At 68.0% G+C, this 113,139-nt stretch carries 107 protein-coding genes and 2 tRNA genes (2 of these 109 only partly in view); 43 read left to right on the plus strand and 66 right to left on the minus strand.

Annotation, left to right across the window (positions count from 1 at the left end; all coding sequences use genetic code 11):
* A protein-coding gene (locus tag ACFPUZ_RS02520; protein ID WP_376999556.1) for an aldose epimerase family protein crosses the window boundary here: on the plus strand, positions 1-439 show its 3' portion. Its footprint begins 326 nt before the window's first position; only the last 439 of its 765 coding nucleotides appear in the window; its start codon lies beyond the left edge, outside the window; the stop codon is at positions 437-439.
* A 17-nt stretch (positions 440-456) separates the two neighbouring features.
* On the opposite strand, the gene ACFPUZ_RS02525 is transcribed toward ACFPUZ_RS02520, so the two are convergent.
* Entirely contained in the window at positions 457-1,791 is a 1,335-nt protein-coding gene (locus tag ACFPUZ_RS02525) for a YeeE/YedE thiosulfate transporter family protein (RefSeq protein WP_376999964.1), read from the minus strand.
* 116 nt (positions 1,792-1,907) lie between these two features.
* Here ACFPUZ_RS02525 and ACFPUZ_RS02530 point away from each other — a divergent pair, with 116 nt between their 5' ends.
* Together ACFPUZ_RS02530 and ACFPUZ_RS02535 are read left to right on the plus strand one after the other, a co-directional pair.
* A complete protein-coding gene (locus tag ACFPUZ_RS02530) occupies positions 1,908-3,563 on the plus strand; it encodes an FUSC family protein (protein ID WP_376999558.1) in 1,656 nt (551 codons plus the stop codon).
* Entirely contained in the window at positions 3,556-5,157 is a 1,602-nt protein-coding gene (locus ACFPUZ_RS02535; RefSeq protein ID WP_376999559.1) for an FUSC family protein, read from the plus strand. Before ACFPUZ_RS02530 ends, ACFPUZ_RS02535 begins: the two co-directional genes overlap by 8 nt.
* On the opposite strand, the gene ACFPUZ_RS02540 is transcribed toward ACFPUZ_RS02535, so the two are convergent.
* Together ACFPUZ_RS02540 and ACFPUZ_RS02545 are read right to left on the minus strand one after the other, a co-directional pair.
* Complete coding sequence (locus ACFPUZ_RS02540) at positions 5,150-5,716, minus strand: metallophosphoesterase (RefSeq protein ID WP_376999561.1); 567 nt, start codon at positions 5,714-5,716, stop codon at positions 5,150-5,152. The two genes, ACFPUZ_RS02535 and ACFPUZ_RS02540, sit on opposite strands and share 8 nt — an antisense overlap.
* On the minus strand, positions 5,713-6,327 hold the full coding sequence (locus ACFPUZ_RS02545; RefSeq protein WP_376999563.1) for a DsbA family oxidoreductase: 615 nt from the start codon (positions 6,325-6,327) through the stop codon (positions 5,713-5,715). The genes ACFPUZ_RS02540 and ACFPUZ_RS02545 overlap by 4 nt, the downstream gene beginning before the upstream one ends.
* 204 nt (positions 6,328-6,531) lie before the next feature.
* On the opposite strand from ACFPUZ_RS02545, the gene ACFPUZ_RS02550 reads away from it, so the two are divergent.
* Entirely contained in the window at positions 6,532-8,397 is a 1,866-nt protein-coding gene (locus ACFPUZ_RS02550; RefSeq protein ID WP_376999565.1) for a BCCT family transporter, read from the plus strand.
* Here the strand turns inward: ACFPUZ_RS02550 and ACFPUZ_RS02555 are convergent.
* A complete protein-coding gene (locus ACFPUZ_RS02555) occupies positions 8,373-8,834 on the minus strand; it encodes a hypothetical protein (RefSeq protein WP_376999567.1) in 462 nt (153 codons plus the stop codon). The two genes, ACFPUZ_RS02550 and ACFPUZ_RS02555, sit on opposite strands and share 25 nt — an antisense overlap.
* 154 nt (positions 8,835-8,988) lie before the next feature.
* Here ACFPUZ_RS02555 and ACFPUZ_RS02560 point away from each other — a divergent pair, with 154 nt between their 5' ends.
* Genes ACFPUZ_RS02560 through ACFPUZ_RS02570 form a run of 3 tightly spaced genes read left to right on the plus strand, consistent with a single transcriptional unit; the run spans position 8,989 to position 11,872 of the window.
* Positions 8,989-9,939, plus strand: coding sequence for a hypothetical protein (locus ACFPUZ_RS02560; protein ID WP_376999569.1), 951 nt, complete (start codon positions 8,989-8,991; stop codon positions 9,937-9,939).
* Between the two features lie 28 nt (positions 9,940-9,967).
* Positions 9,968-10,672, plus strand: a complete 705-nt coding sequence (locus tag ACFPUZ_RS02565) for a YoaK family protein (RefSeq protein ID WP_376999571.1) — start codon at positions 9,968-9,970, stop codon at positions 10,670-10,672.
* 27 nt (positions 10,673-10,699) lie between these two features.
* On the plus strand, positions 10,700-11,872 hold the full coding sequence (locus ACFPUZ_RS02570) for an alpha/beta hydrolase (RefSeq protein ID WP_376999573.1): 1,173 nt from the start codon (positions 10,700-10,702) through the stop codon (positions 11,870-11,872).
* Here ACFPUZ_RS02570 and ACFPUZ_RS02575 read toward each other — a convergent pair.
* The gene (locus ACFPUZ_RS02575) at positions 11,853-12,785 is read right to left on the minus strand and encodes an AraC family transcriptional regulator (RefSeq protein WP_376999575.1); all 933 of its coding nucleotides are present in this window, start codon (positions 12,783-12,785) and stop codon (positions 11,853-11,855) included. The genes ACFPUZ_RS02570 and ACFPUZ_RS02575 overlap by 20 nt on opposite strands.
* 137 nt (positions 12,786-12,922) lie before the next feature.
* Here ACFPUZ_RS02575 and ACFPUZ_RS02580 point away from each other — a divergent pair, with 137 nt between their 5' ends.
* Both ACFPUZ_RS02580 and ACFPUZ_RS02585 read left to right on the plus strand, forming a co-directional pair.
* Positions 12,923-13,504 carry a flavin reductase family protein gene (locus ACFPUZ_RS02580; RefSeq protein ID WP_376999577.1) on the plus strand — a complete coding sequence of 194 codons (582 nt, stop codon included), beginning with the start codon at positions 12,923-12,925 and terminating at the stop codon, positions 13,502-13,504.
* A 10-nt stretch (positions 13,505-13,514) separates the two neighbouring features.
* Positions 13,515-15,101: a 4-hydroxyphenylacetate 3-hydroxylase family protein gene (locus ACFPUZ_RS02585; RefSeq protein WP_376999579.1), complete on the plus strand. Its 1,587-nt coding sequence runs from the start codon at positions 13,515-13,517 to the stop codon at positions 15,099-15,101.
* A gap of 55 nt (positions 15,102-15,156) precedes the next feature.
* On the opposite strand, the gene lepA is transcribed toward ACFPUZ_RS02585, so the two are convergent.
* The gene (gene lepA, locus ACFPUZ_RS02590) at positions 15,157-17,004 is read right to left on the minus strand and encodes a translation elongation factor 4 (RefSeq protein WP_376999581.1); all 1,848 of its coding nucleotides are present in this window, start codon (positions 17,002-17,004) and stop codon (positions 15,157-15,159) included.
* A 130-nt stretch (positions 17,005-17,134) separates the two neighbouring features.
* Between lepA and ACFPUZ_RS02595 the strand changes: the two genes are divergently transcribed.
* Both ACFPUZ_RS02595 and rpsT read left to right on the plus strand, forming a co-directional pair.
* A complete protein-coding gene (locus ACFPUZ_RS02595; protein ID WP_376999583.1) occupies positions 17,135-17,719 on the plus strand; it encodes a type II toxin-antitoxin system PemK/MazF family toxin in 585 nt (194 codons plus the stop codon).
* Positions 17,720-17,919: 200 nt separating this feature from the next.
* Complete coding sequence (gene rpsT, locus ACFPUZ_RS02600) at positions 17,920-18,183, plus strand: 30S ribosomal protein S20 (RefSeq protein ID WP_376999585.1); 264 nt, start codon at positions 17,920-17,922, stop codon at positions 18,181-18,183.
* A gap of 148 nt (positions 18,184-18,331) precedes the next feature.
* Here the strand turns inward: rpsT and ACFPUZ_RS02605 are convergent, their stop codons facing one another.
* The 11 genes from ACFPUZ_RS02605 to ACFPUZ_RS02655 form a co-directional block, all read right to left on the minus strand.
* On the minus strand, positions 18,332-18,979 hold the full coding sequence (locus ACFPUZ_RS02605; RefSeq protein WP_376999587.1) for a LysE family translocator: 648 nt from the start codon (positions 18,977-18,979) through the stop codon (positions 18,332-18,334).
* Positions 18,976-19,365, minus strand: a complete 390-nt coding sequence (locus ACFPUZ_RS02610; protein WP_376999589.1) for an ankyrin repeat domain-containing protein — start codon at positions 19,363-19,365, stop codon at positions 18,976-18,978. The genes ACFPUZ_RS02605 and ACFPUZ_RS02610 overlap by 4 nt, the downstream gene beginning before the upstream one ends.
* Positions 19,366-19,374: 9 nt before the next feature.
* Positions 19,375-20,319 (minus strand): DNA polymerase III subunit delta, encoded by a 945-nt coding sequence (gene holA, locus ACFPUZ_RS02615; protein ID WP_376999591.1) that lies wholly within the window; start codon positions 20,317-20,319, stop codon positions 19,375-19,377.
* A gap of 10 nt (positions 20,320-20,329) precedes the next feature.
* Positions 20,330-21,931 (minus strand): ComEC/Rec2 family competence protein, encoded by a 1,602-nt coding sequence (locus tag ACFPUZ_RS02620; RefSeq protein WP_376999593.1) that lies wholly within the window; start codon positions 21,929-21,931, stop codon positions 20,330-20,332.
* Entirely contained in the window at positions 21,928-22,554 is a 627-nt protein-coding gene (locus ACFPUZ_RS02625; protein ID WP_376999595.1) for a helix-hairpin-helix domain-containing protein, read from the minus strand. The genes ACFPUZ_RS02620 and ACFPUZ_RS02625 overlap by 4 nt, the downstream gene beginning before the upstream one ends.
* Before the next feature lie 79 nt (positions 22,555-22,633).
* On the minus strand, positions 22,634-23,443 hold the full coding sequence (locus ACFPUZ_RS02630) for a DegV family protein (protein ID WP_376999597.1): 810 nt from the start codon (positions 23,441-23,443) through the stop codon (positions 22,634-22,636).
* Positions 23,444-24,163, minus strand: a complete 720-nt coding sequence (locus tag ACFPUZ_RS02635) for a histidine phosphatase family protein (RefSeq protein ID WP_376999599.1) — start codon at positions 24,161-24,163, stop codon at positions 23,444-23,446.
* A 4-nt stretch (positions 24,164-24,167) separates the two neighbouring features.
* Positions 24,168-24,644, minus strand: a complete 477-nt coding sequence (gene rsfS / locus ACFPUZ_RS02640) for a ribosome silencing factor (protein WP_376999600.1) — start codon at positions 24,642-24,644, stop codon at positions 24,168-24,170.
* Between the two features lie 95 nt (positions 24,645-24,739).
* Complete coding sequence (nadD, locus tag ACFPUZ_RS02645) at positions 24,740-25,327, minus strand: nicotinate-nucleotide adenylyltransferase (protein ID WP_376999602.1); 588 nt, start codon at positions 25,325-25,327, stop codon at positions 24,740-24,742.
* The gene (locus tag ACFPUZ_RS02650) at positions 25,324-26,178 is read right to left on the minus strand and encodes a cutinase family protein (RefSeq protein ID WP_376999604.1); all 855 of its coding nucleotides are present in this window, start codon (positions 26,176-26,178) and stop codon (positions 25,324-25,326) included. The genes nadD and ACFPUZ_RS02650 overlap by 4 nt, the downstream gene beginning before the upstream one ends.
* Before the next feature lie 68 nt (positions 26,179-26,246).
* Entirely contained in the window at positions 26,247-27,524 is a 1,278-nt protein-coding gene (locus tag ACFPUZ_RS02655) for a glutamate-5-semialdehyde dehydrogenase (RefSeq protein WP_376999606.1), read from the minus strand.
* A 232-nt stretch (positions 27,525-27,756) separates the two neighbouring features.
* Between ACFPUZ_RS02655 and ACFPUZ_RS02660 the strand changes: the two genes are divergently transcribed.
* On the plus strand, positions 27,757-29,103 hold the full coding sequence (locus ACFPUZ_RS02660; RefSeq protein ID WP_376999608.1) for an HNH endonuclease signature motif containing protein: 1,347 nt from the start codon (positions 27,757-27,759) through the stop codon (positions 29,101-29,103).
* Between the two features lie 5 nt (positions 29,104-29,108).
* Here ACFPUZ_RS02660 and ACFPUZ_RS02665 read toward each other — a convergent pair whose 3' ends face one another.
* The 9 genes from ACFPUZ_RS02665 to ACFPUZ_RS02705 form a co-directional block, all read right to left on the minus strand.
* A complete protein-coding gene (locus ACFPUZ_RS02665) occupies positions 29,109-30,029 on the minus strand; it encodes a D-isomer specific 2-hydroxyacid dehydrogenase family protein (RefSeq protein WP_376999610.1) in 921 nt (306 codons plus the stop codon).
* 19 nt (positions 30,030-30,048) lie between these two features.
* Positions 30,049-30,957 (minus strand): D-isomer specific 2-hydroxyacid dehydrogenase family protein, encoded by a 909-nt coding sequence (locus tag ACFPUZ_RS02670; protein ID WP_376999612.1) that lies wholly within the window; start codon positions 30,955-30,957, stop codon positions 30,049-30,051.
* Positions 30,958-32,178, minus strand: coding sequence for a glutamate 5-kinase (proB, locus tag ACFPUZ_RS02675; protein WP_376999614.1), 1,221 nt, complete (start codon positions 32,176-32,178; stop codon positions 30,958-30,960).
* Between the two features lie 30 nt (positions 32,179-32,208).
* Positions 32,209-33,726, minus strand: a complete 1,518-nt coding sequence (obgE, locus tag ACFPUZ_RS02680; RefSeq protein WP_376999616.1) for a GTPase ObgE — start codon at positions 33,724-33,726, stop codon at positions 32,209-32,211.
* Positions 33,727-33,903: 177 nt separating this feature from the next.
* A complete protein-coding gene (rpmA, locus tag ACFPUZ_RS02685; protein WP_291339770.1) occupies positions 33,904-34,176 on the minus strand; it encodes a 50S ribosomal protein L27 in 273 nt (90 codons plus the stop codon).
* Between the two features lie 17 nt (positions 34,177-34,193).
* On the minus strand, positions 34,194-34,499 hold the full coding sequence (gene rplU / locus ACFPUZ_RS02690; protein ID WP_085548358.1) for a 50S ribosomal protein L21: 306 nt from the start codon (positions 34,497-34,499) through the stop codon (positions 34,194-34,196).
* Between the two features lie 180 nt (positions 34,500-34,679).
* Positions 34,680-37,343: a translation initiation factor IF-2 N-terminal domain-containing protein gene (locus ACFPUZ_RS02695; RefSeq protein WP_376999966.1), complete on the minus strand. Its 2,664-nt coding sequence runs from the start codon at positions 37,341-37,343 to the stop codon at positions 34,680-34,682.
* Positions 37,344-37,623: 280 nt separating this feature from the next.
* Positions 37,624-38,034, minus strand: coding sequence for a nucleoside-diphosphate kinase (gene ndk / locus ACFPUZ_RS02700; RefSeq protein WP_376999619.1), 411 nt, complete (start codon positions 38,032-38,034; stop codon positions 37,624-37,626).
* A gap of 102 nt (positions 38,035-38,136) precedes the next feature.
* Positions 38,137-38,445 carry a hypothetical protein gene (locus ACFPUZ_RS02705; protein WP_376999621.1) on the minus strand — a complete coding sequence of 103 codons (309 nt, stop codon included), beginning with the start codon at positions 38,443-38,445 and terminating at the stop codon, positions 38,137-38,139.
* Between the two features lie 65 nt (positions 38,446-38,510).
* Between ACFPUZ_RS02705 and ACFPUZ_RS02710 the strand changes: the two genes are divergently transcribed.
* From ACFPUZ_RS02710 to ACFPUZ_RS02720, 3 genes are read left to right on the plus strand one after another with little or no spacing between them, the layout of a single operon-like run.
* The gene (locus tag ACFPUZ_RS02710) at positions 38,511-39,533 is read left to right on the plus strand and encodes a pirin family protein (protein WP_376999623.1); all 1,023 of its coding nucleotides are present in this window, start codon (positions 38,511-38,513) and stop codon (positions 39,531-39,533) included.
* On the plus strand, positions 39,534-39,836 hold the full coding sequence (locus ACFPUZ_RS02715) for a GNAT family N-acetyltransferase (protein ID WP_376999625.1): 303 nt from the start codon (positions 39,534-39,536) through the stop codon (positions 39,834-39,836). It begins immediately after the preceding gene.
* Positions 39,833-40,297 (plus strand): carboxymuconolactone decarboxylase family protein, encoded by a 465-nt coding sequence (locus ACFPUZ_RS02720; protein WP_376999627.1) that lies wholly within the window; start codon positions 39,833-39,835, stop codon positions 40,295-40,297. The genes ACFPUZ_RS02715 and ACFPUZ_RS02720 overlap by 4 nt, the downstream gene beginning before the upstream one ends.
* A gap of 122 nt (positions 40,298-40,419) precedes the next feature.
* On the opposite strand, the gene ACFPUZ_RS02725 is transcribed toward ACFPUZ_RS02720, so the two are convergent.
* From ACFPUZ_RS02725 to ACFPUZ_RS02745, 5 genes are all read right to left on the minus strand, one after another.
* Positions 40,420-40,917, minus strand: coding sequence for a DUF559 domain-containing protein (locus tag ACFPUZ_RS02725; RefSeq protein WP_376999629.1), 498 nt, complete (start codon positions 40,915-40,917; stop codon positions 40,420-40,422).
* The gene (locus ACFPUZ_RS02730) at positions 40,914-41,150 is read right to left on the minus strand and encodes a type IV toxin-antitoxin system AbiEi family antitoxin domain-containing protein (RefSeq protein ID WP_376999631.1); all 237 of its coding nucleotides are present in this window, start codon (positions 41,148-41,150) and stop codon (positions 40,914-40,916) included. The genes ACFPUZ_RS02725 and ACFPUZ_RS02730 overlap by 4 nt, the downstream gene beginning before the upstream one ends.
* A gap of 129 nt (positions 41,151-41,279) precedes the next feature.
* Positions 41,280-41,705: a DUF4233 domain-containing protein gene (locus ACFPUZ_RS02735; RefSeq protein ID WP_376999633.1), complete on the minus strand. Its 426-nt coding sequence runs from the start codon at positions 41,703-41,705 to the stop codon at positions 41,280-41,282.
* On the minus strand, positions 41,702-43,201 hold the full coding sequence (gene folC / locus ACFPUZ_RS02740; protein WP_376999967.1) for a bifunctional tetrahydrofolate synthase/dihydrofolate synthase: 1,500 nt from the start codon (positions 43,199-43,201) through the stop codon (positions 41,702-41,704). The genes ACFPUZ_RS02735 and folC overlap by 4 nt, the downstream gene beginning before the upstream one ends.
* A gap of 14 nt (positions 43,202-43,215) precedes the next feature.
* Complete coding sequence (locus ACFPUZ_RS02745) at positions 43,216-45,894, minus strand: valine--tRNA ligase (protein ID WP_376999635.1); 2,679 nt, start codon at positions 45,892-45,894, stop codon at positions 43,216-43,218.
* A gap of 99 nt (positions 45,895-45,993) precedes the next feature.
* Here ACFPUZ_RS02745 and ACFPUZ_RS02750 point away from each other — a divergent pair, with 99 nt between their 5' ends.
* From ACFPUZ_RS02750 to ACFPUZ_RS02760, 3 genes are read left to right on the plus strand one after another with little or no spacing between them, the layout of a single operon-like run.
* A complete protein-coding gene (locus ACFPUZ_RS02750) occupies positions 45,994-46,671 on the plus strand; it encodes a MerR family transcriptional regulator (protein ID WP_376999637.1) in 678 nt (225 codons plus the stop codon).
* Positions 46,668-47,342 carry a hypothetical protein gene (locus ACFPUZ_RS02755; RefSeq protein ID WP_376999639.1) on the plus strand — a complete coding sequence of 225 codons (675 nt, stop codon included), beginning with the start codon at positions 46,668-46,670 and terminating at the stop codon, positions 47,340-47,342. Before ACFPUZ_RS02750 ends, ACFPUZ_RS02755 begins: the two co-directional genes overlap by 4 nt.
* Positions 47,339-48,403 (plus strand): hypothetical protein, encoded by a 1,065-nt coding sequence (locus tag ACFPUZ_RS02760; protein WP_376999641.1) that lies wholly within the window; start codon positions 47,339-47,341, stop codon positions 48,401-48,403. Before ACFPUZ_RS02755 ends, ACFPUZ_RS02760 begins: the two co-directional genes overlap by 4 nt.
* Here ACFPUZ_RS02760 and ACFPUZ_RS02765 read toward each other — a convergent pair.
* The 3 genes from ACFPUZ_RS02765 to ACFPUZ_RS02775 form a co-directional block, all read right to left on the minus strand.
* The gene (locus tag ACFPUZ_RS02765) at positions 48,356-49,603 is read right to left on the minus strand and encodes an ATP-binding protein (protein ID WP_376999643.1); all 1,248 of its coding nucleotides are present in this window, start codon (positions 49,601-49,603) and stop codon (positions 48,356-48,358) included. The genes ACFPUZ_RS02760 and ACFPUZ_RS02765 overlap by 48 nt on opposite strands.
* Positions 49,604-49,677: 74 nt before the next feature.
* Complete coding sequence (locus ACFPUZ_RS02770; protein WP_376999645.1) at positions 49,678-51,165, minus strand: Hsp70 family protein; 1,488 nt, start codon at positions 51,163-51,165, stop codon at positions 49,678-49,680.
* Positions 51,166-51,198: 33 nt separating this feature from the next.
* A complete protein-coding gene (locus ACFPUZ_RS02775; RefSeq protein ID WP_376999647.1) occupies positions 51,199-52,176 on the minus strand; it encodes a malate dehydrogenase in 978 nt (325 codons plus the stop codon).
* A 266-nt stretch (positions 52,177-52,442) separates the two neighbouring features.
* Here ACFPUZ_RS02775 and ACFPUZ_RS02780 point away from each other — a divergent pair, with 266 nt between their 5' ends.
* From ACFPUZ_RS02780 to ACFPUZ_RS02790, 3 genes are all read left to right on the plus strand, one after another.
* Positions 52,443-53,183 (plus strand): TetR/AcrR family transcriptional regulator, encoded by a 741-nt coding sequence (locus ACFPUZ_RS02780; RefSeq protein WP_376999649.1) that lies wholly within the window; start codon positions 52,443-52,445, stop codon positions 53,181-53,183.
* Between the two features lie 108 nt (positions 53,184-53,291).
* Positions 53,292-54,692, plus strand: coding sequence for an MBL fold metallo-hydrolase (locus tag ACFPUZ_RS02785; protein ID WP_376999652.1), 1,401 nt, complete (start codon positions 53,292-53,294; stop codon positions 54,690-54,692).
* Between the two features lie 3 nt (positions 54,693-54,695).
* Complete coding sequence (locus ACFPUZ_RS02790) at positions 54,696-55,445, plus strand: sulfite exporter TauE/SafE family protein (protein ID WP_376999654.1); 750 nt, start codon at positions 54,696-54,698, stop codon at positions 55,443-55,445.
* Between the two features lie 90 nt (positions 55,446-55,535).
* Here ACFPUZ_RS02790 and clpX read toward each other — a convergent pair whose 3' ends face one another.
* The 3 genes from clpX to ACFPUZ_RS02805 all read right to left on the minus strand — a co-directional run bounded on the left by clpX (position 55,536) and on the right by ACFPUZ_RS02805 (position 58,464).
* The gene (clpX, locus tag ACFPUZ_RS02795) at positions 55,536-56,816 is read right to left on the minus strand and encodes an ATP-dependent Clp protease ATP-binding subunit ClpX (RefSeq protein ID WP_376999656.1); all 1,281 of its coding nucleotides are present in this window, start codon (positions 56,814-56,816) and stop codon (positions 55,536-55,538) included.
* 260 nt (positions 56,817-57,076) lie between these two features.
* On the minus strand, positions 57,077-57,721 hold the full coding sequence (locus ACFPUZ_RS02800; RefSeq protein WP_376999658.1) for a 3-oxoacid CoA-transferase subunit B: 645 nt from the start codon (positions 57,719-57,721) through the stop codon (positions 57,077-57,079).
* Positions 57,721-58,464 carry a CoA transferase subunit A gene (locus tag ACFPUZ_RS02805; protein WP_376999660.1) on the minus strand — a complete coding sequence of 248 codons (744 nt, stop codon included), beginning with the start codon at positions 58,462-58,464 and terminating at the stop codon, positions 57,721-57,723. The genes ACFPUZ_RS02800 and ACFPUZ_RS02805 overlap by 1 nt, the downstream gene beginning before the upstream one ends.
* Before the next feature lie 82 nt (positions 58,465-58,546).
* On the opposite strand from ACFPUZ_RS02805, the gene ACFPUZ_RS02810 reads away from it, so the two are divergent.
* The 6 genes from ACFPUZ_RS02810 (at position 58,547) to ACFPUZ_RS02835 (ending at position 68,204) form a co-directional block, all read left to right on the plus strand.
* Entirely contained in the window at positions 58,547-59,323 is a 777-nt protein-coding gene (locus ACFPUZ_RS02810) for an IclR family transcriptional regulator domain-containing protein (RefSeq protein WP_376999662.1), read from the plus strand.
* A gap of 16 nt (positions 59,324-59,339) precedes the next feature.
* Entirely contained in the window at positions 59,340-60,572 is a 1,233-nt protein-coding gene (locus ACFPUZ_RS02815) for an acetyl-CoA C-acetyltransferase (protein ID WP_376999664.1), read from the plus strand.
* Positions 60,573-60,575: 3 nt separating this feature from the next.
* On the plus strand, positions 60,576-61,343 hold the full coding sequence (locus ACFPUZ_RS02820) for an alpha/beta fold hydrolase (protein ID WP_376999666.1): 768 nt from the start codon (positions 60,576-60,578) through the stop codon (positions 61,341-61,343).
* 122 nt (positions 61,344-61,465) lie between these two features.
* Positions 61,466-62,053 carry a hypothetical protein gene (locus ACFPUZ_RS02825; RefSeq protein ID WP_376999668.1) on the plus strand — a complete coding sequence of 196 codons (588 nt, stop codon included), beginning with the start codon at positions 61,466-61,468 and terminating at the stop codon, positions 62,051-62,053.
* A gap of 187 nt (positions 62,054-62,240) precedes the next feature.
* The gene (locus ACFPUZ_RS02830; protein ID WP_376999670.1) at positions 62,241-67,265 is read left to right on the plus strand and encodes a DEAD/DEAH box helicase; all 5,025 of its coding nucleotides are present in this window, start codon (positions 62,241-62,243) and stop codon (positions 67,263-67,265) included.
* Positions 67,266-68,204: a restriction endonuclease gene (locus ACFPUZ_RS02835; protein WP_376999672.1), complete on the plus strand. Its 939-nt coding sequence runs from the start codon at positions 67,266-67,268 to the stop codon at positions 68,202-68,204.
* Positions 68,205-68,292: 88 nt separating this feature from the next.
* On the opposite strand, the gene ACFPUZ_RS02840 is transcribed toward ACFPUZ_RS02835, so the two are convergent.
* The 8 genes from ACFPUZ_RS02840 to ACFPUZ_RS02875 form a co-directional block, all read right to left on the minus strand.
* Positions 68,293-68,883: a type IV toxin-antitoxin system AbiEi family antitoxin domain-containing protein gene (locus ACFPUZ_RS02840; protein ID WP_376999674.1), complete on the minus strand. Its 591-nt coding sequence runs from the start codon at positions 68,881-68,883 to the stop codon at positions 68,293-68,295.
* Between the two features lie 77 nt (positions 68,884-68,960).
* On the minus strand, positions 68,961-69,167 hold the full coding sequence (locus ACFPUZ_RS02845; protein ID WP_376999676.1) for a DUF2283 domain-containing protein: 207 nt from the start codon (positions 69,165-69,167) through the stop codon (positions 68,961-68,963).
* Between the two features lie 139 nt (positions 69,168-69,306).
* On the minus strand, positions 69,307-70,896 hold the full coding sequence (locus tag ACFPUZ_RS02850; RefSeq protein WP_376999678.1) for a flavin-containing monooxygenase: 1,590 nt from the start codon (positions 70,894-70,896) through the stop codon (positions 69,307-69,309).
* A complete protein-coding gene (locus ACFPUZ_RS02855) occupies positions 70,893-71,774 on the minus strand; it encodes an alpha/beta hydrolase (protein WP_376999680.1) in 882 nt (293 codons plus the stop codon). Before ACFPUZ_RS02855 ends, ACFPUZ_RS02850 begins: the two co-directional genes overlap by 4 nt.
* 126 nt (positions 71,775-71,900) lie before the next feature.
* Positions 71,901-72,839 (minus strand): AraC family transcriptional regulator, encoded by a 939-nt coding sequence (locus ACFPUZ_RS02860; protein WP_376999682.1) that lies wholly within the window; start codon positions 72,837-72,839, stop codon positions 71,901-71,903.
* 94 nt (positions 72,840-72,933) lie between these two features.
* Positions 72,934-74,400, minus strand: a complete 1,467-nt coding sequence (locus ACFPUZ_RS02865; protein WP_376999684.1) for an aldehyde dehydrogenase family protein — start codon at positions 74,398-74,400, stop codon at positions 72,934-72,936.
* Positions 74,401-74,421: 21 nt separating this feature from the next.
* Positions 74,422-75,540, minus strand: coding sequence for an NAD(P)-dependent alcohol dehydrogenase (locus tag ACFPUZ_RS02870; RefSeq protein WP_376999686.1), 1,119 nt, complete (start codon positions 75,538-75,540; stop codon positions 74,422-74,424).
* Positions 75,541-75,679: 139 nt separating this feature from the next.
* The gene (locus tag ACFPUZ_RS02875) at positions 75,680-76,648 is read right to left on the minus strand and encodes an AraC family transcriptional regulator (protein WP_376999688.1); all 969 of its coding nucleotides are present in this window, start codon (positions 76,646-76,648) and stop codon (positions 75,680-75,682) included.
* Positions 76,649-76,721: 73 nt separating this feature from the next.
* On the opposite strand from ACFPUZ_RS02875, the gene ACFPUZ_RS02880 reads away from it, so the two are divergent.
* Positions 76,722-78,716 carry a LuxR C-terminal-related transcriptional regulator gene (locus ACFPUZ_RS02880; protein WP_376999690.1) on the plus strand — a complete coding sequence of 665 codons (1,995 nt, stop codon included), beginning with the start codon at positions 76,722-76,724 and terminating at the stop codon, positions 78,714-78,716.
* 108 nt (positions 78,717-78,824) lie between these two features.
* Here ACFPUZ_RS02880 and ACFPUZ_RS02885 read toward each other — a convergent pair whose 3' ends face one another.
* The 6 genes from ACFPUZ_RS02885 to pcaH are packed head-to-tail and all read right to left on the minus strand — an operon-like array spanning position 78,825 to position 84,130.
* On the minus strand, positions 78,825-80,123 hold the full coding sequence (locus ACFPUZ_RS02885; RefSeq protein WP_376999692.1) for an MFS transporter: 1,299 nt from the start codon (positions 80,121-80,123) through the stop codon (positions 78,825-78,827).
* Positions 80,124-81,317, minus strand: a complete 1,194-nt coding sequence (locus ACFPUZ_RS02890) for a 4-hydroxybenzoate 3-monooxygenase (protein WP_376999694.1) — start codon at positions 81,315-81,317, stop codon at positions 80,124-80,126.
* Positions 81,314-81,718, minus strand: a complete 405-nt coding sequence (pcaC, locus tag ACFPUZ_RS02895; RefSeq protein WP_376999696.1) for a 4-carboxymuconolactone decarboxylase — start codon at positions 81,716-81,718, stop codon at positions 81,314-81,316. Before pcaC ends, ACFPUZ_RS02890 begins: the two co-directional genes overlap by 4 nt.
* A complete protein-coding gene (pcaB, locus tag ACFPUZ_RS02900) occupies positions 81,715-82,833 on the minus strand; it encodes a 3-carboxy-cis,cis-muconate cycloisomerase (protein WP_376999969.1) in 1,119 nt (372 codons plus the stop codon). Before pcaB ends, pcaC begins: the two co-directional genes overlap by 4 nt.
* 1 nt (position 82,834) lies before the next feature.
* Positions 82,835-83,422 carry a protocatechuate 3,4-dioxygenase subunit alpha gene (gene pcaG, locus ACFPUZ_RS02905; protein WP_376999698.1) on the minus strand — a complete coding sequence of 196 codons (588 nt, stop codon included), beginning with the start codon at positions 83,420-83,422 and terminating at the stop codon, positions 82,835-82,837.
* Positions 83,423-83,437: 15 nt separating this feature from the next.
* Positions 83,438-84,130: a protocatechuate 3,4-dioxygenase subunit beta gene (pcaH, locus tag ACFPUZ_RS02910; protein ID WP_376999700.1), complete on the minus strand. Its 693-nt coding sequence runs from the start codon at positions 84,128-84,130 to the stop codon at positions 83,438-83,440.
* A 354-nt stretch (positions 84,131-84,484) separates the two neighbouring features.
* Between pcaH and ACFPUZ_RS02915 the strand changes: the two genes are divergently transcribed.
* Together ACFPUZ_RS02915 and ACFPUZ_RS02920 are read left to right on the plus strand one after the other, a co-directional pair.
* A complete protein-coding gene (locus tag ACFPUZ_RS02915) occupies positions 84,485-84,736 on the plus strand; it encodes a hypothetical protein (protein WP_376999702.1) in 252 nt (83 codons plus the stop codon).
* 115 nt (positions 84,737-84,851) lie between these two features.
* On the plus strand, positions 84,852-86,165 hold the full coding sequence (locus tag ACFPUZ_RS02920) for an MFS transporter (RefSeq protein ID WP_376999704.1): 1,314 nt from the start codon (positions 84,852-84,854) through the stop codon (positions 86,163-86,165).
* A gap of 6 nt (positions 86,166-86,171) precedes the next feature.
* On the opposite strand, the gene ACFPUZ_RS02925 is transcribed toward ACFPUZ_RS02920, so the two are convergent.
* The 3 genes from ACFPUZ_RS02925 to catA form a co-directional block, all read right to left on the minus strand.
* Positions 86,172-86,408, minus strand: coding sequence for a muconolactone Delta-isomerase family protein (locus ACFPUZ_RS02925; RefSeq protein WP_376999706.1), 237 nt, complete (start codon positions 86,406-86,408; stop codon positions 86,172-86,174).
* A gap of 133 nt (positions 86,409-86,541) precedes the next feature.
* Positions 86,542-87,663, minus strand: coding sequence for a muconate/chloromuconate family cycloisomerase (locus tag ACFPUZ_RS02930; RefSeq protein WP_376999708.1), 1,122 nt, complete (start codon positions 87,661-87,663; stop codon positions 86,542-86,544).
* Positions 87,664-87,730: 67 nt separating this feature from the next.
* Positions 87,731-88,600: a catechol 1,2-dioxygenase gene (catA, locus tag ACFPUZ_RS02935; RefSeq protein WP_376999709.1), complete on the minus strand. Its 870-nt coding sequence runs from the start codon at positions 88,598-88,600 to the stop codon at positions 87,731-87,733.
* Positions 88,601-89,258: 658 nt separating this feature from the next.
* On the opposite strand from catA, the gene benA reads away from it, so the two are divergent.
* Genes benA through fabG form a run of 7 tightly spaced genes read left to right on the plus strand, consistent with a single transcriptional unit; the run spans position 89,259 to position 97,929 of the window.
* The gene (benA, locus tag ACFPUZ_RS02940) at positions 89,259-90,740 is read left to right on the plus strand and encodes a benzoate 1,2-dioxygenase large subunit (RefSeq protein ID WP_376999711.1); all 1,482 of its coding nucleotides are present in this window, start codon (positions 89,259-89,261) and stop codon (positions 90,738-90,740) included.
* 34 nt (positions 90,741-90,774) lie between these two features.
* Entirely contained in the window at positions 90,775-91,281 is a 507-nt protein-coding gene (benB, locus tag ACFPUZ_RS02945) for a benzoate 1,2-dioxygenase small subunit (RefSeq protein ID WP_376999713.1), read from the plus strand.
* A gap of 10 nt (positions 91,282-91,291) precedes the next feature.
* A complete protein-coding gene (gene benC, locus ACFPUZ_RS02950; protein ID WP_376999715.1) occupies positions 91,292-92,851 on the plus strand; it encodes a benzoate 1,2-dioxygenase electron transfer component BenC in 1,560 nt (519 codons plus the stop codon).
* Positions 92,848-93,675, plus strand: a complete 828-nt coding sequence (locus tag ACFPUZ_RS02955; RefSeq protein ID WP_376999717.1) for a 1,6-dihydroxycyclohexa-2,4-diene-1-carboxylate dehydrogenase — start codon at positions 92,848-92,850, stop codon at positions 93,673-93,675. Before benC ends, ACFPUZ_RS02955 begins: the two co-directional genes overlap by 4 nt.
* 30 nt (positions 93,676-93,705) lie before the next feature.
* Complete coding sequence (locus ACFPUZ_RS02960) at positions 93,706-96,363, plus strand: helix-turn-helix transcriptional regulator (RefSeq protein ID WP_376999719.1); 2,658 nt, start codon at positions 93,706-93,708, stop codon at positions 96,361-96,363.
* Positions 96,363-97,100 carry a CPBP family intramembrane glutamic endopeptidase gene (locus ACFPUZ_RS02965; RefSeq protein ID WP_376999721.1) on the plus strand — a complete coding sequence of 246 codons (738 nt, stop codon included), beginning with the start codon at positions 96,363-96,365 and terminating at the stop codon, positions 97,098-97,100. Before ACFPUZ_RS02960 ends, ACFPUZ_RS02965 begins: the two co-directional genes overlap by 1 nt.
* Before the next feature lie 58 nt (positions 97,101-97,158).
* Positions 97,159-97,929, plus strand: a complete 771-nt coding sequence (fabG, locus tag ACFPUZ_RS02970; RefSeq protein WP_376999723.1) for a 3-oxoacyl-ACP reductase FabG — start codon at positions 97,159-97,161, stop codon at positions 97,927-97,929.
* A 35-nt stretch (positions 97,930-97,964) separates the two neighbouring features.
* Here fabG and ACFPUZ_RS02975 read toward each other — a convergent pair whose 3' ends face one another.
* From ACFPUZ_RS02975 to ACFPUZ_RS02985, 3 genes are all read right to left on the minus strand, one after another.
* Positions 97,965-98,402 carry a nucleotidyltransferase domain-containing protein gene (locus ACFPUZ_RS02975; RefSeq protein WP_376999725.1) on the minus strand — a complete coding sequence of 146 codons (438 nt, stop codon included), beginning with the start codon at positions 98,400-98,402 and terminating at the stop codon, positions 97,965-97,967.
* A 297-nt stretch (positions 98,403-98,699) separates the two neighbouring features.
* The gene (locus ACFPUZ_RS02980; protein WP_376999727.1) at positions 98,700-99,326 is read right to left on the minus strand and encodes an ATP-dependent Clp protease proteolytic subunit; all 627 of its coding nucleotides are present in this window, start codon (positions 99,324-99,326) and stop codon (positions 98,700-98,702) included.
* Positions 99,327-99,341: 15 nt separating this feature from the next.
* The gene (locus ACFPUZ_RS02985; protein ID WP_376999729.1) at positions 99,342-99,941 is read right to left on the minus strand and encodes an ATP-dependent Clp protease proteolytic subunit; all 600 of its coding nucleotides are present in this window, start codon (positions 99,939-99,941) and stop codon (positions 99,342-99,344) included.
* Between the two features lie 168 nt (positions 99,942-100,109).
* Here ACFPUZ_RS02985 and ACFPUZ_RS02990 point away from each other — a divergent pair, with 168 nt between their 5' ends.
* Positions 100,110-101,057, plus strand: coding sequence for a zinc-binding dehydrogenase (locus ACFPUZ_RS02990; RefSeq protein WP_376999731.1), 948 nt, complete (start codon positions 100,110-100,112; stop codon positions 101,055-101,057).
* Positions 101,058-101,245: 188 nt separating this feature from the next.
* Here the strand turns inward: ACFPUZ_RS02990 and tig are convergent, their stop codons facing one another.
* The 3 genes from tig to ACFPUZ_RS03005 all read right to left on the minus strand — a co-directional run bounded on the left by tig (position 101,246) and on the right by ACFPUZ_RS03005 (position 102,979).
* Positions 101,246-102,592 carry a trigger factor gene (tig, locus tag ACFPUZ_RS02995; RefSeq protein ID WP_376999733.1) on the minus strand — a complete coding sequence of 449 codons (1,347 nt, stop codon included), beginning with the start codon at positions 102,590-102,592 and terminating at the stop codon, positions 101,246-101,248.
* A gap of 67 nt (positions 102,593-102,659) precedes the next feature.
* Positions 102,660-102,733 (minus strand) — tRNA-Pro (locus ACFPUZ_RS03000).
* Positions 102,734-102,904: 171 nt separating this feature from the next.
* A tRNA-Gly gene (locus ACFPUZ_RS03005) sits at positions 102,905-102,979 on the minus strand.
* A 158-nt stretch (positions 102,980-103,137) separates the two neighbouring features.
* Here ACFPUZ_RS03005 and ACFPUZ_RS03010 point away from each other — a divergent pair.
* Entirely contained in the window at positions 103,138-103,875 is a 738-nt protein-coding gene (locus ACFPUZ_RS03010; RefSeq protein ID WP_376999971.1) for a DUF1542 domain-containing protein, read from the plus strand.
* A gap of 21 nt (positions 103,876-103,896) precedes the next feature.
* On the plus strand, positions 103,897-104,727 hold the full coding sequence (locus ACFPUZ_RS03015) for an aldo/keto reductase (protein WP_376999735.1): 831 nt from the start codon (positions 103,897-103,899) through the stop codon (positions 104,725-104,727).
* Here ACFPUZ_RS03015 and ACFPUZ_RS03020 read toward each other — a convergent pair.
* From ACFPUZ_RS03020 to ACFPUZ_RS03035, 4 genes are read right to left on the minus strand one after another with little or no spacing between them, the layout of a single operon-like run.
* Positions 104,669-105,529, minus strand: coding sequence for a glycosyltransferase family 2 protein (locus ACFPUZ_RS03020; RefSeq protein WP_376999737.1), 861 nt, complete (start codon positions 105,527-105,529; stop codon positions 104,669-104,671). The two genes, ACFPUZ_RS03015 and ACFPUZ_RS03020, sit on opposite strands and share 59 nt — an antisense overlap.
* Positions 105,526-106,470, minus strand: a complete 945-nt coding sequence (locus tag ACFPUZ_RS03025) for a glycosyltransferase (protein WP_376999739.1) — start codon at positions 106,468-106,470, stop codon at positions 105,526-105,528. The genes ACFPUZ_RS03020 and ACFPUZ_RS03025 overlap by 4 nt, the downstream gene beginning before the upstream one ends.
* On the minus strand, positions 106,467-107,531 hold the full coding sequence (locus tag ACFPUZ_RS03030; RefSeq protein WP_376999741.1) for a glycosyltransferase family 4 protein: 1,065 nt from the start codon (positions 107,529-107,531) through the stop codon (positions 106,467-106,469). Before ACFPUZ_RS03030 ends, ACFPUZ_RS03025 begins: the two co-directional genes overlap by 4 nt.
* Positions 107,528-108,526, minus strand: coding sequence for a glycosyltransferase family 1 protein (locus ACFPUZ_RS03035; protein ID WP_376999743.1), 999 nt, complete (start codon positions 108,524-108,526; stop codon positions 107,528-107,530). Before ACFPUZ_RS03035 ends, ACFPUZ_RS03030 begins: the two co-directional genes overlap by 4 nt.
* A gap of 158 nt (positions 108,527-108,684) precedes the next feature.
* Here ACFPUZ_RS03035 and ACFPUZ_RS03040 point away from each other — a divergent pair, with 158 nt between their 5' ends.
* Both ACFPUZ_RS03040 and ACFPUZ_RS03045 read left to right on the plus strand, forming a co-directional pair.
* Positions 108,685-109,611, plus strand: a complete 927-nt coding sequence (locus ACFPUZ_RS03040; RefSeq protein ID WP_376999745.1) for a WcbI family polysaccharide biosynthesis putative acetyltransferase — start codon at positions 108,685-108,687, stop codon at positions 109,609-109,611.
* A complete protein-coding gene (locus ACFPUZ_RS03045) occupies positions 109,608-111,566 on the plus strand; it encodes a glycosyltransferase (RefSeq protein WP_376999747.1) in 1,959 nt (652 codons plus the stop codon). Before ACFPUZ_RS03040 ends, ACFPUZ_RS03045 begins: the two co-directional genes overlap by 4 nt.
* A 1-nt stretch (position 111,567) precedes the next feature.
* On the opposite strand, the gene ACFPUZ_RS03050 is transcribed toward ACFPUZ_RS03045, so the two are convergent.
* Complete coding sequence (locus ACFPUZ_RS03050; protein WP_376999749.1) at positions 111,568-112,041, minus strand: ribose-5-phosphate isomerase; 474 nt, start codon at positions 112,039-112,041, stop codon at positions 111,568-111,570.
* A 58-nt stretch (positions 112,042-112,099) separates the two neighbouring features.
* Positions 112,100-112,717: a mycothiol-dependent nitroreductase Rv2466c family protein gene (locus tag ACFPUZ_RS03055; protein ID WP_376999751.1), complete on the minus strand. Its 618-nt coding sequence runs from the start codon at positions 112,715-112,717 to the stop codon at positions 112,100-112,102.
* A gap of 64 nt (positions 112,718-112,781) precedes the next feature.
* Between ACFPUZ_RS03055 and pepN the strand changes: the two genes are divergently transcribed.
* Positions 112,782-113,139: the 5' portion of an aminopeptidase N gene (gene pepN, locus ACFPUZ_RS03060; RefSeq protein ID WP_376999753.1), read on the plus strand. 2,204 nt of this gene lie beyond the right edge of the window; 358 of the gene's 2,562 nt are visible here — the first part of the coding sequence; the start codon lies at positions 112,782-112,784; the stop codon falls past the right edge of the window.

Consider the following 113,139-nt stretch of genomic DNA (forward strand, 5'->3'; position numbering starts at 1 on the left):
CAATGAATCCGGCTCCCCCCGCACCGTGCAGCTCGGCTTCCACCCCTATTTCCGGGTCGGTCACGTGGAGAAGGTCAGCGTCCACGGCCTGGAAGGCGTGGACGCTGTCGATCGGGTCAGCGCCGCCGCGAGTGCGCAGGAAGGCGCGGTGACGGTCACCGGACCTTACGACCGCATCTTCCGCGCGTCCCGCACCGCAGTTATCGACGACCCGGAACTGGGCCGCCGGATCACCGTGACGGCCGAGGGCGCCGACTCCACCGTCGTGTGGAACCCCGGCGCGGAGGCCGCGGCGTCCATGGCGGACGTCGGCGCGGGCGAGTGGGCGGACTTCCTCTGCGTGGAGCCCGCCTTGCTCGGTGCTGACCTGCAGGGCATCGAGCTTGCCGACGGCGCGTCGCGCGAGCTCGCCATGACGGTCACCGTCGAGAAGCTCTAAGCCGAAGCGGGTGGGCGTCAGCCCTTCCGGATGGTGATCTGCCAGGAGGCGTCGCCGGTGGCGTGGAAGTCGGTGACGTCGTGGCCGTTGTTCGCGGCCCACTGCGGGATGGTCTCGGTGCCCTGGGTGCAGTCGAAGTCGATGACCAGCTCTTCCCCGGTGTCGAGGGTGCCCAGGACGTCCCGGGTCTCGATGAGCGGGAAGGGGCACACGGCACCCATCTGGTCGAGGGCGTAGCGCCCCTCCTCCAGCTGGCGGGCCTTGGCGACACGCGGAGCGGTCTGCAGAGCGACGGCGCCGGTGGCGACCTGGAAGGTCGGGGCCGGGGTGAGGACCCGGTCCTCGGCGGAGCGGACGGGGGCGGCGGCCGGCTTGAGCCAGATCTTCGCGCCGACGCCGACGCCGAGGGCGATGAACAGCAGGGCGATCCAGCCCTGGTAGCTGAACAGTGCCGTCTGGACCATGCCGTTGCCGACGGTGCAGCCGCCGGCCAGTGCGGCGCCGACACCCATCATGGTGCCGCCGACGATGGCGCGGGTGGCGGTGGTGGCGTCCGGGACACGCAGGCGGAACTCGCCGGTGGCCTTGGCTGCGGCGAAGGCGCCGATGAACAGGCCGAGGACGAGCATGACTCCCCAGTCGATGCGCTCGAGGTCACCGGTGGTGATGAAGGTGGCCAGGTTCGCGGTGGGGGTGGTGATGCCCAGGCCGGAGTTGCGGCCGGCGGCGGCGGAGAGCGGCCAGGCGATGACGCCGATGAGTCCGACGAGCGCACCGGCGGTGTAGAGGTGCAGGGGGCGCTTCCAGAAGGGCACGTCGAGCGTGGCGGCCTTCTTCTCCGTGGCCAGGTAGTGGCGGGCGGCCAGGGCGGTGCCGATGGCCAGCGGGATGGCGAAGAACCAGGCGGAGACACCGAAGGTGGCGGGCAGGGTGGTCAACTCGGTGTCGACGGACTTCATGCCGACGTTGAGCCAGCTGAGCGCGCCGGTGTTCATGGCGGCGGCGGAGAGCGCGTAGAAGACCAGCGCGAACCACGAGCCGATGAGTCCCTCCGCGGAGCGGAACCAGGTGCCGGAGGCGCAGCCGCCGGCGAGGATGATGCCCAGGCCGAAGACGAAGCCGCCGACGATGACGGCGAGGGGCGCGAAGGTGTTGTAGCTGGGGGTGATGACGCCCAGGCTGGTCAGCGCCGCGATGCCGAGGGCGTGCACGGAGATGACGATGAACAGCGCCACCGTGGTGCGCCAGGTCTTCTGGAGGAAGATGTCGCGGAGCATGCCCGTGACACAGAACCGTCCGCGTTGCATGACGATGCCGAGGACTGCGCCCACGGCCAGACCGGTGAGGATCATGGATCCGCCTTTCATGTGATGATTTCCTTAGACAGCAAGGTACATCATGCCGAACCGGTCTGTCTAGTCAGGATGTACCGGCCAGTACCGTTCCGCCAGGGACTATCCTGATTTCCATGATGGAGACACCCCCGCCGCGTCCCAGCGCCTGGCAGCTGTTCACGGCCTTCCACGCGCCGGGCCCCCGCTGGCCCGGCGCGCTGCGGGCGGGACTGGCGATGGGACTGCCGGGAACGGTGGCCCTGCTTCTCGGTTTCGAGGCGGAGCTGTTGCTCATCGCCGCCGGATCCTTCACCGTCATCCACGGCGAGGGCTACGCCTACCGCGCCCGCTGGCGGGTCCTGCTCACCGCCGGCGCCCTCTTCGCGACGGGCGCGGTCGCCGGTTCCTTCGTCGGCACGGTCGTGTGGGGCCAGATCGAGGCCGGTGCCACCCGCTGGTGGCTGCTGCTCACCGTCGCCTTCGCCACCACCATCGCGGGCACCGGAGTGTTCATCGCCAACGCACTCCGCCTGCCACCGCCCGGCCCGTGGTTCATCCTCCTCGTCACCGGCGCCTCGACGATGACGTACCGCCTGGGGCTCAACCCGGTGGAGGTCGGGGCGTGGGCGCTGGTGGGTGTGGGCAGCTCGCTCCTGGTGAGCATGACCCCCGCCCTGTTCAACCCGCGCGGCCCGGAGACGCGCGCCGTCGCCGTGCTCGAGGAGTCGGTGGCGGACATGCAGGGCGAGGTCAGCGTCGAGAAGCTCCACCAGGCGCAGACCGCCCTCACCCACGCCTGGTTCACCCTCGCCGACGCCGGCGCCATCTACGCGGGGCGCATCAACGACACCTCGGGGCTCGCCGAACGCACCCTCGCCGCGCAGGCCCGGCTCGTCGGCACGGACAACCGGGCGGTGGACGAGCTCTCCGATGCGAAGAACTACATCGACGTCGACCGGGTGAAGGTGCCGCACACGCGGCCGTCGATAAGCTACCGCCTGTACCGGTCCGTCCATCCGCACAGCCACGCCATGATGACGGCCACGCGCGTCGTGCTGGCCTGCCTCGGGGCCGGGGTGCTGTCCATCGCGCTGGGTTTCAACCGGCCGGACTGGGCGATCGTGTCCGCGCTGCTCATCCTGCAGTGGGGGCCGGACAAGGTGCCCGGGACCATCCGCGGGGTCCACCGCCTGCTCGGTTCCGTCCTCGGCGTCTGCCTCTTCGGCGCCCTCTATCTTCTCGACGTCCACGCGTGGACCCTCATGCTCGCCCTGTCGGTGTGCCTGTTCTTCTCCGAGATCTTCGTGGTGCGCAACTACGCGGTCGCCGTCATCTTCACCACGCCCGTCGCCCTCATGCTCGGCGGTGGACTGACCCAACCCCTGGGCCAGACGATGCGGGAGCGGGTCATCGAGATTCTCTTCTCCGTCGTCTTCGCCCTCGTCCTCCTGTGGCTCTACCGTCCGAACGCCGAGCCCGCCCACCATCTGCGGCTGCAGGAACGCTGCCGCCGCACCATGGAATCGCTCCTCGGCGCCCTGCTCACCGGCACCCCCGACGAAGCGCTGGAACAACGCCGCGACCTGCAGTACGAGCTGCTCAGCGAGCGCCGCGCCGCCCAGTCCCTGGCCCGCAACAACCCGCAGACCGCCCACGAGCGTTGGGCCGAGCACCTCGCCCTGCAACGCGCCGGCTACGCCCTGCTCGACTGGTGCGCCGCCGAGCCGGACACCCGGCTCCCGCTGGGCGACATCCAGTCCCTGGCGGAGAGAATCGAGCACCATGCCTGAGCCGCTGCCCACCAGCCCGCGCTTCTGGGACCTGTTCCTCGCCAGCCCCTCCCCCGGCCGGCGGTGGCCCGGCGCGCTCCGGGCGGCCCTGGCGTTGGCGATCCCCGGCAGCATCGCACTCCTGCTCGGCTACGACGCCGAGATGCTGCTCATCGCGGCCGGCGGATTCACCGTCATCTACGGCGAGGGGCACCCCACCCGCACCCGCTGGCGCGTCCTCACGCTGGCCGCCCTCCTCCTGGTCTCCGGCTCGGTGGCCGGCGCCTTCGTCGGTTCCGTCGTGTGGGCGCAGGACAACCACTGGTGGCTGCTGCTCACCGCCCTGTTCATCGCCAGCGCGGCCGCGCTCGGCGCCTTCGTGCAGAACGCACTGCGACTACCCCCGCCGGGCTGCTTCTTCATCATCATGGTCACCGGCGGTGCCACCATGGTCGCCCGCCTCGGGCTCGACCCGCTCGAGGTCGGCGCCTGGGCGAGCGTCGGCGCGCTGAGCGGCTTCTTCCTTGGCCTGCTCCCCCGCCGCACCCCGGAGATCGACGCCGTGCGCGCCCTGGAGAAGGCGGTCACGGACTTCGCCGCCGGGGAGCCCAGCGTCGCCCGGCTCCATCAGGCCCGCACCCTGCTCACGCAGGCGTGGGACACGCTGGCCGACGCCGGGGCCATCCGCGCCGGACGCATCATCGACAACTCCCGCGCCGACCTCGTCACCCGCACCCTTGCCGCCCACCGGAAGCTCGCGGCCCTCAACTCGCCGGAACTCGACCCGGGTATGGCGCGGACGGTGATCCCGCACACGCGGGCGTCGATAAGCTACCGCCTCTACCGCTCCCTCCACGCCCACAGCCACGCGACGGTGACGGCGCTGCGCGTCTTCGCCGCCGCGCTCGGCGCCGGGGCGCTGGGCATCATCCTCGGTTTCGACCGTCCCGACTGGGCGATCGTCTCGGCCCTGCTCATCCTGCAGTGGGGGCCGGACCGGCTGCCCGGCACCATCCGTGGCCTGCACCGACTGCTCGGTTCCTTCCTGGGGATCGGCCTGTTCGCGCTGCTCTACCTCGCGGACCTCAACGTGTGGGGGCTGCTGCTCGCCCTGGCGGTGTGCCAGTTCTGTGCCGAGATCTTCGTGGTGCGCAACTACATGCTGTGCGTCCTCGTCACCACCCCGCTGGCGCTCATGATGGGCAACGCCTTGGCCCTGCCACTGGGCGAGACGATCGCCGCGCGCACCATCGAGGTGCTGCTCTCGGTCGTCTTCGCCCTCGCCCTCCTGTGGATCGCCCCGCGCGACGCCGCGCAGCACGCGCGCCTCATGGAGGACACCCGCGAGACCCTGCACACCCTGCTGGGCACCCTGCTGACCGCCACCCCCGACCAGGCGCTCCCCCAGCGCCGTGATCTCCAGTTCGAGCTGCTCAGCGAGCGTCGCGCCGCGCAGTCCCTCGCACTCAACCACCCCGCCGTAGCCTCCGCGCGCTGGGCGGAGCACCTGGCCCTGCAGGCCACCGGTTACGCACTGCTCGACCGCTGTCAGGCGCAGCCGGACACGCGGCTGCCGCTCGGTGACATCCAGGCCGTCGCCGAACGCCTCAGCTGAACAGCACCCGCTGCACCTCCGCCTGCCGGACGGGCTGCAGCCCCCAGGCGTCCTGCCCGACGTCGACCAGACCCGGCCCCGTGTCCGGGTCCCGCGAATGCAGGTGACCATGGACGATGAACTCGGAGTGCAGGCGCACCTCATCGTGGCGGGAGGGCATCCCCGGATGATCCATGCCCGGGCGCGGGAAGTGGTTGAGATAGACGGTGCGCCCCTCCCACTTGAGCTTCTGATAGGCCTGCACCGAATGGAACACGTCGAGGAACATCCGCTGCGTCTTGTGCGCGGAACGGTGGATCGGATGGCACGAGTCGTGGTTGCCCGGGGTCAGATGCATCTCCAGGTGCGCGCCATGCACCTTGAGCAGCTGCAACGCGCGCCGCTCCTCCTCCGAGGAGCCCCGGGAGAGATCGCCGAGGATCCACAGGCGGTCGCCCTTCGGCAGGTCGCGGATCCCCTCCAGCACCGCCTCGTCGTGCTTATCGACGTCATCGAAGCCCCGCAGCCGGGCCACGAAACTGTGCCCCAGGTGGAGGTCGGAGGTGAGCCAGACGTTCACAGCTGCTCCATTGCCTGTGTGAACACCTCGACCGGCTGTGCCCCGGATACCGCCAGTTTCCCGTCGAAGACGAAGAAGGGCACTCCCTGGACGCCGATCTGCCGGGCCAGAGCGATGTCCTCGTCCACCTCCGCGGCAAAGACGGTCTCGTCGGCGAGGATCTCGCGGGCGTCGAGCCCCACCTCAGCGGCGAGGGCGCGCAGCTGCGCGTGGTCCGCGATGTTGCCCCCTTCCGTGAAGTAGGCGCGCTTGACCCGTTCATCCCACTCGGCGCCCCGGCCGTTCTCGCGGGCCAGGATGCCGATACGGTGGGCGTCCCGCGTGTTCACCATCTGCGATTCCCGCCAGTTGAACTCCAGCCCGACCTCGGCGGCGCGGGCGGCGAGGCCGTCGTTCATGGCCACCACCTGCTCCTCGCTCATCCCCTTGACGCGGGTGAGGTACTCCAGCGCCGGGCCCGTCGACTCCTGCGGGGCGTCGGGGTCGAGCTGGAAACTCCGCCACACGATCTCCACGTCCTCCCGGCCCGCGAGCTCCAGCGCCCGGGCCAGGTGCCGCTCACCCAGCGTGCAGAAGGGGCAGACATAGTCGGACCAGATGTCGATTCTCATGATCCCAACGTTAGCCATCCCTCACGCGGTGCGCGTCGAGGGGCGGGGTGAGCTTCTCGACGCCCCGCCCGCGCCCGGCATGTGGGAGGCACACTTTCAGCCTGTCAGTACATCCGCGGCTTGCCCTGCGCCACAGGAACTCCAATAATAAGGATTCCCTGATGTCAGAAGGCCTGGAAACAGGCTGAGGAAAGGTAGACACCTGTGTCGCCCCAGCCCGATCCCAGAGCCCGCTCGTTGTCACCGCAGTACCCGCACGACCTCCACCCCGGCCTCGTGCGGGGCATCGACGTCGACGACCAACGCAACCGCTTCGGACTCGACCGGACCGTCTTCACCGTCACCGCCGTGGCAGTGGTCTCCTTCATCGTCTGGGGCGTCCTGGCCCCGGAGTCGGTGTCGACAGCCTCGGCCACGGCCTTCGACTGGGCGATCGTCAACGCCGGATGGCTTCTCAACATCGCCATGACGCTCGGCCTGGTGGTCATGCTCTACATCGGCTTTTCCCGCCTGGGCCGCATCCGGCTGGGCACCGACGACGCCGAGCCCGAGTACAGCCGCTTCTCCTGGGTGGCCATGATGTTCGGCGCCGGCATCGGCGTGGGCATCTTCTTCTACGGCCCTTCCGAACCGCTCGCCTATTTCCTGTCCCCGCCGCCGCACACCGTGGAGGCGGGGACCGCGGCGGCCGTCCACCAGGCCGTCGCCCAGGCACATTTCCACTGGGGGCTCACTCCGTGGGCCATGTACTCCCTGGTCGGAGGTGCCATCGCCTACTCCTCGTATCGACGCGGCCGCGTCCCCCTCATCTCCTCGGTATTCAAACCGCTCTTCGGCTCCCGCAGTACCGATGGGATCGTCGGCAAGATCATTGACATGGCGGCGATCATCGCCACGCTCTTCGGCACGGCCGCCACCCTGGGGTTGTCTGCAGTGCAGATCGGGCAGGGGGTGGAGATCGTCTCCGGAGCCGGGCCGCTGAGCAACAGTGCACTGCTCATCATCATTGCGATCCTGTCGGTGGGCTTCATCGTCTCGGCGGTGTCAGGCGTGGCGCGGGGCATCCGTTGGCTGTCGAACATCAACATCACCCTCACCCTCGGGCTCGTGGCCTTCGTCTTCCTGTTCGGCCCCACCCTGTTCCTTTTCAACCTCATCCCCTCCGGCGTCGCCGTCTACCTCGACGAGTTCCTGCCGATGGTCTCGAAGTCCCTGTCCTGGGGTGCGGAGACGGTGGAGTTCCAGGGCTGGTGGACGTCCTTCTATTGGGCATGGTGGATTGCGTGGACCCCGTTCGTCGGGATGTTCATCGCGAAAATCTCCCGCGGCCGCACTCTGCGCGAGTTTGTCCTGGTCACCATGGTGGCGCCGACGGCAATCCTCATCCTGGCGTTCACCGTCTTCGGCGGTACCGCCGTGCGCCTGAGCCAGGAGGGCGTCGTGGGTTTCGACGGCTCCGCCTCACCGCAGCAGGTGCTCTTCGACATGTTCGATCACCTGCCGTTGGCGCAGGTCACTCCGTTCCTCCTCATGGGCGTGCTGGCGATCTTCTTCGTCACCTCCGCCGACTCCGCGTCAATCGTCATGGGCACGATGTCCTCGCGCGGTAAGCCCTCCCCGGGCAAGCCCATCGTCGTGTTCTGGGGACTGTGCATGATGGGCGTCGCGGTGGTCATGCTGCTGGCCGGCGGCGCGACAACGCTCACCGCCCTGCAGAATCTCACCATCCTCATCGCCTTGCCGTTCTCGGTGGTCCTGCTGGCGATGATGGTGGCCTTCATCAAGGATCTACGCACTGATCCGGCCGCGATCCGCCGCACCTACGCCCGCACGGCTGTCGAGAATGCGGTGGTCCGCGGGCTCGAGGAGCACGGGGACGATTTCGAGCTCACCGTCGCCCCTGCCCCGGACGGGCGCGGCGCGGGTGCGGACTTCGACTCGACCTCGGAGAAAGTCACGGAGTGGTACCAACGCACCGACGAAGACGGCAACGCGGTCGACTACGACTACGAGACCGGCGAATGGGCCGACGGCTGGACCGACGATCAGCCGACGGAGTCTCCGGGCTGACAGATCGCGAGCTTGTCGACGATCTCCCGCGGTACCCCGTCCTTCGCCACACGGTCCTGCAGGAAGCAGGACCGGGTCATCCCGCTGCTGGTGGTGCCGTCGCCGACATACTCAACCCATTCCCCACCGATGTTGCGGGTTACCCACACATTGCCTGACTGGCTGCGCCCCACGTAGGCCCATTCCTCGTCGCAGTACATGACGGTGATGGGTATGTCGTCGGCGAACATGCCCGGCGCGCACATGTCGACCGCAGGTGATGCGGGCTCCGGGGAGGAGGTGGGGGTATGGGCAACCGGGGTGGTGGGTTCAGGGGTTGATTCCGCCACCACGGTGGTCATGGTCACGACAGTCGGCTCTTCCGGTGCCTGTCCTCCGCAGGCGACGAGCAGGGCCGTGGATGCGATGACGAGGAAACGTCGATAGTGAGCGCTCATGAGTCTCAGACTAGAAGCGCCGCGCCACTCGCGACCGCTTTTCGGGGAACACTCCCCGACACAAAGGGGTAACGGCACCTTCACAATCCTTTACTCCTTCACACATCTCACCTAGCCTGTGACCTAGGTAACAGATATGGAAGGAGGGGGCGTCATGGACCTCAAACTTCAGGCCCGCACCGTGCAGTTCACCGTCGAACTCGTCCGCGCCATGCCCCACCTGAGCGTCAGCCAGGCCGTGTCGGCCGCCATGCAGATGTCGGAGTCCATGGAGCTGCCACGGGTGGAGGATTTCGGTTCCCTCATCACCCTGGTCAACGGTCTCCAGCTGCGCCCCGCCTTCGAATGGGAACTCTTCGGCTACGAGCCCACTGAGCATGCACTGCCGATCCGCCTCGAAGTCCCCCACGAACCGGGGCGTGACCAGCGCATCCACTTCGAGGACCACTACCTGTCCACCCACACCCGGCGCGTCCACCCCCCGGGCGTCCATCTGCCGGACTACCGGGACGCGGTCGGCGGCTGGCGCAAGCGCCTCGGCTACGCCACCCGCCCCTCCCTCGAATACACCGCTTTCACCTCCGCGGCCGCCAACCGGAAGATCCCGCTGCGCCGCGTCGAGATGCTGGGCAACCTGTGGAAGATCGGGGCCGTCGCCACGTGGGAGAACGACCGTGACGGCGAGACCTCCTGGTGCCACGTCGGCCAGCACCCGCTGCCGGGTGAAACTCCGCACCCGGAGATGACCGAGCATGACGCCTGGTACCGCCTGCGCATCCATCCGGAGATCGGGCGCGACGTCATCGTCGAGATCGCCCGCTGCCTGGCGGAGATCCACCTGGGGTACGTCGAGAAGCTGTGGGGCACGCCCCCGAGCGAGGGCGCCCAGCGGGGGCCGGAGTCGGAGGCCGCCGCCTACATCGCCCTGGAGCGTCTGTGGATTCCGCAGCGCAGCCGACGCACCGACTGGTTCAAGCGCTACACCGCCGGGGAGCCGATGCCGGCGGAGTTCCGCTGGAACGCAGTGTTCCGCGCCGCCGAGCAGGTGGAGGACCTGCTGCGTGGCGACACCTCCCCGGTCACCGCCTATGCTGGAGGACAGTAGGTCTCAACCCCTTATTTAAGGAGCGGTGGTGCAGAAGTACACCGCCGGTGAGCAGAATCTGGCGGTGAGCTTCGCGTTCATCGCCGGTTTCGTGGACTCCATCGGCTTCCTCTTCCTCGGCGGCGTGTTCCTGTCCTTCATGTCAGGCAATACGACGCGTATCGCCACTGCCGCCGTCGACGGCAACCCCGATCTCGCCTGGCTGGCAGGCTCGGCCGTGGTCTTCTTCCTCCTCGGGGTCATGGAGGGCGCCCTGGTCCGCCGGTTGGCGAAACAGCGCGTGCGACCGGACCAGGTCCGCGAGGTGGTCATGGTCAACATGTGCGTCCTGTTCACCCTCGCCGCCGTGGCCGTGCTCCTCGGCGCGCCGCGTACCGCCATCATCATCGCCTCCCTGGGCATCGGTTCGATGAACTCGATCTTCGAGCGGGAGGGCGAGGTGTCCATCCCGCTCACCTACATGACGGGCACGCTGGTGAAGATGGGGCAGCGCTTCGTCGACGCCTTCTTCGGGGGTACCCACGCGGCGTGGCTGGGGCACCTCAAGATGTGGGGCGGGCTCACCCTCGGAGCCTTCACCGGCGCGCTCGTCTACCGCTGGTGGGACATCCATTCGCTCATTGCGGTGGCGCTGCTCACGTGGGCGATCACCGGGTTCGCGCTGTTGTGGCGGATGTGGGGGCGTCGGCACGCGGTCGGATCTGTGGTGAGAGTGTCTGTAGATCCCTTCTGAGTCTGCTGGGACGGTAGTGTCATAAGCATGAACCGTCGACCCCTCCTCGCCCTGACCACGGCCGCCGCGCTCACCCTCCCCCTCGCCCCTGCCGCCCTTGCCATGGACGGCATGGATGGCTCTGCCCGTGAGGCCGCCTTCAGCTCCTTCGAAGACCCCGCCTCCTCCGGCTCCTCCCTCGACGCCGCGCTCAGCTCCCTCTCGCTCGTCGGCTCCTCGGAATGGGAGCTGCCGGCAGTGTGGCGCGACGTCGACTCGCGCTACCCCCTGCCCACCGACGACTCGATCACCCAGGTCAAGCTTATCGACGTCGCCGTCGAATCCGAGCGCCGCGAGCGCTGGACCGTCGCCTCCCCGGCCATGAAGCGCAACGTGGAGGTGCAGATCTGGCGCGCCGCCGACCGGAGCGTTCCCGCCCCGATGCTCTACATGCTCGACGGCATCGACGCGCCCCTGCCCAGCGGCTGGTTCGCCCCCGGCACCGTGCCCGCGGTCTTCGCCGAGGAGAACGTCACCCTCGTCATGCCCACCCAGGCGATCGCCTCGAACTACTCCGACTGGGTCAACGAGGATCCGGCCCTCGGCCGACACATGTGGGAGACCTTCATCGCCGAGGAACTGGCCCCGCTGCTGGAAAACCCCGCCCACGGGCTCAACTTCAACGGCAAGCGCGGCATCGGCGGGCTGTCCATGGGCGCCAACGGGGCCGTCCACCTGGCCAATGCCCGCCCGGACCTCTTCGACGGCGTCTTCGGCATCTCCGGCTGCTACTCGCCCATGAGCCGGGTCGGGCGCCAGATGGCCAGCTTCGTGGTCACCTCCCGTGGTGGCACCCTGGAGAACATGTGGGGCCCCTACGGCTCCCCGGAGTGGCGCCGACATGACACCACCCTCCACCCCGAAGGCCTGCGCCATCAGGCCGTCTACCTCTCCACCGGCAACGGCAACGCCTCCCCTGCGGAACGCGCCTTCTACGCTGATCACGATGCGGATACCGCGGCCGTCGGCGCGCTGCTGGAACGCGGCGTGCTCGACTGCACCCGGGAGCTCGACGACTCCCTGACCAAGGCAGGCATAAACCACCACAAGGTCCACTACAAGAACTCGGGCTCCCACAACTGGGTCCAGTTCAACGAGGAGCTGCAGCCGGCCTGGGAGCACATCCGTCCGGCGCTCGACGTTATTCCGGCGGCGTCCTAAGGGTGTGGCTGGGGGTTTCGCCGAAGCGGCGTCGATAAGCGGAGGAGAAGCGCCCCAGGTGGGCGACACCCCAGGTCAGGGCGATATCCGTCACGGTGACGCCGCTGGCGGGGTCCGCGGCGGCCAGTTCCTCATGGATGACCGAGAGCCGGATACCCCGCAGGTACTCCACCGGCCCGACGCCGTACTGCGCGCGGAAATCCCCCTGCAGGGTGCGCACGCCACAGCCGGCGACCTGCGCGATCTCCCCCACCGTCCACGGCCGGGCGGGATCTGATTCGAGGGCGTCGACGGCCCGGCGGAGGCGCACCGGGGAGGCGCTGGGCCCGGCGGGCGCGTGTTCGGCCAACACCAGCGCCAGCCCGGAGGCCAACGCCGCGGCGAGATTGCGGCGGAACAGGGGGTTGCCCGTCAAATGCCCCTCCCCGGCGATGACGCTCTGGCAGATGTCCTGCCACTCGCGGCCCGCGCCGGTGCTGAGGTCGACGACGGTCGGGGTGCTGGCGGTGGTCACGCCCGCCAACTCCAACTGGTTGCGCAGGTAGTCCGCGCCCATGCGGACGCCGAGCATGGTCACCTCCGCGCCCCACTGCGGGAAGGAAACGGGTGTGTCCGGCGGGCACACCACCGCCTGCCCCACCGCAGCCTGCCCGGGACCCCGCGAGCTGCGCACGCCCAGCCGGCCGCGCAGCGGGATGTTCACCGCGAAGGCGTCCGGGTGCTCCGTCTCCACGGTCACCGCCGCGCCCCAGTTGAGGCGGACGAGGGAGACCTCGCCGAGGTTGCGGCAGACCAGCCCGCACTCGCGGAGCAGCACCTGGGACTCCATGGTCACCGTGTGCGGGAAATAGTGCTCCTCCGTGACGCGGGACAGTTCCCGGAAGGACCGCGGTTTCGTGTCGCAGTCGCTCACGTTTCCACTCCTTAAGCTGCATCGTTTCGCTAAGCGGACAACCGTGCGCACAATGGATTTCCATGGTGATAGGGGCCGCCTACTGTCTTGATTGTGATCCCGATCATAGACACAGTCGACACGGAAAGGACACCCCCATGAATAAAACTGAGCCGCCACCCCCGTCCATTGCCGAGGGAAAGAAGCTGCGCAACATCTTCGGCCAGTTCGCCAGCGGGGTCACCGTGGTCACCACCACCTCCGCGGACGGCACCCCGCACGGCGCCACGGTCACCGCCTTCACGTCGATCTCGCTGGAGCCGCGCCTGTGCCAGGTCACCCTCACCCGCACCTCCAAGGCGTGCTCCATCCTCGCCGACAACACCTTCGCGGTGAACATCCTCGCCGCCGACCAGGACGACATCGCCCTCCACTTCGCGGGCCGCCCCCGCGAGGAACCGATCCGTTGGGGCGAGCACGACATCGCCCCCTCCCTGTGCGGCAACCTCGCCACCCTGTGGTGCCGGCCGTGGGCCCGCGTCGACGCCGGCGACCACATCATCTTCCTCGGCGAGATCGTCGACGCCGAGATCACCGAGGACCGCGACCCCCTCCTCTTCTTCCGCTCCACCTTCCACGACATCGGCCCCACCTCCCACGACGGCCTGTGGACCCACAGCGGAGACGACCCCCTCACCGGCTGGTTCGGCGCGAACGCCGACCTGCGACCCCTCACCTAGGAGAACCACCATGAGCATCTTCGACGGCACCACCAACCCCGCGGCCGACCATCCCGCCAACCAGAAGCAGAACTACGCCTCCCGCCCCATGACGGGCGACGAGTACATCGAGTCTCTTCGCGACGGTCGCGAGGTCTGGCTCCACGGCGACCGCGTCAAGGACGTCACCACCCACCCCGCCTTCCGCAACTCCATCCGCATGGTCGCCCGACTGTATGACGCCATGCACGTCGGCGAGCACGTCGACAAGCTCACCGTCCCCACCGACACCGGCAATGGCGGTGTCACGATGCCCTTCTTCAAGGCCCCCACCAGCACCGACGACCTGCTGCGCGAACGTGACGCCATCGCCACCTGGGCGAAGCTCACCTACGGCTGGATGGGCCGCAGCCCCGACTACAAGGCCTCCTTCCTGGGCACCCTCCACGCCAACCGCGACCTCTACGAGCCCTTCGGCGACAACGCCGAGCGCTGGTACCGCGAATCCCAGGAGAAGGTCCTCTACTGGAACCACGCCATCATCAACCCGCCCGTCGACCGCCAGCTCCCGCCCGACGAGGTCGGCGACGTGTACATGAAGGTGGAGAAGGAGACCGACGCCGGCCTCATCGTCTCCGGCGCCAAGGTCGTCGCCACCGGCTCCGCCATCACGAACTACAACTTCATCGCCCACTACGGACTGCCCATCAAGAAGAAGCAGTTCGCCCTCATCTGCACCGTCCCCATGGACGCCCCCGGCATCAAACTCATCTCCCGCGCCTCCTACGCGCAGAACGCCGCCGTCACCGGCACCCCCTTCGACTACCCGTTGTCCTCTCGCATGGACGAGAACGACGCCATCTTCATCTTCGACAAGGTCCTCGTCCCCTGGGAGAACGTCTTCATGTACGGGGATGTGGAGAAGATCAACGCCTTCTTCCCCCAGTCGGGCTTCCTCCCCCGCTTCACCTTCCAGGGCTGCACCCGCCTGGCCGTCAAGCTCGACTTCATCGCCGGCCTGCTCATGAAGGCCCTCGACGCCACCGGCTCCGGCGGCTTCCGCGGCGTGGAGACCCGCGTCGGCGAGGTCCTCGGCTGGCGCAACCTCTTCTGGTCACTGAGCGAATCCATGGCCCGCGACCCCGAGGAATGGAAGAACGGCACCCTCCTGCCCAAGCTCGAGTACGGCCTGACCTACCGCATGTTCATGATCCAGGGCTACCCGCGCATCAAGGAGATCATCGAGCAGGACGTCGCCTCCGGCCTCATCTACCTGCCGAGTTCCTCCGTCGACTTCCAGACCCCCGAGATCCGCCCCTACCTGGACAAGTACGTCCGCGGCTCCGACGGCATCACCGCCGTCGACCGCGTCAAGGTGATGAAGGCCCTGTGGGACTCCATCGGCTCCGAGTTCGGCGGACGACACGAACTCTACGAGCGCAACTACTCCGGCAACCACGAGAACGTCAAGCGTGAACTGCTGCTCGCCGCCAACAACCGTGGTTCGGCCGCCGAGATGCGCGGCTTCGCCGAACAGTTCATGTCCGAGTACGACCTCGACGGCTGGACCGTCCCCGACCTCATCTCCGGAGCGGACGTTTACGCCTACGGCAAGTAGAAAAAGCTGCTTATCGACGCCCCGTGTCACCGGGGCGTCGATAAGCAGCTTCTTTTTAGTCGCCGTCCGTCGACAGCGCGGCGACGAAGGCTTCCTGCGGCACGGAGACAGAACCGATGTTCTTCATGCGCTTCTTGCCGGCCTTCTGCTTCTCCAGGAGCTTGCGCTTTCGGGAGATGTCGCCGCCGTAGCACTTGGCCAGAACGTCCTTGCGCAGGGCGCGGATGTTCTCACGCGCGATGACCTTCGAGCCGATGGCGGCCTGGACGGGCACCTCGAACTGCTGACGCGGGATGAGCTCCTTGAGCTTCACCGTCATCTTGTTGCCGTACCACTGGGCGTTGTCCCTGTGGACGATCGCCGAGAAGGCGTCAACAGGCTCACCCTGCAGCAGAATGTCCACCTTGACCAGGTCCGCCGTCTGCTCGCCGTCCTCCTCGTAGTTGAGGGAGGCATAACCCTTGGTGCGGGACTTGAGCATGTCGAAGAAGTCGAAGATGATCTCACCGAGCGGCATGCGGTAGCGCAGCTCGACGCGGTCCTCGGACAGGTAGTCCATGTTCTTCATCTCACCGCGCTTGGACTGGCACAGCTCCATGGTGGAGCCGACGAACTCGCTGGGCACGATGATGGTGACGTTGACCATCGGCTCGTAGATCTCCTGCAGCTTGCCGCCCGGCCAGTCCGAGGGGTTGTGCACGTGGTGCTCGGTGCCGTCCTCCGCGATGACGCGGTAGTCCACCGACGGGGAGGTGGAGATGAGATCGAGGTCGAACTCGCGCTCCAGGCGGTCGCGGGTGATCTCCATGTGCAGCAGGCCGAGGAAGCCACAGCGGAAACCGAAGCCCAGGGCCACGGAGGTCTCCGGCTCCCAGGTGAGGGAGGCGTCGTTAAGCTGCAGCTTCTCCAGGGCCTCGCGCAGCGCCGGGAAATCGGCCTGGGAGATGGGGAACAGCCCCGAGTAGACCATCGGCTTCGGCTCGGCGTAGCCCTGCAGCGCCTCGGTGGCGCCCTTCTCCGCCCAGGTCACGGTGTCGCCGACCTTCGACTGACGCACGTCCTTCACACCGGTGATGAGGTAGCCGACCTCACCCGGGCCCAGGCCCGCGCACTTCTTCGGCGTCGGTGAAACGATACCGATCTCCAGGAGCTCATGGTGCGCGCCGGTGGACATCATCTTCAGGCGCTGGCGCGGGGTGAGCTTGCCGTCCATCATGCGGATGTAGGTGACCACGCCGCGGTAGGTGTCGTAGACGGAGTCGAAGATCATGGCGCGGGCGGGGGCGTCGGCACCGTGCGCGGAGGTCGGGGCCGGAATGAGCTCGACGACCTTGTCCAGCAGCTCCGGGACGCCCTGCCCGGTCTTACCGGACACGCGCAGCACGTCCTCCGGCTCACAGCCGATGATGTTGGCCACCTCGAGGGCGTACTTGTCCGGGTCCGCCGCCGGCAGGTCGATCTTGTTGAGGACCGGGATGATCTCCAGATTCTTGTCCATCGCCATGTAGAGGTTCGCCAGCGTCTGGGCTTCGATGCCCTGCGCGGCGTCGACCAGCAGGATCGCGCCCTCACACGCCTCAAGCGCTCGGGAGACCTCGTAGGTGAAGTCGACGTGGCCCGGGGTGTCGATCATCTGCATGACGATCTCCTGCCCCGCGTACTCACCCGTCTGCGGAACCCACGGCAGGCGCACGTTCTGCGCCTTGATGGTGATGCCACGCTCGCGCTCGATATCCATGTTGTCGAGGTACTGGTCACGCATGTCGCGGGCCTCGACGACGTTGGAGAGCTGCAGGATGCGGTCAGCCAGCGTCGACTTACCGTGGTCGATGTGGGCGATAATGCAGAAATTACGGATCCGGGCCGGATCGGTGAACGTCTGCTCCGCGAAGTTCTTCGGCATGTGAGGTGGGGCTTCCCTTCTGGTATGACTCCCCCACTCTACCGAACGCGCCCCCAATACTTAAGTGACCTGGATTCCCGACCGACACCCGCACTACACTGGTACGACAAAGAACCACCCGGGAGGAAACATGGGCAGCAACGGCAACGGTCGCGGCATCCACCACCCCGCGCTGCCCCGCCCCTCCCTCCTCGACCGCCTCCGCCAGGCCCTCATCGGACCAACGCACTCCCCCCTGGATTCCGGCCTGACCCGCATCAACGAACGCCTGGGGCTGCAGACCGACTTCCGCCCCGAAGTTGTCCGCGCCGCCGCCTCCGCCATCCGCGTCGAAGCCACCGAGCGCATGAGCCGCAACATCTACTACGCGCCCGACATGGACGGCCAGGCCGAACCCGGCGAGGTCGTGTGGATCTGGGCCCCCTCCGACGGCCCCGACATGCCACCGCGCGAACGCGCCATGCTTGTCGTCGGCCGCGACCGACACACCATCCTCGGCCTGCTCATCTCCCCCAATCCGCAGCACGCCGGGGCCGAATCCTGGCTCGACATCGGCGCCGGCGAATGGGATGCCTCCGGCCGCCAGTGCTGGATCCGCCTGGACCGCGTCCTCGAGGTCTCCGAGCAGGGCGTGCGCCGCCAGGGGGCGCTGTTCCCGCAGCGCCGTTTCGAGCGCATCGCCAACCGCCTGCGCAGCACCTATCGCTGGGGATAGGTATTTGGGTTCGCGCTGGTCGGGCTGGTAAGGTGCTGACCTGTTATTCACTTCCGGGCGCGCCGGTCGGGACGGACAGGACCTTGGGTCCGTTCTTCGAACACCGACGCCGAGTGATCACTGCAGGTCAGGCGATCACGGGACATGTCCGCTGGTGGGTTACCGACACCATTTTTCTTCGAGACCAAGAGGTATCTTTCATGGCAAACATCAAGTCCCAGATGAAGCGCAATCTCACCAACGAGAAGGCACGCGTCCGCAACCAGGCTGTCCGCTCCGCCGTCCGCACCGAGATCCGCAAGTTCCGCGAGACCATCGAGGCCGGCGACAAGGCTGCTGCCGAGGCTCAGCTGCGCACCGCTTGCCGCGCACTGGACAAGGCTGTGACCAAGGGCGTGTTCCACCGCAACAACGCCGCCAACAAGAAGTCCTCCATGGCCCTGGCTTTCAACAAGCTCGGCTAAGGCACTTCCTGTCGTTTCTGAGAGAACCGGTTCCCCGCGGGGAGCCGGTTTTTTCGTGCCCGGGTGAGTAACGGTTCGTGTGAGGCTGCGACATGGTGTCGGCGTCCTGGGGAAACGCAGACCAGATCAGGCCCCACACGAACGGTTGCTACGCCTGCAGGTCCTCCACCCCGTTGAACACCAACACAATTCCGGCGACGATGAAGAAAAGGCCGGAGATGATGTCGATCATCGGGCCCGCTCGCAGCAGCTTGCGGCGCATCGCCGGGGTGGACACGAGCAGCGCCATGCCCATCTGAAGGATGATCGCCGAAATCGACAACATCGCCACCACGCCGATCGCCAGTCCCACCGAGGGGGAGGCCGGCAGCAGCGGGGCGATGAGCGCGGAGAGGAACATCACGATCTTCGGGTTGGAGAGGTTGGTCGTCAGGCCGTGGAGGAAGGCGTGACGCAGGCGTCCGAGCCGGGCGGCGGCCTCCTCCAGGTCACCGGGCGGGTTCTTGCGCTCGCTCAATCCCCCGGACACCATGCCGTAGCCCATCCACACCAGCCAGGCACCGCCGATGAGCTGCAGAAATCCCAGCAGCGCCGGGAAAGCATTGAGCAGGGCCGCGAACCCGAGGACGGTGAGGGTGCACCAGAACAACACCCCGACCTGGATACCCAGCACGGTTGCCACGGCATGGCGCCGCGAGCGGATCGCCGTGCGGGTGATCAGCAGGATGTCAGGGCCTGGGGAGGCGGCCCCGGCGATGTTGAGGACGAGCAGCGCAGCCCACTGCGCCAGGCTCACTCCGAGGCGCCGAGCTTGACCAGTGCGTCGTGCATCTGGAACAGCCGGGCGGTCTCCACGGCAGAGGGGGCACCGGCGTGAGGGTCGGCACCCGCCGCGACGAGGACATCGACGACCTCGTCGTACTTCTTGAACACGGCACCCGCCAGGGGCGTCTGGCCGCGGTTGTTCTGCTTTTCCACGTCCGCCCCGCGCTCCACGAGGGCCCGCACGATAGTCACGTGGCCTGCGTAGGCGGCCAGCATGAGCAGGGTGTTGCCGTCCTGGTTGGCCAGGTCCGGGCTGACCCCGTTGTCGAGGTACTCGATCAGGGCCTCATCGCCGTTACGGGCCATGTCGAACAGTCGCGTAGCGAGCTCGCGCACGTCATCAGGAATCTCGGTCATGTACTGACTTTAACCCGCGAGTTCCGAGACGCGCCGCACGGCGTGCTCGATGGCAAACTCCGGATCGCCGCCCTGGCCCTTGACCTCGGCGTCGAGTTCCGCCATGAGGATCACGGCCCGGGAGACGTTGTCCCCGGTCCAGCGGCGGGCCACCTTGGCGGTCTTCTCCGCGATCCACGGGGACATCCCCACCTGGCCCGCGAGAGCCTGGTAGTTGGTGGTCCGGGTGGAATACAGCCGCGCAATGCCGGCCACCTTCATGCTCAGCGCCGTAGCGAGTGCGACGGGGTGCATGCCCAGCTGCAGGGCCCGTCGGCAGCTGGCTACCGCGCGGGCGGTCTGCCCGGTGACGGCCAGATCGGCGATATCGAAGCCGGAGACCTCGGCGACCCCTTCGTAGTAGGCGCGCACGGTCTCGACCGTGACGTCCCCGTCCGTGTCCGCCACCAACTGCGAGACCGCCGAGGCGAGTTCACGGAGATCGGAACCGACGCCCTCCAGCAGCGCGTGGATCACATCCGGGGTGGGGCGCACCCCGTGGGCCCGGAACTCATTGGTCACCCAACCGGGGCGGTCCTTCGGCTTGAGCGGGGCCGCCTCGTGCACCTCGGCGAGCTTCTTGTACTTCGCCACCATGGCCTTCTGCCGTCCGCCGCCGGTGTGGTGGATGATGACGGTGATCCCCGGGGCCGGGTTCCGGCAGGTCTCCAGGAGCAGCTCGTTCGGCTCCTTGCCCGCCACCTCGGTGTGGGTGATGATGACCGCCCGGTCCTCGCCGAAGAGCGAGGGCGAGGTGGCGTCGATAAGCTCCGGCCCGCTGACCTCGTTGGCGCGCATGACGGTGAGTTCGAGGTCAGGGGCGGTCGCGCGCAGTTGATCGAGGATCGAGCGGCGGATGCGTTCGCCGATGAAATCCTCTTCGCCGAGGATGAGATGCACGGGCGCGACAGACATGCTGCCCATCCTAGAACCTCCCGTCCCGGGCATGTTGGGAGCCGTCGGTGTGGAGGGTGACCGGGCCGTCGCGCTCCGGAAAGAGCACGGGCACGCCCTCGCGCGTGATCGTCGGGCGGGTCGCGGGGCTGCCGCTGGGATCGCGGACGATGATCACCTGGGTACCCGGCGGGGCGGTGTCGACCTCCTCCACCTCCCGGACGACGTGCACCTGCAGACTCTCCACCGGGACCTCCGGCGGCAGGCGGGTGAAGTCGGCGTTCCACGCCCACCACGCCAGCAACAGCGCCAGCGTCACTGCCGGTCGCCCACCCACGATGCCCGCGATGATCCACCCGTAGACGATGAGCACCCACATCGGTTCGGCGGGGATGGTGGAGATCGGCAGTCCCGCGCACCAGTCGGCGACGCTGTGGATCCACCAGGTGCAGGGCTCGAGGAGCTTGAGGGGCAGCCAGGCGAGCAGGCCGGGCAGAAGAGAGAGTCCGGCGGCAATGAGCCCGAGCACGGTCACGGGCGCGACGGCCGGCGCGACGAGGACGTTGGCCAGCACGGAGACGATGGAGACCTCGCCCGCCATGAGTGCGATGATCGGCAGGGTGACGATGTCCGCGCTGATCGCCACGGCCAGCGCCCGCACGACGATTTCCGGCAGTCCCGTGCGGGCCAGCGGGCGGAACAGGAGAGGGTGCAGGGCGATGATCCCGGCGGTGGCGGCCACGGAGAGGGCGAAGCCGTAGGACACCGCGAGATCGGAATCCCAGAAACACAGCGCGATGACCGCCAGGCACAGCCCGTGGATGGGTTCCAGCCGGGTCGAACCGACCACCGCCAAGAGCCCCACGAGGCCCGTCACTGCGGCCCGCAGAACCGAGGGTTCCGTGCCGACCAGACCGACGAAGCCGAGCAGCGCACCGGTGGCCGCCGCCACCTGGATCCGCGGCCCCAGGGTGAGCAGGCGGCAGGTGATCACGGCGAAGGAGGTCACGATGGCCACGTTCGCCCCGGAAACGGCCGAGAGGTGGGAGAGCCCGGTGTCGATGTAGAGCTGTGTCTCCGCCTCCAACTGCGCTCCCACATCGCCGAGCACCATCCCCGGCACCAGGCCCCGGGAGGACTCCCCCACTGTTTCCGCGACGCTCTCCCGGAAGGCCTCCCGAACGCTCAGGGCCACGGCGTCCATGCCCTGCGGCGCGACCACCTCGCGGAGCTCCCCGTTGCCCACCACCTCCCCGACCCCGGCGCGCCCCGCCTCCGACCAGCTGGCCTGCACCAGGACGTGTGTCCCGGTGGCCGGAGCATCCTCGGTGAACACGGTCAGCGGGGTGGGGTGCCCCGGCAGCGCCACCCGCACGTACTCCGCCCCGGAGGCCACCACCCGGCCCACCGCCTCCTCGGGCGCCGACCACCCCGCGGCGAGCCGACGCCGCCACCACACGAGGACCGCCGCCACCGCACCCAGCACCCCGGTGAGCACCGCCTGCCCGGTCTGGCGGAACCACAGCAATGCCAGCGGGAGCAGGAGGAGGGGGAAGGCGGGGATCTCCTGGAGCAGCGCCAGGGTCACCGCCCACACCAGCAGTGCCCCGGGCACCAATCGCAGTTCGCTCACAGCGTGACCTGGTCGCGGAGGGCCTCCATCTTGGCGGGGCCGATGCCCTTGACCTGGAGGAGATCGTCCACGGCACCGAAGGCACCGTTGGCTTCGCGGTGCGCGACGATGGCCGCGGCGGTGGCCGGCCCAACGCCCGGCAACGCGAGCAGTTCCGTGGCGGAGGCGGAGTTGAGGGAGACTCCGCTGCTCCCCGCCACCTCGGCGGGGGCGGCGCCTGCCGCGGGGACCACCAGCTGCTGGCCGTCGGTGAGTTTCTGGGCAAGGTTGAGGGAGACGAGGTCGGCGTCGGGAAGCGGGGTGACCTGCTGCAACGCATCGTGGACGCGGGAGCCGGGGGCGAGGGTGAGCAGGCCCGGCTCGGTGACCGCCCCGACCACGGAGACCACCAGCTCCTCCGCAGGCTGCTCGGACGGGCCGACGGCGGGCAGATCCACGGGCACCGGCTCGGGGGCGCGGGACTGGAAGGCCAGCCCGCCGGCGACGAGAACACAGACGATGAGCGCCGCCAGAACGGCGTGCCGGACGGTGACCTGGAGGCGCGGGGTGGGGTAGGAGACGTCGAGAAGCGTCTCTTCCCCGGTGGGCCGGGTGAGGTCCTTCAGGCGATCAAGCGGGCTCATGCCCCTCACGCTAGGGCCCGTGCCACCCCGTGGACAGCGCTACCGCCCGGACCTGTGGACAACCCCGTTGAGCTGTCACCTAACTGGGGACAACATCCTCCGGACGTGACATGAACACCGCCGACACGCCCACGGCCCCCACGCCGGTGTGCACCGCGAGGGTGGCCTCCATGGGCAGGGCCATGAGGCTGGAACCGGCGGGCAGGACCTCGTCGAGCATGTTCTCCAGGTGCGCGGCGGAATCGGCGGCGTCGTTGTGCTGGATGGCCACGAACACGGGGCGGCCCTCGGCGCGCTCGATGACCAGTTCCACCAGACGGGTGAAGGCCTTCTCCTGGGTGCGGGTCTTGCCCACCAGCTCGAGTCGGCCCCCCGTGATCGACATGATCGGCTTCGTCGCCAGCAGTGTCGCGGACAGGGCCGTGCCGGTGGAGATGCGACCGGAACGGCGGATGTCCTCGATCCCGTGGAGGTAGACCCACGTCGCGGCGCGCCCCAGGGTGTCCACGGCGATGTCGTGGCAGGTCTGCAGGTCAGCGCCCTCAGAGGCGAGCTTGGCGGCGGTCATCGCCGCGGCCCCGACGGCCATGCCGACGGAACCGGTCTCGATCACCTTCACCTGCTCCTCGGGGAACACCGCCGCCGCCTGCACGGCCGCCGACCAGGTGGAGGACAGCTCCTTGGCCAGGTGGAGGGCGAGCACGCCGTCGTCGCCGCCGCGCTCGAGCTGGCGGGCATAGGCCGCGACGAGCTCGAGGGGGGACAGACCGGCCGTGGAGGCGTTCTCGCCGTCGGCCATGACGTGCAGGTCGACGACGGTGATGCCGAGTTCCTCGACGACGTCGGAAGGAAGCCCGGCGGAAGAATCAGTGACGATACGTACCGGCATCTATCCCATGTTCCATCCGTCGAGGTACCACTGGGCGTCGGCCACCGTGTCGGGCGTGAACACCGGCGCGCCGACCTGCGTGCCGCCGTTGCCGGACTCCACGCCGTGCGAGACATCGTCGAGGGCGTCGCGGCTGCCCGGCTGGTAACGCGGGCGGGCCGTGAGCTCGGAGCGGCGCGTGTTCTTCAGACCCGAGAGCATGGGGTACATCCCCACCTCGAGGTCGAGGAGGCTGGAGGTCACCGCCGAGATGGTGCCGCCGTGCGCCACGATGAGCACGGCGTTGCCGTCCCAGTCGCCGTAGTCACGCATGAGCTCGTCGATGACGGGGCGGGCGCGGCCCGCCACCTGCACGCGGGACTCGCCGCCGGGCGGCGCCCAGGTGGCGTCGTGGCGCCAGGCCGCGCGGGCCCCGGGCAGCTCCTCATCCACCTCGGCGGAGGTGCGGGACTGCCACTCCCCCAGGTGGGTCTCCCGCAGGCGCTCGTCCCGCTCGACCTCCAGGCCGAGCTGCTCGGCGATGATCGTCGCTGTGTCTAAGGCCCGGGAAAGGTCGGAGGAGATGATACGGGTGATGGGCTCGCCGGCCAGCGCCTGCCCGGCGCGCGCCGCCTGTTCCCGACCCAGGTCAGACAGGTGGGTATCCAGCTGCCCCTGCATGCGACGGGTCGCGTTGTAGTCGGTCTGACCGTGACGGATGAGAATCAGGCGGCGTGTCATGAGGTCAGTACTCCTCGTCGATGTCGCCCGGCGCCTCGGCGGCCAGCGGGATGTCCTCGATGGACTGTACGGCGCGGGTGTCCACGTCATCCTCGGTCCAGGAACCCGGGCGCTCCGGCGCCTCCAGGCCCTCGATCTCGATGAGCGGGCAGTCGCGGTAGAGACGGTCGAGTCCGTAGAACTCGCGCTCGGCGTCGCGCTGGATGTGGACGACCAGCCCGCCGTAGTCGAGCAACACCCAGCGGTTCTCGCGGTTGCCCTCGCGGCGCTTCGGCTCGACGCCCGCCTTGGTGAGCTCATCCTCGACCTCTTCGACGATGGCGCCGACCTGGCGCTCGTTGTCCGCCGAGGCCACGACGAAGACATCGGTGATGGCCATGACGTCGGAGACGTCGAGGACCGCGATGTCACGGGCCAGCTTCTCATCGGCGGCGAGTGCCGCGATGGTGGCCAGGCGGCGGGATTCGTCAGAAACAGTCACAGAGATCCTTCACAGTGTTGATGCACAAAATCAGATATAAGTTTCCCACGGAGTGGGCACTTTTCCTAGTTTACGCACAGGACCGGCCACCGGTGTCAGTACAGATCATTCTTCGCGATGTACTGCACCACCCCGTCCGGCACCAGATACCAGACCGGACGCCCCTCGGACGCGCGACGACGAACGTCCGTGGACGAGATCGCCATCGCGGGGACGTCGATAAGATGCACGCGCTCCTGCCGGGCCTCGGGCAGCATCTCCTCGGTGAGTTCGTAGCCGGGCCGCGTGACGCCGACGAATTCGGCGAGGTCGAACATCTTGTCCCAGTCGCGCCACGTGAGGATCGACTGCAGGGCGTCCGCGCCCGTGATGAAGAACAGGTCCGCGTCGGGGTACTGCTTCTGCAGGTCAGTGAGCGTATCGACGGTGTACGTGTCACCCCCGCGGTCAATGTCCACGCGCGAAACGTGGAAACGGGGGTTGGAGGCCGTGGCGATGACCGTCATGAGGTAACGGTCCTCCGCCGGGGAGACCTTCTTGTCCGCCTTCTGCCAGGGCTGGCCCGTGGGGACGAAAATCACCCGGTCCAGGCGAAATCGGTCCGCGACCTCGCTGGCCGCGACGAGGTGCCCGTGGTGGATCGGGTCGAAGGTGCCACCCATGACACCGATGCGCTCTGTCATGGACGCGAAGTATAACCCCTGATCCAGCCCGCGAAGGTGTCCGCCACCTGCGCATCGTTCTCGGTGGGGGCATCCATGTAGTACTGCGTGTGCACCCCGCCGCCGCCGGAGAGCGCCTTGTTGGCCGCGCTCGATGTCAGATCACAGGCGAAATCATCCGTGTTGCAGTAGTTGAGGCGTTGGCTGTCCGTTGCGTTCGCCGCCGGCATGCTCGACATCATCCCGCCCCCGCGGGCCGGTTGCCCCACGACGGGCCCCTCCCCCTGCCGGAGCAGCGGATTGCCCATGTAGAGCGACGCCACCAGCTGGCCCCGCTCCGCGAGCGCCTGCTCCTGGGCACTCAGCACTGCCGCGCCCTGCGAATAGCCGACGAGAATGTAGCCCGGCGCACATCCGGTCCGCTCCTCCCAGGCGTCAACGAAGCCAAGCGCATTATCGACGCCCCCGCGCAGGCTCGCCTCAAAGCCCGTCGCCGCCCGGTGCGCGATGACGTGCGCCGGGTTCTCTGCCAGCAAGGCGCCCACCCGGCCCAGCATCTCGGGCAGCGCGATCTCCTCGTCCTCCCGCGCCAGGGCCGGCAACGGCAGCTCCGCGGCATAGGTCTGGGCATCGAGGGCGACGACGGGGACATCGCGGAGCAGGCCCGGATGGCGGGATTCAGCTGTATGGAGGAAAGCGCGGATGGTGCGCTCCTCGTAGCCGTTGGAGACCCAGGGGGATCCCGGCGAGTACACCGTGGGCGCGAGCTCCTCGTTCTGGTCGCTACCGCGCGCGGCGAGAACCGCCACCGCGGGGCAGTCCTGCGCCCCGGCCAGGGCCGAGGGTGCATGCAGAAGGGCCGCTCCCACCATGACAGCCCCCACTGCACTGCCTGCCAATTTCCTGAATGCCCGCATGGAGATGAAGCATAGCCGGGAAACTACGGCCTCGTCTGCCCCGTTCCCTGCAGGATCCACTTGGTCGATGTGAGCTCCGGCAGTGCCATGGGACCGCGCGCATGCAGCTTCTGGGTGGAGATACCGATCTCCGCGCCCATGCCGTACTGCTCGCCGTCGGTGAAGGCGGTGGAGGCGTTGACCATCACGGCTGCGGCGTCGACCTCGTCGGCGAACTTCTGCGCCGTGGCGATGTTCGACGTGGAGATCGCCTCGGTGTGGCCCGTGGTCCAGCGGGCGATGTGCGCGATGGCCCCCTCGACACCGTCAACGACCTTCGCTGCGATGTCCATGGAGAGGTACTCCTCACCCCAGTCGGTCTCGTCGGCCTGGACGATGTCCTGCGCGCCGAAGGCCTCCAGCTCGGCGACGTCACCGTGGACGGTGACGCCGGCCTCCTGCAGCGCCTCGATGATGCGGAGCTGGGCGGCCTTGTCGAGGGCGGCGTCGATAAGCACCGTCTCGGTGGCGTTGCACACCGAGCAGCGGCGGGTCTTGCCGTTGAGCAGCATGGCGATACCCTGCTCGAGATCGCCCTCGGCGTCGATGTAGAAGTGGCAGTTGCCGGTGCCGGTCTCGATGGCCGGGACGGTGGCGTTGGTGACGACCGTCTCGATGAGCCGGGCGCCGCCGCGCGGGATGACCACGTCGACCAGGCCGCGCGCGGTGATGAGGTCCTGCACGGAATCATGAGATTCGCAGGGCAGCAGCTGCACGGCTTCGCGCGGCAGGTCGTGCGCGGCGAGGACATCCTGGAGTATCTCCACGAGCTTGGCGTTGGAATGCTTGGCGGTGCGTGAACCACGTAGCAGCGGCACATTGCCCGACTTCAGGGCCAGACCGAAGGCGTCGACAGTGACGTTCGGGCGGGCCTCGTAGACCATGCCCATGACACCGAGGGGGACGCGGATCTGTCGCATCTGGATGCCGTTGGGCATGACACCACCGGTGAGCACCTCGCCGACCGGATCCTGCAGGCCAGCGACCTGCCGCAGCCCTCCGGCGATACCCTCGATGCGCGCGGCGTCCAGGGACAGACGGTCAATGAGTGCCTCAGTGAGGCCCTCGGCGCGGCCCGAATCAATGTCCTGCTGGTTCGCGGCGATGATGTCATCCGTCTGCGCGATGAGGGCATCGGCAGCCGCGTGGAGAATCTCGTTTTTCTTCGCCGACGGCAGCTGCGCCAGAACCGGGGCGACAGCCTTGGCCGCACGGGCCTTGGTCAGTACTTCTTCACGTTCAGTGGCGCGGGTGTCAGTCATGGGTAACGAGTGTAGCGAAATTCGCTTCTCGACGCCCGCCTGTTTCTTCGCAAACTTTTTCGACACTGGGGTTGACGCGGAAACCTGCAGGCGGTAGATTCGCACATGACAGCGAAACATTCAGGGGTAGGAAGAAAGGTCTTCGGGGGGAGGTTCAGCAGTGGACACCAAGGTCGCAACCCAACAGGCAGTGGCACAGGTTCGGGCGGGACTATCCGCCCTTTCCAAGGTCATGGAAGACCCGAGTTCGCTCGCCTTCGACGATATCGCAGACTCTTTCGAGGAGCTCGAGTCCGTCATCGCGGGGAAGGCGTCACTGGATGCTGCCTTCGCCTTCGCGGCCGAGCGCGCCGACGCCGGCCGGCGCGTCGGTTCCACCCGCGTACTGGAATACCTCACCCGCAGACTCGGTCTGTCGAAGCGCGAGGCCCTCGACCGGCTGCGTTCCGGCCGCTCGCTCTTCGCCCCGCCGCCCCCACCGCCGCCGCCCCCACCGCCGGAGCCGGAGGAGAGCGAGGAACAGCGCCGTGCCCGTGAGGAGCAGGAGCGCCGTGCCGCTGAGGAAGCGGAGAGGCGACGCCTCGCCCAGGAGGAGGCCCGTCGCAGGGCCGCCGCCCGCTCCGCCGAACAGCTGCGCATCATTGAGGCCGAACTGGCCAACCTCAATGAGGGTTCCTCCCCTTCCCGGGAGGAGATCCACTGTGAGGCGATCCGGGAGGCGGAGCACCGCAGCCCCGAGGATCTGCGTGACTGGCTGCGCCATCGTGTGGCGAAAGCCAACCGTGCCGGTGCCCGCGACCCGCTTGCCGCTTACCGGAAGCGCTCCATCTCCCTCGGGCAGCCCGATGCCGACGGCGGGCGCCGTCTCTCCGGCTACCTCCCCGCCGCGGATGCGGCCTTGATCGCCGCCGTGATGGCCGCGGGAGAGAAGGCCGGCGCAAACCTGCCGCCGGACACCCTGGAGACCCGCACCCTCAGTCAGCGTCGCGTGGACCAGCTGATCAAGGTCCTGCAGAACCACGCCGCCCTCAACCAGACGACCTCGCGCTTCGGAGTCGGCTCCGTACTCATCTCGCTCACCGCGGAGGATCTCGAGGATCTCTCCGCCGACTCGCAGTTCAGCACCAACACCGGCGACACCCTCACCCCGGTCGACCTGCTCCGGCTGGGCGCCGCCCAGTACGACGTCATGGTCCTCCACGACACCGACGGCCAACCCCTCACCCTGGGCAGAGGAAAACGCCTGGCCAGCTTCTGGCAACGTATTGCGCTGGCCGCGGCGGAAGGGGTGTGCACCTGCGGCAACTGCACCACCGCGGGCATCCACCTGGACATCCACCACCTCCGAGCATGGGAGGACGGTGGCACCACCGACATAGGCAACCTCGCCGGGACGTGTCGTCCGCACCATGGGGACAACGACGACACCCGCAGACGTGGCCACCTCGTCCGCTGTCCCAGCACGGGCCGGGTCGGCTGGAGGGCCGGGCCCGGGCAACCCATCGAGTTCAATGAGACCCACGCCCATCAAAGGTCGAACGGCGCGCGTATCCGTGCCCGGAAGCAGGCTGCGTCCTGATGCGCCTAGTAACCCGTCTCCAGGTTCACCTCGTTCGGCATGCGCTCCCCTGCCTCGAAGGCGGCGGCGTTGTCGATGACCAACCGACCAGTCCTCTCCTGGATGATCGTGTACGTGTTCGCCGTGTGCGGGGTGATCATGCACGTCTCGATGTCCCACAGGGGATGGTCATCGGGCAGGGGCTCCGGGTCGGTGACATCAAGTGCCGCTCCCGCGATGGTGCCCGAGCGCAGGGCGTCGACGAGATCGTCGGTGTGGATCAGCGGGCCGCGGGCGACGTTGACCACCACGGCGCTCGGCTTCATCTGCTCGAACACGTCCCTGTTGATCATGTGCCGGGTCTCCGGGGTGAGTGGGGCGAGCACCACCACGACATCCGCCCGGCCCCACACCTGATCGGCGTCGGCGATGGCGTAGGACTCGTCGGCACCGTCAATCGTGCGCCCCGAGCGGGTGACGGCAATGATCTTCACCCCGAAGACGGAGAGCATCTCGATGAGTTTCACCGCGATACGCCCGGCGCCGATGATGGCGACCGTCTTGTTGTCGAACAGCCACTGCTTGCGCTTGTCCACCTCCCGCCGCACCGACCACGTCCCGGCCAGGGTGATCAACTTGTGCATGTGCATCTGGGCCAGCAGGAGGGCGATGGTCGACTCCGCGACGGTGTCGTCATACAGCCCGGAGGCGCAGGCCCACCGGACCCCTCCGGGGCGGATGAGCCCGGCCTCATGGAGCGCGTCGATGCCGGCGAAGGTGGCCTGGACGTAGCGGATGTTCGCGGGCAGCGGATCGGGGAACTTGTCGGGACCGCCGTTGAACACGAGGAAATCCGCGTCCTCGAGGTCGGGGACGAATGTGTGACCGGCGGCCTCGATCTCGGCGATGGCGTCCGGCCACTCCTGGGGCTGGAAGGCGAACTTCATGTGCCCACGCTACCGAAACTCAGTAGCCGCGCGTGATGTCCACCTCAGTCGGCATTCGCTCCCCCGCCGCCAGCGCCGCCATGTTGGCGATGATCTGCGGGGCGATCATGCGCTGCGCCATCCGACCGGTCGCCGCGATGTGCGGGGTGATGGTGCAGTTGGGCAGGCGCCACAACGGATGGTCTTCCGGCAGAGGTTCCGGATCCGTGACGTCGAGGGCGGCGCCGGCGATCTGCTCCGACTGGAGCGCCGCGACCAGGTCCTCCGTGACGATGAGCTCTCCCCGCCCCACGTTGACGATCACCGCATGCGACTGCATCCGGGCCAACACCGCGGCGTCGACCATACCGACGGTCTCCTCCGTGAGGGGCGCCGCCAGCACGAAGGCGTCGGCCTCGGCCCACACATGGGAGGCGTCCGCCTGGGCGAAGGTCTCATCAGCCCCCGTGACCTTCCTCCCGGAGCGGTTGACCGCCACCACGGTCACGCCGAAGGGCCGCAGCATGGGGATGAGTGCCTCCGCGGTGCCCCCGGCGCCGATGATGGCGATTGTGGGGGCGTCGATGAGCCAGCCCTGTGCGGCGTCGATGAGCCCGCGGGCCCGGAACGACCCGGCCAGGGTGGCGGTCTTGACGTGGTGCAGCTGGGACAACAGCAGGGTCAGTGCGATCTCGGCCACCGGGCGGCCGTACACCCCGGCGGCATTCGCCCAGCGCACCCCGGGACGCAGGTCCCCCGCCTCGAGCAGGCGGTCGACCCCGGAGAACACGAACTGGATCGCCTTGATCCCGGTGGGCAGCGGATCCGGCAGAGGGCCGCCGGTGTAGATGAGGAACTCCGCCTCGTCCACCGGCACGTGGGTGTGCCCCGCGGCCGCGACCTCGGCGATCACCCCCGGCCACTCGCCGGGCGTCATGGAGAACTTCATCTACAGGCGCGACGCGTAGTTCGACAGGTAGTCCGCGTGGACGACGGGGCGCCGCTGGCCCTCCGGGAGTTCATCGGTGTGCTTGCCCAGCATGCCGACGAGCTGCTCGGAGTCGTAGGCGACCTCGCCGCGGCCGATGACCTGGCCGTCGGGGCCGATGATGTCGACGATCTCCCCGGCGTGGAACTCACCCTCGACCGCGGTGATGCCCACCGCGAGCAGGGAGGTGCCGCCCGCGGTGACGGCCTTGACGGCGCCGTCGTCGAGTCGCAGGGTACCGCCGGTGTCCGCGGCATAGAGCGCCCAGAACTTCCAGGCGGAGAGGCGGCCCTCGCGGGGGTGGAAGACGGTGCCCACGGAGGCGTCGTCGAGCGCGGGACCGATGTTGTCGGCGGAGGTGAGCAGGACGGGCACACCACCGCGGGAGGCGAGGCGCGCCGCGGAGACCTTGGAGGCCATGCCGCCGGTGCCCACCAGACCGCCGTCACCGGCGACGACGCCCTTGAGGTCCTTGCCTGTGCGCACCTCGGAGATGAAGCGGGCGTCAGGCTCGGCGGGGTTGCGGTCGTAGAGGCCGTCGACGTCCGACAGCAGCACCAGGGCATCCGCGCTGGTGAGGTGCGCCACGATGGCGGAGAGGCGGTCGTTGTCGCCGAAGCGCATCTCGGAGGTGGCGACGGTGTCGTTCTCGTTGACGATGGGGATGGCACGCAGCTGGCGCAGGCGGTCGATGGTGCGCTGGGCGTTGCGGGCGCGGTCGCGGCGGCCGGCGTCGGAGGCGGTGAGCAGCACCTGTCCGATGGTGCGGTGGTAGCGGGCGAAGGAGCGCCCCCACTCGTGGGCGAGATGCACCTGGCCCACGGCGGCGGCGGCCTGCTTGGTCGCCAGATCGGTGGGGCGCTGCGTCAGTCCGAGCGGGCCCATGCCGGCGGCGACGGCTCCGGAGGACACGACGATGATGTCGGAACGGACCATGCGGGCCTGGAGGGCGTCGACGATGTGGTTGATCTTGTTCGGGTCGACGGTGAAATCGTCGTTGGTCAGCGAGGAGGATCCGATCTTGACCACCACGCGTTTGGCCTCGGTGATGTGCGAACGCATCGACGATTCGTGGCCGAACGCGGGACCCTCCTCCAGGGAATCGGCCGGGGCCGGGAACTCGACGTCGTCGTCATGATTCCGGTACGGGGACAGGGGCAGTCCGTGGGAAGGCGTCGTCATGATCAACCAGCCTACCGAACCGCCCGGAGGCTAGCCCTCCCAGCGTTCGCGGGACGCTTCCTCGCCGTCTCCGTAATCGAATTCGTCGATGAGGCCACGGCGGGCCTGGGAGGCGCGCTTGCGCTCGGCCGCCGAGGTGCGTTCCGTGGACATGAGGCGGGCGTCCTGGCCGCGGCCGGCGACGGTCGGATCGACGCCGGACCCGGTGAGGGGCTCCCAGTCGAAGGTCACGTCGCCGATGGTCACCTGAGCGCCCTCGCGGGCCCCGGCCTTTCGCAGCGCATCCTCCACGCCGATCTTGGCCAGGCGGTCCGCCAGGTAGCCGACGGCCTCGTCGTTCTCGAAGTCCGTCTGGTTGATCCACCGTTCGATCTTCGCGCCGCGCACGATGAAGGCACCCTCGAACTCCGGGTCGTCCTCGACACGGAACTCGGGCTCACCCTTGCGGCGGGCGTCGACGGCCTGCGGGCGGATGATGGTGTGCTCGGTATCCACGGCCACCTTCGGGCGCCGGCGGCGATCCTTCTTCACGGTCTCCAGCAGGTGGTACTTCAGCGGGTCCAGGCCCTGGTGCGCCACGGCGGAGACAATGAAGACGGGCCAGCCGAACTTCTCCTCCAGGTCCTCCTTGAGGAACTCCGCGAGCTCCAGGGCCTCCGGCACGTCCGCCTTGTTGAGCACGACGACGCGCGGGCGGTCCTTGAGGTCGCCGAGGCCGAGGTCCTCGTCGAGGACGGACTGGTAGGCCGCCAGCTCCGCCTCGAGGGCCTCGATGTCGGAGATGGGGTCACGCCCGGGGTCCATGGTGGCGGTGTCCACCACGTGCACGAGGACGGAGGTGCGCTCGATGTGGCGCAGGAAGTCCAAGCCCAGGCCCTTGCCCTCGGAGGCCCCCGGGATGAGGCCCGGGACATCCGCCATCGTGAAGGACTCGTGGCCGACGTTGACCACCCCCAGGTTGGGGGCGAGGGTGGTGAAGGGATAGTCGGCGATCTTCGGCTTCGCGGCCGAGAGCACGGAGATGAGCGAGGACTTGCCGGCCGAGGGGAAGCCCACCAGGCCGACATCGGCCATGGTCTTCAGCTCGAGGACGAGGTCGTGCTGCTCGCCTTCCTCGCCCTTGAGGGCGAAGCCCGGTGCTTTTCGACGATGCGACGCCAGCGCCGCATTACCCAGCCCTCCGACGCCACCCTCGGCGGCGATGAAGCGGGTCCCCGGCACCGTGAGGTCCGCGAGGAACTCCCCGCCCTCCGTCATGACGACCGTGCCCACCGGCACCTCGAGCACGAGGTCCTCGCCCCGCGCGCCGTGGCGGTGGCGGCCGGCCCCGTTGGCGCCGCGCGGCGCCTTGAGGTGGGGGCGGAAGTGGAAGTCCATGAGCGTGTGCACCTGGGGGGACACCTCGAGGATGATGTCACCGCCGTGCCCGCCGTTGCCGCCGTCGGGTCCGCCGAGCGGCTTGAACTTCTCGCGGTGGACGGAGACGCAGCCGTGGCCGCCGTCGCCGGCGCTCAGATGCAGGACAACGCGGTCTACGAAGCGGGACATGGGTTTCCTCCTGGAGGTGGGGTTACTGTCCCAGACTAGGGGACGGGGTGAAGTTCACTCCGGAACCCGAGCGCGGACCCGTGTCCACGGCCGTGTTGCGGTGCGATCCTCACCGGGGGAAAGCACGGAGCCCGCCGCTCCCCTGGTACGGGTGCGACGGGCTCCGGGACATTCGACTTAGGCGTCGACGGTCACAGCTTCGTTCTCGACGATGTTGACCATGCGACGGTTGCGCTTGATGCCGAACTCGACGGCACCGGCCTTGAGGGCGAAGAGAGTGTCGTCGCCACCGCGACCGACGTTCTCGCCCGGGTGGAACTTGGTGCCGCGCTGACGGACCAGGATCTCACCGGCCTTGACCTGCTGGCCACCGAAACGCTTCACGCCGAGGCGCTTGGCCTCGGAGTCGCGGCCGTTGCTGGAGCTGGATGCACCCTTCTTGGTTGCCATTGGTTACCCTCCTTGGCTTACTTGATACCGGTGACCTTGATGACCGTCAGCGGCTGACGGTGACCCTGGCGCTTCTTGTAGCCGGTCTTGTTCTTGTACTTGAGAATGTCGATCTTCGGGCCCTTGGTGTGCTCGACGATCTCCGCAGCGACGCTCACCTTGGCGAGGTCCTCGGACTTGGAAGTGACGTTGGCACCGTCGACGAGCAGAACCGGGGTGAGAGCCACGGACGCGCCCTGCTCACCCTCGATCTTCTCGACCTTGACGAGGTCGCCTTCGGCAACCTTGTACTGCTTGCCGCCGGTCTTGACGATCGCGTACATAGAGGGTTACCCCTTATCTAAACTCGGGTCAGGCCCGCCGACCGCGCACCTGAATGGACGTATTTCACTTGCGTTCCGGGGCAGCAGCGCACCTGACCTGCTAAGATCTGGCGGCGCAATATCCCCGAAACAGCGACTGTCAAAGACTACCCCGTCGGGGCGCCAAAAGACAAACCACCACTAACGGCTGCTGCTCCGACGCGTCGCCCGGCGGCGGCCTCGGCCCCGCTTATCGACGCCGCGCTCCTCCTCCACAGCCGTCTCCCGCACCGTCGGCTCCACCGCGGGAGTGGTCGTGCGACGCACGGCCCGACGGCGGCCGCGGCTGCGGCTCACCGGTGTGACCTCGACGGCGGCCGGCTCCGGCGCGGGATGCTCGGAGACCTTGATCATGGTCTCCTCCGCCTGCGCGACGGGACCGCTGGGCACGGAGCCCGGGAAGTCCTCGCGCTGCGGGCGGTGGTCCGAACGGGAGTTGCCGCGGGTGCGGCGACGGCGACGCGGGGAGGCGTCGAAGGCGGCGACGGCGTCCTGGAAGCTGCGCTCCGGCACGTAGTCGGCGCCGGTGGGCTCATCCGGGTCCTCGGCGCCCGCGTGGTCGAGGGCGGCGGAGACGATGGACTCGATCTCGGAGACCGAATCCGACTCCACCTCGCGCCCGCGGCTGGTGCCGCGGCGGCCGCGGCGGGAACGGCGGCGTCGAGAAGCGGTGTCGTCCTCGGTGACGACCACGGCGGCGGCGAGCTCCTCGATGTCGGAGGTCTCCTCCTCCGGCTCCTCGCGCTTCATGGCGCGGGCGGCGGGGTGCTCCTGCGGCCGCTTGCGGGAGGTCTCGTCGATCTCCACCGGTTCCTCGACGGGGTCCTCGTGGAGGATGATCCCGCGGCCCTCGCAGTGCTCACACTCGGTGGAGAAGGTCTCCAGCAGGCCGGTGCCCAGGCGCTTGCGGGTCATCTGGACGAGGCCGAGGGAGGTGACCTCGGAGACCTGGTGGCGCGTGCGGTCGCGGCCGAGGGCCTCCTTGAGGCGGCGCAGGACGAGTTCCTGGTTCTCGGGCAGGACCATGTCGATGAAGTCGACGACGATCATGCCGCCGAGGTCGCGCAGGCGCATCTGGCGGACGATCTCCTCGGCCGCTTCGAGGTTGTTGCGGGTGACGGTCTCCTCGAGGTTGCCGCCGGAGCCGGTGAACTTGCCGGTGTTGACGTCGACGACGGTCATCGCCTCGGTGCGGTCGATGACGAGGGAACCGCCGGAGGGCAGCCACACCTTCCGGTTGAGGGCCTTCTGCAGCTGCTCATCGACGCGGAAACGCGCGAAGGCGTCGAGGCCCTCGTGCTCGGTGCGGCGGTACTTCTCCAGCCGGTCGAGCAGGTCGGGGGCGACGGACTGGACGTAGGCGTGGACGGTGTTCCAGGCGCGGTCGCCGTCGACGATGAGCGAGGTGAAGTCCTCGTTGAAGAGGTCGCGGACGACCTTGACCAGCATGTCCGGCTCTTCGTACATGGTGACGGGCTTGGAACCGCGGGAGTTGATCTCCTTGTCCGCGCGGGCCTGGATGTCCTCCCACAGGCGGTGCAGGCGATCGACGTCCGCGGCGATGGCCTCCTCCGGCACGTTCTCCGCGGCGGTGCGGATGATGGCCCCACCCTGCCCCGGCACGACGCGGGCCAGGATCTCCTTGAGGCGCTTGCGCTCGGGCCCGGGCAGCTTGCGGGAGATACCGGCACTGCGGCCGCCGGGCACGTAGACGAGGTAGCGGCCGGCGAGGGAGATCTGGGTGGTCAGGCGGGCACCCTTGTGTCCGACGGGATCCTTGCTCACCTGGACGAGCACCTGGTCACCGGACTTCAGCGCCTGCTCGATGCGGCGGCTGCGGCCGCCGAGGCCGGCGGACTTCCAGTCGACCTCACCGGCGTAGAGCACGCCGTTGCGGCCCTTGCCGATGTCGATGAACGCCGCCTCCATACTCGGCAGGACGTTCTGCACGCGGCCGAGGTAGATGTTGCCGATCATCGAGGCCTGCGCCTCGGACGTGACGAAGTGCTCGACGAGCAGGTCATCCTCGAGGACGCCGACCTGCGTCACCACACCGGGGTGATCGTGGCGCTGACGCTCGCGCACCACCATGGTGCGGGCGACGGACTCGCGGCGCGCCAGGAACTCGGCCTGGGTGACGATGTGCTTCTTACGACGCCCCTCCTCGCGCAGCTCCGCACGGCGGCGGCGCTGCGATTCCAGGCGCGTGGATCCCTTGAGGGCGACGGGCTCCTCGGGGAGATCCTCTTCCTCCTCGACGTCGTCCTCGACCAAGGGCGATTCGGCCACCTCGGTCACCTCGGCGACCTCCTCCTCTGCCCCCCGGCCCCGGCCGGCGCCGCGGCGGCCGCGACGGCGACGTCGAGAAGCAGCGGGTTCCTCCTCGTCCTCGGTTTCCTCCTTCTCCTCGTCGCCCGGGGCGATGAAGAGGGGAACGAAGAGGTCGACGGCAGTCTCCTCGGTCGGCTTGGGGGTGATCTCCGGGACGATGTCCTCCAACAGATCCTCCTCCGGCTGCTCCTGGAGCAGCTCCGCGAGGTCCGCCTCGACCTTCTCCTCGATCTGGGAGATCTCGTTGGCGACATTCTTGCGCACCCGGGTGCGGATGACCTCCTCATCCGGGGCCGGCGGCTGCAGCGCCGCCTTGACCTGCTCCACCTCCTCGACGGTGAGGGTGGACTGGGCGACCTTCTTCAGGTCGAGCCCCGCGAGGACCTCGATGATCTCCTTGGAGGTCTTGCCCAGCTCCTTGGCCAGGGCGTGGACGCGGACCTTCGGCGCCTCGTCGGTGGTGGTCCGGCGCACGGCGCGCCGCTTCTTCTTGGGGTCGGTGGAATCAGCCACTGATGCTCCTTGAGTTGTGATCGGCCCACCACCCGGGCGCTGGCGAGGGTTCCTCGCCGCCGCCGCACAGGGGTCGGCCGCAAAATTTTTTGTCGGTCGTTGGTATTCAGTTGTGGAATACTGCGGGTTCTACCCGCGCTCCATTGTGGCACACCCCGCGCGCCCGGTCAGGTAGCCGGTCCCGCGGACGGAAAAAGCCGCCCCCACCGTGACGGTGGGAGCGGCTTTCTCAGGTGAACGCTTAGAGGTTCGGGAACCAGATGTTGATCTCGCGCTCGGCGGACTCGGAGGAGTCGGAGCCGTGGACGACGTTCTCGCCGACGGTGAGGGCGAAGTCGCCGCGGATGGTGCCCGGGGTGGCCTTGGAGACCGGGTCGGTGCCACCGGCCAGCTGACGCCATGCCTCGATGGCGCGCTCGCCCTCGACGATGCCGGCGACGAGCGGAGCGGAGGTGATGAACTCGACGAGCTCACCGAAGAAGGGCTTGTCGGAGTGCTCCGCGTAGTGCTGCTCGGCGGTCGCGCGGTCGGTGACGCGCAGGTCGAGGGCGACGAGCTTGAGGCCCTTGCGCTCGATGCGGGCGATGATCTCGCCGACGTGGCCGTTGGCGACGCCGTCCGGCTTGATGAGGATGAGAGTGCGTTCAGTCATGGTTGAACACTCTACCGGAGCCCAGCTCATCGAGCTGGCCGACACCCGGTTCTGCGCGCCGCGGGACCCGCGGAACTCGCCGCGCCCCGCGGGCGATCCGCCTCAGCGCAGGCCCTGCACCGCCGCCCGCGCCTGTTCCGGGGTGGCGTCGCGGAACCACAGCTGCACCTGGCGCACGGCCGCGCCCTCGTCGCCGCGGTCGAGCATGTCCCGCAGGGTGGCGCGCTGCTTATCGTCGAGGTCGACGGGGACGATGCGCCGGTTCTCGGCGGTCGCCTTCAGTCCGAGGACGAGGAACACGCCGGCGGCCAGCACGGCGAGGACGGCGGCGACGTCCGAGACGTCGAAAAGCTTGAGGGCGAGGGCGGCGACGCACAGGGCGGCGGCGAGTCCGAGGAAGAGGGCGCGCATGGGCCACATCCTAACTCCCGCCCCGATTGGGTATACGTCAACAAATTCGCTGGTATAGTGAACTCATGTCCGTCACCGACCCGCATCCGGAGGAACTCCTCCTTTCTCCCGACGCCCCGCACTGCGCCGACGGCGCCCGCGTCGAGATCATCACCTCCCGCCCCGTCCCCCTCGGCGGGCCCCGCGCCATGACCGTCAACCGCACCCTGCCGCAGAAGCAACGCAGCCTCATCGGCGCCTGGTGCTTCCTCGACCATTACGGCCCCGACGACGTCTCCGCCACCGGCGGCATGGACGTCGCCCCCCACCCGCACACCGGCCTGCAGACCGTGTCGTGGCTCTTCGAGGGCACCATCACCCACCACGATTCGGCCGACAACCACGCCGTCGTCCGCCCCGGCGAGGTCAACCTCATGACCGCCGGCGCCGGCATCTGCCACTCGGAGGTGACCACCCAGGCCACCACCACCCTCCACGGCGTGCAGCTGTGGACCGCGCTGCCCGACGCCGACCGCCACGGCCCCCGCCGCTTCGACCACTACGCCCCCGAGCCCGTGCTTCTCGACGGCGCCCGCGCCCTCGTCTTCCTCGGTTCCCTGCTCGGTTCCACCTCGCCCGTCGAGACGTTCACGCCGATGGTCGGGGCGGAGATCAGGTTGGAGCCGGGCGCGTCGCTGAGCATGGACGTCGACCCGACCTTCGAGCACGGCCTGCTCGTCGACACCGGCGACATCGACCTCGAAGGCACCCCCGTCGCCCCCACTGAACTCGCCTACACCGGCGTCGGCGAGACCCTCCTGCGGATCCGCAACAACGGCTCCACCGAAGCCCGCCTGCTGCTCATCGGCGGCGAGCCCTTCGGCGAGGAGATCATCATGTGGTGGAACTTCATCGGCCGCACCTACGACGAGATCGAGCAGTACCGCACCGAATGGCAGGACCAGGGCGAGCGCTTCGGCATCACCGAGGGCTACATCGGCCGCGATCCCGCCGGCCTCACGTGGCTGCCCGCGCCCGAACTGCCCAACGCCTCCATGCGGCCGCGCCGCAACCCCGCCCCCATCGCCCGCCCCGAGAAGAGGATCTAGATGATCACCCACGACGAACGCTCCCACCAGTTCATCATCAGCGTCGACGACACCCCCGCCGGCTCCACCCATTACCGCGACCGCGACGGGGAACGACTCTTCTTCCACACCGAGGTGGCCCCCGAATTCGGGGGACGCGGCCTGGGCGGGGAGCTCGTGTCCGGGGCCCTGGAGGCCACCGACCTGCCCGTCGTCGCCATCTGCCCCTACGTCCGGAGCTGGCTGGAGAAGAACGAGCACGACTACACCTGGCGTCTGCCCACCCCTGCCGACATCATGTGGCTGCAGAAGGAGCTCCGATGACCCGCAAGCCCCCCTACCTGGACAAGTTCTACCCGGAGATCTACAAGTCGCTCACCCAGGTGTCGTCGAAGCTGTCCATGCTCTACCCGGATGTCGACCTGCCGCGCTCCCTCATCGAGCTGGTCGCCGTCCGCGTCAGTCAGATCAACGGCTGCGGCACGTGCCTGTCGATCCACATGCCCGCCGCCCGGAAGGCCGGCATCCCCGACAACAAGCTCGACGCCCTGCCCGCCTGGCGGATGGTCTCCGAGTTCACGGAGAAGGAGCGCGCTGCCCTCGAGCTCGCCGAGACGCTGACGCTGCTGCCCCCGGGCCAGGACAACTCCCGCGCGGCCCTGCCCGCCTGCGAGATCTTCGCCGAGGAACAGGTCGCGGCGCTGGAGTGGTCGATCGTCATGATCAACGCCTTCAACCGCGTGTCCATCGCGTCGGGGCACCCGCTGCTGTCGCGGAAGAAGTGACATTCGCACCGCGACCGGTCCGGGTCGGTTGCGGTGCGATCCTCACATCCCCAGGGCGTGCGGCTGAGTCCACGCCGAATGCCAGCGGTCGATGAGCGACACCGACCGGGGACGGCCCTCGATCACCGCCACGATGCAGTCCACCACCTCCCCAGGTGCAGATCGATGCAGGCGTCCGAGAAGCTGAGGTGCCGGTAGCCGCGTGAGGTGGCGTCATTGGCCTTCCAGTAGTCCTTGATCAGGGCGCTGATACTCCGGTGATACTGGTAGCCGTTGATCTCCACCACCACGCGGTGCTTCTCGTTGACCTCGTCGCAGAAGTAGTTCCCGAGCAGCTTGTTCTGCTCAAAGGGGTAGCCGAGCTCGCGCAGCCGCCGGAACAGTCTCCGCTCGGTCTCCGAGTCCGCGCCTATCGACGCCTCCTCGATCAGCGCCCGCAGCTTCCCCGGGACCTTCGGCCACTCCCCCAGTTCCTTCTCCTGCGGCAGGTCACAGGCGGCCCGGAGTGCCGTGGCCACCCGGAAGCCCCCCACCTCGTCGAAGGGGCGCCGCTGCGCCCGGATCACCGTCACCAGCGGGCCGGAGGTGAATCCCCGGATCCTCGGGACCAGCACGCTCACCGGGGTGCTGATTTGTCTGCGAGTCCGCACCCCGGGAACACCAGGTCGGGTCGTTGATGGAGCAGTGCCCGGAGCAGGTGCTCCCTGCGGGAAGGGCGGGTGGAGTAAAGGCCGCTGACCACCCGGTGCAGCGTCCCCGCCCGCACGAGGCGGGTGAGCTGGTTGGCGCTCACCCCGGCGTCCCGGAGCTCGCGGGTGGTGAAGTACGGCTTTTCTGCGGGCAGTGTCGTCATGGAAGGCCCCCCTTTCCCCCTCTTAGACTGCCGCGGGGCCTTCGGGGTTCCCGGACACCGGGAGAATCACACCGCGACCCCCTCCCGCAGTACTAGCGGGAGGGGGTCGCGGAGTGAAAGTCACCGGAACTACAGGTGCTGGGTGGTCAGCCAGCCGCGCTTCATGCGCTCGATGAGGGTGGAGCGCAGGTGCAGCAGGTACCACCACACGATGATGAAGATGATCGCCACCATCACCGCCGAGTAATGCACGAAGAAGCCACCCACCAGCAGGATCGCCTGGAGCGCCAGGTTCACCGGCAGCGCCCAGGAGAAGCGCTGCAGGAACGCCATGAGCACGTGTGCCACCCCGAGGGCGGTGATGAACACCCAGTTGAAGGTGGTCCAGTGGACGCCGTCGTCGACCTTGAGGATGACCGTGAGGATGAGCAGGATCGTGATCGCCTCGAGGATGAGCGTGCCGGCCATGACGCCGCGGATGCCCTTCATCGGGTCCTTCTCCGGGGTGTGCCCGGGGCCGAGGGGGCTGACCTCGGGCTGGTCTGCGTTGCTCATGCGGGGTCCTTTCCGAACAGGGTGCGGGCCTCGCCCGCGGTGACCACCGAACCGGTGATGACGACACCGGCGCCGGACTGGATGTCGGCGTCCTCGGCGAGTTCCACCGCCAGCTCGTAGGCGCCGGTGAGGTTCTCGTCGACGTGGACGCGTTCCTCGCCGAAGATGTCGCGGGCGTAGTCGGCCAGCTCGTAGGCGTCGAGCGCCCGCGGCGAGGAGTTGCGCGTGATGACAACCTCGGAGAGGTAGGGCTCCAGGGCGATGAGGATCCCGCGCGCGTCCTTGTCGTCGAGGACCCCGACCACGCCGATGAGGCGCTGGAAGTCGAAGTCCCGGGAGAGCGCCTCGCCGAGGGCGGCGGCGCCGTGGGGATTGTGGGCGGCGTCGATGAAGGTGGTGGGCGAGGTGCGCACGCGCTCCAGGCGGCCGGGGGACTGCACCTGCGCGAAGCCGGCGCGCACGGTCTCCAGGTCCAGGGGCCGCCCGGCGCCGGCGCCGAAGAAGGCCTCCACCGCGGCCAGGGCGACGGCGGCGTTGCGGGCCTGGTGCTCGCCGGACAGCGGCAGGAAGATGTCGTCGTATTCGCCGCCCAGGCCGCGCAGCGTGAGCTGCTGGCCGCCGACGGCGACGACGGCCGACACCACCCCGAACTCGGCGCCCGCGCGGGCTACCGCGGCGTCGACCTCCACGGCGCGTTCCAGGATGACCTGCATGGCGGCGGGGTCCTGTTCGGCGACGACAGCGACGTTGTCCGGCGGGGTGAGCAGGTCATCGGTGTCCCAGCGGGATTTGATAATGCCGGCCTTCTCCGCCGCGATCTCCTCGATCGTGTCGCCGAGGTAGTCGGTGTGGTCCATGCCGACCGGCATGATGACGGCGACATCCGACTGGATGACGTTGGTGGCGTCCCACGTGCCGCCCATGCCGACCTCGACGACGGCGACGTCGACGGGGGCGTCGGCAAACGCGGCGTAGGCCATGGCGGTGAGGACCTCGAACTTGGAGAGGCGGCCGACGCGCTCGTCGACAAGCTCGACATAGGGCTGGATCTCCCGCCAGATGCGCACGTAGTCGCGCGGATGCAGGGGCGTGCCGTCGATGGCGATGCGCTCGGTGACCAGCTGCAGGTGGGGGCTGGTGGTGCGGCCTGTGCGGCGGTGGAAGGCGCGCAGGAGGGACTCGATCATGCGCACCGTCGACGTCTTGCCGTTGGTGCCGGAGACGTGGACCGCGGGGAAGGAGTTCTGCGGGGAGCCGAGAAGATCCATGAGCATGTCGATCCGCTCGAGGGAGGGGTCGATCTTCGTCTCGGGCCAGCGGGTGTCCAGCTCGGCCTCGACCTCCGCCAGGGCGGCGAGGTCGGCGGCGGTGATCTCCACCGGGGCGGGCGTGACGACGTCGCCGAGGTCGATGTTGAGCTTGAGCCCCTGCTCCGTCACTTCGACGGCGTCCTGCAGGTCCTCCAGGTCCTCGTCGTCGGCGGCGTTGTTGAGGATCTCTTCTTCGCGGTTCACTGCAGGGCCTCCAGACGGGCGGTGATGCGCTCGACCTCTTCCTGGGCGAGCTGCTGGCGGGCGCGGATCTTGCTCACGACCGCCTCCGGGGCCTTGGCCAGGAAGGCCTCGTTGCCGAGCTTCCGGGCGGTGCCCTCGAGTTCCTTGTGCGCGGCGGCGAGATCCTTCTCCAGGCGCTTGCGCTCGGCGGCGACGTCGACGGTGCCGGAGGTGTCCAGCGCCACGGTGACGGTGGCCTGCGAGAGGCGCAGCTCGATGGAGGCGGACTCCTGGAAACCCTCCTCCGGGACGGTGACGCGCGCCAGGGAGCGGACGAGGTCCTCCTGGGCGGCGAGGTCGGCGGCGGCGAAGTCGAGGGAGGCGGGCACCGGCTGGGAGGGCTTGACGCCCTGGTCGGAGCGGAAGCGGCGGATCTCGGTGATGAGCTTCTCGGCGTCGGCGATGCGACGCACGGCGGTCTCGTCGGTGGCCGCGCCGCCGTTGGTGTCCGCGGCGGTGGGCCACGGGGCGGTGACCAGGGTGTCCTTCTCCGTCAGGGCCTTCCACAGCACCTCCGTGACGAAGGGCATGGCCGGGTGCAGCAGTCGCAGGACGACGTCGAGGACGCGGCCGAGGACCAGCTGGGTGTTCTCGCCCTGGCGGGTGCTGCCCTCGCGCGGGATCTGCGTCTTGGCGATCTCCAGGTACCAGTCACACACCTCGTCCCACGCGTAGTGGTAGAGCTCCTCGTTGGCCTTGGCGAACTGGTAGTCGTCGAGGAAGCCGTCGACGCTGGCGCGGACCTCCTCGAGGCGGTCGAGGATCCAGCGGTCGGCGTCGGTGAGCTCCTCGCGCGGCGGCAGCCCCCCCACTTCGGCGCCGTTGAGCAGCGCGAACTTGGTGGCGTTGAAGAGCTTGGTGGCGAAGTTGCGGGAGGACTGCGCGGCATCCTCGCCGACGGGCAGGTCGACGCCGGGGTTGGCGCCGCGGGCCAGGGTGAAGCGCAGGGCGTCGGCGCCGTACTCGCGGACCCAGTCCATGGGGTCGATGCCGTTGCCCAGGGACTTCGACATCTTGCGGCCGTTCTCGTCGCGGACGAGGCCGTGGAGGAAGAGGTCGGTGAAGGGGACCTGCGGGCGGCCTTCCGCACCCGCGCCGAGGATCTCCGGGGTGATCTTCGCGGCGAAGGTGCCGAACATCATCATCCGCGCCACCCAGAAGAAGAGGATGTCGTAGGCGGTGACCAGCACGGAGGTCGGGTAGAACTTGGCCAGTTCCGGGGTCTTCTCCGGCCAGCCCATCGTGGAGAACGGCCACAGGGCGGAGGAGAACCAGGTGTCCAGGACGTCCGGGTCCTGGGTGTATCCCTCGGGAGCCTGCTCGTCGGGGCCGACGCAGACGATCTCCCCGTCCGGTCCGTACCAGATGGGGATGCGGTGGCCCCACCACAGCTGACGGGAGATGGTCCAGTCGTGCATGTTGTCCACCCACTCGAAGTAGCGGGGTTCCATGCTCTTGGGGTGGACCTGGGTGTCGCCGGAGCGGATGGCGTCACCGGCCATCTGTGCCAGCTCATCGACCTTGACGAACCACTGCAGCGACAGGCGCGGCTCGATGGCCTCGCCGGAACGCTCGGAGTGGCCGACGGAGTGCAGGTAGGGGCGCTTCTCGGCGACGATGCGGCCCTCTTCTGCCAGCGCCTCGCGCACGGCGACGCGCGCTTCCTCGCGGGTGAGGCCGTCGAAACGGGTGCCGGTGTCGCAGATGCGGCCGGTGGTGTCCATGATCGTCGGCATGTCGAGGTCGTGGCGCAGGCCGAGGGCGTAGTCGTTGGGGTCGTGCGCCGGGGTGATCTTCACCGCGCCGGAGCCGAACTCGGGGTCGACGTAGTCGTCGGCGACGACGAGGAGCGAGAGGTCGGAGCGGAAGGGGTGCGGCAGGGTCCGGCCCACCAGGTGCGCGTACCGGGCGTCGTCCGGGTGGACGGCGACGGCGACGTCGCCGAGCATGGTCTCCATGCGGGTGGTGGCCACGACGATGTGCGGCTCGTCGTCGTTCATCGAGCCGTAGCGGAAGGAGACGAGTTCGCCCTCGACGTCCTTGTGCACGACCTCGATGTCGGAGACGGCGGTCTCAAGCACCGGGGACCAGTTGACCAGGCGGTTGGCGCGGTAGATGAGGCCGCGGTCGTAGAGCTCCTTGAAGATGGTCTGCACCGCGCGCGACAGCCCCTCGTCGAGAGTGAAGCGTTCGCGGGACCAGTCGACGGAGTCGCCGATGGCGCGCATCTGCCCGGCGATGGCGCCGCCGTACTCCTCCTTCCACTCCCAGACCTTGGCGATGAACTCCTCGCGCCCGTAGTCGTAGCGGTCCTTGCCCTCGGTCTCCTTGAGCATGGTCTCCACCTTGGTCTGGGTGGCGATACCCGCGTGATCCATACCCGGCAGCCACAGCACCTCATAGCCCTGCATGCGCTTGCGGCGGGCGAGCGCATCCATGAGGGTGTGGTCGAGCGCGTGGCCCATGTGGAGCTGCCCGGTGACGTTCGGCGGCGGGAGGACGATGGAGTACGCCGGCTTCTCGCTCTCCGGGTCGGCCGTGAAATGTCCGGCGTCGACCCAGCCCTGGTACAGCTCGGCCTCCACCGACTGCGGATCCCAGGACTTCGGCAGTGCGTCTGCTCGGTTCTTAGCCATCAGTTCTCTTCCCCTTGATCTGGTCGGTCACTCGCACAATCATAGCGCCCGACGATCGGGGCTTGACCCTCACGTGACGTCATGGTTCATGCTGGTGCCATGAGAATCTCCGAGGTCGCCCGCGCCGCCGGTTGCTCGGTCCGCGCCGTGCGTCACTACCACGCCTCCGGGGCGCTCCCGGAGCCCCCGCGCACCGCGGGCGGCTACCGAGACTACGGTCTCGCGGACCTGGCGGCGCTGCTGCGCGTGCGCGCGCTCGTCGACGCCGGCATCACCCTCGCCGACATCCGTTCCGACTCCGCCTCGCTTATCGACGCCGCCCTCCACCGCATCGACTCCCAACTCACCGTCCTACGCGCGCAACGCGCCCGCCTGCTGGCCCTGCAGGCCGGGGAGCTGGGCCTGCCCGCCGACCTGCGCTCCGGGATCCGCGAGCTGCTCGGCGACACCCCGCACGCCCGGATGGAGATCGACGCCTACGACCTCATGGGCCTGTCCGGGGTGGCGGGCACCGAGACGTGGCAGGTTCTGCGGCGCAACCTGCGCGATCCGGCCCGGAGCGCCGACACCCTGCGCTTCCGGGACCTGTGGGAACAGCTCGGGGACCTGGCGCCCGCGGAGGCGGACGACATCATCGCCGAGCTGCGGGTCCTCCGCGGCCTCAGCGACGGCATCCTGCCCACCCTCACCCCGGGCGACGCTCCCCTCACCGTCCGCGACTTTCCCACCCGCGGTGCCCAGGCCCGGGCCCTGTCGGTGTTGGCGGGTGCGTCGTGAAGTGCGTGCTGCCTGTCGCGGTGCTCGCCGTCGCGCTTCTCGACGCCTGGCTCTGGTGGACCGGCCGTCTCTCCGGCGTCGGCGCCATCGTGGCCTTTCTGGCGGTGGAGGCCGCGCTCGCCGGGGCCTACGTGTGGTCGTCGCTGCGGCGGGGGATCCGTCCGCTGCCCGTGCGGATTCTCCTGCACGAGGTCCACGCCCTCGCCGACCTGTGGCGCCTCCTCCGGGGCCGGGTGATCGTGCCCGCGGGCGCGGTGGCGCTGCCGGCGCGAGCGCGGTGGTGGCACCTGCCGGCGATGTTCACGGTAGCGATCCTCATCGAGATCATCATCATCGAGGTACTCGTCCCCTGGCCCTGGCTGCGACTGCTGCTGCTCCTCGGCTCCCTCTACTCGATCCCGCTGCTGTGGGGTTACCTCGCCGGACGGGTGGTCCATCCGCACTACGTGGGCGAGGACCTCGTCCTGCGGGAGGGAAGGACGGAACTGCTGCGCGTTCCCGCCGCCGACATCGCTGCGGTGCGGGCGGTGCGGGGTTTCGCGGCGGAGCGGGAGGGCCTGGTCCTGGGCGGCCCCGACGGGACGAACGTGGAGATCCGCCTACGCGACGGCCGCTGCGTGGCGCTGTGGCTCGATGAGGGTGCGGACGCCCTCCTAGACTGGAACGGGTGAACTCCGACTCCCGTCGCCTCCTCGCCGCCGGACTGCCCGCCGCGGTGTCGTGGCGTGACCGCCTGCGCCGCCTGCCCCAACGTGCCGCCGTCTGGGCCAGCCTGCCGCTCGTCATCGCCATCCCCGACGCCGTCATGATCAAGAAGCTGGAGCAGGAGGACCTCGAGGCCCTGCACAAGGCCGCCGACGACGGCCTCATCCTCGACGATCTCCTCCTCCCCCTGCTGGCCAACGTGGCGGCCCTGCTGCTGCTGGTCCTCGTCCTGCGCCTGGTCCTGCGTTTCCTGCCGGAGAAGGTCGCCTTCGGGGTGGGAGCCGCGTTCATCATCCTGGCGGCGGTGGTGCCGGCAGCGTTGGGCTACCTGTGGTGGATCGCCCCCCTGTGGGTACTCACGGTGCTGCTGTTCACGGTGACCGGCTGGGCCCACCTGCTGGCCTGGACGTCGCTGCGCGCGGTGCGGGAGATCCCGGAATCACTCACCCGCAGCCTGTTCTATCTGCCGCTGCTGCTGGTGGCGTTCCTGTTCTTCTTCTTCAACTCCAACCTGTGGCAGCTGGCGCAGGCGTGGAACATCAACCAGGCGCTCATGGTCGCCTTCGTGCTGTGGGCGATCGGCGGGGTGGTGTGCACCGCCACCGTGACCCAGCACGTGCGCGAGGCCCTGGCCGACGTCGACGAGGCCCAGCCCCTGCCCGTACGCCTCAACGTCCGGTGGAACGCCGCGAGCGTGCACCTGGCCCAGGCGAGCATCTTCGGGCTCGTCGTCTTCGCCTGCTTCCTCGGCTTCGGGCTGCTGGCGGTGCCGCCGGCCACCATCGGCACGTGGACCGGGGTGCCGGCGGTGCTCATCAAGCTGGGGCCACTGTCCGTCTCCGGGGCGCTGGTGAAGGTGAGCTGGGTGCTCGGCGGCTTCGCCAGCCTCTACATGGCCACCACCGCCGCCGGCGACCGCGAGCGCCGCGAAGAGCACCTCGGGCCCGTCATGGCGGAGATCACCGGGGCGCTGCAGACGTCAGGGGGCCAGGCAGGCGAGCGGAATGACCCACACCCCGTTCGGTAGTTGCGCCACAGGGCCAGTCGGAATGATGATCACCAGGGCCGATGGCGGACGCTCCACCTTCTCCGCGGTCGCCAACAATCGCTCAGCAGCGGTTTCCACTTGCAGGTGTGACAATTTGATTTCGACCCCCACCCAGGATCCGTCTGGGTTCTCGACGACGGCATCGATCTCGTCGCGGCCTTTGGTGTCCCGAAAGTGGTACACACCGCGTGCCCGATTCGCCTGAGCCACCACTCTGAGATCGTGAATAGCCTGCGATTCGAAAAGTATCCCCAGGGTTTCCAGATCAGTAAGTAACCGATCCGGGGTTGCTCCCAACAGCGAAGCCGCCAGCGACGGGTCCGCCAGATGCCGCTTGGGCATCTGCGCGAGCGCTGTTCGGGATCGGAGCTGTGTGGCCCACGCTGGCTGATCCTCCACGAGGAACAGCCGGGAAGCGAAGTCGTGCAATGCATCAACGGTCCCCGGTGCGGGCTCGGCGCCTGATAGTTCGCCAATGCGACGACGGATCGCAGCGCCCGTCGCGGGTTGCGCGACCAGACCTGCATAGGCTTGCAGGAACGACAGAAAGCGGCGCGGATCCCGGCGCAGACCTCCGATCTCCGGATAATCATGCTCCGCCATCTCTTGGAGATAGGATGCGACTTCATCGGCGGCATCGAGAGGGGCCAGCCCGTGAAAACCCGGCCAACCTCCGGCGACGATCCACTCCGCGTAGTCCGCGACGGTGGCCTCGGTACCGGGAGCAGGTTCGAGTGTTCCCTCGAGCACACGCGCCCACGAGGCCCGGTGGCCGTCGTTTCGCTCTGAGATTGTCATGGTTCGCATGGTGAGTGAGCGCATGCGACCGGCTCCCGGGTGGCGAAGAGCATCTGTGGCGGGGGTTGCGGAGCCGGTGAGGATGAACTGCCCTTTTCCCTGACGGTCATCCACCGCGTGCCGAACGGCATTCCATACTTCGGGCACAGCCTGCCACTCATCGATGAGGCGCGGAGTCTCTCCCTCCAGAATGCTGACCGGATTGATCCGAGCCAGGGTGATATCGGGTCCGTGGACGTCCAATCGAACCTCCGACGCAGCGATCTGCCGAGCTGTCGCGGTCTTGCCGCAGGCACGTGGTCCTTTGATGAAGACCGCTCCGGACACCCGCAGGGCACGCTCCAGCTCGGCATCGACGATGCGCGGTATATAGGTCGCCATGACCTGCATAATATGTGAAATGTGCGGATTTCTCCACACCTCAGGTGCGGATTTCTCCACACCTCAGGTGGTGATTACTCCCCCACCGACACCGTCGCGGTGACCTCGAAACCATCGGCCGGGCACTGGATGCTGATCGACGCAATCCCGTTCGGATCGATCCGCACCGTCTCGATGACCTCGGGGCCGTCCTCCCGGCGCTCGACGGGGACGGTGGCCAGGTCGGCGTCGGCAAGCGAGCGGAGCGCCGGGTCGAAGGGGACGACCACCTCGGCGAGCAGGGTGAGATCGCCGGGCTGCGCGGAGTCGGCCTCGAGCGCGGAGTATTCCACGTAGCGGAACCAGCCGACGTTGTGGGCGGCCCGGTAGCGCCGGGTGATCGTGATGGTGGCGTCGGATGCGGCCTGCGCCTCCGGTCCGACGAGGGAGTCGAAGCTCACGGCGGCCCCGGCGTCGCGCTCGCGGAACACCCCGATGCCGCGGGAGAGGCGGTCGCGGAGGAGGTAGGCGGAATCCGGGTCGGCGGCGATCGCCAGGCCGACGGCGGTGGAGGCGGTGGGCAGCGGGGAACGGTGGACGCGGCGGCCGAATCGTTCGCGCAGCATGCGGGGCACGAGCGGCAGGGCGCTGGCGCCGCCGACGAGGTAGACGCCGGCAATGTCGGTGTCGGTGAGCGACTCCTCGGCGCCGATGAGCGGGGTCATGGCCTCCAGCGTCTGCTCGACCAGTCCGGTGACGGAGGTGTAGTACTCGGGCACGGGGACGATGACGTCGTCGTCGCCGAGCTCCATGATGATGCGGCGCGACTGCGGCTTGAGCTGCTCCTTGGCGGTGCGGGCTTCGTCGAGAAGCTTCTGGCGGGCGCGGCGCCCGAAGACGTCGTCGGCGCGTCCGGCGGTGGCCAGGGCCAGGTCCGCGAGGGCGGCGTCGAAGTCGTCGCCGCCGAGGCGGGAGATGCCGAGGGAGGTCTCGACGACGTGCTCGGGGCCGTCGATACGCATGAGGGTGACATCGAAGGTGCCGCCACCCAGGTCGTAGACGATGACGCTGGAACGCCGCGCCGTGAGCGTGCGGGCGTGGCGGTGCGTGTACTCGAAGGCCGCGGCCGAGGGCTCATTGACCATGCCGAGGACGTCGGCGCCGGCGCGTCGGAAAGCATCGAGGGTGAGCAGCCGCTGGGCGGAACGGGCGTTGGCGGGCACGCCGAGGACGATCTCGATCGGCTCCTCGCCGGCGTGCGCGCGCAGCTGCTTGACGACGCCGTCCGCGAACGTCGCCATCACCTCCCCGAGCGGGCGCTCCTGACTGCCCATGGGCACCGGGGTGTCCGCGGTGACCGTCCCCGAGCTGAGCAGCCGCTTGAAGGAGCGGGTGACCGTCGGGGTGTCCGCGGCCAGTGCCTCCCATCCCCCGACCAGGCGATCGCCGTCGAGGGCGACCACCGAGGGGATGTACTCCCGTGGGTCGCCGTCAGTGTCGGCGACATTGACCACGGGATAGTTCCCGCGGTCGACGGCCGCAATGACGGTGCGGGTGGTACCGAAATCAATCCCGAAGCGCATGCCCCAGAACACTACCGGGATTGAGCGCCAACGCTACTTGAGCAGGTCAGCGACCGCGTCGCGCTCGGCCTTGAGCTCGGCGACGTTGCGGGCGATCATCTCGCGCTGGAAGTCGTTGAGCTCCAGACCCTGGACAATCTCCCACTGTCCGTTGCGGGAGATCGTCGGCAGGCCGGCGACGAGACCCTCGTCGATGCCGTAGGAACCGTCGGAGGGCAGCGCGGCGGAGGCCCACTGCTCGGTGCCCTGCACCCAGTCACGCATGTGGTCGATGGCGGCGGAGGCGGCGGAGGCGGCGGAGGACTTGCCGCGGACCTCGATGATCTCGGCGCCGCGCTTGGCCACGCGCGGGATGAACTCGTTGACGTACCAGTCATGGTCGATCTTGTCGATGACCGGCTCTCCCTTGACCGTGGCGTACGTGATGTCCGGGAACTGGGTGGCGGAGTGGTTGCCCCACACGACGACATTCTCGAAGTCCGTGGTCAGCACGCCGAGCTTCTCGGCCAGCTGGGACAGGGCGCGGGAGTGGTCCAGGCGCATGAGGGCGGTGAAGCGCTCGGCCGGGACATCCGGGGCGTTGCGCTGGGCGATGAGCGCGTTGGTGTTGGCCGGGTTGCCCACCACGAGTACGCGGACATCGTCGGCGGCGTGGTCGTTGATGGCCTTGCCCTGCGGGGCGAAGATGCCGCCGTTGTTCTTGAGCAGGTCTCCGCGCTCCTCGCCCGCCCCGCGCGGCTTGGCGCCGACAAGGAAGGCGGCGTTGGCGCCGTCGAAGGCGGTCTCGGCCTTATCGGTGATGGTGATGTTGCGCAGCAGCGGGAACGCGGAGTCATTGAGCTCCATAGCCACGCCCTCGGCGCCGCGGACGGCGTCCGGGATCTCCAGGAGGGTCAGCTCAATCGGGGTCTCCGGGCCGTAGACGTCTCCGGCGGCCAGACGCCACAGGAGGGAGTAGGCGATGTTTCCGGCGGCACCGGTGACGGCGATCTTCACGGGATTCTGGGACATGGATAGGGTTCCTTTCGTGCGAGGGGCACCAACGTCGCCGAGTCTAGCCGCTCGGCCCGCGCTCGGCAGTCACCCCCGGATAGGCGTACCCGACCGCGCGAAGCGGTTGTTTCCGCAGGACACCGGCCCCGATCCCGGGTGCCCCCTCCCCATCCGCCGCGCAGCCGTCACGGTCAGACCACTCTTCAGGCACGATGGTGGACAGCGCACCATCCCGCGCCTCCCCCAAGATCTGCCGAACCGTGTCCCGGAGGGCCCACCCAGCCATGTATGACGACGACCTGACCCCTCTCGACGACGCCACCTCCCTCGAGGCGGTCGTCGACGTCGCCATCGGCCAGTTCGCGGAGCAGGGGTTCCAGGAGACGCGGCTGGAATCGATCGCCCGGCAGTCGGGCATGTCGAAGCGGATGATCCACTATCATTTCGGCGACAAGAAGGGGCTCTACCTGCGCTGCCTCACGGAGGCCGCGCGGCGGATCCAGCCCCCGGCCGAGGAGCTCATCAGCGACACCCTCGTGCCCGTCGAGGGGGTGACGCAGGTGGTCGACGCCGTGTACCTCACGATGATCCGCCACCCCGAGTCCCTGCGCCTCCTGCAGCACGAGGGTCTCAACCGTGTGCTCAATCTCACCGGGGTGGCCACGCTCATCCCCGGCACCCAGGTCTCGCTGCAGCTGGACAAGCTGCTCATGCAGGGGCAGGACATGGGGGCCTTCCGTCCGGGGATCGGCGCCGAGGACATCTTCTTCCTCATCTCCTCCCTCGCCTTCACCCGGGTGATCAACCGGGACCTCATGATCAACCTCATCGACGTGGACACGTGCAGCGAGGACAACACGGACGGGCTGCACCGCCTGGCCGTCGATTCGGTGCTGGCGCTGCTGACGGCGCACATCCCCGATTCGGGGCACGACAGCTACCTCACCGCCGACCGTCTGGACGAGGGTTCGCGCTCGGGGTTGGGGATCTACGATCTCGGCGGACACTCGGACCCGCTCGAATAAAAACACCTTAAGCTGGCCTTTCACCTCCAAAGGTTGATACCCCCCGGGGTATATGGCATGGTAGTGTCACACCCACACGGATATTTATTCAACCCAGGAGTGACCACCATGCTGCTCGAACGTTTCTATGACGAGGACCTTGCCCAGGCCAGCTACTTCATCGGCTGCCAGGCCCAGAACACCGCCGTCGTCGTCGACGCCCGCCGCGACATCACCGACTACCTCGACCTCGCCGCCCACCACGGGATGCGCATCGTCGCGGTCACCGAGACCCACATCCATGCCGACTACCTCTCCGGCACCCGCGAGCTGGCCGCCGCCACCGGCGCCACCATCTACCTCTCCGGCGAGGGCGGCGAGGACTGGAGCTACGGCTTCGCCGGCGAGCTGCTCCACGACCGGGACACCATCCAGATCGGCAACATCACCATCGAGGCCCGCCACACCCCCGGCCACACGCCGGAGCACCTCTCCTTCCTCATCACCGACGGCGCCTTCGCCGACTCCCCCGGCTACATGCTCTCCGGAGACTTCGTCTTCTCCGGCGACCTCGGCCGGCCGGACCTGCTGGATGAGGCCGCGGGGGGCGTCGATACGCGTTTCGGCGGCGCACGCGACATCTTCCGCAGCCTCCGCGAGGTCTTCCTCGAGCTGCCCGACCACGTCCAGGTCTACCCGGCCCACGGCGCCGGCTCGGCCTGTGGCAAGGCCCTCGGCGCGCTGCCCTCGACCACCGTCGGCTACGAGCGCCACTACGCCTGGTGGGCCCACTACCTCCGCGACGACGATGAGCAGGGCTTCGTCGACGACCTCCTCGCGGGGCAGCCCGACGCCCACGCCTACTTCGGGCGGATGAAGCGCCAGAACAAGGCCGGCCCCGCTGTCCTCGGCTACCCGCTTCCCGAGCTGCCGGAGGTTCCGGCCGCCGAGCTGGCCGGGCGCATCGAATCGGGTGCGGCGATCGTCGTTGACACCCGCCACCACAGCGAGGTCCACGCGGGCACCGTCGCCGGCGCCGTCAACGTCCCCGGCCTGGCCAAGGCCGCCACCTACGGATCCTGGGTCTACGACCCGGAGACCGACACCGCCGACCTCATCGTCCTCGCCGCCGACGCCGCGGAGGCCGCCGACTACCGCGACCACTTCATCCGCGTCGGCATCGACGAGATCACCGGCTTCGTCACCGATTTCGAGGGACTGCCGCAGGTCACCCCCGAGGTCCTCGCCCAGGACCAGCTTCTCGACGCCGCCCCGACCATGCTCCTCGACCTCCGCAACAAGACCGAGCACGCCGACGGCCACATCCCCGGTTCCCACCAGCTCTCCGGCGGACGCGTCCTGTGGAACCTCGACGAGCTGCCCGATCCGGCGGACTCGACGATCGTCTCCTACTGCCAGTCCGGGGTCCGCAACTCCGTCGCCGCCTCCGCGCTGCGCCGCAAGGGCTACCACGTCCAGGAACTCGAGGGCTCCTACCTCGGCTACCTCGACCACCTCACCAAGAACTAAGCCGTGGCTCTGGTTCTCGTCCTCGCCGTCTTCATCGGGCTCTCCCTGGGCCTGCTGGGCGGCGGCGGATCAATCCTCACCGTCCCGCTGCTCACCTACGTGGCGGGCATGGAACCGAAGGAGGCCATCGCCGCCTCGCTCTTCGTGGTCGGCGCGACCTCCGCGGTGTCCGTGCTCAGCCACGCCCGCCTGGGCAACGTGCAGTGGCGCACCGGTCTCATCTTCGGAGCTTCCTCGATGGCGGGCGCCTTCCTCGGCGGCCTGCTCGGCGGGCGGATCCCCGGGGTGATCCTCATGGTGGCCTTCGCCGTCATGATGATCGCCACCGCCCTGGCCATGCTCCGCGGGCGGAAGGAGCGGCAGTCGGATGGGGTGCGGGCGCTGCCGCTGGGCAAGATCCTGCTCGAGGGCCTGGTCGTCGGCCTCGTCACCGGCCTCGTCGGCGCGGGCGGCGGCTTCCTCGTCGTCCCGGCCCTCGCCCTGCTCGGGGGGCTGAGCATGCCGGTCGCCGTGGGCACGTCCCTGCTGGTCATCGCCATGAAGTCCTTCGCCGGGCTGGCCGGCTACCTGACCACCGTGACGCTGGACTGGCCGGTCGTGCTCTCGGTCACCGGTGTCGCGTTGGTGGGCGCGCTCCTCGGCGCGCGGCTCACCAGAGTCGTCCCGGAGAAGGCCCTGCGCAAGGGCTTCGGCGTCTTCGTCCTGGTGATGGGTGTGTTCGTGCTCTCGCAGGAGCTGCCGGCGCTGTTCTGAGCTGGGTGGCGACGCCCGCCGGGCTGACCTCAACCCGCGGGATCAGTGCCGTCCTGCGGAAACGCCGAGCCGATGTCAGCTCGGCGGGAGCTACGCCGTCTCCTGCTGCTCCCCCTCGAGCACCAGCTCCGGTTCGGCCTCGCCGCGGACGACATCGGCGGTGATGAGGACCTCGGCGACGTCGTCACGATCGGGAATGTCGTACATGACCGGCACGAGGAGCTCCTCCATGATGGCGCGCAGGCCGCGGGCTCCGGTGCCGCGCTCGAGGGCGAGCTCGGCGATGACCTCCAGGGAGTCCGGGGAGAAGCTGAGCTGGACCTCGTCCATCTCGAAGAGGCGCTGGTACTGCTTGACCAGGGAGTTCTTCGGTTCCGTGAGCACCTGCACGAGGGATTCGCGGTCGAGGTTGTCCACGGTGGCCACGATGGGCAGGCGGCCGATGAACTCGGGGATGAGGCCGAACTTCACCAGATCCTCGGGGCGGACCTGCGCAAAGAGGTCGGTCTTCTCGCGGTCGGTGGCGGACTCGATCTCCGCACCGAAGCCGAGGCCCTTCTTGCCCACGCGCTCCTGGATGACCTTCTCCAGTCCGGCGAAGGCACCGGCGACGATGAAGAGGATGTTGGAAGTGTCGAGCTGGATGAACTCCTGGTTGGGGTGCTTGCGCCCACCCTGCGGCGGGATGGAGGCAGTGGTGCCCTCGAGGATCTTCAGCAGGGCCTGCTGGACGCCCTCGCCGGAGACGTCGCGGGTGATCGACGGGTTGTCGGACTTACGGGAGATCTTGTCCACCTCGTCGACGTAGATGATGCCGCGCTGGGCGCGGGAGACGTCGAAGTCGGCGGCCTGCAGGAGCTTGAGCAGGATGTTCTCCACGTCCTCGCCGACGTAGCCGGCCTCGGTGAGGGAGGTGGCGTCGGCAATGGCGAAGGGCACGTCGAGCATGCGGGCCAGCGTCTGCGCGAGGTAGGTCTTGCCGGAGCCGGTGGGACCGAGCAGGAGGATGTTGGACTTCGCGATCTCCACGTCGTCCTTCTTACGTCGCGCGGTCGTCGACGCCGTGTCCTCGGTCCGGATGCGCTTGTAGTGGTTGTACACCGCGACGGCGAGGATGCGCTTGGCCTTGTCCTGCCCGATGACGTACTTGTCCAGGAAGGAGGAGATCTCGGAGGGGCGCGGGAGCTTGTCCTCCTTGGCCTCGGCGGCCTGGGCGGCGCCGAGCTCTTCCTCGATGATCTCGTTGCACAGCTCGATGCACTCGTCGCAGATGTACACTCCGCCGCCGGCGATGAGCTTCTTCACCTGCTTCTGGCTCTTTCCGCAGAAGGAGCACTTGAGCAGGTCGGCGCTTTCTTGCATGCGTGCCATGAGGGTATCTATCTCGCTTTGCTCTTCGCGGACTTCGGACAGGTTCCCCACCACTGTAGTCGGCGGGTCAAACTACGGCCGAGCGCCACGAGGCCGATGCTTATCGACGCCCCATGACGCCCCGCGTTGCCCAATGGCAGGGCCCGCCTCCCCGGAGGCGGGGAAACGGGCCTGGTGTCAGATTTTCAGGAGCGGCACCCCTCGACCGGGGAGAAACCCCAGGTCGCCCGAGAGCGGGCCCCCGGGAAATCCTGAAAGTCTTACAGTCCCTCTGCGACCTCGAAGGGGGCGTCGGTAACTGCGCGGACGGACTCGACGGTCTCGCCCTCGGCGCACTGCACGAGGGTGAGGCCCTCGACAGCGTCGACAGTGAAGACGGCGTAGTTGGTGACGATCATGTCGACACACTTCGCGCCGGTGAGCGGGAGCACGCACGCGGGCAGGACCTTGGAGTCGCCCTTCTTGGTGGTGTGGTCCATCATGACGATGATCTGCTGGGCGCCGTGGACGAGGTCCATCGCGCCGCCCATGCCCTTGACCATCTTGCCGGGGATCATCCAGTTGGCCAGGTCGCCGAACTGGGAGACCTCCATGGCGCCGAGGACGGCGACGTCGACCGCGCGGGAGCGGATCATGGCGAAGGAGTCGGAGGAGGAGAAGTAGGAGCCACCCTCGGTGATGGTGATGGTCTCCTTGCCGGCGTTGATGAGCTCGGGGTCGAGCTCATCCTCGGTCGGGTACGGGCCGACGCCGAGGATGCCGTTCTCGGAGTGGAGCACCACCTCGAGGCCTTCCGGCAGGTAGCCGGGGATGAGGGTGGGCATGCCGATGCCCAGGTTGACGTACTGGCCGTTCTCGAGCTCTTCCGCGACGCGGGCGGCCATCTGTTCCTTGGTCCAGGTCATTACTGGGTCACCGTCCTGTTTTCGATTCCGGTCTCCTGCGGGCCCACCTCGACGACGCGGTGGACGAAGATACCGGGGAGGTCGACGTCCTCGGGGTCGATGACGTCGACAAGCTGCTCCACCTGCGCGATGGTCACCTTGCCGGACATGGCGGCGTCCGGGTTGAAGTTCATGGCCGTCTTGTTGAAGACGAGGTTGCCGTAGCGGTCGCCCTTGTGCGCGTGCACGAGGGCGTAGTCCGCGCGGATGGACTCCTCGAGGACGTAGAGCTGGCCGCCGAACTCGCGGGTCTCCTTCGGCTTGGACACGACGGCGACGGTGCCGTCGGCGTTGTAACGCTGGGGCAGGCCGCCCTCGGCGACCTGGGTGCCCACGCCGGCGGTGGTGTAGAAGGCGGGGATGCCGGCACCGCCGGCGCGCATGCGCTCGGCGAGGGTGCCCTGCGGGGTGAATTCGACGGTGAGCTCACCGGCGAGGTACTGGCGGGCGTACTCCTTGTTGGATCCCAGGTAGGAGCCGATGGACTTGGAGATGCGCTTGTCTGCCAGCAGGAGGCCGAGGCCGAAGCCGTCGGTGCCGAGGTTGTTGGAGACGATGGTCAGGTCGGTCGCGCCCTGCTCGCGGAGGGCGTCGATAAGGCGGGCGGGGATGCCGACCAGTCCGAATCCGCCGACGGCGATGGTCGCGCCGTCGGGGATGTCGGCGACGGCCGCATCAGTGGAGGGGAGGGTCTTGTCAAGCATGGCCCAGACTGTACACTGGTGTTCAGATAATGCACAAGGGTTCTCACAGCGAACCTGTTTCCCGAACAGAAAGGAGTCGAACGTGGCCACACCGGACACCCCCAACGTCCAGTCGCTCGTCCGGGGCCTCGCCGTCATCCGGACGTTCAACGCCGACCGGCCCCGCCAGACCCTCGCCCAGGTCGCCGACGCCACCGGCCTGGCCCGCGCCACCGCCCGGCGTTTCCTGCACACGCTCGTGACCGTGGGTTATGCGGGCACCGACGGCACCGATTTCTGGCTCACCCCGCGCGTCCTGGAGCTCGGCTACAGCTACATGTCCGGGCTCGGGCTGCCCGCCATCGCGCAGCCGCGCCTGGAGGAACTCTCCCGCCACATCGGCGAGTCCTCCTCCCTGTCGGTGCTCGACGGCCCGGACGTCGTCTACGTCAACCGCGTCCCGGTGCGGCGGATCATGACGGTGTCCATCACCATCGGCACCCGCTTCCCCGCCTACGCCACGTCCATGGGCCGGGTCATCCTCGCGGGCATGCCCGCCGACGAGCTCGAGGGTTACCTGGACAAGGTCGAGTTCCAGGCGTTCACGCCGTCGACGATCACCGACTCCGCCACCCTGCGGGCCGAACTGGTCCGCATCCGCGAGCAGGGTTTCGCCATCGTCGATCAGGAGCTGGAGCCCGGCCTGCGCTCCCTGGCGGCCCCCGTCCATTCCCCGGCGGGCCGGGTGGTGGCCGCGGTCAACGTCTCGACGCAGACCGTCGTCCACGACCTCGAGGAGCTGCACGATCGCTTCCTCCCCGCGCTCATCGACACCGCTGAACTCATCTCCGCCGATCTGGCGGCCACCGAACTCTTCTAAGGTTAAGGACCCCCACATGACTGAGAACAACCCCACCGACATCGTCATCTGCACCCCCCTGCGCACCGCCGTCGGCGGTTACGGCGGGCAGTTCACCTCCGTGCCGGTGCAGGAGCTGGCCGCCACCGTCGTCCGCGCCGTCATGGAGCGCTCCGGCCTCCAGCCGGAGGACGTCGACGACCTCATCCTCGGCCAGGCCTCCCCCAACGGTGCCGCCCCGGCCCTCGGCCGCGTCGTCGCGCTCGACGCCGGCCTCGGTGAAACCGTCCCGGGCATGCAGCTCGACCGTCGGTGCGGTTCCGGCCTGCAGGCCGTGGTCACCGCCGCCGCGCACGTGGCCACGGGTGCGGCCGACCTCATCATCGCCGGTGGAGCCGAGTCCATGTCGCGCACCGAGTACACCGTCGACGCCGACGTCCGCTGGGGCAAGAAGGGCGGCAACATGGTCTTCCGCGACCGCCTCGCCGAGGCCCGCGAGACCGCCGGCGGCAAGAACCACCCGATCCCGGGCGGCATGATCGAGACCGCCGAGAACCTCCGCGAGGAGTACTCCATCACCCGCGAGGCCCAGGACGAGATGGCCGTCGAGTCCCACAAGCGGGCCGTCGCCGCCCAGCAGCAGGGCCTGTTCGCCGAGGAGATCGTGCCGGTGACCATCCCGCAGCGCAAGGGTGAGCCGCTGGTCATCGACACCGACGAGCACCCGCGCCCCGGCACCAACCTGGAGAAGCTGTCCACCCTGCGCCCCATCCTGGGCCGCCAGTTCGCCGAGGCCACCGTCACCGCCGGCAACGCCTCCGGGCAGAACGACGGTGCCGCCGCGATGATCGTCACCACCCGCGCCAGGGCCGAGGAGCTGGGGCTGACGCCCGCGGTCGTGCTCCGCGGCTGGGCCGTCGCCGGCGTCGCCCCGGAGACCATGGGCATCGGCCCGGTCCCGGCCACCAAGAAGGTGCTCGACCGCCTCGGCCTCACGCTGGATGACATGGACCTCATCGAGCTCAACGAGGCCTTCGCCGCCCAGGCCCTCTCCGTGCTCAACGAGTGGGGCATCCCCGCCGACGACCCGCGCCTCAACCCGCTCGGCTCCGGCATCTCGCTCGGCCACCCGGTCGGTGCCACCGGCGCCCGCATGCTCGTCACCGCCTCCTACCAGCTCGCGCGTACCGACGCCCAGACCGCCCTGGTCACCATGTGCATCGGCGGCGGCCAGGGACTGGCGGCCGTGATCGAGAAGGTGGAGGCTTAAACCATGATCCTGCACTCCGTCTCCTACGGCCCCTCCTCCGATTCCGAGCCGATCGTCTTCCTCGGCTCCATCGCCTCGACCACCGACATGTGGCTCCCGCAGCTCGACGAGCTGTCCAAGACCCGCCGCGTCATCGCCCTCGACCACCGCGGGCACGGCCTGTCCCCGGACCCGGACGTCGAGCCCGGTTCGACCACCTTTGACGATCTGGCCGACGATGTCCTGTCGACGCTGGATTCGCTCGGTATCGATAGGTTCCAGGTCGTCGGCCTTTCGCTGGGCGGCGCCGTCGCGCAGTACCTGGCGCTGACCTCCCCGCGCGTCACCCGCGCCGGTTTCCTGTGCACCGCCGCGTATTTCGGGGGCCCCGAAAAGTGGAACCCGCGCGCCGAGCTCACCCGCGCGCAGGGCCTCGAGCCGATGGCCGACGGTGTCATCGACTTCTGGCTGACGGCCGATTTCCAGGAGGCACACCCCGCGACCACCGCCCGCTACCGTCGCATGGTGACCTCCACCCGCGGCTCCGGCTACGCCTCCTGCTCCGACGCCCTCGCCCACTGGGACATCCGCGATCGCCTCGCCGAGATCACCGTCCCGGTGCTCACCCTGGCCGCCACGGACGACCAGTCGACCCCGCCTTCCGCGCTCAAGGCCATCGCCGAGGGCGTGTTCGGTTCGGTGGAGTACGTCGAGGTCACCCCCGGCGCCCACGTGCCGACCATCGAGGTGCCCGAGCAGGTCACCAAGGCCCTGGTCGACTTCTTCGGCTAAACCGCCGCTTATCGACGCCGCCGTCTCCCCGCTTCACGGGGAGGCGGCGGTGTTGTCATGTGGGGATGGTGAAGGAATCGCGGTCGCCAACGAGTAGGGAAGCACTGGGATAGCCTGTCTGCGTGCACACCGATCTGGTTGCCTATGTCGACGAATCCTCGGCCCGTCGATCCGCCACTCGGCAGGAGTACATGGTCTGCGCCACCCTCGTCGGCTCCGCGGAGGCCGCAGCGGTTCGGAAGCACCTTCTTCCCCTACGGTTACCCGGCCAGATCAAACTGCACTGGACTGATGAAAGCAGGATCAGGCGTAAGAAAATCACCAGCGCCGTTGCCGACATCGACTTCATGCAGGTGATCATTTCCCACTCCAGTGGGACCAGTCGGAAAACCGAGCGCTTCCGGCGGAAATGCTTCGAACAACTCTATTTCGAACTCTCCAACGTGGGGGTCACCGAGGTCGTCGTAGAGAGCAGGCAGGAAGTACAGAACAAGCGAGACATTGCCCATGTCGTTGCGCTCCAGACGCAGGGGCAGTGCCCGGACATTCGGGTGCGCCACGAGCGTGGTGGGGATAATCCCCTGTTGTGGCTCCCTGACGTCGTCCTCGGTGCCTACAATTCCACCTTTCTGGGTGAAACCCAGTACTGGGAAAAGCTCCAGGACAAGGTGGTCCTTCACCGCTTTACGCCGGATTCTCTCCGGGAATAAGCGTAGACCCTGGGTCCAGCCGTCCGGCTGGGGTCCCAGGGTCTACTTCCAAACCTGTCGTAACAGGCGGCGATGATGTGAGGATAGCACGCTCGTCCTCGTCCTGCCTCGCCCCATTTCAGCTGTCCGTCCCACGCCTGCTCCAGCCTCCACCTTCAAAAAGGGTGGCTCGGGCACAATAGAGCGCATGTCGTCGATCATGGATGCCCTGTCCGCACTGCGTGAGAACCCCACCCACGGAAACCACGGGTTGTCGTTCGAGAAGTTGATGATCAACTACTTCAAGCTGGATCCCACACTGTCGGCGGAATATGACGAGGTTTACGGCTGGAACGACTGGCCGTACCGCGAACAGTTCCCGGACACCGGCATCGACCTGGTGGCGCGCCGCTCCGAAGACGGTAGGTGGACCGCCATCCAGTGCAAGTTCTACGCACCCACGACCTATCTGCAGAAGAGTCACCTGGACTCCTTCTTTGAGCGCTCGGGCCGGGAATTCACCACGGAGAACGGCAAGGAAACTTTCGCCAACCGCATCATCATCTCCACCACGGACAAGTGGAGCAAGAACGCAGAGGAGATGCTGGATAACCAGCCCATCCCGGTCAGCCGCATCGGCGTAGGCAATCTCGACAGCTCCCCCATCAACTGGGATATCGCATACCCCAACTCCGAACTGACGATCAACCTTGAGCTCAAGGAAACCTTCGAACCGCGTCTGCACCAGCAGACCGCGATCTCCAAGGTGATCGAGGGTTTTGAGACCCACGACCGCGGCAAGCTCATCATGGCGTGCGGCACCGGTAAGACTTTCACTGCGCTGCGTCTGGCAGAGCAGATTGCCAAGAACAATGCACCGGTCACAGCCAAGACAGAAGACCAAAAAGTAAAGCAAGGAAGTGCCCGCGTCCTCTTCCTCGTCCCGTCCATCTCCCTGCTCTCCCAGACTCTGCGTGAGTGGACCGCTCAGGCCCGCCTAGATCTCCGCGCCTACGCGGTCTGCTCCGACTCCAAGGTGTCCAAAGCCGCCGAGGACATCGCCACCTATGACCTCGAGGTTCCGGTCTCCACCAACGGCTCCGATATTGCTTCCCGCCTCGAGCACCGCAAGCGCGCAGCTGGCCTCACCGTCGTGTTTTCCACCTACCAGTCGCTGCCCGCGATCCATGATGCTCAAGCTGCCGGGCTCCCCGAATTCGACCTCGTCATCTGCGACGAGGCCCACCGCACCACCGGCGTCACTCTCGCCGACGAGGACGCGTCCAACTTCGTCCGCGTCCACGACGCCAAGTACATCAAGGCAGCCAAGCGCCTCTATATGACCGCCACTCCGCGGCTTTTCGACGACTCCGTCAAGGGCAAAGCTGCCGAGCACTCGGCCGAGCTGGCCTCCATGGATGATGAGGGGGTCTATGGCCCGGAGTTCCACCGCCTCGGCTTCGGCGAGGCCGTGGAGAAGGGCCTGCTCACGGACTACAAGGTGCTGGTCATGACCGTCGACGAGCAGCTCGCCTCTGACACCATGGCTCGCTTCACCCCGCAGCCCGGCCAAGAACTGACGCTGGATCTGGCCTCAGCCATGATCGGCACGTGGACTGCCCTAGCGAAGCGCTCCGGAAAGGAGCAGGGCACCAAGGCAGGATTCGAGGAGGGCGCCGCCCCCATGCAGCGCACCGTGGCCTTCGCACGTGACATCAAGACATCAAAGAAGATCTCCGAGTCCTTCCCCTCGCTCATTTCCACCTTCACGGACACACTGCGCGAGAAAGCAGCCACCAACGACATTTCGCTCCTTAACATCGACCTCGAAGTCGGCGCCCACCATGTCGACGGCGGAATGAACGCCATGGAACGCAGCTCCCATCTCACGTGGTTGGAGTCCCCGCTCCCCGAGGACAAGACGCGCATCCTCACCAACGCTCGCTGCCTTTCCGAAGGCGTGGACGTCCCGGCTCTCGACGCCGTCGTCTTCTTCAATCCGCGCAACTCCATGGTCGACGTCGTGCAGTCCGTTGGCCGCGTCATGCGCAAATCCGAGGGCAAGGACTACGGCTACATCATCCTCCCCGTCGCCGTCCCACCCGGTGTCGCACCGTCGCAGGCGCTCAATGACAACGTCCGCTTCAAGGTCGTGTGGCAGATCCTCAACGCCCTACGTGCCCACGACGACCGCTTCAACGCGCAGGTCAACTCCATCTCCCTTAACGAGGGCGAAGTCAAGGACCTGCCAGTGGTCCAGGACCACGTCGGGGCAACTTCTGACACAGAGGCCTACGCCGACGCGGACAACACAGCCACCCAGATGGTGCTGTTCTCCCTGGAGCAGTGGCAGGAGGCGCTGTACACCAAGCTCGTCGATAAGGTCGGTACCCGCACCTACTGGGAGGACTGGGCTGACGATGTCGCCGGCATCGCCGAAGCCCAGGTCATCCGCATCACCTCACTTATCGACGCCGCCGACAGCCCCATCCGCACCGAATTCGAGCGCTTCGTCGAAGGCCTGCGCGGCAATCTTAACGACTCCATCACCGAGGCCGAAGCAATCAGCATGCTCTCCCAGCACCTGATCACCGCCCCCGTCTTCGACGCCCTCTTCGCCGACAGCGACTTCATCTCCCACAACCCGGTCGCCCAAGTGATGAACCGCATGGTCGAGGCCCTCTCCGATTCCCAGCTCGAGTCCGAGACCGAATCCCTGACCAAGTTTTACGACTCCGTCCGCCTCCGCGCCGCCGAAGTCACCAGCGCCTCCGGAAAGCAGACTGTGATCAAGGAGCTTTACGAGCGCTTCTTCCAGAAGGCCTTCAAGAAGCAGGCCGACTCCCTCGGCATCGTCTACACCCCCATCGAGATCGTCGACTTCATCCTGCGCGCCGCCGACGACGTCTCCCGCAAACACTTCGGCCGCGGACTCACTGACGAAGGGGTCCATGTGTTGGATCCGTTCACCGGGACGGGCACGTTCATGGTCCGCCTCCTGCAGTCCGGCCTGATCAGGCCCGAAGACCTGGCCCGCAAATACGCCACCGAGCTCCACGCCACGGAGATTATGTTGCTGGCTTACTATGTGGCAGCCGTGAACATTGAGACGACCTATCAAGCGTTAAGGAAGGAAACCAGTCAGCGGGAGCGTGCTCTTGCCAGCTTAGAAAATGGCACCCCCCCCCCGACCAGTTCATATGCACCATTCGAGGGCATCGCGCTTGCTGATACCTTCCAAATCCACGAGGTCGACGATCAACTCGACCTCGACTACTTCGTTGACAATAACTCCCGCATTGAACGGCAAAAGTCAGCCCCCGTGCGGGTCATCATCGGCAACCCGCCCTACTCAGTAGGGCAGTCGTCGGCGAATGACCTCAACGCCAACCTGAAGTACCCGACACTGGATGCCCGGATCGCTGAAACTTATGCGGCGAAATCGACAGCCACCAACAAAAACTCCCTCTACGACTCCTACCTGCGTGCCTACCGCTGGGCCACCGACCGCATCGGAGAACAGGGAGTAGTGGCGTTCGTGTCCAACGGCGGCTGGATTGACGGCAACTCCGGCGATGGTGTGCGCCTTTCGATGGCCGAGGACTTCACCGACCTTTACGTGTTCAACCTGCGCGGTAATCAGCGCACCGCCGGTGAACAGTCCCGCAAGGAGGGCGGCAAAGTCTTCGGCTCCGGCAGCAGAGCCACCGTCGCCATCACCATCGGTGTGGTCGACCCCGGCAATACCGGCTGCACCATCCACTACAACGACATTGGTGACTACCTCACGGCCGAGAAAAAGCTCGAGATCGTGGCCCGGTCCACCATCGACAACATTGAATGGCAAGAGATCACCCCGAACCAGCACGGTGACTGGGTCTGCCAACGCTCAGATGAGTTTGAGACCTGGCCGGTGCTGGCAGGGAAATCCAGAACAGCGACGACCTTCTTCACTGAATTCTCCTCCGGTTTGAAGACTGCGCGTGATGCCTGGTGCTACGCCCCCACACGGGAACAAGTAAGCACCAACATCCGCACCCTGATTGACACCTACGAAGCCGCACGCCCGGCTTTCGCAGCATGGGCCGCTTCGCGAGGGGTGGCTTCACCCCGGGAGACAGACGTCAACCTATTCCTGTCCGAGCATCCTGAATTCGCGGTAACCACTAACATTTCGTGGGATGCAAACCTCAAAGTTTCACTAGCGAGGGACGTGAGAATCGAGGCTTCGACGTTCTCGCATGTTACGAGCCACTATCGGCCGTTCTTTCCACAGTGCGCATATTTTGCCGCCCACCTCAATCAAAGACGCTACCGTCTGCCATCGATGTTCCCGACCCCGCAGCACACCAACATCGGATTCGTTGTGATGGCACCGCGGGACGCAGCAAATTTTGCCGTCCTCGCAACGAACTTGATACCAGATCTTTCCTTCTTCACATATACAGGCCAATACTTCCCCCGCTTCACCTGGGAGCTTGGGGAGCCTCGCGTGGGAGAGCTGAACTTCGGCCCAGCGAGCGCCGATAAGCACGCGGAGGTGAGCCGCTACGGCGAGATCGGTGAAATCGTTGACGGCTACTACCGCGTCGATAACATCACCTACGAGATTAAGAATCTCTACCGCGACGCTCTTGGTGAAGATGTCACCGGTGATGACATCTTCCACTACGTCTACGGTCAACTGAATGATCCGACATACCGGGAGACCTATGAGGCGGATCTGAAGAAGATGCTGCCGCACATCGAACCCCCCACCGACCGGGCGCGTTTCAACCAGGTGGTGACCGCCGGCGAGCAGCTCATGAACCTACACGTGGACTACGAGGACGTCGAGCCGTGGCCGGTGGTTATCGAGGTCAAGCCCACAGCTGATCCCGAGGACCGAGAAACTTGGCGAATGACCGCCCTGAAGTGGGCGAAGAAGAAGGACGCCGAAACAGGTAAAAGCGTCAACGACGTCACCCGGTTGATCTACAACTCGAAGATCACCATCTCAGATATTCCGGCTGAAGCCGAGGAGTACATGCTCGGCTCGCGTTCGGCCCTGGCATGGATCATTGACCGATATAAGGTCAAGAAGGACAAGGCTTCGGGCATCATCAACGATCCCAACGATTGGGCCGACGAGGTCGGAAACCCGCGTTACATCGCCGAACTGATTGCTAAGGTGACGCGTGTAGCCGTTGACACGGTTCGCATCATTGACGGGCTTCGGGAAGGAACCAAATAGATGTCGTTCTCCGGAAAGGGGATGCCGACCCACCAGGAACTGGTACTACCGGTACTTAAAGCAGTAAAGAACCTGGGAGGAACAGCCCGATCCCGCGAGGTGGTCGACGAAGTCATCTCGCTGTTGCCCAACTCGGATGTGCTTATCGACATCTCCTACCCGACCCGCCCCAACGTGAGCGTCCTCCGCGACCGCACGGAATGGGGCCGCTCTACCGCTAAGCTTGTCGGAGGGCTCGAGCAGCCTAGCCGCGGAATGTATATGCTCACCGATTTCGGCGAAGAGCTCCTCACCATGTCTGAAACGGAAGCCACCAGGCGAGTGAAGCAAGCATACAAGGACCGCATTCGCCAACGTCGACTTGAAATCGCACGTGAGAAGGGCCCGGTCAGTGAACCTCATAATGATGTCGAGGATGAACACGAGGAGCCCTCAGCAGAGGTCATCGCCGAGACCCAGGCAGACAACGAGGAATTCACCAACTGGGAAGAACAACTACTCAACCGGCTTCATCGTATGAGTCCTGAAGCTTTTGAAAAGTTCGTTCTTTATCTCCTGAAGCGCTACGGATTGAAGCTGACGCATGTCGGTGGCACCGCAGATGAAGGAATCGATGGCATCGGTACCGCCCCACTCAGCCCTGTCCTTTCTTCGCGCGTGGCAGTGCAAATCAAGCGATACGCCCCGAATGGAAAGGCTATCAGCCGAGAAGTGGTAGCACTCTTTCAGCGCGACGCGCAGACGAAGGGAGCTGAACGTGCCATTCTGGTGACCCTCAGCCGATTCACCGAGCCAGCACGCAGGGCTGCCACTCTAACTACACCTACCGTTGACCTGATTGATGGCCAGCGGCTAGCTGAGCTGATCAAGGACGACGGCGAGTCTGGTGTCCGCCTCGAGCCGACGGTCAATGAAAAGTGGTTCGACCGATTCGAGTGAGATCAGACCGCTCGTGGATGAGGCCCCACCTGATATAGCACCGAAGCAGGTTTAGAACGCGCCTTCAACTGTTCCGCGCTCGACATCCTCACAAGAGGACCTCCAAATAGTTGGTCACCACCCCTCCGATACCCAGCTTCGTGGCGTAGACGTCGAGGACGTCCAACCGTTTGTCGGGCCTGCGAACATAGCCCTGCAGTGCTGCAGTGAAGATCTGGCCCTCAATCCGAGACCTCGACCTGATGATGTCGCACATCGTTCGCTCGAGATCGTAACAAGGGATGTCGTTTCCTTCAGGGCTGCGCATCGGCACCTTGCCCGTATCGTGAAGGTCTGGCCTGATGTAGTGGACCTTCACACCGTCAGCCGCGAGGGTGCTGGCGTTGTATCCGGCGGGCACGGTCACGGTGAGTGCAGTCGGTTCGCGATCAGTGAGATCGTGCAGCAACAGCGCCGATTCGTGGGAGAACACCACCTTGCCGGAACGAAGTGCCAGGACGTGCATGTCATCAATCCACGCGTCATCACTTGCGTACACCCCTTTGACCACGCGCTGCAGTCCGTGACGTCGCGCGAAGGCATAGACGGTAGGAGCGCTCACCCCGAGCGCGAGAGCGTCAGAGACCACCAGCATGCCCGCTCGGTCGAGCAAGCCTTGCAGCTTCTCGGTGGCATCCACGACAGGGCCCCTTAATGTCCATGCTCATTTCCGGTCCAATATAAGCATAAACATTAAGGGGCCAGGCCGAAAGCCCCCTACCCCTCCAACGCCTCCGGCCGGAGCAACTCCCGGGCGCCGTCGAACTCGATGCCGATGATGCGGCCGGAGGCGTCAAGGTCGAAGATGACCTCGCCGTTCATGCCTTGAAAAGCAAGCCCGCCGATGACGCGGTGGGTGCGTTGCGCCGGCGGGCCGAGGGTGAGGTAGGCGGAGTTGGCCGTGGTATCGAAGGTGAGATCCATGGCTCCACGGTAGCCGGGGGAAGGGGCCGGCACTGGCCTCTAACGCAGTGCCGGACCGAGGGAGGCGCAAAAAGGGTGCGAGACACCGGCCCTTGCGGGGCAGTATCTCGCACCTTTTCATGTGCGCAGGTAGAGGCCCCTACGCGAACTCGAAAGCCGGGTAGTGGTTCTCCGCCTGCTCGTCGAGCAGCTTGTCGAAGGCCCCGACACCACCCAGGTAGGGAAGAACTACCCGAGGCTTGCCCTCAATGTTGGCTCCGGTGTACCAGGACTCCGTTCGTGGGAACAGCGTCTGGTGCGACACCTCCTCTGCATGGGTGCACCAGTCGGTTTCCGCCTGCGCGCTGACCTCGACGGTGCTTGTCCCCTGCCCTTCGGAGGCGGCGATGAGGCCGGCGATGAACTCGACGTGCTGTTCGATCGTCACGAACATGTTGCTGTTCACGGAGGGGCTCAAGGGCCCCGTGATGGTGAACATGTTGGGGAAGCCATGGACCATGACCCCCATGAAGCTCGCCGGATAGTCAGCCCACCGTTCGTTGAGCACTCGTCCGTCTCGACCGCGGATGTCGATACGGCTCAGGGCACCGGTAATGGCGTCGAAACCGGTGGCCAGGACGATGTCATCGACCTCGATGTGCTCGCCATCGACGACGAATCCCGTGGCGTCGACCCGCTCCAGCGGATTCTCCAGCAGATCGACCAGTTCCACGTTGGGTTGGTTGAAGGTCTCGTAGTAGTCGGTGTCGATGCACATCCGTCGTGTGGCGAGGAAGTAGCTGCGGGGGATCAACTTCTCAGCTGTCGCCTGGTCTGTGACTCTTTCCCGGATTCGCTCCGCGACGAAGTCCACCGCATGCGCGTTGGCCTCCTCGGACACCACGATGTCGTTGAAGCTGTTGGCGAAGCGCATCGGGCTGCCGTAGTCGTAGTTCGCCCGGAAGACGCTCTCCCGGGTGTGAGCATCAACTTCCACGGCGCTGCGCGGATCGCTCTTGGTGTCCACTCCCAGTGGCGAGCTGCGCGCCCGGCGTCGGAAATCGGCGTAGGAGCTCTTCACCTCGGACTGTTCGGCATCGCTCAGCGGACGATTGTGGGCGGGGATGGAGAAGCTCGGGGTGCGCTGCAGAACGTAGAGGCGCTCCGCCTGCTCCGCGATCTTCGGCACCATCTGGATCCCGGTCGACCCGGTACCGATGAGGGCGACCCGCCGTCCGGTGAAGTCAACACCCCCCTGGGGCCAGGACGCGCTTTTGAGCACGTGGCCCTCGAAGTCTTCGAGCCCCTCGATCCTGGGGTCCTTGGGAGCGGACAGCACTCCGGTGGCCATCACCACATACTTGGCCTCCAGAATCCGCTCGTCAGAGGTGGTGAGCCTCCAACGCTGGGTATCCTCCACAAACTCTGCGCTATCGATCGACGTGTTGAGCGAGATGTCCCGATGCAGGTCGAAGCGCTCCGCCACGTGTTCGAGGTAGGCGAGGATCTCGGGTTGGGAGGCGTATTTCTCCGTCCACTTCCACTCCTGCTGAAGGGCTTCATCGAAGGAGTAGGAGTAGTCGAGGCTCTCAATGTCGCATCGGCACCCCGGGTAGCGGTTCCAGTACCAGGTTCCTCCGACTCCGGCCGCCCGGTCGACGATGTGGACATCGAGCCCCTGCTTCCGCAGGGTGTGGAGCATGTACAGGCCGGCGACCCCGGCCCCGATGATGATGACGTCCTTGTTCACTTGGCCACCACACTGACAGCGCGTCGGATCTGGTCGGACACCACGTCCAACACCTCCTGCGCTTCGTCCAGGGCGAACCAGAACATGCACCAGTCGTGCACCATGCCCTGCCACACTCGCACGTCCACGTCGCCGTGATCTGCAAGGCGGAGGGCATCGTCGAGAAGAATTTCGCGGGAGCCGACATGAACATGGACCGGCGGCAGCCCGGAGAGATCGGCGCACAGCGGCGACGCTGCGGGGTCACGAGGATCTGCCCCGTCGAGATAGATGCGCGCGGCATTGCGGAGCCCCTCAGCCGTGAGTATCGGATCCTCGGCGGCCTTGGTCTCGATACTGCCCCCGGAGCAACTCAGGTCTGTCCACGGAGACAGGAGCACCGTTACCGCAGGCAGGAGTTCGCCCCGGTCCTTCAGGTGTGCCAGCAACGACAGCGAGAGTCCGCCGCCCGCGGAATCACCCACGACCGCGACGTTCTTAGCCCCCATCTCCTGAGCCAGGGCCAGGAAGGCACTGCGTGCGTCATCGATGGCGGCAGGGAACACCGCCTCCGGAGCCAACCGGTAATCGATGGCGTACACAGGCATCTGCAGGCTGACCGCCAATGCCGCGACCACGCTCAGGTAATCGCGGGCCGATCCGGCGATGTAGGCACCACCGTGGACATACATCACTCCCGACGAAAATTCGGCACCCTCCGGCGTTACCCGGATCGCCGACACGCCGCCGAGCTCACGTTCCTCAACGCTCACGCTGTCCGGAACAGGCAGGCTCTGGAGCATCGCGGCGAAGTCCGCGCGTGCCTTCTCCGGCGGATCCCCGAAATCCGGCCCGCCTTCCGCGGCGGCCAGGAGGGCCTCGAGCTGCTGAATACTCATGGTCAACCCACTTCCCACTGTGTTTCAGATCACTGTTGTGAACTGCTGAGACCACTGTCTCACCCACACTCAGGGCGACGATTGCATCCGAGTGCACGAGCAATGGACGCCCAGCGCACCGAGAATTCAGGAGGAGCCGCGTCGATAAGCCCCCGGAGGGAGACCGAACTCGGCTTTGAACGCACGGTTGAAATGCGAGGCGTCCGTGTATCCGGACAGGCGCGCGGCCTCAAGGACAGGTATCTCGGGGCGGGAAAGCAGCAGGTCACGCGCATGGGCGAGCCGGAGTTCGCGGACGACGGCCCCCACAGAGGTGTCAACCGCCGCGAACAGGCTGTGCAGCGTCCGCTTGGACAGATAGTTCTCTGCTGCGATCCGGCCGGGAGAAAGGTCCTCATCCATGATGTGCCGGCCGATCCACGCGGTGATCTCTGCCCGCTGGGCCCTGCGCTGGCGTTCGACCTCCGAGAGCGTGTCTCCGAGCGAGGCGGTGAACATCATGCCCAGCATGTCCGTGAGCGCTCTGCCGATGAGATGGCGCTGCGGGCCGCCCACCTCCTCGAATCCGGAGGCGAGGCCCGAGAACATCGGGACCACCAGACGGGCAGGGCCGTCGTCCGGCGTGAAACGGACCGCCCGGAACTCTTGCATCCCCTCCCCGACGATCCGCATGCGCGACATCGGCATCTTGACAATGAGGCATTCGAAACCGCTCTCAGCCACTACCTGATAGGGAATCGAGGTGTCATGAACCGCCAGTTGCCCCTCCGACACGAGTGCCTCCCGCCCCTCCTGGCGCACGGTCGCGTTCCCTTTGAGGGGGTAGTACAGCTTCAGCGACGAAGAGCCGTGGAGCGCATGGCCCCCGTAGGAGACTTCGTGGGCGCTCGCCTGCACGTAGGAAACAAGGATGTCATCGATGTTCCGGGCTTCCAGGGAACCAGAGAATTGCTTCCTGGTGTCCGTGGTGATCTCCACCGGAGTGAAGGCCCGGGAAACGGCGGCCGTGAAGTCCTGCACATCCGCAAAGAGGTGCGCGGGGGCACGAGAGGTGTGGGAGTTCATCACTCATCTCCTATGTCAGGGTGGCGGAAACGCCAGCGGCCCAGATACCGGATCGGGGCATCTGGGCGCACGGCGGGGGGCGTCGATAAGCGAGTTAGAACGGGAACTGCGCCTCGCCGGGGGCGACGCCGACCCAGTGCTCGGTGGTGAAGGCGTCGATGGCCCATTCGCCATTGAAGCGGCCGAGGCCGGAGTTCTTCTCGCCGCCGAACATGACGTGGGCCTCGTCGTTGACGGTGATGTCGTTGACGTGGGTCATACCCGCCTCGATGCGGCGGGCGAAGCGCACGCCGCGGGTGAGGTCGCGGGTGTAGACGGCGGAGGAGAGTCCGAATTCGGTGTCGTTAGCCAGCTCGAGGGCGTGCTCCTCGCTGTCGGCCTTGATGATGCCGACGACGGGGCCGAAAATTTCCTCGCGGAACAGTTCCATGTCGGGGGTGACGTCGGCGAAGACGTGCGGGGCGACGACGCGGCCTTCGATGGGACCGGAGACGAGCTCGCGGGCGCCCTCGGCGCGGGCCTTGTCGATCTTGGCGGTGACGGACTGCACCTGCTGGTCATTGATGAGCGGCCCGACGATGGTGCCCGGGTCGAGCTGATCGCCGAAGGTCAGCCCCTGCACGCGCGCGGCGAACTTCTCGACGAACTCGTCGTACACCGGAGCCTGCACGATGATGCGGTTGACGGCCATGCAGATCTGTCCCTGATGGAGGAACTTGCCCAGGGTGGCGCCGCCGACGGCCTGGTCGAGGTCGGCGTCGTCAAGCACGACGAGCGGGGCGTTGCCGCCGAGCTCGAGAGAGACCTTCTTCATGCGCCTGCCGCCGACGGCCTTGACGCCGACGTTCTGGCCGACCGGGGTGGAGCCGGTGAAGGAGATGAGCGAGGGGACGTCGTGCTCGACGAAGTAGTCGCCGATCTCCGCGCCCGCGCCGACGACGATGCCCAGCACGCCCTGCGGCAGGCCAGCGGCCTCAAAGATCCTGCCCAGGACCAGGCCGCCGACGAGCGGGGTGTCCGAGGCTGGCTTGAGTACCACGGCGTTGCCGCAGGCCAGGGCCGGTGCCACGGAGCGCATGGAGAGGGCGAAGGGGAAGTTCCACGGGCTGATGACACCGACCACGCCGAGCGGCTCACGGAACACGAGGTTCGTCTTGCCGGGGGTGTTCGAGGGGAGGATCTGGCCGGTGATGCGCGTCGGGAACTGCGCGGCCTCGCGGAGCGACCCGATCGCCAGGCCGGTCTCGATGCTCGCCTTCGCGATCGTCGACGCCGATTCCGCCTGGATGAGCGCCACGACGGCGTCGAAATTCTCCTCGATGAAATCCGCGGCCTTGTTCATCACGGCGGCGCGGTCCTTCGGCGCCAGCTCCGCCCACGCGGGCTGTCGCTGCTTCGCGACGTCATAGGCCTTATCGACGTCCGCCTGCGAGGCCTGCCGGATCGTCGCGATGACCTCGTCGTTGTAGGGGTTGACGGTGGAGGCTTCGCGCTCGGAGGTGCCCGCGGTCCAGCCGTCGATGAAGAGCTGCTCGGAGATGAGGTGGGAGTAGTCGGTCATGATGTTCTCGTTTCTGGAGTGTCAGATGTCGGAGACTCGGAGGACGGCCTTGATGGTGCCGCCCTCGTGGGCGTCGTGGATGGCCTGGTCGATGTCGTCGAAGTCGTAGAGTGTGACCAGACGGTCGAAGGGGAATCGCCCGGCCTGGTAGAGCTTGATCAGCCCCGGGATGAGTTCCTGGCTGGTGGAGGAGCCGCCGAGGGTGCCCACGATCGTCTTGCCGAACAGGGTGCGCATGTGGTCGAGGGAGAAGCGAGCCTCGGCGGGCGCCCCGCCGACGAGGATGACGGTGCCCAGCAGCCCGACGGCATCCGCCGCCTGCTCGATGACCTTGATGTTGCCGGTGCAGTCGACGACGTAGTCTGCGGCGCCGCCGCAGATCTCCGCGATGGCTTCCAGCATGTCGGTGTCGCGCGAGTTGATGGTGTGGGTGGCGCCGAGTTCCTGCGCCAGCTCCAGGCGATTGTCCTGCAGGTCGACGGCCACGATGGTGGCGGCCGGGGTGTTGCGGGCGGCCATGACGGCGGCCAGACCGACCGCGCCCGCGCCAACGATGACGACCGATTCCCCGGGGCTGGGGCGCGCGGTGTTGAAGATCGCCCCGGCGCCGGTGGTGATACCGCACGCGAGCGGCCCGAGCAGCGCCAGATCCACATTCTTGTCCACCTTCACCAGCGCGTTCGCGCGTGTCAGGGAATAGGTGGCGAAGGAGGACTGGCCGAAGAAGTGCCCGGACAGCGGGCTGCCGTCCGCGCGGGAGTAGGCGGAGCTGCCCGCCTCGGGCCCGTGCAGGCGCACGCCGGCCAGCAGTTCCGGGCCGATGTTGAGGCAGTAGCGGTGCTGGCCGCGGAGGCAGTTGCGGCAGGTTCCGCAGTAGGGCCACCCCATGATGACGTGGTCGCCCGGCGCGACGCTGTCCACGCCGTCGCCGACCGCTTCGACCACCCCGGAGCCCTCGTGCCCGAGAACTCCAGGCAGGGGTAGGGGCATGTCGCCGCCCTGGGTGTTGAGGTCTGTGTGGCACACGCCCGTGGCCACGACCCGGACGAGCACCTCCCCGGGTCCGGGATCAGCGAGCGCGAGTTTCTCACGGACGAAGGGGGCGTTGATGGAGTCCACGACGTAGGCGTCGATCTGCATGATGGTGTCCTTGTGTCTGTCGGGGCCCCGCCACAAACGGGGCGTGTGACACACATCCTGCCAATAGTGATGTGGAGCACTCTAGGACTGGAGTGCAGGAGTTCTGGACTGGGCGTGCAGGCACGCTCGATGAGCTACCTCATGCCCCCGCCGCCCGGAACTCCCGCGGCGACATCCCGAACTCCTGCTTGAACACCCGGGAGAAATACGAGGGATCGGAGAAGCCGGACCACCGGCCCACTTCCGCGAGCGCCCAGGTGGGGTGGAGGACGAGCAGCTCCCGCGCCCGCTCCAGGCGTGCGGCGCGCACCACGGCCCCCACGGTGGTGTCCACCTCCGCGAACAGGGCGTGCAGGGCACGGGTGGACATGAAGTGGGTGGCGGCGATGCGGCCCGGGGAGAGGTCGGCGTCGAGAAGATGATCACGAATCCAGCCCTCGATGTCCTCCCGCTGGCGTGCCCGCTGCACGTCGGGCCCCTCGGCGGCCGACCCGAGCGCGGAGCTGAACAGCATGGTGAGCAGGTCGACGGTGCTGCGCACGATCTGCCGACCCTGCCCGCGGACCATCTCCTCGAAACCCCCGCTCAGGCCCTGCAGATATGGCAGCACCAGGCGCCCCGCCCCCTCCCCGGAGGTGAAACGCGCGGCGCTGAGGTCGGAATACCCGGCACCGAGGGTGAGCAGGCGGGACTTCGGCACGACCATGATGAGGCTGTCGAAACCCGTCTCCGTCCAGATCTGGTACGGCTGCATGGAATCGTGCACGCCCAGCTGCCCGGCCTCCACCGTCTGCTCGCGCCCCTCCTGCCGGATGACGGCGGTACCGGAGGCGACGTAGTAGATCTTCAGCGCCGAGTCCGCCGCGTCGACGGTGCCCTGGTAGTCCACCTCGTGGCCGCTGACGTCGACGGTCGACAGCACGACGCCGTCCAGCTCGTGCGCGCTCAACGACGCCCGGAAACCCCGCCGCCCCGGCTTATCGACGACCTCGACATTCGCCTGCCGACCCCCGCCATCGTGGAACACCGGGCGGTAGACCCGGGTGATGCTCTGCGCGAACACCCCGGCGTCGTCGAAGGAGGCGCGCTGCAACTCCGACCGTGCCATGTCGCCTCCTTCCGGATCATGTGTGCGTACAGTCTAGGGGCCCACCGCCGCCGCTGGTAGCGTCGAACCCACCATGACCTCCCAGTATCTGCGGCACATCCACCGTCGCCTGCTCCTCCGCGCGGCCCTGCACGTCACGGCTGCGGAGGCGGGTGTGGTGCTGCTCATCTCCGGGCCGGAGGGGGCGGACCGGAAGGGTGCCCTGGAGGCGGTCATCGCGCGGCTGGGCGCGCAGAACCAGCACCGGGTGGCGCTGTTTCCGTGGAATCGGGACGAGCCCGGCGCGCTCGCCTCGCTCCTGCCCACTCCCCTGGCGGACACGGTGGTCGTCGTCGATGATCTCCAGCACGCCGACGAGCGTTCCCTGCGCCAGCTCATTTCGACGGCGCGGCACCCGGAATCGACGGTGTCGGTCATCGCCACGGTCGACGGGCCGGGTCTCGATCACCTGGCCACCGAGGTCCTCCACCTGCCGCCGTTGACGCTGGCGGAGACCGCCGGGTATCTCCACGCCGTCACGGGCCGGCGCGTCCCGGTGGCGATGGTCGAGCAGATCCACGCGGAGACCGGGGGTCGTCCCGGGGCGATGACCGCGCTGCTCGCGGCGCTGCCGGAGGGGGCGTTGCGGCGGGGCGTCGATAAGCGGGACCATCTGGCGCTGGCCCGCGAGCTGACGGTCGCCGGCGAACTGCCCACCGCCGAGCTCCACCTCAACGAATGCTCCCCCGACCAGGACCCGGCTGAGCAGGACAGCCTGCGCGGCTACCTCGCGCTCAATCGCGGCCTGCGCCGCCGCGCGCACGAGTACCTCGCCGATCCCGGCCCGGAGCCCCGCCACCGCGTGCGCAGCGTGCTGCTCTCCCTGGCGGACTGGGATCTGCCTGCCCTGCAGGCCAAGGCCTCCACCCTGCTTATCGACGAAGCCCGTATCCTCGGGCTCGTCGCCGACGCCGCCCTGTCCGGCCGGATGCCCGCCATCGACATCCACCCCACCACTGCGCTGGACACACAGCGCCTGGCGATGGTCCACGGCTGGCTGGCGCTGACGTTCGATGACCCCCTCACCGCGCGCGAACGCCTCCAGCACCTGCCGGGGCAGTCGGTGATCACGGGCGTGTGGCAGGACGCGTGGCTCTCCCGCACCCTCTACGTGCTCGGCGAATGGACCACCGCGGCGCGCGTCGTCGAACGCGGACTGGCCACCAGCGAGGCCCACGGCATGGAGCTGCTCGAGCCGATGCTCCTGTGGACCGGCGCGCAGATCGCCGCCATGCAGGGCGATGACCTGCTCGCCCGCTCCTACCTCCAGCGGATGACGGTGAGTGAGGACGCCTTCCTCCTGCAGTCCCTGCCTGCGGCGATGGGGCGGATGATCGTCGCCGCCAACTCCGCCGACCTCCCCGCTGCCCTGCGCGCCGGCGCCCAACTGGCGCGCACCGTCTCCTCCACCGACACCCAGCACCCCGGCTTCTGGCCCTGGGAGGACGTCTACGCGCAGACCCTCCTCCGGGCGGGGCGTATCGACGCCGCCGACGAGCTCATCACCGCCACCGAGGCCCGCCACTCCCCCTCCGGCCTCGTCTCCCTCCGGGCGAAGAACGCCGTGCCCCGGGCGACGATCCAGATCCAGCGCGGCGACGTCAGCGCCGGGTTGCGCACCTTCGAGGAGGCGGTCGAGGCCATTCTGGACACCCCCATGCCCGCCTATCAGTCGCGCATCCTCTTCGAGTACGGCAAGGTGCTGCGCCGGCACGGGCGCCGCCAGCGGGCCGACGAGATTCTCTCCCACGCTGCGGAGATCTTCGCGCAGATGGGCGCGAATGTCATGGTGGAGCGCTGTGCCGCGGAGCGTCGCGTCGGTGGCGTCGGAGTGGCGCCCCGCACCAATCCGCACGGGCTGACCCCCCAGGAAGAGCAGATCGCCGCGCTCGTCGCCGAGGGGGCGACGAACGCGGCGGTGGCGCGCGAGCTGTCACTGTCCACGAAGACCGTGGAGTATCACCTCACGCGGGTGTACCGGAAGCTCGGGGTGCGGACGCGGCAGGAGCTGCGCGAGCGGCTCGGCTAAGGCATATCACCCGAGGCACAGCTTGGCAGGTAGAGGTCGAGTAGCCCGGGGCTGCGGGTCCGGGGCTACTCGACCTATACCTGGGGAGATATACCTGGGGTGATATGCCTACCGGCGGTAGAGCGGTCGTGTCAGCGAGAAGATGAGCGCGCCCGCCAGGCCGACGGCCGCGTAGGCGAAGAAGCCCCACGGATGCGCCAGGCCCAGGCTGATGAGCAGCCCACCGAGCATCGGGCCGGAGATCGCGCCGAGGCGACCGATGCCCGCGGAGAAGCCCATCGCGGTGGCGCGCATGTTGGACGGGTGGTTCTCGCCGACGAAGGCGTAGACGAGGTTCTGCGAGGAGAACACAAACACACCGGTGGTGAACACGATCGCGTACAGCGCGAGCAGCGGCAGCTTGATGGCCATGAGCGCGAGGAAGAGCGCGGAGAGCACGAACCACAGGATGCCGGTGCGGCGCGGCGAGTGGGTGTCGGAGACCCGACCCGCGATGAGCAGGCCGACGACGGCGCCGACGTTGAGCACCAGCAGGAAGCCCAGGGAGTTGCCCAGGTCGTAGTCGGCGGCACGCATGATCTGCGGCAGCCAGGTGTTGAGTCCGTAGACCAGCAGCAGGCCCATGAAGGACGTGGCCCACACGGCGAGGGAGTTGCGGCGGTACTTCGGCGCCAGGACGGAGGCCAGGGCGCTGCGCTGCTTGTCGGCCTGGGCGGCCTGCGCGGCGGATCGGTCGAGCTCGTCGGACAGCTCCATGCCGTAGCGTGCGGCGATCTCCTCGGCCTCGGCGATACGGCCCTTGGCCAGGAGGTACTGCGGGGACTCCGGCAGGAGGAAGTACATGATCGGGGCGAGGATGAGACCCGGGACAGCTCCGACGATGAACAGGGAGTGCCAGCCGAAGGGGGCGATCATGACGATGGCCAGGAGCGCGGTGAGCACGGCGCCGACGTGGTAGCCGGTCATGACGGTGGTGGTGGAGGATCCGGCCTTGGCGCGCCCGCGGAACTCGGTGACCATGGAGATCGCGGTGGGCAGACAGCCGCCCAGGCCGACGCCGGCGAAGAAGCGCAGGACCATGAGCATCCCGACGGAGCCGGCGAAGCCCATCGCGAGGGTGAGCAGGGAGAAGGCGAAGACGGAGACGATCATCACCCAGCGGCGGCCGAGCTTGTCGGTGAGGGTGCCGATCGCCAGGGCGCCGATCGTCATGCCGACGAGGCCGGCGGTGACGATCTGGGTGCCTTCACCCGGGGTGACCTGCCAGGTGGGGTCCTCGATCATGGAGGGCAGGACGGCGCCGATGACGACCATGTCGAAGCCGTCGAGAAGCACGGCGATCCACAGCAGGAGGGTGACGGTGAACGTGGAGCGGACCGCTGCGGGAGCCTTGGTGGCGGTGGACATTTATACCTCGAACTTCGGGAGGTCGAGGCCGACGTACTGCTGCGCCAGGTAGGTGCGGCCGGCTTCGGTGGACAGGACGGAGCGCAGTTCTGCGCGGGATCGCTCGGTCTGGAAGTACTCCTGGCCGGGCACGGTGTGCAGCATGGAGGACATCCAGTAGGAGAAGTGCTGGGCCTTCCACACGCGCGGGACGGCGAGGGAGGAGTAGGCGTCGAGAAGATCGGTGTTGTTCTTCTTGATCGCGCGCGCCAGGGCCGGGGCGAGGACGGAGACGTCCGCGACGGCGAGGTTGAGACCCTTCGCGCCGGTGGGCGGCACGGTGTGGGCGGCGTCGCCGGCGAGAAAGAGGCGGCCGCGCTGCATGGGGTCGGTGACGGCGGAACGGAAACGCAGGACGGCCTTGTCGAAGATCTCGCCCTCGGCCACGCGCAGGTCATCGGTGGAGACGCGCTTGTGCAGCTCCTCCCAGATGCGCTCGTCGGACCACATGTCGACGGTGTCTTCGGGGTTGCACTGCAGGTAGTAGCGCTGGATCTCCGGGGTGCGGGTGGAGATGAGGGCGAAGCCGTGCTCGGAGTTGGCGTAGATGAGCTCCTTCTGCGTCTGCGGCGCGTGCACAAGGATGCCGAACCACGCGTAGGGGTACTCGTGGCGGGCGCGCACGGCGCCGGGCAGCTCGGTGATGAGTGCGCGGCGCGGGGAGGCGGAGCCGTCGCCGGCCATGACGTAGTCGGCGGTGAGCTGCTGCTCCTGGCCGTCCTTCGTGGTGTAGAAGACGGTGACCTGGTCGCCGTCGTAGCCGGCGACGTCGGTGACCTCGGTCTCGAAGTGGATGGTCTGGCCGGCGGCGAGACGCGCGGCGATGAAGTCCTTGAGGTACTCGTGCTGCGGGTAGACGGCCATGTGGTGGCCGGTGAGACCCGCAAGGTCGATGCGGGTGCGCTCGCCGTCGATGGCCAGCTCGATGGCGTCATCGATGTCGGCTTCGGCGTCCATGCGCTCGCCGACACCGGTCTCGCGCATGAGGTTCATGGTGCCCTGCTCGAGGACGCCGGCGCGGACGGTCTCCTCGACGTCCGCGCGGGAGCGGGACTCGAAGATGACGGACTCGATGCCGTAGTTGTGGTGGAGCAGGTGGGCCAGGGTGAGACCGGCGGGGCCGGCGCCGATGATGGCTACGGGTGTGTGGGTCACGGGAGTTCTCCTTCGAGGTCGGCGACGGCGCTCTGCAGGAGCTTGAAGCCGTGGTTGGAATTGGGGACGCCGGCGTAGACGGCGGTGTGGAGCAGGACCTCTCCGATGAGGTCGGAGTCGACGCCCGCGCGCAGCGCCGCGCGGATGTGCATGTCCAGTTCGCCGTCGTTGCCCACGGCGGTGAGGATCGCGATGGTGAGAAGGCGGCGCTGCGTGTGGTCGATACCCTCGCGGTTCCACACGTCACCCCACGCGGTGCGGGTGATGAAGTCCTGGAACTTCTCCGTCACCGGGGTCTGCTTGGCGACGGCCGCATCCACGTGCGCGTCCCCCAGCACCGCGCGGCGGTTGCGCATTCCGGTGTCAAAGGCCGCTGCGCGGCCCTCGTCGTAGGTGCTCACTGGCTTACTCCTTCCAGGATGAGGTCGGTGATCTCGGCGGCGTGTCCGGTGTTGTCACCGGTCAGACGCTGCGCCATGGTCTCGGTGTGCACGCGCAGCCCGTCGAGGCTGGCGTGCAGGCGGTTGACTGCGGAGGCCGTGGTGGCGAACATCTCGCGGATGGTCTGCCACTCGGCGTGCCAGCTGCCGGTCCCCCGCTGCCAGCGGCAGTCGAGGGTGTCCAGCAGGGTGGCCGCCAGCCCCGGGGTGCGCCGGGCGTAGCCGTCGCAGGCCACGGCGGAGGCCGGGTTGGCCTTGTGCGGCATGGAGGAGGATCCGCCCGGGGTGGCTTCCGCGAGCTCGGCGATCTCCGTGGCGGAGGAGGCGATGATGTCGCCCGCGATCTTCCGCGCGGCCCCGGCCACCTGCGCGGCGGCCAACCCGACGCTGACCAGCGGAAGGCGGTTGGTGTGCCACACCAGCGGGCGGGACGCCAGGCCCAGGTCCGCGGCGAGGCGGTCATGGATCTCGATGCCGAACGGATGCGTGTCGGCGAGGTTGCCGGTGGCCCCGGCGTACTGCACCGGCAGCGCCTCCAGCGTGTCGCCGAGGTGGCGGGCGGAGGTGCGCACGGCCTCGAGCCAGCCCGCGGCGATGACGCCGAACGTGGTGGGCAGGGCCTGCTGGCCGAGGGTGCGGCCCATGACGGGGGTGTCGCGGTGGGTGGTGGCCAGCTGGGTGAGCAGGGCCTCCACTTCGTCGAGAAGCCCGTCGAGCGCACGCCCGGCTCGGCGCAGGCAGAGCACGAGGGCGGTGTCGATGGCGTCCTGGCTGGTCGCGCCGACGTGGACCCCGGCGGGGCTCCCGGCGCGCTTCTTCAGCTCCGCGACGATGGGGATCGTCGGGTTGCCCCCGGCAGCCGAGGCTGCGGCGACGGTCTCGACGTCGAGTTCGAAGGAATCGAGCGCCGCGTGGGCGTCGCGGGCCGCCTCCGGGGTGATGTGCCCGGTCTCGGCGGCGGCGTCGGCCAGCGCGCCCTCGAACTCCAGGATGGCGGAGAGGAAGGCGTGGTCGGAGAGGTGCCCGTGGACGGCCACCTCGCCGGAGGCGACGTCACTGTAGGTGTTGCGGCTCAGGTCAGACACGGAAGAAGGGGGTCTCCTTCTCCGGATCCGCGTGCTGCATGACGATGGTCTTCCGGTAACCACCGTCCACTTGCTCGGCGATGAGGAGCTCGCGGCGCGGGGCGTCGACAAGCGCGAGCACCGGGTCGGAGCTGTTGTCCTGCTCCGGGAAGTACAGGCGGGTGTAGAGGCGCTCGAGCATGCCGCGGGCGAAGACGCCGACCTTGAGGTGCGGGGCCTCGTCCTCGCTCGCCCCCGGCACGAGGGTGGTGAAGGTGACCGAACCGGTCTCGTCGCACATGCCGCGGCCCAGGCCGCGGAAGCCCTCGTGCTCGGTGGTGTTGTAGGTGCCGTCGGGGCGCGACTGCCAGATCTCGATCATGGCGTCCGCGATCGGGTCGCCGTTGCCGTCGAGGACCGTGAAGGTGACGTCGACGGTGTCGCCCTCCGCGGCGATGATCTCCGCGCCCTCGAGGGTGAGGCCGATGTGCACGTAGGGGCCGACCGTCTGGGAGGGGGTGATGCCGAAGCCAGCCTCGTCCTGGTCGCGGATGTCGGAGACCGGGTAACGGAATTCGCCCGTCTTGTGGGTGTCAATCATGATGCTGGTCGCTTCCTACTCGAAGGGGGTGGCGTTCTTGCCGCGGAGGACGATGTCGAACTTGTAGCCCAGGGCGTAGTTCGGGCGGGTCTCGTCGTAGTCGAAGACGGCGATCATGCGCTCGCGGGCGCCGGCCGGCACCGAGTTGTAGATCGGGTCCTGGAAGAACATCGGGTCACCGGGGAAGTACATCTGCGTGACGAGGCGCTCGACGAACTGGCGGCCGTAGAGGGAGAAGTGGATGTGGGCGGGGCGCCAGGCGTTGTGATGGTTACCCCACGGGTACATGCCGGGCATGACGGTGAGGAAGTTGTAGTGACCATTCTCGTCGGTCATGGTGCGGGCGACGCCGTTGAAGTGCGGGTCGAGCGGGGCGGGCCAGGAATCGTTCTTGTGGCGGTAGCGCCCGGCGGCGTTGGCCTGCCAGGCCTCGACGAGGGTGTGCGGCACGGGCTTGCCATCCCAGCCGAGGACCCGGCCGTGGACGAAGATGCGCTGGCCGATGGCCTCGCCGCCGTTGGCCTGGGTCATGTCGTTGTCGATACCGCCGAGGTCGCGGTCCCCGAGGACGGGGCCCGAGCTTTCGCCGAGGCGCTCCGGGACCATGATGAGGTCATTGCTCGGGTTGCGCTTGATGGTGGTGCGGTACTCGGGGAAGTGCAGCGGGGCGAAGAAGCCGTCGGTGGCGGCGTTGAGTGGTGTGCTCATGGGGGTGGTCCTCCTGCTTGACCTTATGAGGTGATGAGAACCACATTAGAGACCTGGTTCACATACTGGCAAGGGGTTCGCACTGCGAACGGGCGTGAATGGAATGAAAAGTCAGTGGCCAGCGGGTTCCCTGCAGTGCGGCGAGCCAGGGGTTAGTTAGGGGTGTGCGCCAGGGGCGCTGGAGGGCGCGTGAGGCGGCCACATGGGACGGCCGCCGCGCAAGAGGCCGAGCGGGGGTAATCAATGTGACCCACGCCACCCCCACACATGCACGCGGTCCTACTCCATCACTATCCTCGGCCCCAGCAAGTTGACTTCACTTTCCTTACCGCTCTACCCGCCCGAGGAGGCACCATGTTCCGCAAGTCCATCGTCGCAGTCGCCACCACCGCCCTCATCCTGGGCGGCACCACCGCCACCGCGAATGCACAGTCGGCAGCTCCGTACCCGAGCTCCCTCGTCCCGGTCCACCCGGGCATCGTGCAGACCGTGCACAACCTGACCCACCTGCCCTCCGACCAGATCCACGCCGGACTGCAGATCGCCGCTTCCTGGGCAGCCTGGAACTTCGGCTCCGCCGTCCTCCACGGCGGCTCCTCCCTCTAAACCCCCGCGATCTACTCCCCGCCCTCCGTTCTCTCGGGCGGGGAGTACCCGATTCTCCACCCGAACATGAATACAATTGAGGGTTCCTCCGGCGGCTGACGTAGTCTCACCGGTCGTGGACATCCGACACCTCATCGACACCTCCCGCATGAGCACCTACCAGTGGTTCATCATCGGGCTCGCCGCCTTCCTCAACGCCCTCGACGGCTACGACCTCGTCGCCATGGCGTTCACCTCCTCCGCCGTCTCCGAGGAATTCGCCCTCCGCGGCGCCCCCCTCGGCTGGCTGCTCTCGGCGGCGCTTATCGGCATCGGACTCGGATCCCTCTTCCTCGCGCCCCTCGCCGACCGCTACGGACGCAAGACCCTCATCCTCGCCGCCCTGGCCATCGACCTCCTCGGGCTGAGCATGTCCGCCGTGGCGGACTCCTTCACCGAACTTCTCCTGTGGCGCGTGATCACCGGCATCGGCGTCGGCGGCATCCTCGCGTGCGTGACGGTCGTCGTCTCGGAGTTCTCCAACCTGCGCTTCCGCGGGCTGGCCATCTCCATCTACTCCGCCGGCTACGGCCTCGGCGCCTCCCTCTGCGGCGTGCTCGCCGCCCAGCTCATCCCCGTCCACGGGTGGCGCTCCATCTTCGCCATCGGGGCGGCGCTGACCGCCGCCTCGCTGCTCATCACCGTCATCGCCCTGCCCGAATCCGTCGACCACCTGCGCAACCGCGGCGAAATCGCCCAGGTGCGGGCCGTCGCGCGGCGCATCGGCATCGTCGAGGAGTTCGAGGTGAACCAGGGGGGCGTCGAGAAGCACACCGCGAGCATCGCGGAACTCTTCCGCGGACCGCTGCGCGGCACGACGATCCGCCTGTGGATCGCGTTCTCCCTCATCACCGCCGGGTTCCAGTTCGCCAACCAGTGGACCCCGAAGCTGCTCACCGAGTACGGACTCTCCGCCCAGCAGGGCATCATCGGCGGCATCATGCTCTCCTTCGGCGGCACCCTCGGCTCGCTGCTGTTCGGCTCGCTGACCACGCGTATCGACGCCCGCCGCGTCCTCACCATCTTCAGCATCCTCTCCGCCGTCGTCCTCGTCGGCTTCGTCAGCGCCGCCGCGTGGCCGACCCTCATGTTCGCCCTCGGCGTCGGCGTGGGCATGCTGCTCAACGGCTGTATCACCGGCATGTACACCGTCACCCCGCAGGCCTACCCCGCGCAGCTGCGCACCACGGGCGTGGGCTCCGCCATCGGCATCGCCCGCGGCGGCGCCGTCCTGGCGCCCATCGTCGTCGGCTACCTTCTCGACGCCGGCTGGTCCCCCACCGCCCTCTACTCCGCGGCCGCCCTCCTCGTCGGCGCCACCGCCCTCGTGCTGCGCGGGGTGCGGGCCCACACCGCGCCGGTGGCGGATCAGGAAAGCGTGCGCGTGTAGGAGAAGTCAGTCCCCCACCAGGGGTTCCACCGTCACCTCCAGCCAGGGGTCCAGGGGCAGGGCGGAGATGAGCTGGTGGGGGTCGGGGGCGTCGATGAGAAGGACCCACGTCCAGCCGCCGGGGATGCGCCAGGCCTCCCCCTGCCATGTCGCGAGGAGATCGCGGGTGCGCTGGATGAGGTCGGCGCGGACCTCGGGATCCATGTCGAGGGGCAGGCGGGCGTGCAGGCGGATCAACCACATGGTGGTGAGGATAGCCGAAGGCCCCCCTTGCGTTGGCACGTGAAGTTTCCGCCTACGAGGCGTTTCACCAGGTCACGGAGTGTGACGGGTGGGGTTCACGTGCCAACCCAAGGGGGGCCAGGGCCGGGGCGGACTACTTACGGGTGAAGCTCTCGATCTTCTCCCAGTCGGGCTCGAGGCCCAGGCCCGGGCCCGTGGGGAGGGTGACCACGCCGTCGGCGTAGACGAGGTCCTCGGTGGTGTAGGACTCGCGGAGCAGCATCGGCCCGAAGAGCTCCGAACCGTAGGAGATCGCCTTAGTGGAGCAGGCGAAATGCAGGGACGCGGCGGTACCGAAGGGCCCCTCGAGGGAGGTGGCGCCGTGGCAGGCCAGGCCCGCGGCCTCGGCGATGGCGGCCGTCTTCTTCGACTCGAGGAGGCCACCGAGCTTGGTGGTCTTCACCGCGATGACGTCGGCGGCCTCCTCGCGGACCACGGCGAGGGCGTCGGCCGGGGAGCACACCGATTCGTCGGCCATGACGGGCACGCCGATGCGGCGGGTGATCTCGCGGAGGGTGGCCAGGTCGTGGGCCGGGGTGGGCTGCTCGAAGAGTTCGACGCCGGCGTCGGCAAGCACGGGGAGGTACTTGAGGGCGGTGATGCGGTCCCAGCGGGCGTTGACGTCGATGCGCAGGCCGACCTTTCCGTCGAGCTCGCGCGCCAGCTCGGCGATGCGGGCGGTGTCGACGGCCGGGTCTCCCGAGCCCATCTTCAGCTTGAAGGAGGTGTGGCCGTGGGAGGCGATGCGCTCCTCGATCTCGGCGACGGCCTCGGCCAGCGGCAGGACGCCGAGGGCCCAGGTGACCTCGATGTCATCGCGGACGCGGCCGCCGAGAAGGTCGCGGACCGGGATATCCAGGGCGCGGGCCCAGGCGTCGTGCATGGCGATGTCACAGGCGGCCTTGGCGAAACGCATGTTGGCCACGGAGCGCTCGAAATCCGCCATGATGCCGGCCAGGTCGGACACCGGGCGACCGACCATGATGGGGGCGAGGTGGCCGTCGATGATGACCTTCATGGTCTCGGCGGATTCGCCACCCCACCACGGGCCGCCGGGGACGACGCCCTCGCCGAAGCCGGTGACCCCGCCCTCCAGGACGACGGAGACGAGCAGGATGGGCTGGGCGGTCGCGGTGTAGGTGGCGAAGCCGTGGGGGCGGAAGAGGGGGACGTCGAGAAGCCGGGTCTCCACCCGGGCGATGTTGAGATCAGACACGGAATACTCCATCTATAAGGGGAAAAGCCCCACGCCCGAGGGGACGTGGGGCCGGTCAAGGAAAAGTCTAGTCTTCCTTGTCGAGGGCGAAGTTGTACGTGACTTCCTGGACACCCTCGGCGTTGGGCTGCGGGCTGAGCATGAGCTCCGGCTTCACGGCGGTGGCGACATCGTTGTCGACCCACTCGCCACCCTCGAAGTAGAGCTGGGTGGTGATTTCGCGGTAGCCCGGGTGCTTGACCATGAGGTGCAGGTGGGCCGGGCGCCACGGGTGGCCGCCGTAGGAGTCGATGAACCAGCCGGTCGGGCCGTCGGCCGGGATCTGGTACGGGGCCGGGAACAGGGTGGTGATCTCGAACTCGCCGTTCTCGTTGGTGCGGATGGTGCCGCGCAGGTTCCACTCCGGGATGCCCGGGGCGAACTGTGCGTACAGGCCCTCCTCGTCGGCGTGCCACAGCTCGATGGTGGCGCCGTTCAGGCCCTGACCCTCGACGTCGGTGACCTGCCCCTTGAAGATGAGGGACTCGGCGGCCTTGTCCTGCTCGCGCATCGGCATCTCGGCCTGCCACGGCAGCTCCGGGGAGTTCGGCACGTAGTAGGGGCCCTCGATGGAACCCTTGGTGCCGGTGTAGTCGTTGCGGTTGTAGTTGATCTCCTCGATCTCGTGCTCGACGAAGACGTCCAGCCACAGCGGCCACTCGCCGTACTCGCCGACCTGGATCATCCAGTTCTTCAGGACGCGGTACTCGTCGTAGGTGACCTGGTGCTTGTGGGCGACCTCGGCGATGGCGGCCAGCAGATCGGTGTAGATCGCGTTGGCGCGCTCCTTGGAGGTGTCGGACTTGACGGACTCGCCCTTGAACTTGTCGGTGGCGGCGTTGCCGGAACCCTTGGCGGTGGGGTCACCGTCGTGGGTGGAGAGGTTCTCGAAGGACATGGAGACTCCTGAAAGTGTGGTGGTGATGGGGGAACAACGAAGAGGGGGGTCCAGCGTCCCGCGGTTCGGGTGAACTGCTCGCTGGTGTGCCTTCACTGTGTCCCACCTCACCTGGCCGGCGCAAGGACTTTCGGGTGGGGATTTCCTTCAGTGCCCTGGGCCGCGCGTGGGCAAGGTGACGTTTCCGCTGCTCAGGAGGGGCGCCAGCCCGGCGCGCACCACGCCCCGCACGCACCCCCCTGGCCGAAGCCTAGGTACTACCCTCAGGGTTTCCAGGCCTTGCGCCGCACAATTCCACCCCCGACCACCCCCGCCACAGCGCCACACACCCGCCGACGCCCGCCACAACACGCCCCACCCGTGTCCCGAAAACGCAGCTGAGAGCCCTTTTATCCGATTTACGCACCCAAAAGTTCACCCCCTCCGGCCAACCCCGCCCCCGAGAATGGCCTGCCGCGCCCCCGGAGACCATCCCCGCAGGTGGCCACCATCCAACGAACACCGCCACACCCCAGTGAACGGTATCCCCCTAACAACCCCTAGGCGTTCCCCCGATGTGGCGCGTCGCACACCCGGCCCATGATGGGTCCCGTCACACGTCCCTCCCCCCGGACCCACCGGGGCAACCCGGGCCCCCCGGAAGATCGGAGTCCCCATCATGACCACCGCCACCCGCGAGATCCTGTCCCGCGCACTGGAGAACCGCCCCGACGAGGGCATCGTCCGCGTCAACCGCGAGATCTTCACCGACCAGGAGATCTTCGACCTCGAGATGAAGTACATCTTCGAAGGCAACTGGATCTTCCTCGCCCACGAATCTCAGATCCCCGAGGTCGGTGACTACTTCACCACCAACATCGGCCGCCAGCCCGTGGTGATCACCCGCGGCAAGGACGGCGAGCTCAACTGCCTCATCAACGCCTGCTCCCACCGCGGCGCCATGCTCTGCCGCAAGAAGGTGGACAACCGCACCACCCTGACCTGCCCCTTCCACGGGTGGACCTTCTCCAACGACGGCACCCTGCTCAAGGTCAAGGACGAGAAGGACGGCGGATACCCCGAGCAGTTCAACACCGACGGCTCCCACAACCTGCGCCGCGTGCCCAAGTTCGAGTCCTACCGCGGCTTCCTCTTCGGCTCCCTCAACGACGATGTCGCGCCGCTCGACGAGCACCTGGGCGACGCCCGCGTCATCCTCGACATGCTCGTCGACCAGTCCCCCGAGGGCCTCGAGGTGCTCAAGGGCACCTCCACCTACACCTTCGACGGCAACTGGAAGCTGCAGGCGGAGAACGGCGCAGACGGCTACCACGTCTCCTCCACCCACTGGAACTACGCGGCCACCACCTCCCGCCGCTCCACCGGCGAGTCCAAGAACGAGACCAAGGCCATGGACGCCGGCAAGTGGGGCGAGCAGGGCGGCGGCTACTTCTCCTTCCCCAACGGCCACCTCGTCCTGTGGACCGACTGGGCCAACCCGGAGGACCGCCCCATGTACGACCGTCTCGACGAGCTCAAGGAGCTGCACGGCGAGGCCCGCGGCAACTTCATGGTCGGCGCCTCCCGCAACCTGTGCCTCTACCCGAACGTCTACATCATGGACCAGTTCTCCACCCAGATCCGCCGCCTCGAGCCGATCGCCGTGGACAAGACCGAGGTCTCCATCTGGTGCATCGCCCCGAAGGGTGAGTCCGGCAAGTCCCGCGCCACGCGCATCCGCCAGTACGAGGACTTCTTCAACGCCACCGGCATGGCCACCCCGGACGACCTGGAGGAGTTCCGCTCCTGCCAGAAGACCTACCAGGCCTCGTCCTTCCCGTGGAACGACATGACCCGCGGCCTGCACCAGCAGGTCGAGGGCCTCAACGACAAGGCCTCCGAGCTGGGCCTGACCTCCGTGCTGTCCTCCGGCGCCAAGACCGAGGACGAGGGCCTCTACCCCATCCAGCACTCCTACTGGGAGAACGTCATGGAGCGCGCCGTCGAGGCCGAGGAGGCCGCCGGTGACACCAAGCACGTCATCGACGACCGCGCCTCCGCCCAGGCCACCGCCGAGTTCGCCAAGGCCCGCGCCGCCGCCCGTCTCGCCGCCAAGGGTGACGCCCCCGCCGCCCGCCGTCGTCGCCGCACCCGCGGTTAATCCCCCACCCCGCCACCTCTTCAAGGAGCACCACATGACCACCGCACTCTCCACGATCACCCGCACCGAGATCGAGGACTTCATCTACCTGGAGAACCGCCTGCTCGACGACCGCAAGTTCGAGGAGTGGCTCGAGCTCTACCGCGAAGACGCCGAGTACTGGATGCCGGCGTGGGACGTCGACGACACCCTCACCACCGACCCGCAGCGCGAGATCTCCCTCATCTACTACCCCAACCGCGGTGGCCTGGAGGACCGTGTCTTCCGCATCCGCACCGAGCGTTCCTCCGCCACCTCCATCCCGGAGCCGCGGACCGGCCACTACGCCACCAACGTGGAGATCCTCGAGCGTCGCGACGGCGAGGTCGACGTCCGCTACAACTGGATCTCCTACTACTTCCGCTACAACACCACCGACCACTACTTCGGCACCACGTGGCTGACCCTCGACGTCAGCGGGGAGAGCCCGTTGATCACCAAGAAGAAGATCGTGCTGAAGAACGACTTCATCCACCACGTCGTCGACATCTACCAGGTCTAGGAGGCCGACCATGTCCCATCAGATTGCCCTGGCCTTCGAGGACGGCATCACCCGTTTCATCGAGTGCGAGGAGGACCAGACCCTGGCCGACGCCGCCTACCAGGCCCGCATCAACATCCCCTTCGACTGCCGCGACGGCGCGTGCGGCACGTGCAAGTCCTTCTGTGAGTCCGGCGACTACGACGAGGGCGAGTACATCGAGGACGCCCTCTCCGAGGACGAGGCCGCCGAAGGCTACATCCTCACCTGCCAGACCCGGCCCTACTCCGACATGGTCGTGCAGATCGCCACGACCTCCGTTCTGGCCAAGACCGGCGCCTCCACCCTGCTGGGCACCATCACCGAGCTGGAGCGCCTCTCCGAGTCCACCGTGAAGTTCGCCGTACAGATCGAGGACCGCACCTCGCTCAACTACCTGCCCGGCCAGTACATGAACATCTCCCCGCCGAACTCGGAGTTCCACCGCTCCTACTCCTTCTCCTCCGGGCCCTCCGAGGACATCGTCACCTTCCTGGTCAAGCTCACCCGCGGCGGGCTCATGTCCGAGTACCTCACCGACAAGGCGCAGGTGGGCGACCGCCTCAACCTCACCGGCCCGATGGGCTCCTTCTTCCTCCGCGAGCCGGTCAACCCGATCCTGCTGCTTGCCGGCGGCACCGGGCTGGCCCCCATCATGTCGATCCTGGAGAAGCTCACCGAGGACGAGCTTCTCGACGTCCCCGTCCGCCTCATCTACGGCGCCACCTTCGACCACGACCTCGTGGAGCTGGAGAAGCTCGACTCCTTCAAGACCCGCCTCCCGGACTTCGACTACATCACCGTCGTCTCCGACCCGGAGTCGAACAACGAGCTCAAGGGCTACGTCACCCAGCACATGACCGAGGAGCACCTGCACGACGGCGCCGCCGACGTCTACCTGTGCGGCCCGCCGCCAATGGTGGAGGCCGTGCGCACGTTCCTCAACGAGCAGCCGAACCCGCCGCAGAACTTCTACTACGAGAAGTTCTCCTCCGCGGCCGGCACCGCCGGTGACTCCAGCGTCACCGCGGACCTGTCCACCACCGACTCCTCCGCGTCGGTCACCATCACCGCCCCGGGCGTGGAGACCGGCCAGGTCCACCGTCTCGACGACGCCGCCTGCGCCATTTTCGACGCCCGCATGGCCCTCGAGCTCGGTGTCATCACCCTGGTCGCCGACCTTCTCGACGCCGAGGACTACGCCACCTTCCGCGAGCTGGCCGAGAAGGCCAACTCCTTCATCGACGGCGAGAAGCTCACCGATGTCGCCGGTTACGTCGAGGCGAACAACGCCTACCACGAGTTCCTCTTCCGCCGTTCCGGCAACGACGCCATGCTGCAGGCCTACCGCAACCTCGAGGTCTCCCGGGTGATGGGCCGCGACCTGGAGGACTCCGGCTTCATGCACGCCGACATCGCCGACGAGCACCTCCAGATCATCGACGCCCTCGAGGCCGGCGATCACGAGCGCGTCCGCGCACTGCTGCGCGCCCACAACGACCACGCCATCCACACCATGGACCAGAACGTGGCCGCGAAGGCTCCGGCATGATGCCCGAGGGCGAGGGGGTCGCCGGTCCCCCGCAACTGCTCACCGCCGGGCGCTTCGCCGGGCAGAAGGTGCTGGTCACCGGGGCGGCGCAGGGCATCGGCCAGGCCGTTGCCCACCGCATCGCCCACGAGGGCGGCGAGCTCTTCCTCGTCGACCGCTCCGAGCTCGTCCACGAGGTCGCGGCAGAGCTGGCCGCAGAGACCGGCGCGACCGTCGGGTCCGCCACGGCGGACTTGGAGACGTGGCAGGGCGCGGAGGAGATGGTGGCGGCGGGCGTCGATAAGCTCGGTTGGCTCGACGTGGTGATCAACAACGTCGGCGGCACCATCTGGGCGAAGCCCTACGAGCACTACTCGCCGGAGGAGATCGAGGCGGAGATCCGCCGCTCGCTGTTCACCACCTTGTGGTCGGTGCGCGCGGAACTGCCCGCGCTCATCGACGCCGGCGGCGGCACCATCGTCAACGTCTCCTCCGTGGCCACCCGCGGCGTCAACCGGGTGCCCTACGCAGCGGCGAAGGGCGGGGTCAACGCCCTGGTCTCCGCGCTGGCGCTCGAGGCGGCGGAGAAGAACATCCGCGTCGTCGCCACCGCCCCCGGCGGCACCCTCGCCCCCGCCCGCAAGGTCTCGCGCGGACCCGGGCCGGACGGCGAGCGGGAGAAGGAGTGGTACCAGCAGATCATCGACCAGACGATTGAATCCTCCCTGTTCAAACGCTACGGCACGCTCGCCGAGCAGGCCGCGCCGATCGTGTTCCTGGCCTCCCGCGAAGCCAGTTACATCACCGGCACCGTGCTGCCGGTCGCGGGCGGCGATCAGGGTTGATAGGGAAGGGCAGGTAGTACCGTGGGCATCGTGTATTCGTCGCATAACCTCGGTTCGCAGCAGACCTCGGGCAAGATTCTTCGCACCGTGGTCGACGACGCCACCGATCTCGAACCCGGTGGCGGCCTGCTCTTCCTCATCACGGGGCCCGTCGGCTCCGGCAAATCCTCCCTCGTCCGGGAGATAGCCCGCTCCCTGCCGGGCTGGTCCGGCATCCGCGTGTCTGCGCTGTCCTGGCACGCGGACGAGGAGGGTGAACTGCTCACCCACATCCTCCACCGGGCGGACGGCACCGGCACCCTGGGCGAGCTGGTCGACCGGGAGGGGGCGCGCACCGCGATCATCATCGACGACGCCCACTGGGCCGACGTCACCTCCCTGCGCGCCCTCGTCGAGGCCACCCGCCGCCTGCGGGAGGGGCGCGTCGTGGTCATCCTCACCGCCTCCGACAAGGACGACGCCGACGACGACCTGCCCATGTCCCGCATGCGCGAAATGGCCGACCACGCCATCACCCTCGCCCCCCTCGACGTGGAGGACGTCGCCGCGCTCGCCCTCTCCAGCATCGGCGCCCACCTCTCCCCCCTCGCCGCGGCGGAACTGCGCGACCTCACCGGCGGCCGCCCCGGCCGCATCCAGGAGGTCCTGCAGGCCGCGCCCGCCGACCACTGGCGCCTTTCCAACCCCCAGATCCCCATCCCCAAACCGTGGCGAGCCGCCCTCGAGCGCCGCACCCGCGGGCTCGACGTCGGCCCGGTCCTCGCGGCCGTCGCCATCCTCCCCGGCACCGGCACCGGCTCCCCGGACCTCATCCGCTTCCTCGCCGACGACCTCGACGGCTCGCTTCTCGACGCCGCCGTCACCGCCGACCTCCTCGAACTCCTCCCCAACTCGGGCGACCCCGTCCTCCGCTTCACCCACCCCACCGACCGCGCCGTCACCCGCGCCACCACCGGCCCCACCCAGGTCACCCGCCTGCACCGCCGCGCCGCCCAGTACCACCGGGCCTCCAACAACCTCGACGCCGCCCTCATCCACGAGGCTCTCGGCGCCGAGGGTGCCGATGACGCCACCGCCCGCCAGCTCGCCGAACGCGGCGAACAACTCGGCGCCGCCGGGCAATGGCTCGACGCCGCCGACGCCTTCGCCCTCGCCTCCAAGGTCGCCGCCCACCCCGAGGTCTCCCACGACCAGCACCTCAACTCCATCGAGGCGCTCATCGCCGCCGCCGACATCCCCCGCGCCCGCCTCCACGCCGGCACCCTCTCGCGCGTGGTCCGCGACGTCAAGGTGGACTCCATGCGCAGCTACCTGGCGCTGCACGAGGGACGCCGCTCCGAGGCCGTCAGCCTCATCGACCGCGCCTGGAACACCCTCGAGGACACCCGCTCCACCGACGCCGCCATGCGCACCCGCGTCGCCTCCCGCAAAGTACTCGTCCACCTGGCCAACTGGGAACCCGAAAAGGTGGTCCACTGGGCCGGCGTCACCGACACCTGGGCCCCCGAAACCTCCCCCACCCGCATCGAGGCCCAGTACATCTCCATGATCGGCCGCTCCGCCGTCACCCGCTCCATCCCCCCGGACGTGCCGCTGCCCGGCGAGACCCCCACCCTGGCGCAGCGCCGCCACATGGCCGCCGGATGGATCCACCTCGTCCACGACGACCCCGTCGCCGCCCGCCGCTACCTCCAGTTCAACCCCGGCAACGAAGGTTCCGAACGCATCTCCCTGTGGATGGACGGGTGGCTCGCCCGCACCCTGTTCATCCTCGGCGAATACCGCGAGGCAGAACGCACCGTCGAACGCGGACTCGCCCGCGCCGAACGCTTCGGCATCCGCTTCCTCGAACCCATCCTCCTGTGGACCGGCGCCCAGATCGCCGCCTACCGCGGCGACCGCGAACTCGCCCGCTCCTACGTCAACCGCCTCACCTTCAGCCACGACGCCTTCGTCATCCAGCGCATCCCCTCCGCCATGTGCCGCATGCTCATCGGCGGCATCGAAGGCGACGTCTCCGGCATGAACCGCGCCGGCGAGACCCTCGTGTCCATCTCCCAGGAGACCGACATCTCCCAACCCGGCTTCTGGCCCTGGGAAGACGTCTACGCCCAGCACCTCGTCCTCACCGGGCGTATCGACGACGCCGACGCCATCACCTCCATCGCCGAAGAACGCGCCGCCGAATCCGGCATCGGGTCGCTGCACGCCAAGCTCGCCGTCCCCCGCGCCGGCATCCTCATGCAACGCGGCGACATCGAGGGCGGCATCCGCCGCTTCGAGGAGGCCATCGAGCAGATCGAATCCCTCACCATGCCCACCTACCAGGCGCGCATCCTCTACGAATACGGACGCGTCCTCCGCCGCCTGGGCCGCCGCCGCCACGCCGACGAAGCCTTCGCCCGCGCCGGCGACGTGTTCGCCGCCATGGGCGCCACCGAATTCGTCAACCGCTGCAACCGCGAACGCCGCGCCGGCGGCCTCGGCACCCGCACCACCGGCGCCGGAGGACTCACCCCGCAGGAGGAGGAGATCGCCAAGCTCGTCGCCGAGGGCGCGACCAACCGCGAGGTCGCCCGCGAACTGTTCCTGTCCTCGAAGACCGTCGAGTACCACCTCACGCGCGTGTACCGAAAGCTCGGCGTGCGCACCAGGAACGAGCTGCCGCGCGTGCTGGACGAGTTGTGATGGGCGAGCTGGTCGACTTCTCCCTCGGAGTCCTCCCGGGGATGGTGCTCCTCGTCCCGGCTTACCTGCTGGTCCGCGCGGTGAGTGAACCACTCCTGCGGATCGGTGTGCTCATCCTCGGCTTCATCCTGCTTCGTGACGCCATGACCCCCGCCGGCCTGTGGTCCTTCGGGCTTGTCGACGCCACCGTCCCCTGGCTGCGGATGACCGACAACATCGTGGTCCTCCTCGGGTTCGGGCTGGGCAGTCTGGGCATCGTCGGCCTCACGCTTCTCGACGCCCCCTTGCGCACCCTCCTCCCCTATGGCCGCCCACCCCTGGTGTCCGTGCCCCTCGGAGTGCTCGGCGGAGTCCTCGCCGCCGCCCCTGTCCTGGCGTTCTCCCTGGGGACCCCACTGGCCGAACGCGGCGGTGACGTGGCCGTCGGTGTCCTGCCTTTCCTGTTGTTCATGTGCCTGGCGGGCAACTTCGGCGAGGAGGTCTTCTTCCGCGGCTACCTGCAGGGCCGGTTGATGCAACTGACCTCCGGGCTGCGCGCGGCTCTCATCTCCGCCGTCCTCTTCGCCGCCTGCCACTCCTTCCTCGCTCTCAACCTCACCGACGTCGGTTGGCCGCTGCTGGCGTTCACCCTGTGGGAGGGGTTGATCTGCGCTCTGCTGCGCTGGAGAGTCGGGCTCAGCGCCGCCGTCCTGGCCCACGGGCTGGCCATCTTCCTGCTCTCCGCCGGGCTGCTCTGACGGCACATCGGTACCGTGGAAAACGACCCTCTCCCCCACCCACAAGGAGTCGCGCCACATGTTCGATCTGCACAACCAGACAGCCATCGTCACCGGAGGTGCCGCCGGCATCGGCCGCGGCATCGTCGAATCGCTCCGCGAAGCCGGAGCAACCGTCATCATCGCCGATCTCGACCTCGCCGCCGCCGAGCAGACCGCCGCCGAGACCGGCGCCCACGCCCGCGAGCTCGACGTCACCGACCGCGCGCAGGTGCGTTCGGTGTTCGCGTCGGTCGCCGAGGAGTTCGGTGGAATCCAGATCTTGTGCTCCAACGCCGGTGTATTCCCGCAGGCCACCCTCGACGAGCTTGACGACGAGAAGTGGCAACAGATGTTCGACATCAACACCCGCGGTACCTTCGTCGTCGTGCAGGAGGTGCTGCCGTACATGCGTCGCGAGCGCTACGGGCGCATCGTCATCACCACCTCCATCACCGGATCCCACACCGGCTACCCCGGCTGGTCCCATTACGGAGCCTCCAAGGCCGCGCAGCAGGGTTTCATGCGCGGCGCTGCTCTGGAGATCGCCCGCGACGGCATCACCATCAACGGCGTCCTGCCGGGCAACATCCTCACCGAAGGGCTGAGGGCCCAGGGTGAGGAATACCTCGCACAGATGGCCCGCGGCATCCCTGCCCTGCGCCTGGGAGACCCGCGTGACATCGGCAACGCCGCCACTTTCCTGGCCACCCGCGAGGCCGGGTACATCACCGGCCAGACCCTCGTCATCGACGGTGGACAGATCCTGCCCGAGTCCCCCGAAGCGATCCTCCCGCCGCACGAGGAATGAGGCTGCGCAGTACGTTTCCGCCCCGCGGCGGGTATTCATCCACCGAGACGCTCACGAAGCCGCATCCTCAGCCACTGCGGATCCCCGACGACGGCGCGACCCTCACGGGCGATGTTGTCCATCACCCCGCTGGGCACCACCTCGCTGTCACGCAGCAGCAACGGGCGCGGCTCGTTTCCCGTCCATCTCTCCACGTTCTCACTCAGGGTCGTGAGACAGTTTTCGATGTGCTCGTCGGGGACATCATCAGGGAAGACGACCAGCAGGTCGATATCACTGTCCGTGTGCATCTTCTCGCGGGCTGCAGAGCCGAACACGTAGAGTGCCACGGGCCGAGGCTCCCAGGTGTCGACCGCCTCACGCAAGCGTCGGTAGAACTCCTGCCGGGCGGCAGCAATGAGTTCGACGGCAGGAGCGAGAACATGGTCGCGGTTGACCTGGTAGCCCACGCTGCGACCGATGGTCTGCGCCACGCAGGATGCCCTGTTCCTCCAGCCGTCCGAGCCCGTCGTGGACGGCGCGCAGTGAACCGGTCTCCGGCAGCAGCCGGTGGATTTCCGCGGCGGTAAGTACGCGAGTGGAGCGTGCGAGCACGGTGAGCAGCTGGGAATCGATCCCGGTGGGTGCGAGCGTCGCAAAGGGATTCTGTAGTCGCACGATCATCACCTCCAAGGCAGATTATTGCATAGCCGTGCAGATTTCTGCACCACGCGGGCGTCGATAAGCATGCAAAAAAAGGGGCCCCGCAGGGCCCCTTCCAGCGCAACTACCTAGGCGTTGAGCTTGCGGTAGTCGAAGACGGTGTCGATGATGCCGTACTCCTTGGCTTCCTCGGCCGTGAGGATCTTGTCACGGTCGGTGTCGAGGCGGATCTGCTCCTCCGTGCGGCCAGTGTGACGCGCCAGGGTGGACTCCATGAGACGACGCATGCGCTCGATCTCGGCGGCCTGGATCTCCAGGTCAGAGACCTGGCCCTGGGTGCCCTGGGTGGCCGGCTGGTGGATGAGCACGCGCGCGTTCGGCAGGGCGGCACGCTTACCCGGGGCGCCGGCGGCCAGCAGCACGGCGGCGGCGGAGGCGGCCTGGCCGAGGCAGACGGTCTGCACGTCCGGGCGGACGTACTGCATGGTGTCGTAGATCGCCATGAGCGCGGTGAAGGAACCACCGGGGCTGTTGATGTACATGGTGATGTCACGGTCCGGGTCAAGGCCCTCGAGCACGAGCAGCTGCGCCATGATGTCGTTGGCGGAGGTGTCGTCGACCTGGGTGCCCAGGAAGATGATGCGCTCCTCGAAGAGCTTCGCGTACGGGTTGGTTTCCTTCGTCCCGTAGGCGGACTGCTCGATGAAGGAGGGCAGGACGTAGCGCGACTGGGGCATCTGGAAGTTGTTCATCATGTTCTCTCTCATTCCCTAGTTGCTGATCGGGCCCTGGGCGTGGCTGATGACATGGTCGACGAGGCCGTACTCCTTGGCCTCCTCGGCGGTGAACCAGCGGTCGCGGTCGGAGTCCCGGGTGATCTGCTCGAAGGTCTGCCCCGTGTGCTCGGCGATGAGCTCGGCCATCTCACGCTTGGTGGCGGCGAACTGCTCGGCCTGGATGGCAATGTCGGCCGCGGTGCCGCCGACGCCGGCGGAGGGCTGGTGCATCATGATGCGGGCGTGCGGCAGGGCGTAACGCTTGCCCTTGGTGCCGCCGGAGAGCAGGAACTGGCCCATGGAGGCGGCCAGGCCCATGCCGTAGGTGGCGATGTCGCACGGGGAGTACTTCATCGTGTCGTAGATGGCCATGCCGGCGGTGACGGAACCACCCGGGGAGTTGATGTACAGCGAGATGTCGCGGGTGGGATCCTCCGCGCTCAGCAGCAGGATCTGGGCGCAGATCTTGTTGGCGATGTCATCGTCGACCTGCTGGCCGAGGAAAATGATGCGCTCGCGCAGCAGACGCTCGTACACCGAGTCGCCGAGGTTCATGCCCGCCCCCGGGGACGTCATCCGGATCTGATCAGTCATGTCAGTCACACTCCTTTTGTTCGATGGCTCCCAGGGTACTAGTGCCACTCCCCGGATCGCCCTTCTGTTCGCTCACAGCGTCCCAACGCTTCTCGACGCGCCGGCATTCCCGAACCCCACTATTATGGGACATGTCAACCACCACCTTCGAGAACCAGGAGCGACATCATGCAGGCATGGCAGTTCACCAACACCCACGAACCCCTCCTCCTCACCGAGGTACCGGAACCCACCGCCGGTGAGGGCGAAGTCGTCCTCGAAATGAAGGCCGCCGGCCTCTGCCACTCGGACGTCGGCCTCCTGGAGGACGAGGGCTGGCTGTCGATGCTGGCCAAGCGCCCCATCACCATCGGCCACGAGAACGCCGGCGTCGTCGCCGAGGTCGGCCCCGGCGTCACGGACTTCCAGGTCGGCGACCGCGTGGGTGTGTGCCCCACCACCGCCGCCGGTGCCCCCGGCTACTCCTTCGACGGTGGCTTCGCCCCGCGCATGGCCGTCGCCGCGGAGGCGCTCGTCCCGCTGCCGGATAACGTCGACTTCCTCCAGGGCGCCGCCGCCACCGACGCCGGGATGACCTCCTATGCCGCCGTCATCACCCAGGGCGGAGTGAAGGAGGGGGATGTCGTCGGGATCATCGGCCTCGGCGGGCTCGGCCAGATCGGCGCGAAGGTCGCCCTGCTGGCCGGCGCCGAGGTCTACGTCGCCGAAGTCAACGAGAAGGTGTGGCCCCTGGCCACCGAACTTGGAGCCAAGGGCGTGCAGAAGTCCATCACCGAGTTCGAGGACGTCACCTTCGACGTCATCGTCGACTTTGCCGGCTTCGACACCACGACCGCGCAGGCAGTCGACATCATCCGTCGCGACGGCACGGTGGTCGTCGTCGGTATGGGCAAGCTGGAGTCGACGATCTCGACGAAGTCGCTCATCCTCAACCAGGCCCGCCTCATCGGCTCCAACGGCGGCACGAAGGAGGACGTGGCGGGCGTCTACGAGTACATGGCCACCGGCCAGCTCAACCCGACGATCACCACCATCGGCTTCGATGAGATTCCCGAGGGCATCGAGAAGCTGAAGCGCGGCGAGGTCGTCGGCCGCCTGGTGGCGAGCTTCGAGTAGCACACTCGGGGCTCGAGGCTCGGGGCTCGGTATCGTCCTGTCGCGATCACCGTGATCCCGAGCCCACGAACGGGCCCAACCGCCCCTCCCGAGGGGACGCGCCCGAGCCCCGAGCTCTGGGATTGTGAGACAGAAAGAAGCGCCCCCGACCACAATGGTCAGGGGCGCGTTCAGCGATTCAGGAGGAACTAGTCCTCGGAAGCCTCAGCCTCGGTCTCCTCGCCGAAGTACTCGGCCGGGTCGACGTCGTTGCCAGCATCGTCCTTGACGGAGACGCGGCAGATGGCGGCCGCGAGAGCCTTGCCACGGCGAACATCGGAGAAGAGGTTCGCGATCTGGCCGGACTGCTGCAGCTGGCCGACGAACTGGTTCGGGTCCATGCCGTAGGACTGGGCGGTGAACAGGATGTGATCGGTGAGCTCCTGCTGGGAGACCTCCGGGTTCTCCTGCTCAGCGAGGGTGTCCAGGAACAGCTGGGTGCGCACGGCCTCCTCGGAGTCCTTGCGGGCCTGCTCGTCGAACTCCTCGCGGGTCATTCCCTGGGACTTCAGGACCTCGTTGAGGGCGTTCTCGTCGTGGGCCATCTGACCGAGCAGCTGATGGAGCTGCTGGTGGACCTGCTCGTCGACGATGGACTCCGGCAGGGCGAAGTCGGTCTTGGCCAGGGCAGCCTTGAGGACCTCGTCGCGGATGTTGGCGGCCTGCTGGGCCTTCTTGGACTCCTCGACCTGGGACTTGGTGGCGTCGCGAAGCTCCTCGGCGGTGTCGAACTCGGAGGCGAGCTGTGCGAACTCGTCGTCGAACTCGGGCAGCTTGCGCTCCTTGGTCTGCTGGACGTGGACGGCGACGGTGGCCTCCTTGTCCTTGTGCTCACCGGCGACGATGGTGGTGGTGAACTCGTTGTCCTCGCCGGTCTTCAGGCCGCGCAGTGCCGTGTCGAGGCCGTCGATGAGGTCGCCCTGGCCGATCTCGTAGGACAGGCCCTCGGTGGTGGCCTCGTCGACGACCTCGCCGTCGACGGTGGCCTTGAGGTCGATGACGGCGAAGTCGCCGGTCTTCAGCTTGCGCTTGGTGTCCTTGAGCTCACCGAAGCGGGCGCGGAGACGGTCGATCTCCTCGTCGACGGCGGCGTCGTCAACCTCGATGGCCGGGACGGTGACGGAGAGGTCAGCGAAGTCCGGGACCTCGATCTCGGGGCGGACGTCGACCTCGGCGGTGAACTCGACGAACTCGTTGTCCTCGACCTTGGTGATGTCGATGTTCGGCTGACCGATGGCGACGATCTCGTTCTCCTCGATCGCCGTCTGGTACTGGCGCGGCAGCATGTCGTTGACAACCTGCTCGAGGATGGGGCCACGGCCGTAACGGGCGTCGATGAGCTGGCGCGGAGCCTTGCCCTTACGGAAACCCGGGATGGACACCTGCTGAGCGATAGCCGAGTAGGCCTGGTCAATCTCAGTCTTCAGGTCCTCGAAGGGGACGTTGACGGTGAGCTTGACGCGGGTGTCGCTCAGCTTCTCGACGGAACTCTTCACGAGTAACTCTCCTGGTTTCACATTGAATGGCAGTTCATTTGAGCCCGGCATGACACCGGTCCCTACGTCGGGGCGACAGGATTTGAACCTGCGACCCCCTGCTCCCAAAGCAGGTGCGCTACCAAGCTGCGCCACGCCCCGTAGGTGTGGTCAGCAGTCTACCGGCAGCCCGCCACAGCCCGCCGCATGGGGGTCACAAACGCCGCACAGATCCGCCACCGCCCGGAAAGCACCTGCTCAGAGCAGCGACTCCCCAGTCCCTCCGACACGACGAAGCCCTGCGCCGACTCCGGCGCAGGGCTTCTGAGAAATTGGAGGGAATGACGGGAATCGAACCCGCGTCTTCAGCTTGGAAGGCTGAGGTATTAGCCACTATACGACATTCCCCTGCGTGTGCCGGACCAGTCTAACGCATGACGGGCGGGGAGAGAAAATCGGAACTTTCCGGCACCGACAGGCGTTGGAGGGTTAACAGATATAGAAAGGGCTCTTCCGTGGAACTGCTTCTCCTCCTGCTCGTGCTCGGCGGCGGCGCCGCCTGGTATATGAACCGCACCACCAAGAACAAGACCGCCGAGCTCGAACAGTCGCGGCTCGCCGATGCGCAGGCGGACGCGCGGCGGTGGATCGAAAGGCTCGGCTCGCAGGTGCTCACCATCGCGGGTAACGACGCCGCGTCGACCCAGGCCATCGCCGACGCCTCCGAGCGCTACAACGCCGCCGCCTCGGCGATCTCACAGGCGCAGACGGTGAAGCAGGCGGAGCTGGCCCGCGAATCCGCCCTCGAGGGCCTGCACTACATGAACGCCGCCCGCGAGATCATGGGCATGACCCCCGGCCCGGAGCTGCCCCTGCTGGAGGGCCAGCGCAACGCCGGCAAGGTGACCGAGCGTCGCACCATCGAGCATGAGGGCCAGACCCTCACCGCCTCCCCGGTGGCCACCGACGAGACGCCGAACTACTACCCCGGCGGCAACGTCGCGGGCCGCCCGGTCCCGGCCGGCTGGTACTCGCGCCCCTGGTGGGCCGATGCGATGGCCACCGGCATGTGGACGGCGACGTCGATGATGATGTTCTCCATGATGTTCTCCGGCATGGCCGGCGTGGGCTACGGCGGGGACGCCTGGGCCTCCGGCTACGGCGAGGGCTACCAGGACGCGATGGAGGGCGATGCCGGAGACATGGGTGACATGGGCGACGGCGGCGACATGGGAGATATGGGTGACATGGGAGGCGGCGACGGCGGCGGCTTCTTCGACGGCGGTTTCGACTTCGATTTCTGATCCCGGCGTAACATCGGGGACATGACACCAACCATTCCCTCGATCACCCTCCACGACGGGACCTCCATCCCCCAGCTCGGGTTCGGCGTGTGCCTCATCCCCCCGGGGGACACCGAGCGCCTGGTCAGCGAGGCCCTGGAGGCCGGGTACCGCCACTTCGACGCAGCCGCCATCTACGGCAACGAGGAGGGCGTCGGTAAGGCGATCGCCGCGTCGGGCATCCCCCGCGACGAGATCTACGTGACCACCAAGTTGTGGAACGACCGCCACGACGACGCCGCCGACGCCCTGTCCGAGTCTCTCGAGCGACTCGGCTTCGACCACGTCAACCTCTACCTCATCCACTGGCCGGTGCCGCGGCAGAACCGCTACGTCCAGGCCTGGGAACAGCTCGTTGAACTGCAGGAACAGGGCCTGACGAGGTCGATCGGCGTGTCCAACTTCCTTCCCGAGCACCTCGACCGCCTGGAGATGCACTCCTCGGTGCTGCCGGTGGTCAACCAGGTGGAGCTGCACCCGGCGTTCCAGCCGTGGAAGGACATCGACGCCGCGCGCGTGCACGGCATCAAGGTGCAGGCCTGGTCGCCGCTGGGCCGGGGCCGGGACGATCTTCTCGACGCCCCCGAGATCCTCGACGTCGCCGCCGCCCACGGCGTCTCCCCGGCGCAGGCGGTCATCCGCTGGCACCTGCAGAACGGCGTCATCCTCTTCCCCAAGTCGGCGCACCCGGAACGCATCCGGGAGAACATCGATGTCTTCGGTTTCGAGCTCAGCCCCGACGAGATGGCGGCGATCACCTCATTGGACGAGGGGGAAGCGGGGCGCGTCGGGGAGCATCCGAACGAGGTGTGACCCGCGCCTGCCGGGAGTTGACGGCCACCCACCGGCCGTCGCGGAAATCCACCGCGCCTTCGTCGGCGAACTTCTCCAACCAGCCGCTCATGGGCCAGAAGCCCCAGATCCCGTGGAACCTCTCGGCGTTGCGCAGGATGTCGTGGAAGTGCTCCCACGGAGGGTCGGAGACGGGGTGCCACTGGTGGAAGGCGTCGGCGCCCCCGACCCAGATGAGCGGGATGCCACAGGCGCGCAGGTGCTGGCCGAAGTCGGTGTCCTCGGCGCCGTAACCGGTGTAGCCCTTGTCGAAGCCGCCGAAGCTGCGCCGGATGCGCCGCCACGTGTCGGCGGTGAGAGCGAAGGAGAGGGACCAGAAGAGTTCGTAGTCGCGGTCGTCGGCACGCAGCAGGGTGCCGGCCGGCGGGTCGGGGCGGGCCGGGTGCGGGGAGCGACGGTGGGTGCGGTGCTCCCCGTCGGGCAGATAGGTGACGGGTCCGGCGACGACGGCCTCGGGGTGCGCGGCCAGCGCCCGGCGGTAGGCGTCGATGAGGGAGTCGCCGGGCAGGCAGTCGGCGTCGAGAAAGACGATGATGCCCTCGCTGTTGCGGGCCGCCACGTCGCCGCCGAGATTGCGGGCGCCGGCGAGGGAGAACTCCCCGAGGGAGATGACCTCGGAATCGGGCAGGGCCGTGGCCAGGGCCTCGGCATCGCCGAGCGCGACCACCAGGTGCCGGACGTCGCGGGGCAGGCACGCGGCCTGGCGGGCGACATGGGGCAGGCGTCCGGCGTTGGACAGGGTCACCACAGTCACTGGGGTCACTGGTGCACCACCTTCCGTATCACGTCGGCCGCACGCGTCGCTGCTCCGGAAGTCTGCCACCGGATCCACCTGCTGTCCAGCGCTTTCGCGGCGTCGAGAAGCTGCGGCCACTGACCCGGGTCAGGGAAGTCGGGGCGGACGAGGGCGAGTGCGGCGCTGTCGAGCAGCGTGGCGGTGGCGTGCTGCTCGCCGAAGGGGCGGTCCTGGGGCAGGACCAGCGCGGGGGTGCCGGCGACGGCGATGTCCGCAACGGAGCCCTGCCCGGCGGCGCTGACCACCACCGACGCGCCCGCGAGGTACGGCAGGGGATCGACGACCGCGGTCCCGCCCCCGAGGAAGCGGAATTCCCGGTCAGGGCAGGCGGCCCGGACCGCGTCCCACTGACCCGCGGTCCACCCCGATCCCCCGCGCCCGCTGAGCACGACGATGTCACCGTCGATGACCTCGCCCACCTCCTCGACGCGCGCGATCCCGCCGACCTGGTGCACGCGGGCCCCGTGGGCGCGCAGGTGCGCGGGCAGGGGTACCCAGTTCGGCCACGCCGCGATGATGGCGTCGGCCTGGCGGTAGCCGTGCTGGTGGGCGGCGTCGTGACGCGCGCCGGGCATGGCGAGGGTGATCACCGGCACGCCCATGAGGCGTACGAGGGACGCCACCTCGACGGAGACGTCGACGTAGAAGGCCGCCGGGCGGTGCTCCGCGATCCACGCCGCGATCTGGGCCATGCGCCCGCGCAACCCGGCATGCCCCACCGGGGCGTAGTGGAGGGTGCCGTGGGCGTCGAGGTCGGCGTCGGCCGGTGCCCCGGCGTCCTCGGCCAGCACCACATCCGCCGCAGGGTCCGTGGACAGCAGCTGCGCCGGCCCCCCGAGCGCTGCCATGATGGCGCGGCACCGGTGGGCGTGCCCGCTGCCGTGGTGGTGGGCGTAGAAACCGATCATCGGGTGGGCACCTCGCTGTAGAGCTCCGCGTAGCGGCGGGCCACCTCGGTGAGACTGTGATGGCGCTCCACCCAGTCGCGGACCACCGCGCGATCGATCCCGGCGGCGACGTGGACGGCCGCGGCCAGGGAGGAGACGTCGTCGGGCGCGGCCAGGGCCGCGGGCGCGGTGGTGAGGAGTTCGCCGAGGCCGCCGCGTCGAAAAGCGGCGACGGGTGTGCCGCAGGCCATCGCCTCGAAGGCGACGAGGCCGAAGGGTTCTTCCCAGCGCGGGGTGACCAGGCAGACGCGGCACCTGCTGACCAGGGACTGCAGGGCGGGGTGGTCGAGCTCGCCGACCCAGGTGGCGGCCTGGCCGGTCATGCGCGGGACGATCTCGGTGGAGAAGTAGCGGTGATCGCCGACGCGGCCCGCGAAGAGCAGCGGGATCCCGGCCTGGCGGCAGGCGTCCATCGCCAGGTGCAGGCCCTTCTCCGGCACGATGCGCCCGAACCAGACAGCGGCCTCGCCGCCGGGGCCCGGGTGCCAGTGCGCGGTGTCCACCCCGTTCGGGATGACCGTGGCCGGGCGCGGCAGCACCCACTCCGCGGCGGTGGACGCGGAGACCGCGGTGAAACGTCCGGCCCGGGCACCTGCGGCGGAGATGGCCGCCTGCATCTCCGGCAGGGCCGGGGTGTGCAGGGTGGTCAGCAGCGGCAGGCGGTACTCGAAGAGGACCGGGGTGAGGCTGTTGTTGTGCACGATGTCGTATCCCGCGCCCTCCAGGTGGCGGGCGAGGCGGTGGAAGGCGGCGTCCTCGGCGGCCCGCGCGCCGGGCGGGTAGGCGGTGTCGCTGCTGGCCAGGGGGTCGCGCGCCCAGGAGACCCCGGGCAGCTCGTGCGCGCGGACGTGCCCCTGGGACCCGGCCGCCGCGTAGAGGTCGACGGTGTGCCCCAACGCGCGGACGGCGCGGACCAGGGTGTGGCAGAACGCCTCGAGGCCCCCGGCGTAGGGCTCGCGGATGGGATAACGCGCCGGGGCGATCAGGGCGATACGCAGGCGCGGGGCGGTGGCCAGGGTCATCGGCCGCTCACCTCCCGGTAGACCTGGAGGTGAGCCTGCCGGATCTCCGCGAGCTGGCGTTCACGGTCCCCCGCGTAGGGCAGCCGCCCCTGCTCGTGCAGGTGGATGAGCGCGCGGGCGGCGTCCAGGGGATCGCCCGTCGCGTACTCCCGCACGGCCCGGGGATCATCGGCCTGCCCGGCGTACATGCCGCAGTCCGGAACGGCGACGCCGACCCCGAGATCGCGGCACATCTCCAGCCACCCGGAGTGGGTCCCCCGCAGGTAGGGCAGGAGGACGGCCGAGCAGTTGCCGACGGCCCGGTGGAGGGTCTCGTCGGGCATCGGGGAGTGGACGCGGAGCTCGAGGAACCCGGCCGCCTGTTCGCGGGCGAGGTCGTGGATGAGGTGTGCGGTGCGGGCGTCCTCGTGGAGGTGGACACTCAAAGGTCGGCCGGTGGCGCGGTGCAGGGTACGCGCGAGGATGCGGTAGAAGACGGGGTCGGTGATGACGTTGGCGCGCAACGACTTGAGGAACACCCCGACCGCCGTGCCCGCGTTCGCCGGCGCGTCCGCCACCACGCGTGGATGCGGGATGACGTGGGCGCCGGGGCGCAGCCGGGCGGCGGCGGTGTCGGTGAGGGTGAGGCGGGCGGCGGCGGCGTCGAGAAGCACGCGCAGCTTGCCGTGGTGCTCGGCCTGGTCGACCTGGTGCGGGTTGTCCAGGTCGTGCACGGTGAGCACGAGCGGGACGTTGCGCTCCCGGAGGGCCTGCGCGAAGGCGCGGGTGTCCGCGACGCTGAGGTGGTCGAAGCCGAAGTGCAGGTGCACGAGGTCCGGCAGATCGGTGCGAGCGTGCCACCAGTCGGCGTCGAGGGCGGGGTGGGGCCACCACTGACCGTCGATGTCGGGGTCCGGGCGATAGGTCACCTGGGACGGGCGGATGGCCTGTGTATACACGTGTCCGGCCGGGATGGACAGGACATCGAGCGTGTCCACACCACCGTCTGCGCGCATGTCTCACCTCACTGTCAGGTCTGATAGGTATCAGGTGGACCGCGGGACGCACATAAGCGTTCGCTGATATCACCTGACGATGACATCATATGTCGTTCTTTATGTTTTCGGGGCAAAGTGTGGGCTCTAATATGCAACGGTATTGATACATTGGCCCCATGGCCTCCCCACCGGACCTCCCCCGCCGCCGCCACTACGGCGAGTTCTACCAGCTCACCGTCGCCGAAAGGCGCGCGGACCGCCCGTTTGTGGCGGTCATGGGCAACTGCCAGGCGGAGTCTCTCCGCATCCTCCTCGACAGCTCCGGCGCCGTGGATTCCTTCCGCCTCCCCCCGGTCCACGAGTTCACCGCCGAGGACATCGCCCTGCTCGCCCCCGTGCTGGCCCGCGCGGACGTCCTCGTCTCCCAGCCCATCCGCGCGGACTACCGGGAGCTCCCCCTGGGCACGTCCCAGCTCGCCGCCCTCCTGCCGCCGGGCGCGACCGTCCTCCGCTACCCCGTCCTGCGCTGGGACGGGCTCATGCCCTTCCACGCCATCGTGCGGGACCCGTCCGATCCCTCCCACAATCCACCGGTGGTCCCGTACCATGACCTGCGGATTCTCGCTGCCGCCGCCCGCGGCCGCGCCGCCCCCGTGGACGTCGACCCCGGAGCGCCGGCCTTCCGCGCCGCGGCCGCCCTGTCCATCGCGCAACTGCGCACCCGCGAGGAGCACCACGACACGGTGCGCGTCTCCGATCACCTGGAGTCCGCGCCCGTGTGGCACACCATCAACCACCCCTCCAACGAGACACTCGCCGTCCTGGCCCAGCGGGTACTCGACCGGATCGCCCCCGGCGCCACCGTCACCCCACCGGCGGACCGCGAGATGCTCGGCGGACTGCAGGCCCCCGTGGAACACCGCGCCGCAGCCGCCCTGGGCGTGTCCGTCGCGGGTCGCGAGCAGTGGACCGCCGCCGGCGAACCCCTGGACCAGCCCGCGCTGGTGGCCGCGCAGCTGGCCTTCTACCGGGAGCATCCGCAGGTGGTGGCCGCCGGTCTGGAACGCCACGCCGAGCGCCTGGCACTGCTGGGGTTGGCATGATCTGCCATCTCATCGTCGGCCCCGACGGTCACGGCGTCACCGAGTACGCCCGCTCGCTGGCCGCATACTCCCCCGGTTCGGTTCTGCGCGGCCACGGCCCGCTGCCCCCGGGCCCGGTCCACGTCACGTTCACCGATCATCTCTTCGGCGAGACCCCCGCCGCGGGCGTCGAGAAGCTGCTGGCCCGCTGTGCGGGACACCCCCTCAGCGTCAGCCTGCACGACATTCCGCAGGAGGCGGAGGGGGCGCAGCGCCTGGCCCGCCGGGCCCCCGCATACCGGGAGCTGCTCGCCGCGGCCGACCTCGCCGTGGTGAATTCCCACCACGAGGCCACGTTCTTCGGCGGTGACGTCCCCGTCATTCCCTTGCCGGTGCCCACCATCGACTCGCCCTATCGTCCCGTCCCCGGAACAGTGGGGATCCTCGGCTTCCTCTACCCCGGAAAGGGCCACGATGACGTACTCCGCGCGGTGGCCGGCACGGGCCTGCGCGTGCGCGCCCTCGGCGGGGTGAGTGAGGGCCATGCCGGGTACGCGCGGCAGCTGCAGGAGCTGGCGGCAGAGTTGGGCGTCAGCTTCGAGATCACCGGCTGGCTGTCCGAGGCCGACCTCGCCGCCGAGATGGGGCGCATCGAGATCCCCGTGTGCGCCCACCGCCACTACTCCGCCTCCGGCTCGCTCATGACCTGGCTCGGTGCGGGCCGGACAGTGCTGGTCAGCGACTCTCCCTACACCCGGGAGATGGCCGCCACCTGGCCCGGGATCCGCATCGTCACCGACTGGCCGCAGGCCCTGCGGGAGTTCACCCCGGCGCCGCCGACCCGCCCCGCAGGCTGGGAATGGGCCGAGGTGGCCGCCGCGTGGGAGCGGCACTGGCGGGCCTTGTGGCCGCGCGTGTCCGTGGTCATTCCGTACTACAACAACCCGGCGGGGCTGGGGGAGGTGATCGCGGGCGTGCAGAAACAGAACTATCCGGGCGAGGTGGAGATCATCGTCGCCGACGACGGCTCCCCCGTGCCCCCGGACGTGCACGGCAGAGCGCTCGTCGTGAGCCAGGAGGACCGCGGCTTTCGGGCGGCCGCGGCCCGCAACCTGGGAGCCGACTCTGCCACCGGCGAGGTGCTCGCCTTCCTCGACGGCGACACCGTCCCGGCGCCCGGGTACCTGCGCGCCGTCGTGCCGCACGTCCATGCCGAGGGCCGCACCGTGGTCGTCGGGTCCCGCCTCACCGGTCCGGAGCGTGTCGAACCGCAGTGGCTCCGCGACGCCTGGACGCAGACGGGCCACCTCCAACGCGCCGACGGCAGCTCCTGGCGCTTCATCGTCTCCGCCGCCCTCACCTGCGGACGGGACTTCTTCCGCGAGCTCGGCGGCTTCGACGCCACCATGGTCGGCTACGGCGGGGAAGACTGGGAGTTCGGACACCGCGCCTGGGAATCCGGGGCCCGCTTCATCCACGAACCCCGCGCCGTCGCCATCCACGAGGAACCCGACTGGGGCGGGCGCGCCGCCGACACGGGAGAGAAAAACGCCGAATCCATCGCCCTGGCCCACCGCATCACCCACCCGCTGGCCCGCCCGGCGGGAGTCATCTTCGACACCGCCGACCTCGAGGTCCACGTCCCCGGGTGGCCGGACCCCGGCGTCACCGAGACCGTCATCATCGGCTGGCTGCGCGCCGGCGACGTCCACGTCATCATCGACCCCGTCCCCGACCTCTTCCGCGCCGACCCCCGGGTGCGCGCGCAGGCCCACGGTGCGCGTCGCTCCGTGCTTCTCGACGCCCCCGTCATCCCCGATTCCCTCCCCACCACGCACAACGCCACCTGCTTCCGGGCAGGAAGGCAGGTGGCGCGGGTGCGGGGGCGGCGTCGAGAAGCAGCGGTCGAGATCGAGGTGACCTGGCAGCTGATCGACGGGCCCCGTCGACTGGAACGCGAGTTCGCAGGCTGGTGAGTTACTCGGCCGGGAGCTCCGGGGCGACGCCGGTGCGCTCGTAGTCGGCGAGGATGTCGATGCGACGCTGGTGGCGCTCCGCCTTCGACCACTCCTGCTCGAGGAAGGCGTCGACGATGGCCAGCGCCTCCTCCTCGGAGTGCATCCGGCCACCCAGGCCGATGAGCTGGGCGTTGTTGTGCTCACGCGCCAGGCGGGCGGTCTCCGGGGACCACGCCAGGGCGCAGCGTGCACCCTTCACCTTGTTCGCGGCGATCTGCTCGCCGTTGCCCGAACCACCGAGCACGATGCCCAGGGAACCCGGGTCGTTGACGGTGCGGGAGGCGGCCTCGATGCAGAAGGCCGGGTAGTCGTCGTCGGCATCGTAGGTGTGGGCGCCACAATCAATGACGTCGTGGCCCTGCTTCTTCAGGTGCTCGGCGATGATGTTCTTCATGTCAAAACCGGCGTGGTCAGCTCCAAGGTAAACGCGCATGGTGACGATCCTACCCGGGGCCGGCGGAGGCGCGGAACTCGATCCGGCAGGCTGTTGTCTACACCTGCGGGTTCTCCGTGCGGGAGCGCTTGAGCTCGAAGAAGTAGGGGAACTGGGCGAGGCGGACGGCGGCGTCGAAAAGCTCTCCGGCCTCCTCCCCTTCCGGCACGCGGGTGATCACGGGGCCGAAGAAGGCGGTGTCGCCGAGCTGGATGACCGGGGTGCCCACGTCGTCGCCGACCATGTCCATGGCGGACTGGTGGAACTCGCGCAGCTGGTCGTCGACCTGCTCGGAGTTGGCGGCGGTGGCGTAAATGGAGCTCAGGCCAGCGTCCTGGAGCGCCTGCTCGATGACGCCGTCGTAGGCGCCGAAGCCCTTCTTGCCGCTCTCCTTGCCGGCGTGGATGAGGGTGCCCATGGCGGTGTACAGGCCGTCGACGGCGCCGGGCTCCTCGAGGGCGACGCGGGTGAACACGCGCGCCGGGCCCCAGGCGGCCTCCATGGCGGACATGTAGCCGGGGTCGAGGTCGCGGCCGTCGTTGAGCACGGACAGGGACATGGGGATCCACTCGACGGAGATGTCGCGGACCTTCTCCACCTCCTTGATCCAGCGGGAGGTCTGCCAGGCGAAGGGGCAGGTGACGTCGAACCAGAACTTCACGTTGTTTGTTGTCATGATCCCATCGTACGCGGGGACTAGTGTGGGCGGTGCACGTGCAATCCCGACTGAGGAGTACCTGTTGACCTCCATCAATCTCACCCGCGACGAGGCCGCCCACCGCGCCGGCCTGCTCGAGGTGGACAACTACGACATCGCCCTCGATCTGACGGGCGACACCGAGTTCGGCAGCATCACCACCGTGACGTTCACCGTGCGGGAGGCCGGCTCCACCTTCATCGACCTGCGCGCCTCCCACGTGGAGGGGGTGTACCTCGACGGGCAGAACATCCGCCGCGAGGCCCTCACCCTCGACGAGGACGGCTACGACGACACCTACGGCATCGCCCTCACCGACCTCAGCCCCGGCCGGCACTCCCTGCGGGTCACCGCGACGATCCCCTACTCCCGCACCGGGGAAGGTCTGCACCGTTTCGTCG

Origin of the sequence: Corynebacterium nasicanis, assembly GCF_042658165.1 — a bacterium.
GTDB classification, from domain to species: Bacteria; Actinomycetota; Actinomycetes; order Mycobacteriales; family Mycobacteriaceae; genus Corynebacterium; species Corynebacterium nasicanis.

Coding starts and splice junctions, on each gene's coding strand:
- ACFPUZ_RS02595 (WP_376999583.1), top strand. CDS start 17,135: ATGGGCAGCAACGGCAACGGTCGCGGCATCCACCACCCCGCGCTGCCC.
- ACFPUZ_RS03055 (WP_376999751.1), bottom strand. CDS start 112,717: ATGACAACAAACAACGTGAAGTTCTGGTTCGACGTCACCTGCCCCTTC.
- ACFPUZ_RS02875 (WP_376999688.1), bottom strand. CDS start 76,648: ATGGCACGGTCGGAGTTGCAGCGCGCCTCCTTCGACGACGCCGGGGTG.
- ACFPUZ_RS02625 (WP_376999595.1), bottom strand. CDS start 22,554: ATGAGCCCGCTTGATCGCCTGAAGGACCTCACCCGGCCCACCGGGGAA.
- pcaG (WP_376999698.1), bottom strand. CDS start 83,422: ATGATTGACACCCACAAGACGGGCGAATTCCGTTACCCGGTCTCCGAC.
- ACFPUZ_RS02735 (WP_376999633.1), bottom strand. CDS start 41,705: ATGAGCAACGCAGACCAGCCCGAGGTCAGCCCCCTCGGCCCCGGGCAC.
- ACFPUZ_RS03050 (WP_376999749.1), bottom strand. CDS start 112,041: ATGCGCGTTTACCTTGGAGCTGACCACGCCGGTTTTGACATGAAGAAC.
- lepA (WP_376999581.1), bottom strand. CDS start 17,004: ATGCCGAAGAACTTCGCGGAGCAGACGTTCACCGATCCGGCCCGGATC.
- ACFPUZ_RS02925 (WP_376999706.1), bottom strand. CDS start 86,408: ATGTGGTTGATCCGCCTGCACGCCCGCCTGCCCCTCGACATGGATCCC.
- ACFPUZ_RS02730 (WP_376999631.1), bottom strand. CDS start 41,150: ATGACGACACTGCCCGCAGAAAAGCCGTACTTCACCACCCGCGAGCTC.
- ACFPUZ_RS02710 (WP_376999623.1), top strand. CDS start 38,511: ATGTCCGTCACCGACCCGCATCCGGAGGAACTCCTCCTTTCTCCCGAC.
- ACFPUZ_RS02865 (WP_376999684.1), bottom strand. CDS start 74,400: ATGACCGACTACTCCCACCTCATCTCCGAGCAGCTCTTCATCGACGGC.
- ACFPUZ_RS02955 (WP_376999717.1), top strand. CDS start 92,848: ATGATGCCCGAGGGCGAGGGGGTCGCCGGTCCCCCGCAACTGCTCACC.
- ACFPUZ_RS02705 (WP_376999621.1), bottom strand. CDS start 38,445: ATGCGCGCCCTCTTCCTCGGACTCGCCGCCGCCCTGTGCGTCGCCGCC.
- ACFPUZ_RS02965 (WP_376999721.1), top strand. CDS start 96,363: ATGGGCGAGCTGGTCGACTTCTCCCTCGGAGTCCTCCCGGGGATGGTG.
- proB (WP_376999614.1), bottom strand. CDS start 32,178: ATGACGACGCCTTCCCACGGACTGCCCCTGTCCCCGTACCGGAATCAT.
- ACFPUZ_RS02990 (WP_376999731.1), top strand. CDS start 100,110: ATGCAGGCATGGCAGTTCACCAACACCCACGAACCCCTCCTCCTCACC.
- ACFPUZ_RS02530 (WP_376999558.1), top strand. CDS start 1,908: ATGATGGAGACACCCCCGCCGCGTCCCAGCGCCTGGCAGCTGTTCACG.
- ACFPUZ_RS02650 (WP_376999604.1), bottom strand. CDS start 26,178: ATGGTGGGAGCGGCCCTTCTGCATGCACCCTCGGCCCTGGCCGGGGCG.
- ACFPUZ_RS02750 (WP_376999637.1), top strand. CDS start 45,994: ATGAGAATCTCCGAGGTCGCCCGCGCCGCCGGTTGCTCGGTCCGCGCC.
- obgE (WP_376999616.1), bottom strand. CDS start 33,726: ATGTCCCGCTTCGTAGACCGCGTTGTCCTGCATCTGAGCGCCGGCGAC.
- ACFPUZ_RS02785 (WP_376999652.1), top strand. CDS start 53,292: ATGCTGCTCGAACGTTTCTATGACGAGGACCTTGCCCAGGCCAGCTAC.
- rplU (WP_085548358.1), bottom strand. CDS start 34,499: ATGTACGCGATCGTCAAGACCGGCGGCAAGCAGTACAAGGTTGCCGAA.
- ACFPUZ_RS03045 (WP_376999747.1), top strand. CDS start 109,608: ATGATCTGCCATCTCATCGTCGGCCCCGACGGTCACGGCGTCACCGAG.
- ACFPUZ_RS03030 (WP_376999741.1), bottom strand. CDS start 107,531: ATGACCCTGGCCACCGCCCCGCGCCTGCGTATCGCCCTGATCGCCCCG.
- ACFPUZ_RS02525 (WP_376999964.1), bottom strand. CDS start 1,791: ATGATCCTCACCGGTCTGGCCGTGGGCGCAGTCCTCGGCATCGTCATG.
- ACFPUZ_RS02815 (WP_376999664.1), top strand. CDS start 59,340: ATGACTGAGAACAACCCCACCGACATCGTCATCTGCACCCCCCTGCGC.
- ACFPUZ_RS03035 (WP_376999743.1), bottom strand. CDS start 108,526: ATGCGCGCAGACGGTGGTGTGGACACGCTCGATGTCCTGTCCATCCCG.
- ACFPUZ_RS02855 (WP_376999680.1), bottom strand. CDS start 71,774: ATGAGTATTCAGCAGCTCGAGGCCCTCCTGGCCGCCGCGGAAGGCGGG.
- ACFPUZ_RS03010 (WP_376999971.1), top strand. CDS start 103,138: ATGAACCGCACCACCAAGAACAAGACCGCCGAGCTCGAACAGTCGCGG.
- ACFPUZ_RS02715 (WP_376999625.1), top strand. CDS start 39,534: ATGATCACCCACGACGAACGCTCCCACCAGTTCATCATCAGCGTCGAC.
- ACFPUZ_RS02805 (WP_376999660.1), bottom strand. CDS start 58,464: ATGCTTGACAAGACCCTCCCCTCCACTGATGCGGCCGTCGCCGACATC.
- ACFPUZ_RS02800 (WP_376999658.1), bottom strand. CDS start 57,721: ATGACCTGGACCAAGGAACAGATGGCCGCCCGCGTCGCGGAAGAGCTC.
- ACFPUZ_RS02835 (WP_376999672.1), top strand. CDS start 67,266: ATGTCGTTCTCCGGAAAGGGGATGCCGACCCACCAGGAACTGGTACTA.
- ACFPUZ_RS02665 (WP_376999610.1), bottom strand. CDS start 30,029: ATGAAGTTCGCCTTCCAGCCCCAGGAGTGGCCGGACGCCATCGCCGAG.
- ACFPUZ_RS02555 (WP_376999567.1), bottom strand. CDS start 8,834: ATGAGCGCTCACTATCGACGTTTCCTCGTCATCGCATCCACGGCCCTG.
- ACFPUZ_RS02585 (WP_376999579.1), top strand. CDS start 13,515: ATGAGCATCTTCGACGGCACCACCAACCCCGCGGCCGACCATCCCGCC.
- ACFPUZ_RS02845 (WP_376999676.1), bottom strand. CDS start 69,167: ATGGATCTCACCTTCGATACCACGGCCAACTCCGCCTACCTCACCCTC.
- ACFPUZ_RS02820 (WP_376999666.1), top strand. CDS start 60,576: ATGATCCTGCACTCCGTCTCCTACGGCCCCTCCTCCGATTCCGAGCCG.
- ACFPUZ_RS02880 (WP_376999690.1), top strand. CDS start 76,722: ATGACCTCCCAGTATCTGCGGCACATCCACCGTCGCCTGCTCCTCCGC.
- ACFPUZ_RS02870 (WP_376999686.1), bottom strand. CDS start 75,540: ATGCAGATCGACGCCTACGTCGTGGACTCCATCAACGCCCCCTTCGTC.
- holA (WP_376999591.1), bottom strand. CDS start 20,319: ATGTCTGTCGCGCCCGTGCATCTCATCCTCGGCGAAGAGGATTTCATC.
- ACFPUZ_RS02535 (WP_376999559.1), top strand. CDS start 3,556: ATGCCTGAGCCGCTGCCCACCAGCCCGCGCTTCTGGGACCTGTTCCTC.
- ACFPUZ_RS02775 (WP_376999647.1), bottom strand. CDS start 52,176: ATGTCCCAGAATCCCGTGAAGATCGCCGTCACCGGTGCCGCCGGAAAC.
- catA (WP_376999709.1), bottom strand. CDS start 88,600: ATGTCCTTCGAGAACCTCTCCACCCACGACGGTGACCCCACCGCCAAG.
- ACFPUZ_RS02635 (WP_376999599.1), bottom strand. CDS start 24,163: ATGACACGCCGCCTGATTCTCATCCGTCACGGTCAGACCGACTACAAC.
- ACFPUZ_RS02780 (WP_376999649.1), top strand. CDS start 52,443: ATGTATGACGACGACCTGACCCCTCTCGACGACGCCACCTCCCTCGAG.
- ACFPUZ_RS02720 (WP_376999627.1), top strand. CDS start 39,833: ATGACCCGCAAGCCCCCCTACCTGGACAAGTTCTACCCGGAGATCTAC.
- ACFPUZ_RS02985 (WP_376999729.1), bottom strand. CDS start 99,941: ATGACTGATCAGATCCGGATGACGTCCCCGGGGGCGGGCATGAACCTC.
- ACFPUZ_RS02580 (WP_376999577.1), top strand. CDS start 12,923: ATGAATAAAACTGAGCCGCCACCCCCGTCCATTGCCGAGGGAAAGAAG.
- nadD (WP_376999602.1), bottom strand. CDS start 25,327: ATGACAGAGCGCATCGGTGTCATGGGTGGCACCTTCGACCCGATCCAC.
- ACFPUZ_RS02770 (WP_376999645.1), bottom strand. CDS start 51,165: ATGCGCTTCGGGATTGATTTCGGTACCACCCGCACCGTCATTGCGGCC.
- ACFPUZ_RS03015 (WP_376999735.1), top strand. CDS start 103,897: ATGACACCAACCATTCCCTCGATCACCCTCCACGACGGGACCTCCATC.
- ACFPUZ_RS02570 (WP_376999573.1), top strand. CDS start 10,700: ATGAACCGTCGACCCCTCCTCGCCCTGACCACGGCCGCCGCGCTCACC.
- benB (WP_376999713.1), top strand. CDS start 90,775: ATGACCACCGCACTCTCCACGATCACCCGCACCGAGATCGAGGACTTC.
- ACFPUZ_RS02830 (WP_376999670.1), top strand. CDS start 62,241: ATGTCGTCGATCATGGATGCCCTGTCCGCACTGCGTGAGAACCCCACC.
- benC (WP_376999715.1), top strand. CDS start 91,292: ATGTCCCATCAGATTGCCCTGGCCTTCGAGGACGGCATCACCCGTTTC.
- ACFPUZ_RS02660 (WP_376999608.1), top strand. CDS start 27,757: ATGGAAGACCCGAGTTCGCTCGCCTTCGACGATATCGCAGACTCTTTC.
- clpX (WP_376999656.1), bottom strand. CDS start 56,816: ATGGCACGCATGCAAGAAAGCGCCGACCTGCTCAAGTGCTCCTTCTGC.
- ACFPUZ_RS02655 (WP_376999606.1), bottom strand. CDS start 27,524: ATGACTGACACCCGCGCCACTGAACGTGAAGAAGTACTGACCAAGGCC.
- ACFPUZ_RS02765 (WP_376999643.1), bottom strand. CDS start 49,603: ATGGCGACCTATATACCGCGCATCGTCGATGCCGAGCTGGAGCGTGCC.
- ACFPUZ_RS02885 (WP_376999692.1), bottom strand. CDS start 80,123: ATGTCCACCGCCACCAAGGCTCCCGCAGCGGTCCGCTCCACGTTCACC.
- rpmA (WP_291339770.1), bottom strand. CDS start 34,176: ATGGCAACCAAGAAGGGTGCATCCAGCTCCAGCAACGGCCGCGACTCC.
- ACFPUZ_RS02670 (WP_376999612.1), bottom strand. CDS start 30,957: ATGAAGTTCTCCATGACGCCCGGCGAGTGGCCGGGGGTGATCGCCGAG.
- ndk (WP_376999619.1), bottom strand. CDS start 38,034: ATGACTGAACGCACTCTCATCCTCATCAAGCCGGACGGCGTCGCCAAC.
- ACFPUZ_RS02545 (WP_376999563.1), bottom strand. CDS start 6,327: ATGAGAATCGACATCTGGTCCGACTATGTCTGCCCCTTCTGCACGCTG.
- ACFPUZ_RS02560 (WP_376999569.1), top strand. CDS start 8,989: ATGGACCTCAAACTTCAGGCCCGCACCGTGCAGTTCACCGTCGAACTC.
- pcaH (WP_376999700.1), bottom strand. CDS start 84,130: ATGAGCACACCACTCAACGCCGCCACCGACGGCTTCTTCGCCCCGCTG.
- ACFPUZ_RS03040 (WP_376999745.1), top strand. CDS start 108,685: ATGGCCTCCCCACCGGACCTCCCCCGCCGCCGCCACTACGGCGAGTTC.
- ACFPUZ_RS02980 (WP_376999727.1), bottom strand. CDS start 99,326: ATGATGAACAACTTCCAGATGCCCCAGTCGCGCTACGTCCTGCCCTCC.
- benA (WP_376999711.1), top strand. CDS start 89,259: ATGACCACCGCCACCCGCGAGATCCTGTCCCGCGCACTGGAGAACCGC.
- ACFPUZ_RS02915 (WP_376999702.1), top strand. CDS start 84,485: ATGTTCCGCAAGTCCATCGTCGCAGTCGCCACCACCGCCCTCATCCTG.
- ACFPUZ_RS02745 (WP_376999635.1), bottom strand. CDS start 45,894: ATGGCTAAGAACCGAGCAGACGCACTGCCGAAGTCCTGGGATCCGCAG.
- ACFPUZ_RS03025 (WP_376999739.1), bottom strand. CDS start 106,470: ATGATCGGTTTCTACGCCCACCACCACGGCAGCGGGCACGCCCACCGG.
- ACFPUZ_RS02860 (WP_376999682.1), bottom strand. CDS start 72,839: ATGAACTCCCACACCTCTCGTGCCCCCGCGCACCTCTTTGCGGATGTG.
- ACFPUZ_RS02610 (WP_376999589.1), bottom strand. CDS start 19,365: ATGACCGAGATTCCTGATGACGTGCGCGAGCTCGCTACGCGACTGTTC.
- fabG (WP_376999723.1), top strand. CDS start 97,159: ATGTTCGATCTGCACAACCAGACAGCCATCGTCACCGGAGGTGCCGCC.
- rpsT (WP_376999585.1), top strand. CDS start 17,920: ATGGCAAACATCAAGTCCCAGATGAAGCGCAATCTCACCAACGAGAAG.
- ACFPUZ_RS02630 (WP_376999597.1), bottom strand. CDS start 23,443: ATGCCGGTACGTATCGTCACTGATTCTTCCGCCGGGCTTCCTTCCGAC.